Consider the following 113434-nt stretch of genomic DNA (forward strand, 5'->3'; position numbering starts at 1 on the left):
GAGAACGCTGTGAGCACCTCCGGCGTCACCGCCACCGAGTGGCTGACCATGCCCGATCTCGTCGACGTCCTCGATGAGACGCTGGGTCGCGTGCGCCGGCTGATCGACGAGCACTACCTCATCGGATCGCGTCGCTCCGGCGTGTTCGCGGTTCCGTCGGTGTTCATCGTCGACGACCACCCGCTGTCTTCGCTGCGCGGCACCATCATCGTGCTGCAGGACGCGGGCTTCACCGATGACGAGGTCATCGACTGGCTTCTCGCCCCTGACGAGGAGCTGGGTCGCTCGCCGATCGACGCTCTCCTCGCCGGGCACAAGAGCGCTGTCCGCAGGGTCGCCCGAACCCTGGCCTGAACCGAGCGGTCGCGACCGCTCGCAGTCAGACGGCTCGACCTCAGGCCGACCGCACCGTCGCCGCGCGTGCGAGATCCCGCAGGTCTCCGACGGCCGCGTTGTCGAGTCGTGCTCCGGAGAGCGCTCGATCGGCTTCCCGTGCGTACTCGTCGATCATCTGCTCCACATGCTCGAGGGCGCCGGAGGCCGTGATGGTCGCCTGCAGGAACGCGACCTGCTCGCCCGTGAGCTCGGGATCGCCGAGCATCTCGTCGAACAGGGTGCGGGCGGATGCGTCGAGCGTCTGCCGTGTGAGGGCCACGAGCACCGTGCGCTTGCCCTCGCGCAGGTCGTCGCCCGCCGGCTTGCCCGTCACGGCGGCATCGCCGTAGACGCCGAGCAGGTCATCGCGAAGCTGGAAGGCCATCCCGACCGGATGACCGAACCGGCGAAGGGCCAGGAGCTGGTCATCTTCGGCATCTGCGATCGCCGCACCGAGCACCAGGGGCTGCTCGATGCTGTACCGCGCCGACTTGAACGAGATCACGCGAAGGGCACGCTCCACGTGCGAGTCGGTGGCGTGGACGCTCCATGCGGATTCCTCGGCGATGTCGAGGAACTGGCCGACGGTGACGTCTCGGCGCATGCGGCCGTATTCGCGGCGTACCGCCGATGCATGGGGGAGCGGTTCGATCGCGTCCTCGAGGAGATCGTCGCTCCAGGCCACCAGCAGGTCGCCGAGGAGGATCGCGGACGAGCGGCCGAACGCCGCCGGGTCGCCGCGCCAACCGGCCCCGACGTGGGCGGTCTCGAGCGCGCGGTGAGCGGCCGGCCGGCCGCGTCGGGTGTCGGAGTTGTCGATCAGGTCGTCGTGCACCAGCGCGGCGGACTGGAAGATCTCCAGAGCGGCGCAGACATCCCAGAGGGCTGCGGACTCCTCGGCGTGGCGATCGCGGAAGTGCGCCACGGCCTGCCAGCCCGCATGACAGAAACGCGCGCGCAGTCGCTTGCCTCCTACGAGAGTGTCGGCGGCCGAATCGACCAGGCCTGCGGCGTCGGGGCCGTAGTCGGTCGACTCGTCTCGCATCCGGTCGAGGAACAGCCGCAGGCGTGCGGCGACGGCGTCGGAGACGAAGGAGGAGGTCGGCACGACTCCCAGCATACGTAAAGCCAACGGAGGCCCTTACTGCTAGCCCGCAGCGGCATACCGCGCGTAGAATGGACGAACGATTACCCGAGGGGGACGAAATGCCACTCTCCGAACAGGAGCAGCGTCTGCTCGATGAGATGGAACGCCATCTCCTCCACAACGACGCCGATGTCGTCAGTGCGCCGTCAGGCGATCGAGCTCTCAGCTACCGCAACCTCGTCTACGGAGCCCTTCTGCTCCTTGCCGGCGTGGGCGGTCTGATCGTCGGAGTCGTGCTCGGAGACGTCTGGGGCGTCGTGGTCGGCGTCATCGGATTCGTCGCCATGCTCGGGGGCGTCATGATCGCCGTGACGCCGGTGCGCAAGCCGCTGTCTGCGGTTCCTCGTGAGCGCGAACCCAAGCAGCGGAGTTCGGCATCCTTCATGGATCGCATGAACGATCGATGGGAACGCCGCCAAGACGGCAACTGACCCCACCACTTCCTCGAAGGCCCGGATGCTCTGAGCATCCGGGCCTTCGTCGTGTTCGGACGCTGACTCTCCGGACGTCTGCGTGCTGATATCAGTCCGCTGACCCTGCGCTGACCCTCCACTCACCCTCCACTGACCCTCCACTGGTCCTCCACCTCCCTCCACTCCCATCAAGCCGCGTGATCTCGCGGTTTGTCGGCGTGCTCTGAGTCGCCGGCCGCGCCCTGCTGCGGATTGATCGTAGGTTTGTGGAGGAAAGTGGAGTAAAGTGGGGCGCACCTCGAGTTGGCCGGACGGAGAGGGGGTGATGGCTGATGTTGCTGGGAACGCATTCTCCGAAGTTGGACGACAAGGGACGGGTCATCCTTCCCGCGAAGTTCCGCGAAGACCTCGGTGGCGGCATCGTCGTCACCAGAGGGCAGGAACGCTGCCTCTACGTCTTCAGCACGGCCGAGTTCGAGGCGATGCACGAACGGATCCGTCAGGCTCCGCTCGCGAACAAGCAGGCGCGTGACTTCATGCGACTGTTCCTCTCCGGTGCGAGTGCGGAGATGCCAGACAGCCAGAACCGCATCACCATTCCCGTGCACCTTCGTCAGTACGCGGGCTTGCAGAAGGAACTCATCGTCACCGGAGTCGGCGCCCACGCCGAGATCTGGGATGCCGAGAGCTGGAACAGCTACCTCGCCGCCGGCGAGGAGACCTACTCCGATCTCGAGCAGGAGGTGATTCCGGGACTCTTCTGACCACGGCTGTGATGCCCCGCCGCTCCTGCCCCGACACACTTCCCCGGTGCCGGGTCGTGAAGCGGAGGGGGATCAGGGCCCTGGTCACCGACATACAGAGGTCACCCGAGAAAGATCATGAACCTCCGCGACATCCACACCCCAGTTCTGCTCGACCGCTGCGTCGAGCTCCTCGCTCCCGCCCTGCAGGCAGACGGAGCGGTGCTCGTCGACGCCACCCTCGGCATGGGCGGTCACTCCGAGGCGCTGCTCGAGCGCTTCCCCCACATCCGTCTCGTCGGACTCGACCGCGACACCGACGCGCTGCGCATCGCGGGGGAGCGGCTCGCTCGCTTCCAGGACCGGATCACACTCGTGCACACCGTGTATGACGAGATCGGGCTGCACGCCCAGGGCGCGGCCGGCATCCTCTTCGATCTCGGAGTCTCGTCTCTGCAACTCGACGAGGCGGAGCGCGGCTTCGCTTACTCCAAGGACGCCCCGCTCGACATGCGGATGGATCAGACCAAGGGAGTCACGGCCGCCGAGGTCATCGCGACCTACAACGAGGGCAACCTGCGTCGCATCTTCGAACGCTATGGCGAGGAGAAGCTCGCCGGTCGCTACGCGCGATTCATCATCGCCGCACGCGAGAAGAAGCCGATCACGCGCTCCGGTGAGCTCGTCGAGATCCTCCAGGCGGCCACGCCCGCAGCGGCCCAGCGTTCCGGTCACCCGGCCAAGCGCGTCTTCCAGGCGCTGCGCATCGAAGTGAACGCCGAGCTCAACGTGCTGGCGGACGCGATCCCGTCTGCCATGGACGCCCTCGCGGTCGGCGGGCGCATCGTGGTCATGTCGTACCAGTCCCTCGAGGACCGACTCGTGAAGCAGGCTTTCGCGGCCGGTGCCGCCTCCACCGCACCGCGGGGCCTGCCCGTCGAACTGCCCGAGCACGCACCCCGATTCCGCATCATCACCAAGGGTGCGGAGCTCGCCGACGACGAAGAGCGGGCCCGCAACCCCCGCGCCATTCCGGTCAGACTGCGTTCCGCAGAGAAAGTGCGGGAGAGCTCATGAGCCTGAACGTCGCAGCTCCGAAGTCCAGGGCGCTGCCGAGCGCGCCTGAGCGCACTCCTCGGCGACGTCTCGAGCCGGTGACCGGCACACCGGTCCGCCGCAAACCGAAGCTCGCCTACGCGATCGCGGCACTGGCCGGGGCGATCATCATCGGAGCCGTGCAGATCGGACTCTCATTGGCGATCACGCAGGACTCCTTCGTGCTGGCCGGTCTCGCTGCGCAGCAGCACGAGCTCGACCTGCACGCCAACGCCCTGCAGGAGGACCTCACCGGAATGAGCTCGCCGCAGTCCCTCGCCGCCGGCGCCGCATCGCTCGGCATGGTCGTGGCGGGGGCTCCGTCCTATCTTCGACTGAGCGACGGCGCCGTGTTCGGTCAGGGAACCGGTGCGACCGGGTCGTCGACGATCGATCCGAACGGCGCCGGCGCAGTGAGCAACTCCCTGCTGAACGATGTGCCGGTCAACCCCTCGACGGCAGACGACGCCGTGCCTGGAGGGACGGCGGGCCAGTCCGCGCAAGAGCTCCCGCCTGCCATCACCGACGGGCTTCCGAGCCCGAGCACCCGCTAGTCGAATCCGCCCACCGAGAACCGACGGAGAGAGTCCATGACGACACGAGCAACGCGGACGCCGCGGCGACGCACGGTCGTCGCGCTCTCGGTGATTCTGGCGATCCTGGTGGCGTTCGTCGTGCGCCTCGTCGATATCCAGGTGGTCAAGGCAGACGAGCACGTCGCCCAGTCGCTCGAGTTCATCGCGCACCGCACCTCCATTCCGGGCGAGCGTGGTTCAGTGGTCGACAGCGAAGGTTCAGTGCTCGCCGAGAGCGTCCTGGTCTACGACGCGCAGCTCAGCCCGCAGGTCATCCGGCTGCTCGAGGAAGACGAGAAGAATCCGCCGAAGCTGCCGTGGGCAGAGGCCTCGACCCGCATCGCGGAGATCATGGGCATCGACGCGGACGAGCTGCGGGCCGAGGTCGCGGCGAAGCTCGAGGAGAATCCTGATTCGCAGTACCTCCCGCTGGTCAAGGGTCTCAGCACCGAGAAGTACATCGCACTCCGCGAGCTCAAGGTGTCGTCGTACCTCGAGATGAAGCCGCGCGAGGTTCGGGTCTACCCGAACGGCGCCGTTGCGGGAAACCTCCTGGGCTTCCTCGACGGAACGGGCGCCGCGCAGACGGGCGTCGAGAAGATGGACGAGAAGTGCCTCGCTCCGACAGACGGCGAAGAGTCGTATCGCACCGGCAAGAACAACGTCGTCATCCCCGGCAGCGAGAGCAGGGTGGATGCCGTCGACGGCGGCACCGTGCAGCTGACGGTCAACAGCGATCTGCAGTGGTACATGCAGCAGATGATCGCCGAAGAGGCGCAGCTGCAGGGAGCCAAGGGCGGCACCGTCACCGTGGTCGAGGTCGGCACCGGAAAGATCCGCGCAGCGGCCGAATGGCCGACCATGGACCCCAACGATCTCGACGCGTCGTCGTCCGATACCTGGGGCAGCAAGCTCTTCACACGCTGGTTCGAACCCGGCTCGACCTTCAAGGCCGTCACCGCGGCCGCCATCATGGAGAACGCCGGGGTGACGATGACGAGCCCCACTGTGTCGGCATCGTCACACGAGAAGTTCGACAACGGCGCCGTGATCAACGACGCGTTCGTGCACCCGACCTTCAACTACACGCTCGCGGGTGCGCTCATCGATTCGTCGAATGTGGCGCTGTCGAAGTTCGGCACCATGGTGAGCCCCGACGTGCGCCACGACTACCTGCAGCGCTTCGGCGTCGGGGAATCGACGATCGGATTCCCGGACGAGACGGCGGGCGTGCTGCACCCGGCCGCCGAATGGGACAACCAGTCTCTGTACACGACCACCTTCGGTCAGCACTTCACGGTCACCGCTCCGCAGGTGGCGGGCGCTTACCAGGCGATTGCGAACGGGGGCGAGAAGATCGGACTCTCTCTGGTCGAGTCCTGCACCACGCCGGACGGAGAGGTCATCACCCCCGAGGCGCCGGCTCGCGACCAGATCATCAAGCCCGAGACCGCAGCGGACCTCACGCGGATGCTCGAGAACGTCGCGGTGCAGGGCGGAAACGCCGACCGCATCACCGTGCCCGGCTACCGCGTCACCAGCAAGACGGGCACCGCGCAGGTCGAAGACGGCAACGGCGGGTACAAGTCGGGCGTGTACTACACGAGCATGGTGGGCTTCGCGCCGGTCGACGATCCGCAGTACGTCGTGGTGGTGACTCTCGATGAGCCGACTAGAGTTACATCGTCTGCTGCTACCGCTTCTGCCTTCCAGAAGGCGATGACCCAGACCATGAAGACCTACCGCGTGATGCCGTCCTCCAGCCCGATGGACGCACTGCTTCCCAAGTTCGAATAGTCGGCGCCCTGCCGCGCCTGGAGACGTCATGATCGCCCTGTCGCTTGCCGAGATCGCCGCCGTCGTCGGGGGTGATCTCCGCCTCGCCGGTTCTGCGACCGCCGACACCGTCGTCGACGGTGTGGTCGACACCGACTCGCGCACCATGGCGCCCGGATCCGTCTTCGTCGCGAAGCCCGGAGCCGAGACCGACGGACATCGGTTCGTCGGGTCGGCGCTGGCCGCCGGCGCGTCGCTCGCGATCGTCGAGCACACGGTCGATGAGGAGATCGCGCAGATCGTCGTCCCCGACGTCATCGTCGCCCTCGCCGACCTCGCACGCGAGGTCGTCGCGCGCGTGCGCGCGGCGGGTGACCTCAAGATAGTCGGGATCACGGGATCGAACGGCAAGACGACGACGAAGAATTTCCTCGCCCGCATCCTCGCCGACGAGGGCGAGACCGTCGCGCCCATCAACTCGTACAACAACGAGGTGGGCGCCCCGGTCACCATGCTGCGCGTCACGTACGGCACGCGCTTCCTCGTCAGCGAGTTCGGCGCGGATGCGCCAGGGAGCATCGCTCGCCTCGCCGGACTCGTCGAGCCGGACGTCGCGGTGGTGCTGATGGTCGGGATGGCACACGCCGGCGGTTTCGGCGGTATCGAGGCGACGGCCAAGGCCAAGTCCGAGCTCGTGGCCGCTGCGAGACCCTCAGGCACAGCTGTGCTGAACCTCGACGACTCCCGTGTGGCCGCCATGGGCGAGCTCGCGCAGTCGCGGGGGATGCAGGTCGTCAGCTTCGGGCAGAGTGCCGCGGCAGACGTGCAGGCCCATGACCTCGAGGTCACCGCGTCCGGCACCTCGTGCATCATCGAAGCGGCGGGGGAGAGCCTGCCCCTTCGTCTGCAGGTGCTCGGCGCGCACCACATCGGCAACGCGCTGGCGGCCATCGCCGCGGCGGGGGTCCTCGGAGTGTCGGCGCCCGATGCCATCGCGCGTCTCGAGACGGTAGAGATCGCGGAGCGCTGGCGCATGCAGCCGATGGGCAGTGACCGGGTGCGCATCATCAACGACGCCTACAACGCCAGCCCCGACTCGATGTCGGCGGCGCTGCGGACTCTCGCCCAGATCACCGGTCCGGGCGAGCGGACGGTGGCGGTGCTCGGGGCCATGAGCGAGCTCGGTGAGACCGCCGGTGAGGAGCACGACCGGATCGGGCTTCTGGCGGTGCGGCTGAACATCCAGCGGATCGTCGTCGTGGGTCCTGAGGCGCGCCGGCTCTACATCTCGGCCATCGGCGAAGGCTCCTGGGACAGCGAGGCCATCTTCTTCCCCGACCAGGACGCAGCGTTCGACTACCTGCGCTCCGAACTCCGCGACGGCGACCGCGTGCTCGTGAAGTCCTCCAATTCCGTGGGCCTCCGGCACCTCGGCGATCGTCTGGGAGAATTGTTCTCGTGAGATCTCTCATCATGGCGGCTGCCATCTCGCTCGCCTTCACCCTCTTCCTGACACCCGTCTTCCTGCGGCTCTTCCGGAAGTGGGGCTGGGGTCAGGTCATCCGCACGCCTGAGGCCATCGAGAACCCGAACCACGAGGCGAAGCGCGGGACACCCACCATGGGCGGCGTGATCTTCATCGTCGGCACCATGGTCGGCTACTTCACGGCCACCTACGTCGGCGGGGGCACACCTGCGCTGTCCGCGCTTCTGGTCATCTGGCTGATGGTGGGCTTCGGAGCCGTCGGCTTCATCGACGACTACATGAAGGTGCGCAGCCAGCGCAGCCTCGGGCTCTCGGGCTGGCGCAAGATCATCGGTCAGCTCGTCGTCATCATCCCTTTCGGCATCGTCGCCCTGAACTTCCCGAACGCGTTCGACCAGACCCCGGCATCAGGTTCGATCTCGCTCTTCCGTGACATCCCCTGGTTGAACCTCTTCGCGTTCACCGCGATCCTCGGGTGGGCGCTGTATCTGCTCTGGATCTCCGTCATCGGCGTCGCGACGTCGAACAGCGTCAACCTCACAGACGGCCTCGACGGTCTCGCCGCGGGCGCCGGAGTCATCGTCGTCGGTGCTTACAGCCTGATCGCGTTCTGGCAGTTCAAGCAGTCGTGCGTCGGAGAGGGCGTCGAGACAGCGGCGCTGGCCGGATGCTACGAAGTGCGCGACCCGTTCAGCCTCGCGATCATCGCCGCGTCGTTCGCCGCGAGCCTGATCGGCTTCCTCTGGTGGAACGCTCCCAAGGCGAAGGTCTTCATGGGCGATGTCGGATCCATGGCGATCGGCGGCGTCATCACCGCCATGGCGATCCTCACGCGCACCGAGCTGCTGCTTCTCGTGATCGCCGGCGTCTTCGTCCTCGCCTCCGGGTCTGTGATCCTCCAGCGCGCCTACTTCAAGATCACACGCGGAAAGCGACTGTTCCTGATGAGCCCCTTCCACCATCATCTCGAGATGCGTGGGTGGTCCGAGGTGACGATCGTGGTGCGCATGTGGATCATCGCGGGTCTCCTCGCCATTTCGGCGGTCGGTCTGTTCTACGTGGAGTGGCTGACACGTGTCGACTGAGACGAGGCTCTCGACTCTCACGAGCTGGAGCTCCGACTGGTCGGATCTGCGCGTCGCCGTTCTCGGGCTCTCCATGACCGGGTTCTCGGTGGCCGACACGCTCACCGAACTCGGTGCGGATGTGCTCGTGCTGTCGGAATCCGCGGACGAGGAGTATGCCAAGCTCCTGCCGGTGATCGGCGCCCGGCTCGAGCTCGGGCCTCTCGACCGGGTCCCCGAGACCCTGGCGGAGTTCGCGCCGGAGGTCGTCATCGCCTCTCCGGGGTTCGCTCCCTCCCACCCGGTGATCCGCTGGACGCAGGAGTCCGGTATCGCGCTCTGGGGCGACGTCGAGCTCGCATGGCGCGTGCGTGACAAGGTGCCGCGCCCTGATGGCACTCCGGCCGACTGGGTGCTCATCACCGGCACCAACGGCAAGACCACCACGACGCAGCTGACCGCCTCGCTGCTGGTCGAAGGGGGGCTGCGCGCGGCGCCCTGCGGCAACATCGGAGTGCCGGTGCTCGATGCGGTGCGCGACCCGGCGGGCTTCGATGCGCTCGTCGTCGAGCTGTCGAGCCATCAGCTCTGGTATCTCGGGCTGTCCCGGGCCGAAGGCGAGCTGTATCCGCACGCTTCGGTGTGCCTGAACCTCGCTGACGACCACCTGGTGTGGCACGGGAGCGCGCAGGCGTACCGCGACGCGAAGGCTCTCGTCTATCGCAACACCCGCGTCGCCTGCGTCTACAACAAGGCCGACGAAGCGACCAGGATCATGGTCGAGGAGGCTGAGGTCGTCGAGGGGGCGCGCGCGATCGGCTTCGATCTCGGCATCCCCGGTCCGAGCGACATCGGTGTCGTCGAGGGGCTGCTCGTCGATCGCGCGTTCCTGGACGACCGCGCACGCAGCGCCCTCGAGCTCACGACCGTCGCGGACCTTCAGGAGGCCGGCCTCGCCGCGCCGCACATCGTGCAGAACATTCTGGCGGCGAGTGCACTCGCCCGCTCGCTGGGCGTCGAGCCTGTGGCCATCCACTCCGCCCTGCAGTCCTTCCGGCTCGACGAGCACCGAATCCAGATCGTCGCCCGACACGGCGGCATCACGTGGGTGGATGACTCCAAGGCGACCAACCCCCATGCGGCCGCTTCGTCGCTCCGCGCCTACCCCGGCGCGGTCTGGGTCGTCGGCGGCGATCTCAAGGGCGTCGACATCGGCGACCTGGTCGCGACGGCCGGTACGACCGCCCGTGCGGCCGTGGTCATCGGAGTGGAGCGCGCAGCCGTCGTCGCGGCATTCGAGCGACACGCGCCGCAGGTTCCGGTGTTCGAGGTGGATGCTGGCGAGACTGGTCAGGTCATGAATCGCGTGGTGGAGATCGCCGCGGGGATCGTCGACGACGAGGGAACAGTTCTGCTGGCCCCTGCGGCGGCCTCCTTCGATCAGTTCTCCAGCTATGCGGATCGAGGACACCGCTTCGCCGAAGCGGTGCAGGACTGGATAGACCGGGGGAGCGGCGATGACGCAGGTCGAACGCCCCCATCGCTCTGACCCTGACAGCACCGGCTCTCGAGGCCTTGCCGCCAGGGTGTCGCTCGGACGTCGGTTCACCCCGGTATCGACCGAATTCCTGATGATCGCGTCGGCCGCGCTGATGCTGACGATCTTCGGTCTCGTGATGGTGCTCTCGGCGACGAGTGCGACCGCCGTGTCCAACGGGGAGAACCCGATGGACGGCGCTCTGCGCCAGGGGATCTTCGCGGTGCTCGGCGTGCCGCTGATGTTCCTGATCTCGCGGCTTCCGATCGCGTTCCTCAAGCGCATGGCGTGGCCTGCGCTGTTCGGCGCCATCGCGCTGCAGCTGCTCGTCTTCACACCACTCGGCATCGAGGACGGCGGAAACCGCAACTGGATCAAGGTCGCGGGGTTCACCCTGCAGCCGTCCGAGTTCCTCAAGCTGGCGCTGGCGGTGTGGATCGGCTTCGTGCTGATGCGCAAGCACACCATGCTCGGCACCTGGCACCAGGTCTTCATCCCGGTGGTGCCCGTCGGAGCACTGGCGATCGGAACGGTCTTGGCGGGCAAGGACCTCGGCACCGCCATGGTGCTGGTCATCATCCTGCTCGGCTGCCTCTTCTTCTCGGGGGTGAAGCTGCGGCTGTTCATCCTGCCCGTGCTGCTCGGGGTCGTCGCCGTCATCGCCCTGGCCGTCACGAGCCCCGACCGCATGCGGCGCATCACGGCGACATGCTCCGACATGTCTGCCTACACGGGTGACTGCTATCAGTCGATCCATGGGGTGTGGGGTATGGCCTCCGGTGGGGTCTTCGGAGTGGGCCTCGGCAACTCGCAGGAGAAGTACGGCTGGTTGCCCGCCGCCGGCAACGACTTCATCTTCGCCATCGTCGGCGAGGAGCTCGGTCTGATCGGCTGCATCGTCGTGCTGGCGCTGTTCACGCTCTTCACCGTCGGCGCCTTCCACATCATCCGCAAGACTGCAGACCCGTTCATCCGCGTCGCGGCCGGTGGAATCACCGTATGGATCACCGGTCAGGCCGTCTTCAACATCGGCGTCGTGATCGGGCTGTTCCCCGTCATGGGTGTGCCGCTGCCCTTCATGTCGCAGGGTGGCACGGCGCTCCTGGCCGTCCTCATCGCCTGCGGAGTGCTGCTGTCGTTCGCGCGCACCATTCCCGTCGCCGAGGGCCGTTCGCCTGGACGGGCCGCTTCAGCAGGGCGGGGTAAGGTCACACGGTGACCACGTACCTTCTCGCCGGCGGTGGAACCGCCGGTCACGTCAACCCTCTGCTCGCCGTCGCTGACGCGCTGCGCGCTCGCGACGCGGACGCGACCGTTCTGGTGCTGGGAACGGCCGAGGGACTCGAATCCCGTCTCGTCCCGGCCAGGGGCTATGAGCTGCTCGTCGTCGACAAGGTCCCGTTCCCTCGGCGGCCCGATAAGCAGGCCGCCATGTTCCCGGGCAGGTTCCGCCGAGCGATCGCTCAGGTGCGCGATCACATCCGCGCTCACGGTGTAGAGGTCGTCGTCGGATTCGGTGGCTACGCATCCGCCCCGGCCTACGTCGCCGCGGGCCGCGAGAGAGTTCCCTTCGTCGTGCACGAGGCCAACGCGAAGCCCGGCCTCGCCAATGTGCTGGGTGCTCGTCGAGCAGCTGCGACGGGAGTCGCCTTCGCAGGAACACCTCTGCGAGGCGGTGAAGTGGTGGGGATGCCGCTGCGGCGCGAGGTCATCGAGCTCGACCGCGCAGCCCTGCGCGAAGAAGCCGCCGCGAGCTTCGGGCTCGACCCCGCGCGCCCCGTCCTTCTCGTCTTCGGCGGCTCGCTCGGCGCGCAACGGCTGAACGAGGCCATGGCCGACTCGTGGGGCGACATCCTTGCCGCCGGGTGGCAGCTGCTGCACGTCACAGGCGAGCGAAGCGATCTGGTAGACCCCGAGGTTCCCGGTTACGCGATGCGTCGCTATGTCGACCGGATGGATCTCGCATTCGCCCTCGCCGACCTCATCGTCTCGAGATCCGGTGCGGCCACCGTGAGCGAGATCAGTGCGCTCGGAATCCCGGCGCTGTACGTGCCGTATTCGGTGGGCAACGGCGAGCAGCGACTGAACGCGGCATCCGCCGTGGCCGCCGGTGCTGCGCGTCTCCTCGACGACGCCACCTTCGACGGCGATGCGGTGCGCCGCCTGGTGATCCCTGTCATGAAGGATCGGCAGCAGCTCGAGGCCATGCAGGCGGCGGCGGGACAGGTCGGCACCCGGAGCGGTACGGAGAACCTCATCGCCCTGGTGGATCGCGCGCTCTCCTGACATCGCCGTAGACACGGCTCCGCGACTCCGCAACATCATCATCGAAAAGTAGACTGAACCCGACATGATCAGACCTGACCTCTCCCTCCCGATCCCCGAGTCGATCTCCTCTGCGCACTTCATCGGCATCGGCGGATCCGGCATGAGCGGGCTCGCCAAGATGTTCCTCGATGCCGGCATCCGCGTGTCAGGCAGCGACCGCGCTGACAGCGACAACCTGCGGGCGCTCGAGGCGGCCGGAGCCGTCGTGCACGTCGGGCATGACGCCGACCATCTCGGCGACGCGGACACCGTGGTCCACACCGGCGCGATCTGGCCCGAGAATCCCGAGTTCGTCACCGCCAAGGAGCGCGGGCTGCACGTCATCCACCGCTCGCAGGCGCTGCACTGGCTGATCGGCTCGCGGCGACTCGTCTCGGTCGCCGGCGCCCATGGAAAGACCACGTCGACCGGCATGATCGTGACCGCGCTCCAGGAGCTCGGCGCCGACCCGAACTTCGTCAACGGCGGCGTGATCGAACAGCTCGGCGTCTCCAGCGCGACGGGGTCAGGCGAGCTCTTCGTGATCGAGGCCGACGAGTCCGACGGCACCTTTCTGCTCTACGACACCGCCGTCGCTCTCATCACGAACGTCGACCCGGATCATCTCGACCACTACGGTTCCGACGAGGCATTCCACGATGCGTTCGTGCGCTTCGCCGACGCGGCTACCGAGGCGGTCGTCATCTCTAGCGACGACCCCGGCGCGTTGCGAGTGGGAGCAGGTGTCTCGCACCCGAACGTCATCACCTTCGGGCAGGCGGAGGGCGCGGATGTCAGGGTGACCGACATCGTGACGGACGGGCCCGTCTCGGCCACGGTGAGCCGGGGGACGGAGAGTGTGCGCCTGCAGCTCGCCGTGCCGGGTGTGCACAACGCGATCAACGCGGCCGGCGCGATCACGGTCCTCCTCTCGGTCGGCTTCGGCCTGACTGAATCCGCGCGCGCCGTCGAGGGGTTCGCCGGCACTGTCCGTCGCCTCGAGCAGCACGGTGTCGAGCGCGGTGTCACGGTCTACGACGACTACTCCCATCACCCCACAGAGGTGCGCGCGGCGCTCGAGGCGATGCGATCGATCGCCGGCTCGGGCAGGATCATCGCGATCCAGCAGCCGCACACCTACTCGCGCACGCAGCACATGTTCCGTGAGTTCGCCGACGTGCTCGAGACGTACGCCGATCACACGGTCGTGCTCGACGTCTACGGCGCTCGGGAGGATCCGGTTCCCGGCGTCACGGGCGAACTGGTGAGCGGCGCGTTCCGCGACCCCTCGCACGTGCACTTCGTGGCCGACTGGCAGCAGGCGGCCGACTACACGGCATCGGTGGCCCGCGGCGGCGACTTCGTCGTCACGCTCGGCTGCGGCAATGTCTACCAGATCATCCCGCAGGTGCTCGAGTCGCTGCGGACCACCGAGGTCTAGCAGATGCGTCGTCCGCCTCCGATTCCCACGCCTCCCGCGGGTCTCGCGGAAGGCGCGCCTGGGCGACGGGCGCGCTCGGGAACGAGGAGCTCAGCGCGAGACGTCGAGCATGACGAAGAGGCAGGCGCTCGAGTCACCCCTGTGAGGCCGGCATCCGAGGTCGATGCGGAGACGGCTGAGGATGCCGCGGTGCGGCCTACATCCACTCGGGACGTCTGGCGCGCGGCACGAGCGCGGCGCAGGGCGCTGCGGGCGGAGATCAGGCGATTCACGCAGCGGTCGCGTCGACGCCGCATCATCTGGTCGAGCGCGATCGGCGCCGTGGTTCTCCTGATCGGCGGTACGACCGCCGCCGCGTACAGTCCGCTCTTCGCCGTCGAGAAGATAACCGTGCTGGGCGCGACGACACTGGATGCAGCCGCAGTCGAGGCGGCGCTGGCGGAGCAGGTCGGCACCCCGTTGGCTCTGGTCGACTCGAGCGAGGTCAAGGCAGCTCTGCTGGCGTTCCCGCTGATCGAGACCTACGCGCTCGAGGCGAGGCCGCCCCACGATCTCACGGTGCGGATCGTCGAACGCACGCCGGTCGGCGTCATCCGCTCGGACGCCGGCTACACCGTCGTAGACGCCGCGGGCGTCGCTCTCGCCACGACCTCCGATCAGCCGGCAGGCCAGCCTCTGCTCGAGATCGATGGGGGCACCGACTCGGTCGCCTTCGAGAGCGCGGGTCTCGTGGTGCGTTCTGTTCCCGCCGAGCTGCGCGCCCTGCTCACAGGAGTGAGTGCGACGACGGCCGATGACGTGACGCTGACACTGAGCAGTGGCCTGACCGTCGTCTGGGGCAGTTCCGAGGACTCTCCGATGAAGAGCGAAGTGCTCACGAAGACCCTGCTCAGCAACCCCGAGGCATCGACGATCGACGTCACTTCGCCGCATGCGGTGGTCGTCGGCTGAGGTTTCGACGGCAAACGGGCGACACGCCCGTGTCGCTGCGAGTGCACGGGGGCGTGACGCTTACCTTCGAACAAGAGAAACCAATACCGGGAAATACTTTACACCTCTAGTTGAGGTTTAAGGTTCAACCCGGCGGAATCTCTCCTAAGACAGGTTCGACTATTCGGAGGCCGGCCATGAGCCAGAACCAGAACTACCTCGCCGTGATCAAGGTCGTCGGCGTCGGCGGTGGCGGCGTCAACGCCGTCAACCGCATGATCGATCTCGGTCTCCGCGGAGTCGAGTTCATCGCCGTCAACACCGACGCTCAGGCGCTATTGATGAGCGACGCCGACGTCAAGCTCGACGTCGGACGCGAACTCACGCGCGGCCTCGGCGCCGGTGCCGACCCGGAAGTGGGTCGTCGCGCCGCCGAGGACCACGCCGAGGAGATCGAGCAGGCGCTCACGGGTGCCGACATGGTCTTCGTGACGGCGGGTGAGGGAGGCGGAACCGGAACCGGTGGAGCCCCCGTCGTCGCTCGCATCGCGAAGTCGATCGGCGCGCTGACCATCGGTGTCGTCACCAAGCCGTTCTCCTTCGAGGGCCGCCGTCGGCAGAGCCAGGCGGAAGCCGGCGTGGTGAAGCTCAAGGAAGAGGTCGACACCCTCATCGTGGTGCCGAACGACCGTCTCCTCGAGATCAGCGATCGTGGCATCTCGATGATCGAGGCCTTCGCCACCGCAGACCAGGTGCTCCTCGCGGGTGTCCAGGGCATCACCGACCTCATCACGACCCCGGGTCTCATCAACCTCGACTTCGCAGACGTGAAGTCGGTCATGCAGGGCGCGGGTTCCGCACTCATGGGCATCGGATCCGCTCGCGGTGCCGATCGCGCGATCAAGGCCGCCGAGCTGGCCGTCGAATCGCCGTTGCTCGAGGCCAGCATCGAAGGCGCTCATGGAGTCCTGCTCTCGATCCAGGGTGGCTCGAACCTCGGTATCTTCGAGATCCACGATGCAGCCGATCTCGTCAAGGAGGCGGCGCACCCCGAGGCGAACATCATCTTCGGTACGGTCATCGACGACACGCTCGGCGACGAGGTGCGCGTCACCGTGATCGCCGCCGGCTTCGACAGCGGCGAGCCCTCGCTGCGTCTGGACCCGATGGTCGTCTCGCGGCCTGCCGCGGCCAGCACGCTGCCCGAGGTGGCGCTCTCGAACGACGAGGAGAGCAAGCCCGCAGTCGAGACGCCGGCGCCCGAGAAGGCGCCGCAGCGTGTAGCGGCGACGAGCATCGAGCCGGCTTTCGCGGATGACGACATCGACATCCCCGAATTCCTGAAGTGACTTCCGCGCAGGGCCAGACCGACTCCGGTCTGGCAGCGCGGCTGTCGGCGATCGATCAACGGATCGCCGACGCCGCGCGCCTGTCCGGCAGGGATCCGGGGGAGATCACCCGGATCGTCGTGACGAAGTTCCATCCGTCGTCGCTCATCCGCGAACTGCATTCGCTCGGCGTGCGCGATGTGGGGGAGAACCGTCAGCAGGAGCTCTCTTCGAAGACAGGGGAGTTGGACGACCTCGACCTTCGCTGGCACTTCATCGGCCAGGCGCAGACGAACAAGGCGTCCACGATCCGCCGCGATGCGGATGCCGTGCACTCGGTCGACCGAGTGCGGCTGGCCGATTCCCTGCACAGGGCGGCAGAGGATGACGACATCCTCGACGTTCTGGTTCAGGTGAACCTCACCGACGATGCGGGCCGGGGAGGAGTCGAGCCCGAGGAAGCCCGGTCGCTCGCCGAGCACATCCTCGCCCTTCCTTCGCTGCGCCTGCGCGGCGTGATGGCGGTCGCACCACTCGATGAGGAGCCCGTTTCGGCATTCGCGCGCCTGCGCGCGATCGCAGAGAGAGTGCGCGAGGTGGAGCCGTCCGCCGACTGGATATCCGCAGGAATGACCGGCGACTTCGTCGCGGCCATCGATGCGGGCGCGACACACCTGCGGATCGGGTCCGCAATCACGGGACCCCGCCCCGACCGGGGTTAACCTCTAGAAAGACCACCCGACACGTTCGAACCGGAGGACACGATGGGTAACCCGCTGAAGAAGACCATGGTGTATCTCGGCCTCGCTGACGAGGAAGAGGTCTACGAGGAGGAGCCGGCCCCGGCCCGCTCCCACCGCGAGCGTGATCGCGACCGCGAACGCGAGGAGCCCGCTCCGGCGCCCGTGACCCCGCTACGGCGCCCCGTCGCCGTGCGCCAGCCCGCAGGAGGGGCAGTGAACGAGATCCTCACCGTGCACCCGAAGCAGTACCGCGATGCTCAGCTCATCGCGGAGAGCTTCCGTGAGGGTGTGCCGGTCATCATCAACCTGTCGCAGATGAGCGATGCGGACGCTCGCCGTCTGATCGACTTCGCCTCCGGACTCTCGCTCGGCCTCTACGGCCGCATCGAGCGGGTCACCTCGAAGGTCTTCCTGCTGTCGCCGGAGAACATCGCGGTCTCGGGTCACGGGGGAATCGCGCACGCGGACGCAGAGTCCGCGGGCTTCGACCAGCCGTAGACCGTGGGATTCGTCGTCTCCATCGTCGCCAGCATCGTACATCTGGCTCTCCTGCTGTACCTGCTGGTGCTCTTCGCGCGTCTCATCCTGAGCTACATCCCGCTCTTCAACCGGGAGTGGCGACCCAAGGGAGCCGGACTCGTCGCAGCCGAGATCGTCTACACGGTGACCGATCCGCCTGTCCGGTTCTTCCGGCGGATCATCCCGCCCCTGCGAATCGGCACGCTGTCCCTGGATTTCGGGTTCTCGATCACCATCCTGATCGTGCTGATCCTGATGAGCATCGTCCGAAGCTTCATCTGAGAGCTGCGCGACTTCGACACCCTGGGGTGTCGCGGCGTCGCGACTGACAGCCTCTGGGACTATGCTTGGCTCCCAGGTGCGCGCCCCGGGTTCGCGCCGAATCTCGACCACGCCATTCTCCAAACTGGCAACCGAACTCATCGAAGGAGCCACCATGGCACTTACCCCGGATGACGTCGTCACCAAGCAGTTCCAGCACGTCCGCTTCAAGGACGGCTTCGACCCGGACGAGGTCGACGACTTCCTCGACGAGATCGTCATCGAGTGGCGCAAGGCCCTCGAAGAGAACGTCGAACTCAAGGCCAAGCTGGCCGCGTACGAGTCCGGCGACGCGCCGGCCGCTCCCGCAGCAGCTGCAGAGACGCCCGCTGCGGTCGTCGAAGAGGCTCCGGCTCCGGCTCCGGCCCAGGCGCCCGCTGAGCCCGCTCCGTCGGGTTCCGCGACCGCGACCGCCGGCATCATCGAGCTCGCGCAGCGCCTGCACGACGAGCACGTCGCCGAGGGCGAGTCCAAGCGTGCCCAGCTCATCGCAGAGGCCGAAGGCGAGGTCAACCGCATCCGCACCGAGGCCGAGGCTAAGCAGCGCGAGGAGTCGGCCCGTCTCGAGCGCGAGCGCAATGCGCTCGAGGCCCGCATCACCGAACTCCGCAACTTCGAGCGCGACTACCGCTCGCAGCTGCGCGGCTACATCGAGGGCCAGCTCCGCGACCTCGACGAGAAGTCGGCGTCGACGGACTCGACTCCGGTCTCCGCGATCGGACTGTAGGTCGTCCCTTTGCCAGGACGTCCTGCCCTTCGTCGGTCGGCGGCCGGCGCGATCGTTGCGATACTCGCAGCGGTCGTGCTGGCCGCCGATCAGTTTGTGAAGTACCTCACCACCGAGAACCTCCCGCTGCAGGAGCCCGTCCCGGTGCTGGGTGAGTTCCTTCAGCTGTATTACGTGCGCAACCCCGGTGCCGCGTTCTCGCTCGGATCCGATGTCACCTGGATCTTCACCATCGCTCTCGCGGTGGTCGCCGGAGTGATCGTGTGGAAGGCCTTCGGGCTCCAGTCGCGCCTCTGGGCGGTGGTCCTCGGCTGCCTGCTCGGAGGAGTCCTCGGCAACCTCACCGATCGGCTCTTCCGCGATCCGGGCTTCCCCATGGGCCACGTGGTCGACATGATCTCGATGCCGTGGATGATGCCGGCGATCTTCAACGTCGCCGACATCTTCATCGTCAGCGGCATGATCTCCGTGGCACTGCTCGTCGTGCTCGGACTCCGCTTCGACGGCACACGCGAGCGCGACCATGCTCCTGTCGAGACCGACGAGGAGGCCGAGGCTGCCGCATTGGCCGAAGAGTCCAGCCTGGATCCTCACTCCGACGTGTCCCGCCGGGACGGAGCATCTCCCGATGCGCCAGCCTCGGCGTCGGACGGACGCTGAGCGTGGAATCCCGCTCCCTCCCGGTTCCTGACGGGTTGGAAGGCTCACGCGTCGACGCGGCGCTGGCGAAGTTGATGGGCTTCTCGCGCACCTTCGCCGCCGATGTCGCCTCCGCCGGAGGCGTGCGCCTCGATGGAGTCACCCTCGACAAGTCCGACCGCCTGCACGGTGGAGCGTGGCTCGAAGTGGAGTGGCAGCCGAAGGAGGAGCCGCGGATCATCCCGATCGCGGTTCCCGAGCTCGGAATCGTCTACGACGACGACGACATCGTCGTGATCGACAAACCCACCGGCGTCGCTGCGCACCCCTCGCTGGGTTGGGAAGGGCCGACCGTCGTCGGCGCTCTCGCCGCGGCGGGGTTCCGGGTGTCCACCAGCGGGGCTCCGGAGCGCCAGGGGGTCGTGCATCGTCTGGACGTCGGCACCAGCGGGCTCATGGTGGTGGCCAAGAGCGAGATCGCGTACACGAGGTTGAAGCAGGCGTTCAAAGAGCGCACGGTCGAGAAGATCTACCACGCGGTCGTCCAGGGCCATCCTGACCCGCTGACGGGAACGATCGACGCGCCGATCGGCCGGCATCCGAATCACTCCTGGAAGTTCGCAGTGGTGCCTGATGGCAAGCCGTCGGTGACCCACTACGAGACGTTGGAGGCGTTTCCTGGGGCGTCGCTGCTCGAGATACACCTCGAGACCGGGCGCACGCACCAGATCCGCGTGCACATGGCGGCACTCCGGCATCCGTGTGCGGGCGACCCGCTGTACGGCGCTGATCCGACGCTGTCTGCGCGACTCGGCCTGACCCGTCAATGGCTGCACGCCCACAGGCTCGCGTTCTCGCACCCGACGACAGGGGACTGGGTGCAGTTCGAGTCGCCCTACCCCGCCGATTTCGAGCATGCACTGGAGATCCTGCGCGGCGATTGAACGTCAGCGGCGGATGTCGGCGCGGTGAGCCAGACTGATCGCATGAGCATCGAGGTGCGACCGGCGACCGAGTTCGACGACGTGGCGACTCTCGTCGGCCCGAAGAAGCCCACGTCGAACGTGTGCTTCTGCCTGAGCTATCGAATAGGCAGCAAGGAGAACAACGCGCTGCGGGGCGCGCAACGTGCCGACCGCGTGCGCGACCTCTGTCATCAAGACCCGCCGCCCGGAGTCATCGCCTATCTCGACGAACACCCCGTGGGCTGGGCCGCGGTGCATCCCCGCAGCGCGACGAGCTTCGCGCGCAATCGGCTGATCCCGCACGTCGACGACCTCGAGGTGTGGTCGCTGTGGTGCATCCGCATCCGCCCCGGCCATCGGAAGCAGGGCATCTCGCACGCACTGATCGAGGGCGCCGTCGCGTACGCCGAGGAGCGCGGGGCGCCGGCGATCGAGGGGTACCCGGTCGACAATCGCGGCGAGAAGGTGAATCCGACGATGGCGTATGTCGGCACCAGGCGACTGTTCGAGAGCGCGGGCTTCGAGAAGGCCGCCGACACCGGTTCCACGCTGGACGGGTTCCCTCGGGTGCTGATGCGCCTCGACCTGCGGGAATCGTACAGACGGTCGAAGAAAGCGTGAACCGGACCGCGTCGCAGGGGCAATACATAGTGTGAGCACAGACAGTGAGATCATCCGGCGGTCGCTGGGTCGGCCGGAGGCATTCGCCGAGCTGTTCGACCGACATGCACGCGCGGTCAACGCGTTCGCGGCGTACCGCGTCGGTTCCGACGACGCCGAGGACGTGCTCAGTGAGACCTTCCTCGTCGCCTTCCGCCGCAGGTCCGATTTCGACCTGGGCAAGGAGTCTGCTGCACCGTAGCTGCTCGGAATCGCCGCACGGTTGATCCGGCGGCACCGGGCGATCGAGGCGAGGCAGTGGCGTTCATTCGCTGCGGCAGTCAGTCAGGACGTCGCGTCGCTCGGCGGACTCGACGACGCCATGCGGCGCGTGGATGCGGAGCGCGAGGTACGCGCTCTCAGAGAAAGGATCGCGGCGCTCGCTCCAAAGGACCGCGAGACGCTGCTGCTGTACGCCTGGCAGGGCTTGAGCTACGAGGACATCGCAGAGGCACTCGGGGTGCCGGTGGGCACCGTGCGATCACGCCTGAATCGCGTTCGCAAGCGATTGGATCCCGCGCGAAGGATCCAGGCATTCGAGAAGCAGCAGCAAGGAGAAGTCCGTGGACGTGTTTGAGAAGGTTCAGCAGATCAAGCCGGATCTCGACGGTGCAGAGGCGCAGGTCGACGCGGCTCGCGCTCGGCTGATGAGCGAGATTACGGCCGGCACGAGGCCGGTGGCCGTGCGCGCTGCCAGGCCGAGATGGATCCTTGCAGGCTCGATGGTGGGAGTCGTGGCCGCGGTCATCGTCGGCGTGGTGGCCGTCAGCGGAATCACCGCTCAGACGGCGCCCACGATCGAAGCCGTTCCGACGCGTGACTCCGGGCAGACCCTGCAGTCGCCCAGTCCCGAGACTCCGACGCAGGGTCCGATGACGTCCGCACAGGCGTTCGGCGCCGCTGCGAGCGCGGCCCGCGCATTCACGGGACTGACGCTGGCGCCAGGACAGTATCTGCGGCTGCACACGCAGTCGGAGTACGTCGTCTATCACCAGCCCGATCCGGAAGGCGGGCAGTATCAGACAGACAGATCGAATGCCCAGAACGCGTGGCGCGTGACGTCGTCCTGGAACGGGTACGCCCCGGCGGACCTGTCGGAGCAGTGGCTCTATGCGACGGAACAACCCTCGACCGTGACCGATCTCTTCGGGCCTGACGCGGAGGGATTGGCCCAGGCGCATCATGAGTCGATGTCGTCGAGCACCGCGCCCTATTTCGCAGCGGGGCCGTCGGGTCCCTGGAGCACGCCCGAGGGCTACGGTCTCGAGGCGTTCTTCGCGGCGATGCCGACGAATCCGGAGGGGCTCATCGAGTGGATCCGCCAGAATCAGGCAGCCAGCACCGGCGATCAGGATTACAAGGTCGGGTGGGTCCTCATCGATCTGTTGTCGTACAACCTGGGCTCGAGCACTCAGCGCGCGACGATATACGAGGCGCTCAGCATGCTCCCCGGATCTGAGATCGTCTCCACCGACGGTGACCTGGCGACCCTGCGCTTCTCGGCGGCGACCGAGGCGCTTTCCGGCGAGAGCGCCATCCAGAGACGCTCGGTCACGATCGACACGACCACGGGTATCGTGCGTGAGAAGACGGCGACGCTCGACATCGCTTCTTCGCTGATCCCCGCCACCATGGCGGACGAGCGGCACGTGTACACCGTGAGTGTGGTGGATTCGCTTCCCTGACGGAGGTGAGCGGGCGGCGAAGGGAGTCGGGACGACGCTCGATGTCGGATGCCGAAAGTAGACTCGAAGGCATGGCATCCGACTCCTTCGTCCACCTGCACGTGCACAGCGAGTACTCGATGCTCGACGGGGCGGCGAAGATCGCGGCGATGACCCAGGCGGCGGCCGATTACGACATGCCGGCGATCGCGGTGACCGACCACGGCAACACTTTCGCGGCCTTCGAGTTCTACAAGGCGGCGAAAGCGGCAGGGGTCAAGCCGATCATCGGACTCGAGGCGTACGTCACGCCCGGCACGCATCGCAGTGACAAGACGCGCGTGCAGTGGGGGTCTCCGGATCAGAAGAGCGACGACGTCTCGGGCTCCGGTGCCTACACGCACATGACGATGTGGAGCGAGAGCACGCAGGGGATGCACAACCTGTTCCGCCTCAGCTCCCTGTCGAGCATGGAGGGCTACTACTTCAAGCCCCGCATGGACCGTGAGCTGCTCCAGACCTACGGCAAGGGACTGATCGCCACCACCGGGTGCCCCTCGGGGGAGATCCAGACACGGCTGCGCCTCGGCCAGTACGACGCCGCCCGCGCCGCGGCCGCGGAGTTCCAAGACCTGTTCGGCAAGGAGAACTACTTCGCCGAGATCATGGATCACGGTCTCTCCATCGAGCGCAGGGTCATGACGGATCTGATCCGGCTCGCGAAAGATCTGAGCATCCCGCTCGTCGGAACGAACGACTCGCACTACACGCATCAGCACGAGGCCGACGCGCACGAGGCGCTGCTGTGCGTGCAGTCGGGCTCGACACTCGACGACCCCAACCGCTTCAAATTCGACGGCGACGGCTACTACATCAAGACCGCCGCCGAGATGCGTCAGCTCTTCCGCGATCACCCTGAGGCGTGCGACAACACGCTGCTCATCGCCGAGCGTTGCGAGGTCGAGTTCAACACGGCGGCGAACTACATGCCGCGCTTCCCGGTGCCCGACGGGGAGACCGAAGACAGCTGGCTCGTCAAAGAGGTCGAGGCGGGTCTTCACTACCGGTACCCGAGCGGGATCCCCGACAAAGTGCGCAAGCAGGCCGAGTACGAGACCGGAATCATCCTGCAGATGGGCTTCCCGGGCTACTTCCTCGTCGTGGCCGACTTCATCAACTGGGCCAAGGACAACGGCATCCGCGTGGGGCCGGGCCGTGGGTCCGGAGCCGGGTCCATGGTCGCCTACGCCATGAAGATCACGGATCTTGACCCGCTCGAGCACGGCCTCATCTTCGAGCGGTTCCTGAACCCCGACCGAGTCTCGATGCCCGACTTCGACGTCGACTTCGATGACCGGCGCCGCGGTGAGGTCATCGACTACGTGACCAGGAAGTACGGATCCGAGCGGGTCGCCCAGATCGTCACGTACGGCACGATCAAGTCCAAGCAGGCGCTGAAGGATGCGGGCCGTGTGCTCGGGTTCCCGTTCAGCATGGGGGAGCGGCTGACCAAGGCGATGCCGCCGCCCGTGATGGGCAAGGACATGCCTCTCGACGGGATGTTCGATTCCGCGCACCCCCGCTACAAAGAGGCGAGCGAGTTCCGCGCTCTCATCGAGACCGACACGGAGGCGAAGACGGTCTTCGATCGTGCACTCGGACTCGAGGGGCTGAAGCGCCAGTGGGGAGTGCACGCGGCGGGCGTGATCATGTCGTCCGAGCCGTTGATCGACATCATCCCGATCATGCGCCGCGAGCAGGACGGCCAGATCGTCACGCAGTTCGACTACCCCTCGTGCGAGTCTCTCGGCCTGATCAAGATGGACTTCCTCGGGCTGCGCAACCTGACGATCATCTCGGACGCGCTCGACAACATCCGCTCCAACCGCGGAGAAGAGCTCGACCTCGAACATCTCGCGCTCGACGACCGCGGGGCGTACGACCTGCTCGGACGAGGCGAGTCGCTCGGCGTCTTCCAGCTCGACGGCGGCCCGATGCGATCGCTCATGCGTCTCATGCGGCCGGACAACTTCGGTGACATCTCGGCACTCATCGCGCTGTACCGCCCGGGACCCATGGGCGCGAACTCGCACACGAACTACGCGCTGCGCAAGAACGGTCAGCAGCCCATCACACCGATCCACCCGGAGTTCACCGAGTCGCTCGCCGACATCCTCGACGAGTCCTATGGTCTGATCATCTACCAGGAGCAGGTGATGGCCATCGCTCAGCGCGTGGCCGGGTTCTCGCTCGGACAGGCCGACATCCTCCGCCGAGCGATGGGCAAGAAGAAGAAGTCAGAGCTCGACAAGCAATTCGAGGGCTTCCAGGCCGGCATGCATGCGAACGGGTACTCCGACGGAGCCGTCAACGCGATCTGGGAGATCCTGCTCCCGTTCTCGGACTACGCCTTCAACAAAGCGCACTCGGCGGCCTACGGCGTCGTGTCGTACTGGACCGCGTATCTCAAGGCCCACTATCCCGCCGAGTACATGGCCGCCCTGCTCACCAGCGTCGGCGACTCGAAAGACAAGATGGCGCTGTACCTCAACGAGTGTCGGCGCATGGGCATCAAGGTGCTCCCGCCCGACGTCTCCGAGTCGATCAAGTACTTCGCCGCCGTGGGCGACGACATCCGCTTCGGTTTGGGTGCCGTCCGCAACGTCGGCAGCAACGTCGTCGAGGGCATCATCACGGCGCGCAAGGATGAGCGATTCACGTCGTTCCATCACTTCCTCGAGAAGGTGCCGCTGCATGTCTCGAACAAGCGCACCGTCGAATCGCTGATCAAGGCCGGCGCGTTCGACTCGATGGGCGATTCCCGCCGGGCTCTGCTCGAAGTCCACGAGGATGCCGTCGAGGCGGCTGTGGATCGCAAGCGGAACGAGGCGCAGGGCGCGATCGGCTTCGACTTCGACAGTCTGTACGACGGCATGGAAGAGGCGCCGCCCGCGAAGGTGCCGGCGCGACCGGAGTGGATCAAGAAGGACAAACTCGCCTTCGAGCGTGAGATGCTCGGGCTCTACGTCTCCGACCACCCCCTCGCGGGGCTCGAAGTGCCGCTCGCGAAGCACGCATCGATCTCGATCCACAACCTCATCAACTCCGAGGACATGCAGGACGGCGAGCAGGTCACGGTCGCGGGTCTCGTCACGAGCGTCCAGCATCGTGTCGCGAAGGCGAGCGGAAATCCCTACGGCATGATCACCGTGGAGGACTTCAACGGTGAGGTGACGGTGATGTTCATGGGCAAGACCTACACCGAGTTCCAGCACATCCTGCAGCAGGACTCCATCCTCGCGGTACGCGGACGCGTGTCGAAGCGCGATGACGGACTCAACCTGCACGCGCAGTCGGCGTTCGCGCCGGATGTCGGCTCGTTCGATGCCGCCGGACCCCTCTCGCTGGTCCTCGCGGAGCAGAGAGCGACCGAGCGGGTGATGACCGAGCTCGCCGAAGTGCTGCGACGCCACAACGGCGACACCGAGGTGGTGCTGCGCGTGCATCGCGGCGGCACGGCGAAAGTGTTCGACGTGCCGATGCCGGTCAAGGTCTCAGCCGATCTGTTCGGCGATCTCAAATCCCTGCTCGGGCCGACCTGCCTGGGCTGAGCACCAGCGGAGCCCAGCCGCTCGATGGGTCCTCACGGATGCACCGGGTAGTATCAGGACGCGTTCGGGTGCACGACGCAGAGGCTCTGCACCGTGGCGAAAGGACCCTCCCCATGAGCACGGAATCACCCTTCCTGAACCCTGATGAATCGAATGCGGACCGTTCCACGGCCGCACCCGACGTGGCCGTCGAGGAGGACTTCTCCGGTGACGACGGCGTTCTCTATGACGATGAGGTGACGCCGGAGTACGGCATCCTCGGGTTCACGCTGAGGGAGCTGCTCATCGTCGGCGTGTGGCTCATCGCCTTCATCGCCTCGTTCTTCCCCTACGTCGGCGACGCGTCGATCTGGGGCGCCGGCATCCAGTGGATCCTGCCCATCGGCGTGCCCACGGTCGCCGTGTTCCTGTTGATCCTTCGCCGCTTCTCGCCCGATGGCATCCGTCGCGTCGGTTCGCTGGGGATCGACCAGTTCGCTTCGGTGGCATTCTCCGTCGCTGCCGTCTTCTGGCTGGGAGCCCTCTGGAACGCGGTCGCCTTCGTGATCGAGTTCGGCGTCTTCGGCCTTCCCTGGAACGGCGTCGTCCAGCTCCTCGCGTCGCTTGCGCTCGTCGTCTTCACGGTGTTCGCTCCGCTGGTGCCGGGACTGAAGGAGGACTTCCAGGGCCGGCTCGTGACGCTCGCGCACCGCAATGCCAATCCGGTCCGACCGGTGATCGCGCGTCCGCGCCCCGAGCCCGCCCCAGCGGCGAGCGACACGGCGGATGACTCGGAGACAGACTCTGCGCCGCACGCGGAGGCAGCACCTGCTGCTCACCTCGCGTCCGTTCCGTCAGCCGACGTCGGTCCCGAATCCGACCTCGCCCCGGTGACGAACGCGACAGACGCCGTTCCGACGGCGTACGCCGAAGACCCGGCCCGCGCGTTGCACACGACGGAGTCCGCCCCGCCGGCGTACACGACCGCGGCTGCTCCGGCGGCCGGTATCGACGTCGAGCTGTCGGGCGCGCAGGCGACCGATGAGGTCGCCCGTCTCGATCTCGCCGAGCAGGTGCCCCTCTCCTCACACGCCTCGGGCGGGGGGACGGGAACCGAGGACACGACCTCCGACCAGGAGTACGTGCCCGCGTATTCGCGTCGGTCGCGCGGTCAGGAACCCGAGATCGTGTCCGACACCGGCAGCATCGAGTCTCTTCTGGGAGCGACCGCGCGCGACGTGTCGTCGGCCGAGACGACCGCGTTCCCCGCCGTCGACGACGAGACCGACGTCGTCGCGACCAACGCGCAGCAGGATTTCTCGGCCCCGCAGCCTTTCTGGATCCTCGCACCGACCGAGCGTGACGTGCATGACGAGCGCGGCGACGCGATCTTCCGGGTCGGCCCGAACGCCTGGGCCCTCGTCATCGAGGACCGTGGCGGTGCATACGTCATCAGACACGACGACGGTCGTATCGGCTACCTGCACGACATCGCAGACATCACGAGAGGCTGATCTTGCGCACGATCGATCTGCGGGGGCGCACGCTCTCGCCGGCTGACATGCTCGCGGCTGTGCCGCGCGCCACCCAGGCACGAGCGGAGGCTCTCGACACCGCGGCGCGAATCGTCGACGACGTGCGCGAGCGAGGCGAGGAGGCTCTGCGCGAGCAGGCAGAACGCTTCGATCGTGTCTCCGGGCACGAGATCCGCGTGCCTGCACAGCACATCGCCGATGCTCTCGAGGTCCTCGCACCTGAGGTCCGCGTCGCGCTCGAGGAGGCGATCCGCCGGGTGCGCATCGCCTCGGCTGCTCAGGTGCCCGAGCGTCAGACCACGCGGATCGGCGCCGGTGCGACGATCACCCAGCGCTGGCAGCCCGTTCACCGTGCAGGGGTGTACATCCCCGGAGGCAAAGCCGTCTACCCGTCCAGCGTCATCATGAACGTCGTCCCGGCACAGGTCGCGGGGGTGCAGCAGATCGCACTCGCCTCGCCGCCGCAGGAGGACCAGGGCGGGCGCGTCCACCCCACGATCCTCGCCGCAGCGGGTCTGCTCGGCATCACCGAGGTGTACGCGATCGGCGGGGCAGGGGCGATCGGATCCTTCGCACACGGCGTCGCGGGGATCGGGCTGGATCCGGTCGATGTGCTGTCAGGGCCCGGAAACAACTACGTCGCATCCGCGAAGCGCGCTGTGGCGGGGGTCGTCGGCACCGACTCCGAGGCGGGGGCCACCGAGATCCTCGTCGTCGCAGACGCCGCCGCCGACCCGCGACTCATCGCCGCCGACCTCGTCAGCCAGGCCGAGCACGATGAGCAGGCGTCGGCGGTGCTCGTCACCGACTCCCCGCAGCTGGCCGATCGCGTCGCCGCGGAGGTCGAGAGACAGGCGGGAGCCACGCGCCACGCGACGCGGGTGGCGGCGGCGCTGAACGGGCCGCAGTCGGCGATCGTCCTGGTCGATGACCGTACGATGGCGACGGCGTTCAGCAATGCGTATGCTCCCGAGCACCTGGAGCTGCACCTCGAAGACGCCGAAGCGGCGGCAGACAGCTTCACCAGCGCAGGTGCCGTGTTCGTCGGAGACCACACCCCGGTGAGCCTCGGCGACTATATGGCGGGCAGCAACCACGTTCTGCCGACCGGGGGACAGGCACGCTACGCGCCCGGACTCGGCGCATACACGTTCCTGCGGCCGCAGCAGGTCATCTCCTACGATCGCGCCGCACTCGCCGACGTGCGCGCGGGAGTCGTCGCCCTCGCCGAGACCGAGGTGCTTCCGGCGCACGGCGAGGCGATCGAGGCGCGTTTCACCGCGTAGGATCGGTCAGATGCACTGCCCCTTCTGCCGTCACTCGGACTCCCGGGTCATCGATTCCCGCACCAGTGATGACGGTCTCTCGATCCGTCGTCGACGCCAGTGCCCTGAGTGCGGCGGTCGTTTCACGACGACGGAGACGGCGAGCCTCAACGTCATCAAGCGATCCGGCGTCATGGAGCCGTTCAGTCGGGAGAAGGTGATCTCGGGCGTGCGCAAGGCCTGCCAGGGACGGCCCGTCACCGAGGCCGATCTGGCGATCCTCGCTCAGCGGGTCGAGGAGGCCGTCCGACAGACAGGTGTATCGCAGCTCGACACGAACGAGATCGGCTTGGCGATCCTCGGACCCCTCCGCGACCTCGACGAGGTCGCGTACCTGCGGTTCGCGAGCGTCTACCAGGCATTCGACTCGCTCGAGGACTTCGAGAGCGCCATCACCGATCTCCGTGCCGACCACGTCAAGCCGGAGCCCGTCGACCGGTAATCTGGCAGGGATGTATCCGCTGCTCTTTCGCGCTGTCCTGTCGCGCTTCGACCCTGAGTTCGCCCACCACGCCGGGATGGCGGTGATCCGCGTGCTCGGGGCGCCGCCGTTCTCCTGGGCGACGCGGGTGCTGACGAAGCCCGACCCGTCCCTGCAGGTTCAGGCCCTCGGACTGACCTTCTCCTCGCCCTTCGGGATCGCGGCCGGATTCGACAAGAACGCCATCGGCGTCCGTGGTCTCGCCGCGCTCGGCTTCGGACATGTCGAGGTGGGCACCGTCACGGCGATCCCGCAGGCCGGCAACCCGAAGCCGCGGTTGTTCCGCCTGATCGCCGATCGAGCGGTCATCAACCGGATGGGGTTCAACAACGACGGCGCGGATGCCGCCGCCCGGCGACTCGCGCGCCTGCGGCGCGGTGCACCGGACACTGTCATCGGCGTGAACATCGGCAAGAGCCGTGTCGTCGATGTCGAGAACGCCACAGCCGACTACGTGGCCTCCGCGACGAAGCTCGCCCCGCTCGCCGACTACCTCGCGGTCAACGTCTCATCCCCGAACACCCCCGGTCTTCGGGGGCTTCAGGCCGTCGAGACGCTCGCTCCGCTGCTCAGGGCGGTGCGAGCAGCATCCGGCGAGACTCCGCTGCTCGTCAAGATCGCCCCCGATCTCTCGGACGAGGAGATCGTCGCCATCGCGAAGCTCGCGGTCGACGAGGGGCTCGCCGGAATCATCGCTCACAACACCACGATCAGCAGAGGCGGCCTCACGACGGATTCCGAGACGGTGGCGGAGATCGGAGCGGGCGGGCTCTCGGGTGCTCCGCTCAAGGAGCGTTCCCTGCAGGTGCTGCGTCTCGTGCGCTCGGCGGTGCCCTCGGAGTTCTGCGTCATCGCGGTCGGGGGAGTGGAGACGCCGTCCGACGTTCAAGAGCGGCTCGAAGCCGGCGCGACGCTCGTGCAGGGCTACACGGCCTTCCTGTACCGCGGTCCCTTCTGGGGTCGCGAGATCAACAGGGGTCTCGTCGCTCGCTGAGCCGCCCCACAAATGTATGCGAGAGGCGCCTCGTGCTCGGGGAGCAGGAGACGCCTCTCGGAGAAGTTCTGGGATCAGGCGGGGTAGTCGCCGCGCTTGACCTGAGGCTTGGGCAGACGCATGAACCGCATCTGCAGCGACCGCATCGCGGCGTACCAGCCGAGGCCGCGCTCCATGCGATCCTTGCCGAACTTCGCGGCGATCTTGCGCTTGACCCGCATTCCCAGCAGCACCATGCCGCCGATCGCGAGGATCAGGTACGCCATCATCACGAGGTAGGCCCAGCCGGCGATGGCGAATCCGCCGATCGCGAGGTTGGCGGGCAGAAGCGAGACCAGGATGACGAGCACCATGACGCCCATGACGAACTCGGCCGGGTGCCAACCGGCGTCGACGTAGTCACGGACCCAACGGCGCTGCGGGCCCTTGTCGCGAGCCGGGAGGTACTTCTCCTCGCCGGCAGCCATTCCGGCCTGTGCGCGGTTGCGCCGCTCGTTGAGCTCTGCGCGCGCCGCGGCCTTCGCTTCTTTGGTGTTCGCGACCAGAGGTCGACGGCGAGCAGCCTCCTGCTCGGCCCGGGTCGGCGTCGCGCGTCCCTTGCCCGACGCGGGCGTCTCGGGGGCGTCGTCGTTCGTCGAAGGGGGGACAGGGGTAGTGGCCACGAGGTTCCTCGGTTCAGTGAAGGCGGATCACCTTAAGATTACTCGCATGACATCTCCTGCCCAGCCCGGCGAACAGAATCTGTCCAGCGAACGCGAACCGGCCGTCCTGGAGGCGGTGTCGACGGGGTTGCCCGCGGCTCTGAGCGACCTGGGTGCACTCGTCCGCATCCCCGGCATGGCGTGGCCGTCGTTCGACCAGACGCAGCTGGAGCGCAGCTCCCAGGCTGTCGCCGCACTCGCCACTGCCACCGGGGTCTTCGACGATGTGCGCGTTCTCCGCGCCGCGATACCGGGCACAGACGAGCACGGCCAGCCGGCGGTGCTCGCGACGCGCGCGGCGCGCAACGGCAAGCCGACGATCCTGCTCTACGCGCACCACGACGTGCAGCCTCCGGGTGACGACGCACTGTGGGAGACGCCGCCGTTCGAGCCCACCGTGCGCGACGGACGTCTGTACGGTCGGGGCGCTGCCGATGACAAGGCGGGGATCATGGCGCACATCGCCTCGATCCGCGCCGTCGCCGAGGTCGTCGGCGATGACCTCGAGCTGGGCATCGCGATGTTCATCGAGGGCGAAGAGGAGTACGGGTCCCGTTCCTTCGCGCAGTTCCTCTCGGACAACAAGGAGGCACTCCGCGCAGATGCCATCGTGGTCGCGGACTCGGGAAACTGGGATTCGGTGACACCCGGGCTCACGGTCTCGCTGCGCGGCAACGCGCGGTTCACGGTGCGCGTGCGCACGCTCGATCACGCGTCGCACTCCGGGATGTTCGGGGGTGCCGTCCCCGACGCGATGATGACGACGGTCAAGATGCTCTCCACTCTCTGGAACGAAGACGGCTCCGTCGCGGTCGAAGGGATGACCGAGCGCGAGGCGCCCACGCCCGAGTACAGCGAGGAGACGCTCCGAGACGAAGCCGGCCTTCTGCCCGGCACGTCACCGATCGGCGACGGCAGCATTCTCGGCCGGATCTGGAACAAGCCTTCGGTGACCGTCATCGGAATCGACGCGACCAGTGTCGCCGCGGCGTCGAACACGCTCCTTCCGGAGGTGACGGTCGTCGTGAGCGCACGCGTCGCCCCCGGTCAGACCGGTGAGGAGGCGTACGCCGCCCTCGAGGCGCACTTGCGGGCGAACGCGCCGTACGGCGCAGAGCTGACGTTCTCCGATGTCGACCTCGGCAACGGCTTCCTCGTCGACACCAGCGGCTGGGCCGTCGCGCTCACCCGTGATGCCATGCGAGACGGCTACGGCGTGCCGCCCGTCGACCTCGGTGTCGGCGGGTCGATCCCGTTCATCGCCGATCTCGTGCGGGAGTTCCCCGATGCTCAGATCCTCGTGACCGGGGTCGAGGATCCGCACTCGCGGGCACACAGCCCCAACGAATCGCTGCACCTCGACACGTTCCGCCACGCCGTCGCGACCGAGGCGCTGCTCCTCTCGCGGATGAACGACATCATCATCTGAGCCCGATCGTCGAGGGTGAGGGTAAAATCGAGTCACCAGCCGTGCGAGCACGGCCCGTCCGAAGGAGCGACATGAGCGACACCACACTGACCTCAGCAGAGACCACCCAGGCGCACGGCGTGAAGCTGACCGACGCCGCGGCCATCAAGGTCAAGAACCTCCTCGAGCAGGAGGGCCGCGACGACCTCCGTCTGCGCGTCGCGGTTCAGCCCGGCGGATGCTCCGGCCTGATCTACCAGCTGTACTTCGACGAGCGTTACCTCGAGGGAGACGAGACCGTCGACTTCGACGGCGTGGAGGTCATCATCGACAACATGAGCGTCCCGTACCTCGACGGCGCGTCGATCGATTTCAAGGACACGATCTCCGAGCAGGGCTTCACGATCGACAACCCCAACGCCGCGGGCAGCTGCGCCTGTGGAGACAGCTTCCACTGATCCGAAACCCCTCGCCAACCTGCGTGGTTGGCATGAATCAGGTGTGAGGTTGCCCTAGACTTGGGTGTGCCCTGTCCGCAATCTGAAAGGTGCATCGTGCCCTCGAAACGCCGCCTTCGTTGGGCCGCTCTCCCCCTGGGAGTAGCGGCAGCCGTGGCCCTGGCGGGATGTACTGCCACTGAGCTGAACGGTTACCTCCCGGGCTTCGTGGAGGGTGAGCCTGCGGCCACCAACCAGACCGAGCGCGTGTCCTCGCTCTGGGTCAACTCCTGGATCGTCCTGCTCGCCGTCGGCGTGATCACCTGGGGCCTGATGGCCTGGGCCGCGATCGCCTACCGCCGCCGCAAGGGTCAGACGGGTCTGCCCGTGCAGATGCGCTACAACATGCCGATCGAGATCTTCTACACGGTCGTGCCGCTGATCCTCGTGCTGGGCATGTTCTTCTTCACCGCCCGCGACCAGTCGGCGATCGAGGCGAAGTGGGACGAGCCCGACGTCGAGATCACGGCGATCGCCAAGCAGTGGGCATGGGACTTCCAGTACGACGGCGACGAGGAGGACAACTCCGACGCCGTCTGGACCATGGGAATCCAGGCTCAGCCCGATGCAGACGGCAACATCGATCAGGCGCAGCTTCCGACCCTGGTGCTGCCGGTCGATCAGAAGGTCACGATCAACCTCCAGTCTCGCGACGTCATCCACTCCTTCTGGATCATCGACTTCCTCTACAAGAAGGACATGTACATCGGGAAGGACAACTCCTGGTCCTTCATCCCGACGCGTGTCGGCGAGTACGCCGGCAAGTGCGCCGAGCTGTGCGGCGAGTACCACTCGATGATGCTCTTCAACGTCAAGGTCGTCGAGCAGGACGAGTACGACGCCTACCTCCAGACGCTCGAGGAGGAAGGCAACACCGGAGACATCACGGACGCCTACGACCGTCTGTCGAACTACCCCGGGACAACCGCCCCGACCTCCGAGGAAGGAGAGGAGTAAGCCATGTCGACCACTGAAGCCCCCCGCACCGACGAGGCCCCTCGCTCTCGACCCACCACTCTGCCCGCGCGCCAGGCCGCTCTGATGAGCACGTCACGCGTCGAGCAGAAGGGCAACATCGTCGTCAAGTGGATCACCTCCACCGACCACAAGACGATCGGGTACATGTACCTCATCGCCTCGGTGCTGTTCTTCCTCCTCGGCGGTGTGATGGCCCTCGTCATCCGCGCAGAGCTGTTCGCTCCCGGGATGCAGATCATCCCGACCAAGGAGCAGTACAACCAGCTCTTCACGATGCACGGCACGATCATGCTCCTCATGTTCGCGACGCCGCTCTTCGCCGGATTCGCGAATGCGATCCTGCCGCTCCAGCTCGGTGCGCCGGATGTGGCGTTCCCGCGTCTCAACGCGTTCGCGTTCTGGCTCTTCCTCTTCGGATCCACGATCGCGGTAGCAGGCTTCCTCACGCCTCAGGGTGCGGCGTCGTTCGGCTGGTTCGCCTATCAGCCGCTCGCCAGTGCGTCGTTCTCGCCGGGTGCCGGCGGAAACCTCTGGATGCTGGGTCTCGGCATCTCGGGCTTCGGAACCATCCTCGGCGCGGTGAACTTCATCACCACGGTCATCACGATGCGTGCCCCGGGTATGACGATGTGGCGCATGCCGATCTTCTCGTGGAACACGCTCATCACGAGCCTCCTCATCCTCATGGCCTTCCCGGTGCTCGCGGCGGCGATCTTCGCCGCAGGTGCCGACCGTGTGCTCGGCGCTCACATCTACGACCCGGCCAACGGCGGTGTCCTGCTCTGGCAGCACCTCTTCTGGTTCTTCGGTCACCCCGAGGTCTACATCATCGCCCTGCCGTTCTTCGGCATCGTGTCCGAGATCTTCCCGGTCTTCAGCCGCAAGCCGATCTTCGGATACAAGACACTCGTCTATGCGACGATCGCGATCGCCGCACTGTCCGTCGCCGTGTGGGCTCACCACATGTACGTGACCGGCTCGGTGCTGCTGCCGTTCTTCGCCCTCATGACGATGCTCATCGCGGTGCCGACGGGTGTGAAGATCTTCAACTGGATCGGCACGCTCTGGCGCGGATCCGTGACGTTCGAGACACCGATGGTGTTCGCGCTGGGCTTCCTGGTCTCGTTCGTGTTCGGTGGTCTGACCGGTGTGATCCTCGCGGCTCCGCCGCTCGACTTCGCCCTGTCCGACTCGTACTTCGTCGTCGCGCACTTCCACTACGTCGTCTTCGGCACCGTGGTGTTCGCGATGTTCGCCGGCTTCTACTTCTGGTGGCCGAAGTGGACCGGACGCATGCTCAACGAGCGCCTCGGCTACGTGCACTTCTGGATGCTGTTCATCGGCTTCCACATGACGTTCCTCATCCAGCACTGGCTGGGTGTAGACGGCATGGTGCGTCGCTACGCCGACTACTCTGCGGCTGACGGCTGGACCTGGCAGAACCAGGTCTCGACGATCGGTGCGATCATCCTCGGCGCGTCCATGCTGCCGTTCTTCCTGAACGTCTGGATCACGGCTCGCAAGGCGCCCAAGGTCACGGTCAACGACCCGTGGGGCTACGGGGCTTCGCTCGAGTGGGCGACCTCCTGCCCGCCGCCGCGCCACAACTTCACGTCGATCCCGCGCATCCGCAGCGAGCGTCCTGCATTCGACCTGAACCACCCGGAGGCGGCGGAGTTCACCCCGGCCGCACCCGGCGAGCGAGAGGGCCACTGAGCCATGCGCGACAACGTCATCCTCTGGTGGGTCCTGACCGCCTTCTTCGCCCTTGTCGGAGTCGTCTACACCGGCTGGCACATCCTCGCCACCCCGTCGGAGAACTTCGCCATGCGCATCGAGTGGGTCGGAACCGTTGCGCTGTTCTTCGCGGCGTTCATGGGCGCGATGATCGCGTTCTACCTCGACCGCACTCACAAGGCGCAGAACGGTGAGCTGCCCGAGGACATCCTCACCAGCGACATCGACGACGGCGACCCCGAGCTCGGTGAGTTCAGCCCCTGGTCCTGGTGGCCGATCGTGCTGGCTGGGTCCGCCGGTATCTTCGTTGTGGGCCTCGCCGTCGGACAGTTCCTGCTTCCGATCGGGCTGGCGATCTTCGTGGTTGCGATCGTCGGTTGGGTCTACGAGTACTACCGCGGGAACTTCGCCCGCTGACCGACAGAGCGAAAGCCCCTGGGACTCAGTCCCAGGGGCTTTCTGCACGTCGCGGCTACGCTCGGGAGCGGATGCGGGCGACTCCGGTCAGCGGGTCGACAGGGCGGCGGTGTGTGCCGTCGGCATCCTCGACGGGATAGCCCTCCCTGACCCAATACTCGAACCCGCCGATCATCTCCCGAACGTCGTATCCGAGCCTCGCCAACTCGAGAGCACCCTTCGCGCCCGCGTTGCATCCAGGGCTCCAGCAGTAGACCACCACGGCCGAGCCGTCCGGGATCTCAGCCGGTGCCCGACTCGCGATCTCGCTGTAGTGCATATGCGTGGCGCCCGCGACGCGCCCTTGAGCCCAGGCTTCGTCGGAGCGGACGTCGATCATGACCGGGCTGTCATCGGTCTGAAGAGCGGCGTACACGTCGCTCGCATCGGTCTCGTAGGCGAGCTTGGCGGCGTAGTACTCAGCGCGATCGATCATCCCCTCAGCCTAAGGAGCCGGGCGCTCCTCTGCCGTCGTCTTCCCGACGGCGACAGACCTGATCCCGCCAATCTCGACAGGACTCAGAGCTCGACCGTCATCTGCAGCCGGCGGCCGTATCGGTCGAGTCCGAGCGAGGCCTCGGTGTCGACGAGCCCGCGCTGGAACGACGTCTCGGGGATGCTCTCGAGGAAGCCGCACGACGAGTAGAACGGAGCGTTCCAGGGGATCTCCGCATACGTCCGGAGAGTCATGCGGGTGTAGCCACGCTCGCGTGCGGCATCGAGAGCGGCGCTGACGAGTCGACGCCCGAAGCCCTGGCGTCCGGAGGACGGAAGCACGGAGAGCTGCTCGAGGTGTGCATGGCCGTCGGCGTCGAGAACGTGCACGAAGCCGACGGGGGAGGAGCCGCTGGGATCTTCGAGCACGAGGACGAATCCCGGGGATGCGAGTCGCTCACCTCCATCCCCTGCGGGCGGCCAATCGGGCGCCCCGAGGGTGTCGATCAGGAGGGCGTCAGCCTGTGTCTCGATGGCATGCAGGACCTCGGCGTCTTCAGCAACTGCCGGTCGGATGAGTTCGCTCATCGTGCTTCCTCCGCGATCGCCGCGATGGCTTCGATCTCCACCAGCTGATCGTCGTACCCGAGCACGGTGACTCCCATCAGTGTGCTCGGCACGTCGTGGTCGCCGAACGCCGCGTGGATGACGTCCCAAGCGGCCACCAGATCGGCCTGTGATGAGGACGCCACAAGAACGCGCGTGCTGATGATGTCCGTCAGCGTGGCCCCACTGGCACGCAGGGCGATGTCGAGCGTTTCGACGCAGCGCGCCGCCTGTGCGGAATAGTCACCAGGGGCCGTGGTCGTGCCGTCATCCTCGAGCGGGCAAGCCCCTGCGAGGAAGACGAGGCGGGAACCCGTGGGGGCGATCGCCGCGTAGGCGTATGGCGCGGCGGCGAGGTCTGCGGAACGGATGAGTTGGACTGCTGAGCTCATGTCACGATCCTGCCACGCGCACATGAATGGCCGCCGGATGCGACAGGGCCCTGTCCGATAATCGAACAGGGCCCTGTCATCTGGGGATCGGGATGCTACTCGCCGTCCTCGGACTTCTTCTTGCGAGGCTTCTTCACCGGCTCGGTCGAGATCACCGTGCTGGGAGTGTTCGCCGTCTCATCGACATGGGTCTCGCTGGCCGTGAGCGGAGCGTCCGGGGCGCCTGCGCGCTCGTGAGCGCCCTGGATCTCGGCCGCTTCGGTCTCATCGTTCTGAGCGGTCACATGATGCTGGTGGGCATCCGCTGCTTCGATCTCGGCCTGCGTGAGGGGAGCGAGACGGTCCTCGAAGAACCAGCGCGAGATGGAGGAGCGCAGGTTCTCGGTCCACGAGATGCGTCCCTTCGCATTGGGGCGCACGACCAGCGGCTCGTAGCCGTCGACATCGATGAGCTTCCAGCGGTCGTACTTGTCGACGGGCTGGTGGACCTCGATGAACTCACCACCGGGAAGGCGAACGATACGGCCGGACTCGAAGCCGTGCAGAACGATCTCGCGGTCCTTCTTCTGCAGAGCGAGCGCGATCCGCTTCGCGATGAAGTAGCCGAGAACCGGTCCGACGAACAGCAGTGCCTGAAGCGCGTGGATCACGCCCTCCATCGTGAGCATGAAGTGCGTCGCGATGAGGTCGGACGATGCTGCAGCCCACAGGACGGCGTAGAAGATGACGCCGGCCACGCCGATGGCGGTGCGGGTCGCTGCGTTGCGAGGGCGCTGGGCGATGTGGTGCTCGCGCTTGTCGCCCGTGACCCAGGCCTCGATGAACGGGTAGATCGCGACGAGCACGATGAACAGACCGAGGACCACCAGCGGCAGCAGGATTCCGAACGACCAGGTGTGATCGAGGAAGACCACGTCGAGGTTCGACGGTGCCAGACGCAGAGCACCGTCGGCGAATCCGATGTACCAGTCAGGCTGTGTACCGGCCGAGACGGGGGAGGGGTCGTACGGGCCGTAGTTCCAGATCGGGTTGATCTGGAAGAACGTCGCGATCAGCACGATCGTGCCGAACACGATGAACAGGTAGCCACCCATCTTCGACATGTACACGGGCATCATCGGGTAGCCGACGACGTTGTCGTTCGTGCGGCCGGGGCCCGCGAACTGCGTGTGCTTGTTGACGATCATCAGCATCAGGTGCACGGCGATGAGGGCGATCACCAGCAGCGGAAGCAGCAGGATGTGCAGCGTGTAGAGGCGGCCGACGATCGCGGTTCCCGGGAACTCCCCACCGAACAGAAGGAAGGACGTCCACGTGCCGATCAGCGGGATGCCCTTGATCATTCCGTCGATGATGCGCAGACCGTTGCCCGAGAGGAGGTCATCTGGCAGCGAGTAGCCGGTGAAGCCCTCTGCCATCGCGAGGACGAACAGCACGAAGCCGATCACCCAGTTGAGCTCGCGAGGCTTCCGGAAAGCACCGGTGAAGAAGACGCGCAACATGTGCACGCCGATGCCGGCGACGAAGACGAGCGCGGCCCAGTGGTGGATCTGGCGCACCAGAAGACCGCCGCGGAGATCGAACGAGATGTGCAGCGACGATTCGAGCGCCGCCGACATCGCGATTCCGCGCATCGGGGCGTACGCGCCCGTGTAGTGCGTCTCGACCATGGAGGCGTCGAAGAAGAAGGTCAGGAAGGTTCCCGAGAGGAACACGACCACGAAGCTCCACAGCGCGATCTCTCCCAGCATGAACGACCAGTGGTCGGGGAAGATCTTGCGGCCGAGCTCCTTGACGAAGCCGGAGATGCTGGTGCGCTCGTCGATATAGTTCGACGCGGCGCCGACGAATCGACCGCCGAGAGGCGCCTTGTTGTCCTTGTCCTCTTTGGACAGCGTTGCGGTGCTCAATGGCGCTCCCAGAAGCTCGGGCCGACGGGCTCGGTGAAGTCACTGCGTGCGACGAGGTAGCCCTCGTCGTCGACGGTGATGGGCAGCTGCGGCAGCGGACGTGCGGCCGGTCCGAAGATGACCTTGGCGTGATCCGTGACGTCGAACTGCGACTGGTGACAGGGGCAGAGGAGGTGGTGGGTCTGCTGCTCGTAGAGTGCCACAGGGCATCCGACGTGCGTGCAGACCTTCGAGTACGCGACGATGCCGTCGTATGACCAGTCCTTGCGGTCCTCGGCCTCGATGAGCTGCTCAGGGCGCAGGCGCATCATCAGCACGATGGCCTTCGCCTTCTCCTCGAGGTAGCCGTCGTGGTGGCTGAGCTCGGCGAGGTCCTCGGGGATCACATGGAACGCGGATCCGAGGGTGACGTCCGCTGCGCGGATCGGCGTGCCGTCGGGGTCGCGGACGAGGCGCTGACCCTTCTCCCACATCGTGTGCTTCAGCAGCGTCACCGGGTCGCCCGCGGTGGGGTCGTCCGGCGTGCTGTGCGGGGCGAGACCGCGGAAGAGCGTGACGCCGGGGATGATCGAGGCGACGATCGCGGCGAACAGCGAGTTGCGGATCATCGTGCGTCGTCCGAAACCGGACTCCTCGTTCGCCGTGGCGAACGCCTCGACGACGGCCTCTCGCGTCGAGTCCTTGCCCCGGGTGGGGTGACGGTGCTCGATGTGCTCCTTGTCGCTCATCAGCGCCTTGGACCAGTGGATCGCGCCGATTCCGATCGAGAGCAGCGCCAGCGCGATGCCCAGACCGATGAAGAGGTTGTTCTGGCGGATGTCGATGAGCGCGCCGCTCTCGATGGGGAAGAGCATGTAGGCGGCGACCGCCCAGATGCTTCCTGCCAGCGAGAGATAGAACAGCGTGTAGACCGTGCGCTCCGCGGCCTTCTCAGCGCGCGGGTCCTTGTCGGTGATGCGCGCGCGGTGCGGCGGCAGCCCCGGGTTCTGCACGGGATCGCTGACTGCGACACCCAGCCCTGGAGAGGGCTGGTAGGCCCTGTCAAGAGCCTGCGAGTCGTCGTCGTGTGCCATGGTGCTCCTCGTACGTTCCTCTTCGATGAATAAGCGTCAGTTGGACTTCGCCGTGATCCACACGGTGATGGCGACGAGCGCGCCGATTCCGAAGATCCAGACGAACAGGCCCTCGGAGACGGGACCGAGCGAACCGAGCGAGAAGCCGCCGATCTGCACGGACTGCTGCTGGTAGAGCAGAGCCGAGATGATGTCGCGCTTGTCCTCGTCCGACAGGTTCATGTCGCCGAAGACGGGCATGTTCTGGGGCCCCGTGACCATGGCCGCGTACATGTGCAGTGCGCTGGTCTCGGTGATCGCCGGGGCGTACTTGCCCTCGGTGAGTGCGCCACCGGCTGCGGCCACGTTGTGGCACATCGCGCAGTTCACGCGGAACAGCTCGGCGCCGTTGGCGACGTCACCACCGCCATCGAGCAGGTGGTCGTCAGGGAAGGTGGGGCCGGGAGCCGACGCCTGCACGAAGGAGGAGATCGCCAGGATCTGCTCTTCGGTGAACTGCGGCTCCTTCTGCGGGGCCTGCGGTCCCTGCATCTGCAGCGGCATGCGCCCCGTCGACAGCTGGAACTCGGTAGCGAGCTCGCCGACGCCATAGAGGCTCGGTCCGTTCGGAGTCCCCTGCAGATCGAGACCATGGCAGGTGGCGCAGTTCGCCGTGAACAGCTTCTCGCCGTCCTCGACTGTGAGCGTGCTCGCAGCAGTGGTCTGGGTGTCGGTCGCAGCGAAGGCTGCGGATGTTCCGGCGTATACCGCGCCGGTGATCATGAGGCCTGCTCCGATGAGCGCTGCCGCAGCCAGTGGGCTGCGACGGCCATTCGAACGGCGCTTCTTCTCTCGTGCCATCTCGGGGATCAGCTCCGCTCTTATTTCAGGAAGTAGATAACGACGAACAGCACGATCCAGACGACGTCGACGAAGTGCCAGTAGTAGGACACCACGATCGAGGACGTCGCCTCTTTGTGCCGGAAATTCTTGACGGCGTATGCGCGCCCGATGACGAGGAGGAACGCGATCAGACCGCCGGTGACGTGCAGAGCGTGGAAGCCCGTCGTGATGTAGAACGCGGATGCGTAGGAGTCTGCGCTGATCGGCATGCCCTCGGCGACGAGCGTGGCGTACTCCCAGACCTGACCGGCGACGAAGATAGAGCCGAGTGCGAAGGTGAGGAAGAACCACTCGACCATGCCCCAGCCGAACAGGCGTCGGCGGCCTGCGCCGTTCTTCAGCCCCTTCGCGAGGCGGTACGGCTGCAGATCCTCAGCCGCGAACACGCCCATCTGGCAGGTGAACGAGGAGAGCACCAGGATCGCCGTGTTCACGAACGCGAACGGGACGTTCAGGAGTTCGGTGCGGTCGGCCCAGAGCTCGGGAGAGGTGCTGCGGAGAGTGAAGTAGATCGCGAAGAGTCCCGCGAAGAACATCACCTCGCTGCCGAGCCACACAATGGTGCCGACAGCTACCGGGTTGGGGCGCTTGATCGTTCTTGCCGCCGGGGCATACGTCGCTGAGGTCGTCACCCTTCCATTATGGCCGATCCGCGAGCATGATTCTCGCACCGGATGCCCCGTTTTCGCCCTCGATCGACTTAGGTTACCCTAAGAAAACGCTGCGAATCCTCGGTGAATACGCGGGAAACGAGGGATGGTCGTCCTTGGGCTCGTGCGTCGGAAGAGACTGCACGTTTTCCCGGCGCCGATAGGATCGCACACATGGCTGATTCCCTGACCTGGTCCGACGTGCTCACCACTCTCCTGGAGCGTCGCGATCTCAGCGTCTGGGAGTCGACCTGGGCGATGCGGCAGATCATGCGCGGCGATGTCACGCAGGCGCAGCTCGCCGGCTTCCTCGTCGCTCTCCGCGCCAAGGGAGAGACGATCGACGAGATCGTCGGCTTCCGCGACGCCATTCTCGAGGCGGCTGTCCCGCTGCCCGTGTCGCCTGACGTCCTCGACATCGTCGGCACCGGCGGTGACCGTGTCGGCACGGTCAACGTCTCGACCACCGCGGCGGTCATCATCGGCGCCACCGGCATCCCGGTCGTCAAGCACGGAAATCGTGCTGCCAGCTCGGCGTCGGGGTCGTCCGACGTGCTGAGCGCGCTCGGGTTGGAACTCACCCTCGATCCCGCAGCAGTCTCGTCGATCCTCGACCGCACGGGCATCACCTTCGCATGGGCGGGCGCCTTCCACCCGGGCTTCAAGCACGCGGGTGTCGTGCGCGCCGAACTCGGGGTTCCCACCGTCTTCAACATGCTCGGACCGCTCTGCAACCCTGCGCGCGCGGAGGCGAACGCCGTAGGCGTCGCCCAGCTCGAGCGTGTGCCGCTGATCACAGGCGTGTTCCGCACGCGCGGCGCGACGGCGCTGGTGTTCCGCGGCGACGACGGACTCGACGAGCTGACCACCACGGGGCACAGTCGCATCTGGGAGGTCACGCGCGGCGACATCCACGAGCACGACCTCGACCCGCGCGACCTCGGCATCCCGATCGCAGACCTTGCAGATCTGATCGGTGGAACACCCGATCACAACGCCGCTGTGCTGCGCAGGACGCTCGAGGGCGAGACGGGGGCAGTGCGAGACATCGTCCTGCTCAACGCGGCCGCCGGCATCGTCGCGTTCGAGCTCTCCCAGGACGCGACGCAGGTGCAGCGTCCCATCCTCGAGCGCCTGCGCGAGGGATACGAGCGAGCAGCTGCCGCCGTCGACGACGGCAGCGCCATCGCCAAGCTCGACCAGTGGATCGGCGTGAGCCGCGAGCTCGCGTCAGCGTAGGGATCACGATGGACCCGGTAGCCGCGCTGCTCGAGATCGCCTCGCTGCTCGAGCGTGAACGGGCATCTCGGTATCGGGCGAAGGCCTTCCGCCAGGCGGCGTCGACTCTGGAGCGGCTGCCGGAGGACGTGCGCGCAGACCCGACCAGGCTGCGTGCGTCGAAGGGAATCGGCGAGTCGACGTTCGCGGTCATCCGGCAGGCGCAGAGCGGAGAAGTGCCCGACTATCTGGTCGAGCTGCGCGGTGACGTCGAGCCGGAGCGCGTATCCGCACTGAGGGCGAAGCTGCGCGGGGATCTGCACGCGCACACGGACTGGTCTGACGGGACGACGCCCATCCCCGTGATGGCGGCGGCGGCGCGAGCCCTCGGACACGAATACCAGGCGATCACCGACCATTCGCCGCGCCTGAGGGTCGCTCGCGGTCTCTCACCCGAGAGGTTGCGCGAGCAGATCCCGCTCGTGCGCGCCGAGTCGGGTGAGGGGTTCACGCTCCTCGCCGGCATCGAGGTCGACATCCTCGAAGACGGTGCCCTCGACCAGGAGGATGCGCTGCTCGGCGAGCTCGACATCGTCGTGGCCTCGGTGCATTCCAAACTGCGCATGGAGGCGAGGCCGATGACGGCTCGCATGATCGCGGCCGTCTCGCATCCGCGCGTGAACGTCCTCGGGCATTGCACGGGCCGCCTCGTCCAGGGCGAACGCGGCACGCGGCCGGAATCCCAGTTCGATGCGGCAGCCGTCTTCGCGGCATGCGCCGAGAACGGAGTGGCCGTCGAGATCAACTCCCGACCCGAACGACAGGATCCGCCCGACGAGCTGATCTCGATCGCGTTGCAGGCAGGCTGCCTGTTCTCCATCGATTCGGACGCGCACGCGCCCGGTCAGCTCTCGCTGCTCGATCACGGCGCGGAGCGAGCGGAGCGCGCAGGCGTCCCGGCATCGAGGATCGTCACCACCTGGGGACTCGACCGGCTGCTCGCCTGGGCGAGCTGAGTCAGCCTTCGACCGTCGCGATCGCAGCGACGGCGCGGGTCATCGAGCCTCCGAGGTTCCACTTCTCCGCGAGCGCGGTCGCAGCGTCGACCTCGGCCGGGTCGAGCGGGCGGAGCGGGTCGCTCGGCGCCACGATGTCGAGGTCTGGTGCCACGGCGACCACCGTCGGGGCGACATCGAGGTAATCCGCTGCGGCGAGGATCTTCGAGCGGACCCCCGCGCTCATGCCCTCGCCGGCTTCTGCGGCCTGTCGGATGCCGACCAGGTCGCCATGCGCCTGCAGGAGCGTCGCTGCGGTCTTCTCTCCGACGCCCGCGACGCCGGGCAGCCCGTCGGACGCATCGCCGCGCATCGTCGCGAAGTCGGCGTACTGGCCGGGCAGCACGCCGTACTTCGCCACCACGACGGCATCCGTGACGATCTCGAGGTTGCTCATTCCCCGAGCCGTATAGATGACGCGGATGCTCCTCGAGTCGTCGACGAGCTGGAACAGATCCCGGTCGCCCGTCACGATGTCGACCGGCATGGTCGCGTGGGTCGCGAGGGTGCCGATGACGTCATCCGCCTCGTGCTCGGCGACGCCGATGATCGGGATGCCGAGCGCACCGAGCGTCTGACGAATCAGCGGTATCTGCGCCTCCAACGGGTCGGGAACCTCTTCGACGTCGGGCCCGGCGGGAACGACCTCGACGACTCGATGGTCCTTGTAGCTCGGGATCAGATCGACGCGCCACTGGGGCCGCCAGTCGTCGTCCCAGCACGCGACCACGTGGGTCGGCTCATACAGGGTGACCAGCTTCGCGATGATGTCGAGCAGCCCTCGCGCGGCGTTGATGGGAGAGCCGTCGGGTGCCGTGACCTTGTCGGGCACTCCGTAGAAGGCGCGGAAGTAGAGGCTTGCGGTGTCGAGCAGGAGAAGCTTGTCGGCGCGGGGCATGCAGACAGTCTGGCAGCGCGCCGAGCGAGGATGGTATCGAGTCCGTCATATCGCGCCTCGATCTGATAGCCTTGATTGTCACTCGTGGCGTGCCTATGCATGCCCGCGTGGCAGAAACCACATCAATCGCTGCAGAGCTCATGATCGGCCGTGCGCGGCCGGAGCTTTCAGCCCGAGTCTCCATTCACAAGGACAACCCACTACATGACTACCGCAACGACCGCCCCGGCCACCAAGCAGGTCGCCATCAACGACATCGGATCTGCTGAGGACTTCCTGGCCGCGGTCGAGAAGACCCTGAAGTTCTTCAACGACGGCGACATCATCGAGGGAACGATCGTCAAGATCGACCGCGATGAGGTCCTCCTCGATGTCGGATACAAGACCGAGGGTGTCATCCCCTCACGCGAACTCTCGATCAAGCACGACGTCGACCCCAACGAGGTCGTCAAGGTCGGCGACGAGGTCGAGGCCCTGGTTCTCCAGAAGGAGGACAAGGAAGGCCGTCTGATCCTCTCCAAGAAGCGTGCTCAGTACGAGCGTGCCTGGGGAGACGTCGAGAAGATCAAGGAGAACGACGGCGTCGTCACCGGTACGGTCATCGAGGTCGTCAAGGGTGGACTCATCGTCGACATCGGCCTCCGTGGCTTCCTCCCGGCTTCGCTCATCGAGCTCCGCCGCGTCCGCGATCTCACGCCGTACCTCGGCCAGGAGATCGAGGCCAAGATCCTCGAGCTCGACAAGAACCGCAACAACGTCGTGCTCAGCCGCCGCGCGCTGCTCGAGCAGACGCAGTCGGAGTCGCGCACCACGTTCCTGAACAACCTGCACAAGGGTCAGGTCCGCAAGGGTGTCGTGTCGTCGATCGTCAACTTCGGTGCATTCGTCGACCTGGGCGGCGTGGACGGCCTCGTGCACGTCTCCGAGCTGTCCTGGAAGCACATCGAGCACGCTTCCGAGGTCGTCGAGGTCGGCCAGGAGGTCACCGTCGAGATCCTCGAGGTCGACCTCGACCGCGAGCGCGTCTCCCTGTCGCTGAAGGCGACGCAGGAGGACCCGTGGCAGGTCTTCGCCCGCACCCACGCGATCGGTCAGGTCACGCCGGGTAAGGTCACCAAGCTCGTTCCGTTCGGTGCGTTCGTTCGCGTCGCAGACGGCATCGAAGGCCTCGTCCACATCTCCGAGCTCTCCAGCAAGCACGTCGAGCTGGCCGAGCAGGTCGTGTCGGTCGGCGAAGAGGTCTTCGTCAAGGTCATCGACATCGACCTCGAGCGTCGCCGCATCTCGCTCTCGCTGAAGCAGGCCAACGAGGCCGTCGACGTCAACGGCACCGAGTTCGACCCGGCGCTCTACGGCATGCTCGCCGAGTACGACGAGGCCGGCGAGTACAAGTACCCGGAGGGCTTCGACCCCGAGACCGGTGCGTGGAAGGAAGGCTTCGACACCCAGCGCGAGGCATGGGAGCAGGAGTACGCTGCAGCCCAGGCTCGCTGGGAGGCCCACAAGGCTCAGGTTGCCAAGGCAGCCGAGGCCGAGGCGGCCGCTGGCGACGACTTCGGTGGCCAGGTGTTCACGAGCGAGGTCGCAGGTGCGGGCACGCTCGCTGACGACGAGGCTCTCGCGGCTCTGCGCGAGAAGCTCTCGGGCGGCAACGCTTAAGCATCACGCTCTGAACGGGCCGTCATCCTTCGGGATGGCGGCCCGTTCTGCATCCTCTTCGCCTGTGGCGTCTACGTGACCGAACATTACGGCGGCATTCGTCACATCGCGCAGACCCCGCCAGCATGGGGATATGACAACCCTGCTCTCCACCCCGCGTGTCGACGCGTCGATCGACGCCGGCACGGCGCAGCCCGTGCGGTTGCGGGAGGTCGGGCGCAGCTTTCCGATCGCGCGCGGACGCCGCGATGTCCTCCGCGGTGTGGACATCGAGGTGGCGGCCGGCGAGATCATCGCCGTCGTCGGGCCCTCGGGATGCGGCAAGTCGACGCTCCTCCGTCTGATCGGCGGACTGGATGCGCCCTCTGACGGCAGCATCCTGCTCGACGGCTCGAGTGTCGCAGACGTCGACGAGCGCACAGCGGTCGCGTTCCAGGAGCCGCGACTGCTGCCCTGGCGCACGATCTCGCAGAACGTCGAGCTCGGCCTTCCGCGCGGCACCGCGCGCCGTGAAGGCCGCGAACGTGTGCGCGACCTGCTCGCACTGGTCGGCCTCGAACAGGCTGCCGGTCAGCGCCCCCGTGAGGTCTCCGGCGGCATGGCTCAGCGTGCCTCGCTCGCGCGTGCGCTCGCCCGCAATCCCGGTGTGCTCCTGCTCGACGAGCCGTTCGGCGCGCTCGACGCTCTCACCCGCCTGCGGATGCACGATCTGCTGCTGAAGATCCACGCGGCAGAACCCACCACCGTCCTCCTCGTCACGCACGACGTCGAGGAGGCCCTGTACCTGGCCGACCGCGTGCTGCTGCTGCGTACGCTCGACGCCGATGCCGGCCCGGATGCGCGCTCTATCGTGCGCACGATCACCGTGCCCGGCATCCGCCCCCGCGACCGCGCCGATCGCGGCCTCGCGGACCTCCGCGCCGAGCTCCTCGAAGGACTCGGCGTCGACACCCACCACCGCACTGCCACCGAGGAGACCCGATGAGCACCATCACCCGCCGAATCATCCCCGCGATCGCTGTCGCAGGGACGATGATGCTCGTCGCCACCGGCTGCGTCGCCGGCGAGAACGCCACGGCCTCGGACTCGACCGCTGACAGCGCCGCGTCGGGCGAGTGGTCGTCGGACACTCTGTCGATCGACTTCGCCACCTACAACCCGCTGAGCCTCGTGATCCGCGAGCAGGGGATCCTCGAAGAGATCCTGGGCGACGACGTGGAGGTCGAGTGGGTGCAGTCCGCCGGATCGAACAAGGCGAATGAGCTGCTGCGCTCCGGCTCGATCGACGTGGGATCGACCGCTGGCTCGGCCGCTCTGCTCGCCCGCTCGAACGGCTCGCCGATCCAGGTCATCGACATCTTCTCGCAGCCGGAGTGGTCGGCGATCGTCGTGGGCCCCGACAGCGACATCGCGTCGGTCGAGGACCTCGCGGGCAAGTCAGTCGCCGCGACGAAGGGAACGGACCCCTACTTCTTCCTCCTGCAATCGCTCGAAGAGGCGGGTCTCACGATCGATGACGTCGAGGTGCAGAACCTCCAGCATGCCGACGGTCGCGCTGCTCTCGATGGCGGCTCGGTGGATGCCTGGGCGGGCCTCGACCCCATCATGGCCGCGGCCGAGGTGGAATCCGGCGACCAGCTGATCTATCGCAACGTGGACTTCAACACCTACGGGTTCCTCAACGCCACCGAGGACTTCATCGAGAACCATGCCGATCTCGCCCAGGCGGTCGTGGACGCATACGAGCAGGCGCGCGAGTGGGCGCTCGAGAACCCCGACGAGACCGCAGCACTGCTGGCCGAGGTCGCGGGAATCGACATCGAGGTCGCGACGACGGTGATCGAGGAGCGCTCCAACCTCGATGTGAGCGGCATCCCTGGCGACGCGCAGATCGATGTGCTGGAGAAGATCGCTCCTGTGCTCGTCGAATCGGGCGATGTGCAGGGCGGCAAGGACTCCGTCGACAAGGCGCTCGATTCGATCGTCAACGCCACCTTCGCCGAGAAGGCGGTCGAGGGCGAGTGAGCCTTCCGGATCAGAGAGTGATGATCCCTGCGGACACGCGGGACGCTCTCGACGCAGCGCGCGGAGTCCGTCGGCGCGCTGAGGTGGGCGCACGGAATGCGTGGGATCGACCGGCGGTGCGGATCGCCGGCGGGTTCCTGCTGCCCGCACTGATCGTCATCGCCTGGCAGATCGTGACGACCACCGGAATCGTCGCGCCCTACCTGCTGCCGTCTCCGGAGTCCGTCTTCGCCGCAGGGATCGAGCTGGCCGAGCGCGGGCTGCTCTGGACTCACATCGCGATCTCGGTGCAGCGAGTGCTGCTCGGCTTCGCGATCGGGTCCGTGATCGGGCTCGCTATCGCGGGAATCGTCGGTCTCTCGAGGATCGGCGACGTACTGCTCAGCCCCACGCTCTCGGCAGTCCGCGCTGTACCCTCGCTGGCCTGGGTGCCGCTGCTGATCCTCTGGATGCAGATCGGAGAGGAGTCCAAGGTGACGCTGATCGCCATCGGCGCGTTCTTCCCGGTCTACACGACCGTCGCATCGGCCCTCCGGCACGTTGATCCGCAGCTCGTCGAGGCAGGGCGCTCGTTCAGCCTCCGCGGCTGGTCGCTCTTCCGTACCGTGCAGCTGCCCGCCGTCGTGCCGTCGGTGGTCGCTGGGCTCCGACTCGCTCTCGCGCAGGCTTGGCTGTTCCTCGTCGCCGCAGAGCTGATCGCGTCGTCCATGGGACTGGGGTTCCTTCTCACCGACTCGCAGAACAGCGGGCGAGTGGACAGGATCATTCTGTCGATCGTCCTGCTCGCGCTTCTCGGCACGATCACCAACGCTCTTCTCGTCCTCGTGGAGAAGTACCTGCTCCGGCGATGGGTGTGACAGTGACGGAAGCCCGTCTGCACGAGACCCGTACGTACCCGGCGCCCGCGGGTTTCGCCGCCACTGCCAACGTGACTGCTGAGGCGTATGCGAGGGCGGCGTCTGATCCGACCCTCTTCTGGGAGCAGGCGGCGGAGCGACTCGACTGGGCAGAGCCGTGGCATACGGCTCACGAGTGGGAACCGCCCGTCGGGGATGCCGTTCCCGCCGCACGATGGTTCGTCGGCGGACGGCTCAACGTCGCGTACAACTGCGTCGATCGACACGTCGTCGATGGCCGAGGCGACAAGATTGCGCTCCATTTCGAAGGCGAGCCTGGCGACCGGATCGCCGTGACCTACTCCGACCTCCAGGCCAGGGTCTCGCGCGCGGCCAACGCGCTCATCGCTCTCGGCATCCGACCGGGCGACCGCGTCGTGGTCTATCTCCCCGTGCTGATCGAGACGATCGTGATCACGCTCGCCTGCGCGCGCATCGGCGCCGTGCACTCGCTCGTGTTCGGCGGGTTCTCCGCCGAAGCTGTGCGCTTCAGGCTCGCCGACACCGGAGCCAAGCTGCTCGTGACGAGTGACGGCCAGTTCCGCCGGGGCACCGCGACCGAGGTCAAGTCGACCGCCGACATCGCGGCGGAGGATCTTCCCGACCTCGAGCACGTCCTCGTGCTCCGGCGTACCGGGCAGGACGTTCCCTGGACGCCCGGACGCGACGTGTGGTGGCACGACGTCGTCGACACCGCCTCGCCGGAGCATGAGGCGGAGGCGTTCGATGCAGAGCATCCGCTCTTCATCATCTACACGTCGGGCACCACGGGGAAGCCGAAGGGGCTGGTGCACACCTCGGGTGGATACCTCACCCACGCGAGCTGGGCGCACTGGGCGCATTTCGACGCGAAACCCGACGACGTGCACTGGTGCACGGCCGACCTCGCGTGGGTCACGGCGCACACGTACGAGATCTACGGCCCACTCTCGAACGGCCTGACCCAGGTCATCTACGAGGGCACGCCGGACGCTCCGAACCGCGAGCGTCACCTCGAGATCATCGAGCGCTACGGCGTGACGGTGTACTACACGGCCCCGACTCTCATCCGGACCTTCATGACCTGGTTCGGCGCCGATCTGCCCGAGGGGCACGACCTCTCGACCCTGCGTCTGCTGGGAACCGTCGGTGAGGCGATCAATCCGGAAGCGTGGATCTGGTTCCGGCGCAACTTCGGGCGAGACGAGATCCCTGTCGTCGACACGTGGTGGCAGTCGGAGACCGGTGCGGCGATGATCGCGCCGCTGCCGGGTGTGACGACGCTCAAGCCCGGTTCGGCATCCGTGCCATTGCCCGGTATCGATGCCGCCGTCGTCGACGAGCACGGCGATGAGGTGGAGCCAGGGCGATCGGGGACGCTCGTGGTGCGCCGACCGTGGCCGGGGATGGCGAGGACGGTGTGGGGCGACCCGCAGCGGTACCGCGATGCCTACTGGTCGACTTTCGCCGGGCGTGGCGAGCACGGCGGCTACTACGTCGCCGGCGACGGGGCGACCCGAGATGCAGACGGTTACATCTGGATCCTCGGCCGGCTCGACGACGTCGTGAACGTGTCTGGCCACAGGCTCTCGACCATCGAGATCGAGTCGGCGCTCGTGGCGCACGACACGGTCGGAGAGGCAGGCACGGCGGGAGTCGCAGATCCGGTGACCGGGCAAGCGGTCGTCGCCTTCGTGACCGCATCAGGCCGGGCTGAGGTGTCGACGCCGGTGCTGCGGGCAGAGGTCGCCAGGGCCATCGGCTCCATCGCCAAACCGAAGCACATCGTCGTCGTCCCCGACCTCCCGAAGACGCGCTCGGGCAAGATCATGCGCAGACTGCTCGCTCAGCTCTGGGAGGCCGAGCAGGACCGTCGGGCGGGCCGCGCTTCGGCTCAGCTCGGAGACACGACATCGCTGCAGAACCCGTGGGCCGTCGACGACATCGCCGCCGTGCTCGAGACCGCTGAACTGAGGACATGATGACGGAAGAACACCGCTTCGGATTTCGCACGAGGGCACTCCACGCCGGAGGCACCCCCGACGCCGCCACCGGCGCTCGCGCCGTGCCGATCTACCAGACGACGTCCTTCGTCTTCGAGGACGCGGCGGACGCAGGCAACCTCTTCGCTCTGCAGAAGTACGGCAACATCTACTCCCGCATCGGCAACCCCACCGTCGCTGCGCTCGAGGAGCGCCTCGCCTCGCTCGAGGGTGGGATCGGCGCGGTCGCCACCGCGTCGGGTATGAGCGCGGAGTTCATCACGTTCGCCGCACTCGTCGGAGCCGGTGACCATGTGGTGGCCTCCGCCCAGTTGTACGGCGGCACGGTGACGCAGCTCGACGTGACGCTGCGCCGGTTCGGCGTGCAGACGACCTTCGTCGCCTCCACCGACCCCGCCGATTACGCTGCCGCGATCCGCCCGGAGACCAAGGTCGTCTACGTCGAGATGATCGGCAACCCCTCGGGTGAGATCGCCGACATCGAGGGGCTCGCAGAGGTCGCTCATGCCGCAGGCGTGCCGCTGGTCGTCGACGCGACACTGGCCACTCCGTACCTCGCGCGTCCGCTCGAGCACGGTGCCGACATCGTCATCCACTCGGTCACGAAGTTCCTCGGCGGCCACGGCACCACGCTCGGTGGCGTCGTGATCGAGAAGGGCACCTTCGACTGGGGCAACGGGCGGTTCCCGCAGATGACCGAGCCGGTCGAGTCCTATGGTGGCATCAAGTGGTGGGACAACTTCGGCGAGTACGGGTTTCTCACCAAGCTCCGCACCGAGCAGCTGCGCGACATCGGTCCGGCGCTCAGCCCGCAGTCGGCGTTCAACCTCCTCCAGGGAGTCGAGACGTTGCCGCAGCGGATCGATGCGCACCTCGCGAACGCGCGGATCGTCGCCGAGTGGCTCGACTCCGACCCCCGGGTCGACTATGTGACCTGGGCAGGTCTCGATCATCACCCGCACCACGAGCGTGCTGCGAAGTACCTGCCGCTGGGTCCCGGCTCGGTGTTCGCCTTCGGGGTGAAAGCCGACGACGGCCGCGCAGCGGGGGAGACGCTCATCGAGAGCCTGCAGCTGGCGTCGCATCTCGCGAACATCGGAGATGCGCGCACGCTCGTCATCCACCCTGCATCCACCACCCACCGGCAGCTCACGGAACCGCAGCTGGTCGCCGCGGGCGTGCGCCCCGACCTCATCCGTATCTCGGTGGGACTCGAGGATGCCGAAGACATCATCTGGGATCTCGATCAGGCCCTCACGACAGCGACAGGAGCGACCCGATGAGCGGAATCGAGACCACAGGAGTCGACGCCTGCGCGCTTCCGCCTGCGCAGGACGCCGCGGCGTGTGCGCTCCCCGGCGTCGCATCGGCGCACCCCGAACGCACCTGGTCCGGCCCCGGCCAGCAGCAGCGCTTCGGCATCCTTCGACGCACGAAGTCCGTCGCCATCGTCGGCGCATCGAACAACCCGGCGCGCGCGTCGTACTTCGTCGCGACCTACCTGCTCTCCAGCACCGCCTACGACGTCTACCTCGTCAACCCTCGGGAATCCGAGATCCTCGGACAGCCGGTCTATGCCTCGCTCGCAGACCTGCCTGTGGCTCCAGACATCGTCGACGTCTTCCGTCGCCATGAGGACCTCCCGGGGGTCGCACAGGAGGCGGTCGACGCCGGCGCGCAGACTCTCTGGCTGCAGCTGGGGTCATGGAACGAGGATGCCGCAGCGATCGCCGAGGGCGCGGGACTCTCGGTCGTGATGGATCGATGCATCAAGATCGAGCATGCCCGATTCCACGGGGGGCTCCATCTCGCCGGATTCGACACCGGTGTCATCAGCTCGCATCGGCAGCTGCTGGCGCGCTGATCCGAGTCAGCATCCGAGTTTAGACTGGCGAAATGCCTCTCATCGCGCTCACCGGCGGCATCGCCTCGGGAAAGTCGACCATCGCACGACGACTCGCAGAGCTCGGCGCGGTCATCGTCGACGCCGATCAGATCGTGCGCGACGTGCAGGCGCCGGGGTCTGCGGTTCTGGCCCGGATCGAGGAGGTCTTCGGCGTCGACGTCATCGCGGAGGATGGATCACTCGACCGCGCGGCGCTGGGGGCCAAGGTGTTCGCCGATCCCGCTCAGTTGGCGCACCTGAACGCGATCGTCCACCCCGCGGTCCGAGCCGAGTCGCAGCGTCGATTCGAGGCGGTCGCGTCCGCCGACCCCGAGACGGTCGTCGTATACGACGTCCCTCTCCTGGTCGAGGCGCGGGTCGATGACCCGTGGGATCTGATCGTCGTCGCGCACGCACCCGCAGACGAGCGCAGGCGGCGGCTCGTCGACCTGCGCGGCATGGCAGAGCAGGCGGCGCAGGAGCGGATCGACGCCCAGGTGTCGGACGATCGTCGGCTGGGGATCGCTGACGAGATCATCGACACCTCCGGCTCTCTGGAGGAGACGATGCGGCAGACCGACGCCCTGTGGGAGCGGATCCGCTCGTCGTGACCTTCACCGGTTACTCACCGGGGTCTCCCGCCTATCGGCGTCTCATCATCGGGCTGTTCTTCGCCGGTGTCGCGACGTTCGCGCAGTTGTACTCGCCCCAGGCCGTGCTGCCGCAGCTCTCATCGAACCTCGGGATCACACCGGCGACCGCGGCACTCGCGGTGTCGGCTGCAACGCTCGGCCTGGCGGCGGCCGTGATTCCGTGGTCGATGGTGGCGGATCGCATCGGACGGATTCCCGCGATGGGGATCGGCATCCTCACCGCGACCACGCTCGGGCTTCTGGCGCCGTTGAGCACCGGGATGGAGATGCTGTTGGCACTGCGTCTGCTCGAGGGCGTGGCGCTGGGGGCGGTGCCCGCCGTGGCGCTCGCATATCTCAGCGAGGAAGTGAGCGCACGTCACGCCGCGACTGCAGCGGGGAGCTATATAGCCGGGACGACCGTGGGCGGTCTGCTCGGTCGCGTCCTGTCGGGATTGGTCGGCGAGCCGTGGGGGTGGCGTGCGGGCATCTGGACCGTCGCCGGTGTGTGCGCGGTGGCAGCGGTGCTGTTTCTGTGGTTGACGCCGAAGGCGCAGGGTTTCGTGCCCGGTCGCTTTCGAGACGACACGACGCCGGGCATGCTCGAGCGTCTGGTGCTGCCGCTGCGCTCCGGGCCGCAGCTCGCGCTCTACGCGCAGGGCTTCCTTCTCATGGGGGCTTTCGTCGCGGTCTACAACTACCTCGGGTTCCACCTCATCGACCAGCCGTTCGCTCTTCCGAGCTGGTTGGTGACGCTGCTGTTCCTCGCGTATCTCGCGGGCACCGTCTCGTCGCCGACGGCAGGCACCCTCGCATCCCGCTTCGGTCGGTATCCGGTGCTGCTGTTCTCGATCGCCGTGATGGCCGTCGGCGCCCTCGCCATGCTCAGCCAGATCCTCCTCGTGGTGATCGTCGGGCTGCTGCTCTTCACCGGTGGCTTCTTCGGCGCGCACGCGGTCGCCTCGGGGTGGGCTCCCGCCGCAGCCGCTCCGGGCAGCAGGGCGCAGGCATCGTCGCTCTACTACTTCGGCTACTACGCGGGGTCGAGCCTCTTCGGCTGGATGCTGGGGGTCGTGTTCGGGAGTGCCGATTGGGCCTGGTTCGTGGCGGTGATCTTGGCGATGTGCGCGGTGTCCGCGGCTCTCGCTGCGCGCGCCCTGCGGCTGACGCCGACCGGGCGCGTGTGATCGCGAAGCGGCGCGGTGCTCGACCGAGCTCAGGCCGGGAGCCGTGAGACCCGCTCGTGGCCCCGATGTCGGTGGCCCGGCATACGCTGGAGGTATGCAACCCACGCGCAGCGTCCGCCCTTTCGAGGTCATCAGCGAGTACGCGCCCGCCGGTGACCAGCCCAAGGCCATCGCCGAGCTCGCATCACGCATCAACGCCGGTGAGACCGATATCGTCCTGCTCGGCGCCACGGGTACGGGAAAGTCCGCGACCACCGCCTGGCTCGTCGAGCAGGTGCAGCGTCCGACCCTCGTCCTCGCGCACAACAAGACGCTCGCCGCGCAGCTCGCGAACGAGTTCCGCGAGCTGATGCCGAACAACGCCGTCGAGTACTTCGTCTCCTACTACGACTACTACCAGCCTGAGGCGTACGTGCCTCAGACGGACACCTTCATCGAGAAGGACTCGTCGATCAACTCCGAGGTCGAACGCCTGCGCCACTCGACCACCAACTCCCTGCTGAGTCGGCGAGACGTGATCGTGGTCTCCACTGTGTCGTGCATCTACGGCCTCGGCGCGCCGGAGGAGTACCTCAGAGCGATGGTCGCGCTGCAGGTGGGGGAGCGGTACGACCGGGACGCGCTCATCAGGCAGTTCATCTCGATGCAGTACAACCGCAACGACGTCGACTTCTCCCGGGGCAACTTCCGCGTGCGCGGCGACACCATCGAGATCATCCCCGTCTACGAGGAGCATGCGATCCGCATCGAGCTGTTCGGTGATGAGATCGAGGCGCTCTATTCGTTGCATCCGCTCACCGGGGAGGTCATCGAGAAGCTCGATTCCGTTCCGATCTTCCCCGCCTCTCACTACGTGGCGGGAACCGATGTGATCCAGCGCTCCATCGGCACGATCGAGCACGAGCTCGAAGAGCGGCTGAAGGAGTTCGAGCGTCAGGGCAAGCTGCTCGAGGCTCAGCGGCTGAGGATGCGCACGACCTTCGACCTCGAGATGCTGCAGCAGCTCGGGTTCTGTTCAGGCATCGAGAACTACTCCCGGCACATGGACGGGCGACAGCCCGGCGAGCCGCCGCACACGCTGCTCGACTTCTTCCCCGACGACTTCATGCTCGTGATCGACGAGTCGCACGTCACGGTGCCGCAGATCGGCGCGATGTACGAGGGAGACGCCTCCCGCAAGCGCACACTCGTCGAGCATGGCTTCCGGCTGCCGAGCGCGATGGACAACCGCCCGCTGCGATGGGATGAGTTCAAGAACCGGATCGGGCAGACCGTGTATCTCTCGGCGACCCCCGGCAAGTACGAGATGGGCATCGCCGACGGTGTCGTCGAGCAGATCATCCGCCCGACGGGTCTGGTGGACCCGCACATCATCCTGAAGCCGTCGAAGGGCCAGATCGACGACCTTCTCGAAGAGATCAGGCTGCGGGTCGAACGCGACGAGCGCGTGCTCGTGACCACGCTCACCAAGAAGATGTCCGAAGAGCTCACGGACTTCCTCGGCGAGCACGGCGTGCGCGTGCGATATCTCCACTCGGACGTCGACACCCTGCGTCGCGTCGAGCTGCTCAGCGAGCTGCGCGCAGGCGTCTACGACGTTCTCGTGGGCATCAACCTGCTGCGTGAGGGACTCGATCTGCCCGAGGTGTCGCTGGTCGCGATCCTCGACGCCGACAAGGAGGGGTTCCTGAGATCAGGCACATCGCTGATCCAGACCATCGGTCGTGCGGCGCGCAACGTCTCGGGCGAAGTGCACATGTACGCCGACAGGATCACCGACTCCATGGCCAAGGCGATCGAGGAGACCGATCGGCGACGCGAGAAGCAGGTCGCCTACAACCTCGAGCACGGCATCGACCCGCAGCCGCTGCGCAAGCGCATTGCCGACATCACCGAGGTACTCGCCCGTGAAGGCGCCGATACCGCTGCGATGATGTCCGGCCGCGGGCGCGCGACCGGCAAGGGCAAGTCGCCGACGCCCAACCTGCGGCGCACCGGGATCGCCGCCGAGGGCGCCCTGCAGCTCGAGGCTGTGATCCAGGATCTCTCCGACCAGATGCTCGCGGCGGCTGCGGAGCTCAAGTTCGAGCTCGCCGGACGGCTGCGTGACGAGGTGCAGGACATGAAGAAGGAGCTGCGTGCCATGGAGAAGGCCGGCCACGCCTGACGACACGGGAGCGACCAGGATGGATGCATCGGGAGAAGAGCTCGCCGATCGGGTGAGAGCGCTTCTCGCCTTTGACGGAAACGTCGAGGAGAAGCGGATGTTCGGCACGCGTGCGTTCCTCCTCGAAGGCCGCATCCTCGTCGGGGCGCGCACAGGCGGCGTGCTGCTCGTGCGCGTCGATGAAGAGCACGGAGCCTCGCTCATCGCCCGGCCAGGGGTCACGACCGCGGTCATGGGTCCGCGGACGATGGGGACCGGCTGGCTCGATGTGTCGTCGAGCGCGCTCGTCGACGACGGTGATCTCTCAGCCTGGCTCGACATCGCACGAGAAGACGCGGCCCAGGACGGCTGAGAGCTGAGAGCGAGTCTCAGGGGCAGTGGACGAGAGTCTTCGGACCCGACCGATCGATCTCATGCTCGCTCATCGGTGAGCCGCACAGCGGACAGGCACGTTCGGCACGTTCGGACGGGCTCGGCGGGGGAGTCTTCTCGTAGGGTCCGACGGAGGCCGGGCCGGCGAAGCGGATCAGATTCGAGTTGAACCAGGCGTAGAGACCTCCCGCCTCGCGGATCCGAGAGCGAAGCGGAGGACGATCGTCAGAACTGGCCATGTTGCTTAGTGTACTAACTATTAGTGTCAATGTATATTCGAATCCGTGACCGAATCGGATGACCTGCTCGCGCTCGACAACCAGCTCTGCTTCGCTCTGGTGACCGCAGCGCGCAACGTCGTGGCGATCTACCGGCCGATTCTCGAGCCCCTCGGGCTCACGCATCCGCAGTACCTCGTGATGCTGGCGCTCTGGGAACGAGCTCCACGCCCACTGAACGATCTCGCGGCCGATCTCGCGCTCGAGCCTGCCACGGCGTCGCCGCTGGTGAAGCGGCTGGAAGCCGACGGTCTGGTGGCGAGACAGCGCAGCGTCGAAGATGAGCGGCGTCTCGACATCACCCTCACGGACGCCGGTCGGGCTCTGCGCGGCCGAGCCCTCGACGTTCCGAGACAGGTGATGGCCGCCGTGGGGATGGACCTGCAGGAGATCGCGACACTGCGCGATGGGTTGTCGGCGTTCGCGGGGCGCCGCCCGGCCCCGGAGTGACCGCGTCATAGGGTGTGGGCATGCCGATCGATCACCAGACGCGTCCTGCGCGCCGGAGTATCGATCGGCTGGTCGTTCCTCTCGTCGTGGTCGTCTTCTTCGTCGTGGCGATGATCGCGTCGGCTATCCAGGGACAGCCGACGTTCCGCCCCGCCGAGCCGATCCTCGCTGGTACGGCTGAGCCGATGCCCACGGCGTCGCCGGGTGGGACAGGCTCACCCGAGCCGGTGGAGAGCGAACCCACGAATGCCGTGGTCGCGCAGATACTCACCGTGATCCTGATGGTCTTGGTGGCGGCCGGGATCATCGCTCTCCTCGTGATCGTCATCAGGGCACTGCTTCGAGCATGGCGCGATCGCCCGCTCAGACGCCGCGATGCAGCCGCAGTCGCGTCCGAGGTCGAGCAGCTCGAGTCGCCGCCGACGGCGGACATCTCAGTCCGCGTGATGCAACGAGGTATCGCCGGGGCCCTGGCCACGATCGATGAGCGTAGCCGAGCGTCGGATGCGATCATCGCTGCGTGGATCGGACTCGAGGAGAGCGCCTCAGACGCAGGGGTCACGCGAGCCGCGAGCGAGACTCCGGCGGAGTTCGTCGTGAGGATCATGACCCTGCGGGCGGGCGTAGCGGACGAGGCTATGGCGCTGCTGCGCCTCTACGAGAGCGTTCGCTTCGGAGCCCGGGTGGCTGACGAAGACGATCGATCCTCGGCGCGACGAGCACTGCGGCGCATCGAGGAGGTGTGGCGATGAGCGCACGGAGAACACTCCTCGCGATGGGCGCGGCCGTCGTCGCGGGCCTCGCCCTCCTCGGCTTCGGTTTCACCTGGCCGTTCGTGATCGGCTGGAGTCTGCTGATCTGCTCGGTCGGTCTGCTCGGGCAGCTCGTGATGCCGCTCGAGCCGGGCTTCGACGCCCCGCGCATAGACACGGAACCGCAGCGTCGGCCGACCGAGATCTCCCGGATGGCGTGGGCGCTGAACACGCACACCGGCATCGCCGGACAGCAGATCACCCGACGCGTCCGCGCGATCCTGCGCCATCGACTGCTGCGCCAAGGAATCGATCCAGATGATCCGGACGATAGGAAGCGCCTCTCTGCGGTGCTCAGCCCCGACCTCTGGGATCGGCTCACTGGTCGGGCGCCGACGATCGACGACATCGAACGCGCGCTGGATGCCGTCGACCGACTGACCCCCGCATCGACCGGCGTACCGTTGCTCGCGCCGCATGCCCCGGCCACAGACCAGGGGCGCCCCTCGCTGTTCCGTCGATCAAGGAGATGACATGACGAGCCCCGCAGAGATCGCCGACACCGGAGCCAGGATCCTCGCCGCAGTGAGGACCGTCGTGGTGGGAATGGACGATCCCATCGAGATCGCGCTCGCGACGATCCTCGCGGGTGGCCACGTGCTGTTCGAGGACGTGCCGGGGCTGGGCAAGACGCTCGCCGCCCGCAGCCTCGCGTCTGCCCTGGGGCTGTCGTTCCGCCGACTGCAGTGCACCCCGGACATGCTCCCCGGCGACGTGACCGGATCGTACGTGTACGCACCGGACTCGGCGGACTTCGTCTTCCGACCGGGGCCGATCTTCACCGGTCTGCTGCTCGCCGATGAGATCAACAGGACCACGCCGAAGACCCAGTCCGCGATGCTCGAGGCGATGGCGGAGCGACAGGTGACGGTCGAGGGCAACAGCTTCGCGCTGCCGGCGCCGTTCCACGTGATCGCGACGTCGAATCCGATCGAGTACGAAGGCACCTACGCGCTTCCCGAGGCGCAGCTCGACAGGTTCATGGTGCGGCTGTCCGTCGGCTATCCGGGGCCGGAGAACGAAGCTCGGATCCTGGAGAATCGGGTGAGCAGGCGGCAGGAGGCGACCCACGTCGCCCCGGTGATCGATGCCGCTCAGCTCGTCGCCCTGCAGGACGCGGTCGAAGCCATCCACGTCGATCAGGACATCTCCCGCTACTGCGTCGAGATCACGCGCGCCACGCGGAGTGCGCCGAATGTCGAGGTCGGGGCTTCGCCACGAGGTTCGCTCGGTCTGCTGCTGCTCGGACGAGCGCTGGCGGCGCTGGACGGCCGCGACTTCGTGCGCCCCGACGACATCAAGCGCATCGCGGTGCCTGTGCTGGCCCATCGGCTCACCCTCACCCCGCAGGCTTGGGCTCAGGGGGCGTCGGCATCGGATGCGGTGCGATCCGTCGTCGGTCAGGTCGCGGTGCCGCCGACTGTCGGGGCTCTCGGATGACGGGTGCTCCCCACGTGGGGCGTCGCGGTCCGGTGCTGTCCGTCGCGATCGGGGGTGCGGTGATCCTCGCCGTGGTCGGCCTTCTGTCGGCTCGCCCGGACATCGTGGCCATGGGACTGCCTCTCGCCCTCTGGAGCGGGTTCGCGATCGCGCGCGGTACTGCCGGGAGTGAGCCGAAGATCGCGATCGATGCGTTGCCGGGGCCGGAGGGCGAACTGCTCACCGCGATCACCGTCGTGGGCTATGCGGAAGCCGTCGAGATGGTGATCGTGCAGTCGGAGCGTCGCACCAGGCGCGTGATCGTGCCAGGCGGCGGCTCGTCCGTGACGGCACGAAGCAAGGTCCTGCACTCCGGGCCGACGGTTCCCGTCCAAGCGGCCGCGCGGGGGCTCTCCCTCGAAGGAGCGGCGCTCTCGCAGACGTCAGAGGTCGTCGCGGCCAGACGCCAGGTGGCGCCGCCCCGTCGACCGCTCGATGCGCTGCCGCTGCCCCGACGACTGATCGGTTCGCACGGCGCTCACGAGGGTCGCCGTCAGGGGCAGGGTGGTGACTTCAGAGACATCCACGCCTTCGCTCCCGGAGACGAGCTCCGCCGCGTGGACTGGCGGGCCACGGCTCGGATGGCCCGGAGGCCGGGGGATCTGCTGGTTCGTCGGACCAACACCCTCAGCGACTCCTCCGTGGTGATCGCGATGGACACGTCGGAAGACCTCGGCGAGGTCGTCGCGTCGTGGGGGAGCGGCGACTTCGAACGCAGCGGCGTGACCTCGCTCGACCTCGCGCGCGAGGCCGCTCGCGCGATCGCCGACTCGGCCATCGGCGCAGGCGACCGCGTCGCGCTGCACGTGCTCGTGCACGGGGGCCGGTCGCTGCGCAGCGGCAGCGGATCGCGGCATCTCTCCCGCGTGTCGGCGGCCATCGCCGCGACCGGTCAGGCGCGGGACGATGCGACCTTCCGCCGGACTCCTCCCGTGCCGCATGGCTCTGTCGTCTTCGTGCTGTCGACCTTCTTCGAGGGCGCGGCCGCACAGACGGCGTTGATGTGGAGGGCGAGCGGACACAGAGTCGTCGCTGTCGACGTGCTTCCGCCGCTCGACCGCACGCGTCTCACTCGCGCACAGCTCATCGGTCTCCGCACCGTGCTCGCCGAGCGGGTGAACGTGTTCGCCGATCTGCACGGCGCCGGAGTCGATGTGGTCACCTGGGCCGATGATCCGTCATCGGCGCTGCTCGCGATCGCGAGGGCGCGCCGATGAGGGCGAACGACTCCCTGCAGACAGGCCCCGCCGTCTCCTGGCTCGTCGTGAGGGGCGCGCTCGTGGTCGCGGTCGCGGGCGCAGCCGCCGCCTTGTGTCCGCTGATCGGGTGGCAGGTGGCCGCGGTCGTGCTCGCGATCATCGCCGCTGTTCTTCCGCAGACGTTCGCGGCGTGGGGATCCATCGGATGCCTCGTGATCGGGATGCTGATCTCGGAGCCCGATCTCGGGCGCGCGATGATCGCGGTGCTCGTCGTGCAGCTCATCCACATGCTGATGTCCCTCTCTCTCGTGATCCCCATGGGGTCCCGGGTGGTGATCGGCGCACTCCGACCCAGCGCGCTGCGGCTGCTCGTCGTCCAGGCGATCGCCCAGCCGGTGACTGTCGTCGTGATGGTCACCACGCAGGGATCGGCGCCCACAGCTCCGTGGGCTGCCGTGGCCGGGGCCGGAGCCGTCGTCGCGCTCGCGGCGACCCTGCTCGTGTGGGCGAACCGCCGTGCACGGTGAGTGGTGAGGCCTTCCCTGTGAGCCCTCACGGAGCCAATGTCTGTGGCCCCTCGTAGACTTGATCAGTGCCTATCGTCCCGGTTGCAACCCCAGGAAAACTCAGCGTTCGCGGTGCCCGCGTACACAATCTGAAGAACGTCGACATCGACATCCCACGCGACTCCCTCGTCGTGTTCACCGGCCTGTCCGGTTCGGGTAAGTCCAGTCTCGCGTTCGACACGATCTTCGCCGAAGGGCAGCGACGCTATGTCGAGTCGCTGAGCGCCTACGCGCGCCAGTTCCTCGGCCAGGTCGACCGACCAGACGTCGACTTCATCGAGGGGCTCAGCCCCGCGGTGTCGATCGATCAGAAGTCGACCAACCGCAACCCGCGGTCGACGGTCGGCACGATCACCGAGATCTACGACTACATGCGCCTCCTCTGGGCGCGCATCGGCATTCCACACTGCCCGGAGTGCGGTGAGCGCATCCAGCGACAGACGGTGCAGCAGATCGCCGACCAGCTCATGGAGCTGCCCGAGCGCACGCGCTACCAGATCGTCGCGCCCATCGTCTCTCAGAAGAAGGGCGAGTTCGTCGATCTGTTCCGCGAGCTGGGCGCCAAGGGATACTCCCGCGCGATCGTCGACGGAGACCTGATCCAGCTCGCCGAGCCGCCCACGCTCAAGAAGAGCTACAAGCACGACATCGCGGTGGTCGTCGACCGCCTGGTCGCGGCAGACGACATCCTCGGTCGCGTCACCGATTCGGTCGAGACCGCACTCGGACTCGCCGGTGGCGTCGTGCAGGTGAATTTCGTCGACGAAGAGGGCGACGACGCCTGGCAGTCGTTCTCCGAGAAGCTCGCGTGCCCGAACGGGCATGCGCTCTCCCTCACCGAGATCGAACCGCGCACCTTCTCGTTCAACGCGCCGTTCGGTGCCTGCCCCGCATGCTCGGGTCTCGGCACCCGCATGTCGGTGGACATCGACCTGATGCTCGGCGACGAGGAGCTCTCCATCCGCGAGGGCGCGATCGTCCCCTGGACGACGCAGGGCAAGGGGCTCTTCCAGTACTACGAGCGCCTGCTCGAGGGCCTGGCCGACGACCTCAACTTCTCGCTCGACACCCCGTGGCAGGACCTCAGGGTCGACGTGCAGGATGCGATCCTCCGAGGCGACAACTACAAGGTCACTGTCAAGTTCAAGAACCGGTACGGACGCGAGATGCGCTACGCATCCGGCTTCGAGGGTGTCGTCCCCTACATCGAGCGTCAGTACGCGCAGGCAGAGTCCGACACGCAGCGGTCGCGCTGGGGCGAGTACCTCCGCGAGGTGCCGTGCCCTGTGTGCGATGGCAACCGTCTCAAGCCCGAGGTGCTCGCGGTGCAGGTGCACGGTCACTCGATCGCAGAGGTGTCGCACCTCAGCCTCGCCGACGCGCGCTCGTTCATGGAGACCCTCACTCTCACCGATCGCGAGGCGAAGATCGCGGCCCAGGTGCTGCGCGAGATCCGCCTGCGACTCGACTTCCTGCTGCAGGTCGGGCTCTCCTACCTCAACCTCAGCCGCTCAGCCGGATCGCTCTCTGGCGGTGAAGCACAGCGCATCCGCCTCGCTACGCAGATCGGCTCGGGCCTCACCGGTGTGCTCTACGTGCTCGACGAGCCTTCGATCGGGCTGCATCAGCGAGACAACCGTCGACTGATCAACACTCTTCTCAAGCTCCGTGACCTCGGCAACACGTTGATCGTCGTCGAACACGACGAAGAGACCATCGAGTCGGCCGACTGGGTCGTCGACATCGGGCCGGGCGCGGGGGTGAACGGCGGCGAGGTCGTGCATTCCGGCTCCTACGAGGCGCTTCTCGCCGAGCCGAGCTCGATGACGGGACAGTACCTCTCGGGGCGCCGCGAGATCCCGACTCCGAAGAAGCGCCGCAAGCTCGACAAGAAGCGCATGCTCAGCGTCGTCGGCGCCCGCGAGAACAACCTGAAGAACGTCAGCGTGAACTTCCCGCTGGGCGTTCTGACGGCGGTCACCGGAGTGTCCGGCTCGGGCAAGTCCTCGCTGGTGAACGACATCCTGTACCAGGTGCTCGCCTCGAGGCTCAACGGCGCCCGCACAGTTCCCGGAAAGCACACCCGCGTCTCGGGTCTCGACAATCTCGACAAGGTCGTTCACGTCGACCAGGCGCCGATCGGACGCACGCCTCGCTCGAACCCGGCCACCTACACCGGCGTCTTCGACCGCATCCGTTCGCTCTTCAGTGAAACCCCCGAGGCGAAGGTCCGCGGTTACCAGCCCGGGCGATTCAGCTTCAACGTCAAGGGCGGCCGCTGCGAAGCGTGCTCGGGTGACGGCACGATCAAGATCGAGATGAACTTCCTGCCCGACGTCTATGTCGACTGCGAGGTCTGCCATGGCAAGCGCTACAACCGCGACACGCTGTCGGTGCACTACAAGGGCAAGAACATCGCCGAGGTCCTCGAGATGCCGATCGCCGAGGCGGCGGAGTTCTTCGAGCCCATCCAGGCGATCCACCGCTATATGAAGACACTCGTCGACGTGGGGCTCGGATACGTGCGCCTCGGTCAGTCGGCGACGACGCTGTCCGGCGGCGAGGCACAGCGAGTCAAGCTCGCCACCGAGCTCCAGCGTCGCAGCAACGGCCGCAGCATCTACGTGCTCGACGAGCCGACCACCGGGCTGCACTTCGAAGACGTGCGCAAGCTGCTCGAGGTGCTGAACGGACTCGTCGACAAGGGCAACACGGTGATCGTCATCGAGCACAACCTCGATGTGATTAAGTCCGCCGACTGGGTGATCGACCTCGGGCCGGAGGGTGGCTCGGGTGGCGGTGAGATCCTGGCGACCGGCACACCCGAGCAGATCGCGCGAGTCGAGGACAGCCACACCGGTCAGTTCCTCGCCGAGATCCTGGGTGAGGGGCGCTCTGCGCGGAAGGCCAGTTGATGGCCGAGGTCCTGCCGTACAAGCCGCGGGCTGGTGAGATCCCCACCAACCCCGGCGTGTACCGCTTCCGCGACGCCGATGGACGCGTGCTCTACGTCGGCAAGGCGAAGAACCTGCGTCAACGTCTGTCGAACTACTTCGCGCCGCTGCGCACGCTGCACGAGCGCACCCGGCGAATGGTCACCACGGCGTCTTCCGTCGAGTGGACCGTCGTCTCGACCGATGTGGATTCGCTCCAGCTGGAATACATGTGGATCAAGGAGTTCGATCCGCCCTTCAACGTCCGCTACAAGGACGACAAGTCCTACCCGTTCATGGCCGTCACCCTGGGCGATGAGGCGCCGCGGGTGATCGTCACCAGGAACCGGAAGATCCCCGGTGCGCGCTACTTCGGTCCCTATCCGAAGGTCTGGGCGGTGCACGAGACGATCGACCTGATGGTCAAGGCGTTCCCGATCCGCACCTGCAGCGACTCCAGCTACAAGCGCGCGATGCAGACGGGGCGTCCGTGCTTTCCGGGACAGATCGGCAAATGCGGTGGACCATGCTCGATGACGGTCACCGTTGAAGAGCACCGTGCGATGGTCGACGATTTCGTCGCGTTCATGGCCGGAGGAGACGAGCGCTTCACCAGAGAGCTGACGAAGCGGATGATGGCCGCCTCCGCCGCGATGGATTACGAGGCCGCCGCCAGATTCCGCGACAAGCTCACAGCGATCGAGGCCGTGCTCGGCAAGAGCGCGCTGGTGCTCGCGACCGACGAGGATGCCGACCTGTTCGGAATCGCGGAGGATGAGCTCGCTGCGGCCGTGCAGCACTTCGTGATCCGTGGAGGACGCGTGCGAGGTGTCCGTGCGATGACGATCGAGAAGGAGATCGACATCTCGACGGCAGACCTCGTCGATCAGGTGCTGCAGCGCGCGTACGGCGATGCACAGGACGTGCCGCGTCGAATCATCGTGCCGACGCTGCCGGACGATGCGACCGAGCTCGAGGTGTGGCTGCGTGAACGGCGAGGCAAGAAGGTCGAGATCGCCGTCGCCCAGCGTGGTCAGCGCGCCGACCTCATGCGCACCGCGACACTCAACGCGCAGCAGGCGTTGATCCGCTACAAGACCCGTCGCACGAGCGACTACATCGCACGCACGCAGGCGCTCACGGATCTGCAGGAGGCGCTGGGGATGGCGGAGGCACCGCTGCGCATCGAGTGCTTCGACATCTCGCACCTCGGCGGCACGAACGTGGTCGCGTCGATGGTGGTCTTCGAAGACGGGCTGCCTCGGAAAGACCAGTACCGTTCGTTCAACATCGCCGAGACCACAGACGACACCGACTCGATGTACCAGGTGCTGCGTCGTCGCCTCGCCTACCTCGATCGTCCGGAGGAGGCCGACGAACCCTCCGCGGTCGCCTCGGCCATCGAGGCCGCGACAGCGGGGGGAGACGCGCTCGAAGAGGTCGTGGTAGAGGTCAAACGCAGACCCCGCTTCGCGTACCCGCCGCAGCTGCTGCTGGTCGACGGCGGTCAGCCGCAGGTCGAGGCAGCCGCGCGCGCGCTTCGAGACGCCGGTCACACCGAGATCGCGGTGTGCGGCATAGCCAAGAGACTCGAGGAGGTCTGGCTTCCCGGAGACGACTTCCCGGTGATCCTGCCCCGCACCAGCGAGTCGCTCTACCTGCTCCAGCGGCTGAGAGACGAAGCCCACCGATTCGCGATCACCCATCAGCGCAAGCGGCGCAGGAACGACATCACGTCGATCCTCGCCGAGGTGCCGGGGCTCGGCGCATCGCGGATCAAGGTACTCCTCAAGCACTTCGGATCCGTCACCGCACTGCGGTCCGCTGCTCCTGAGGAGATCCAGGAGGTGCAGGGGATCGGGCCCGTGCTCGCCGAGAACATCCATACGCATCTCTCCACTCGCTAGGCTGGGACGAGCGGGGGAGAAGGAGTAACCATGACTGACGGGGACAAAGGCGAGTTCCTCATCGTCACGGGCATGTCGGGCGCGGGGCGCACGACGGTGGCCAACGCTCTCGAGGACCTCGGGTGGTACGTCGTCGACAACCTGCCGCCGCAGATCCTGCGTCCGCTTCTCGACCTCACCGACATGGGTGGCAAAGCTCTGCCCAAAGTCGCAGCGGTGGTCGACGTGCGAGGTCGCAACCTGTTCGACGACTTCCCGGGCGTCGCGAGAGCGCTGCGATCGCGCGGTTCCGTGCGTGTGCTGTTCCTGGATGCGTCCGACGATGTTCTCGTGCGTCGATTCGAGGCGGTTCGCAGGCCGCATCCGCTGCAGGGTGACGGCACGCTGCTCGACGGCATCCGCATCGAACGCCTCCGTCTCGCGCCGATCCGCGAATCGGCCGACCTCGTGGTCGACACCTCGGCGCTCAACATCCATCAGCTCGCCACCCAGGTGTCCGACCTCTTCTCAGAAGAGGGTGCAGCGCGGCACCGAGTGACGCTCCTGAGCTTCGGATTCAAGTACGGTCTTCCGACAGATGTCGACATGGTCGCGGATATGCGCTTCCTGCCGAACCCGTTCTGGAACGAAGAGCTTCGCGGTCTGACAGGTCAAGACGAACCGGTGAGGGACTACGTGCTCTCCCGTGAAGGCGCCGCAGGGTTCCTCGATTCGTATTCGGCGGCTCTCACGCCGGTGCTCGAGGGGTATCAGCGCGAGAACAAGAGCCATTCGACCATCGCGATCGGCTGCACGGGCGGCAAGCACCGATCCGTCGCCATGGTGGAGGAGCTCGCTCGCCGGCTCGCCTCGGTGCCGGGAGTGGCCGTCAACGTGCGTCACCGGGACCTCGGCAGGGAATAGCAGGAGCCTCCGTCAGAGTAGGCTGGAGGTTTGCGCCGCGATCCGGCGCGTGAGCGTAGAGGAGTGTCGTGGCACTAACCACCGACGTCAAAGCTGAGCTGGTCAGCATCCGTAATGCACCCCCGACGGTGCGTGTCGCGGAGGTCACCTCTATCCTCCGGTTCGCCGGCGGACTGCACTCCATCGCCGGGCGGGTCGCCGTCGAGGCTGAGGTGGATGCCGAGATCCTCGCGCAGCGTGTCGCGCGCGACCTCGCAGAGATCTACGGTGTTCGACCCGAGATCGCCCAGGTGCAGTCCAGCACGGCGAACGACGGAGCGCGGTGGGCTGTCAGGGTGATCGCGTCGGGGGAGACCCTCGCACGCCAGACCGGTCTGCTCGACCAGCGCCGTCGTCCGGTCCGCGGACTTCCCAACCGCCTCACCACGGGCTCTCGCGCCGAGGTGGCCGGTCTGTGGCGCGGTGCGTTCCTCGCCGCGGGCACCCTGAGCGAACCGGGCCGCTCTGCCATGCTCGAGGTCGCCTGCCCGTCGTCTGAGGCGGCGATGGCACTCGTCGGCGCAGCTCACCGCCTCGGAGTCGCTGCGAAAGCACGCGAGGTGCGCGGCATGCCCCGCGTCGTCGTCCGCGAGGGCGAGGCGATCCGCACGATCCTCAGCGAGATGGGCGCGCAGAAGACCGCCGTCGCCTGGGAGGAGATGCGCCAGCGCCGCGAGGTGCGCGCGGGTGTGAACCGACTCGTGAACTTCGATGACGCCAACCTGCGCCGTTCCGCGCAGGCCGCTGTCGCCGCCTGCGCCCGTGTGGAGCGCGCTCTCGAGATCCTCGCCGACGAGGTGCCCGACCACCTCAAGGTCGCAGGTGAGCTGCGCCTCGCGCATCGAGACGCGAGCCTCGATGAGCTGGGTCACCACGCCGACCCGCCGATGACGAAGGATGCCGTCGCCGGCCGCATCCGCCGCCTTCTGGCCATGGCTGACAAGCGCGCCCAGCAGGAGGGCATCCCGGGCACCGAGGCCGCCGTGCCCGCAGGGCTCGACGTCTGACCTCGACACGACTCTCGTCAGCGAGGCGGCCCCGATCAGGGGCCGCCTCGCTTCGTCATACGGAGGAAGGATCCAGGACAGCCGTGCGTTGTCGTCACTAGGATGAGTTACGTCCGCTCTTCGCCGCACATCGGCGGCGCAGAGGATCGGCAAGCGCCGCGGCGCGGCGCGGATTGGATGAAAGCGACATGGCGACTTACACGCTCCCCGACCTTCCCTACGACTTCGCAGCCCTCGAGCCGCACATCAGCGGCAAGATCATGGAGCTGCACCATGACAAGCACCACGCGACCTACGTCGCCGGGGCCAACACCGCCCTCGAGCAGCTCGCCGAGGCACGCGACAGCGGCAACCTCGCGAACGTGAACAAGCTCGAGAAGGACCTCGCGTTCAACCTCGGCGGTCACGTCAACCACTCCATCTTCTGGACCAACCTCTCGCCGACCGGTGGCGGACAGCCCGAGGGCGAGCTCAAGGCAGCCATCGACGAGTTCTTCGGCTCGTTCGAGAAGTTCCAGGCGCACTTCACCGCGAACGCCCTCGGAATCCAGGGCTCCGGCTGGTCTGTGCTCAGCTGGGACTCGATCGGCCAGCGTCTGATCATCCAGCAGCTGTTCGACCAGCAGTCGAACACGGCGCAGGGCACCGTGCCGCTGTTCCAGCTCGACATGTGGGAGCACGCCTTCTACCTCGACTACCTCAACGTCAAGGCCGACTACGTCAAGGCCGCGTGGAACATCGCCAACTGGGAGAACGTCGCGCAGCGCTTCGAGGTCGCCCGCGAGAAGACGAACGGCCTGCTGGTACTGTCGTAATCGGGTCGCGTCCCGACGGGCCCAGTCTCGTCGGGACGCCATCTCAGCCAAAAACCCCCGCGCATCGCGTAAGCACTTTTGCTGCGCACAGCGCACGAGAAACAGGGAGACCTGAGTGTCTGTCAAGATCGGTATCAACGGCTTCGGCCGCATCGGACGCAACTACTTCCGCGCGGCTCTCGCGCAGGGAGCGGACATCGAGATCGTCGCGGTCAACGACCTCACCGACAACAAGACCCTTGCCCACCTTCTGAAGTACGACTCTGTGGGTGGCGTCCTCGACGCTGACATCAGCTACGACGACGAGAGCATCACGGTCAACGGCAAGACGATCAAGGCGTTCGCAGAGCGCGACCCCGCTGGCCTCCCGTGGGGCGAGCTGGGTGTCGACATCGTCATCGAGTCGACCGGCTTCTTCACCAAGGCCGAGCTCGCCAAGAAGCACATCGAGGCGGGTGCCAAGAAGGTGCTCATCTCCGCTCCCGGCACGGGTGTCGACGGCACGTTCGTCATGGGCGTGAACGAGGACACCTACAACCCGGAGACGGATCACATCATCTCCAACGCCTCGTGCACGACCAACTGCCTCGCGCCGCTGGCCCAGGTCTTCAACGACGCGTTCGGAATCGACCGCGGCTTCATGATGACCGCTCACGCCTACACCGCAGACCAGAACCTGCAGGACGGCCCGCACAGCGACCTGCGTCGTGCACGCGCCGCTGCGATCAACATCACGCCGGCCTCGACCGGTGCAGCCAAGGCGATCGGCGAGGTTCTGCCGGAGCTCCAGGGCAAGCTGAGCGGCTCGTCGTACCGCGTTCCGGTTCCCACCGGCTCGATCGTCGACCTGACGCTGATCACGGACCGCGAGAACCTCACGGTCGAAGAGGTCAACGAGGCCTACAAGAAGGCTGCTGCCGACGGTCGCCTCGCCGGCTTCCTGCAGTACAACGAAGACCAGATCGTCTCGAGTGACATCGTGCACAACCCGCACTCCTCGATCTTCGACGCGACGCTGACCAACGTCAGTGGCAACCTGGTCAAGGTCTCCAGCTGGTACGACAACGAGTGGGGCTACTCCAACCGTCTCGTCGACCTGACCGAGTACGTGGCCGAGCGTCTCTGAGACACCTCCCATGACTCTGCGCACCCTGGATTCACTGGGTTCGCTCGAGGGCAAGCGCGTCATCGTCCGTTGTGATCTCAATGTCCCCCTCCGGGACGGGATCATCACGGACGATGGCCGTGTCCGCGCCTCGTTGCCTACCCTCAACGCACTTATCAACGCGGGCGCCCGCGTGGTCGTGTGCTCGCACCTCGGACGCCCCGACGGTGCGCCCGACCCGCAGTACAGCCTCGCGCCGGTCGCCCAGCGACTGTCCGAGTTGCTCGGCAAGCCGGTCGCGTTCGCGCGCGACACCGTCGGCGAGTCTGCGCAGGAGGCCGTGGCCTCGCTCGAAGACGGCGACATCGTCGTCATCGAGAACCTGCGGTTCAACCCGGGGGAGACCTCGAAGGACGACGCCGAGCGCGGCGCCTTCGCGGCTCAGCTCGCAGAGCTCGGCGACGTGCTCGTCTCCGACGGATTCGGTGTCGTGCACCGCAAGCAGGCGAGCGTCTACGACCTCGCCGAGCTGCTGCCGTCGGCTGCCGGTCTGCTCATCGCGGCAGAGCTCGATGTGCTCGACCGTCTCACCGAGAACCCCGAGCGCCCGTACGCGGTCGTGCTCGGCGGGTCGAAGGTGAGCGACAAACTCGGCGTCATCTCGCACCTGCTGCCTCGCGTGGATCGGATCCTCGTCGGCGGCGGCATGCTGTTCACCTTCCTGAAGGCGCAGGGCCACGCAGTCGCATCCAGCCTCCTCGAAGAGGACCAGCTCGAGACCGTGCGCGGCTATATCGCCGAGGCCGAGAAGCGCGGCGTGGAGCTCGTGCTCCCGACCGACGTCGTCGTCGCCTCCTCGTTCTCGGCCGACGCCGACCACGAGGTGACGGCTGCGGACGCGATCGAGGACACGGCGTTCGGCGCGGCCGGAATCGGCCTGGACATCGGTCCCGAGACCGCCGCGCGATTCGCGGAGGTCATCCGCGCCTCGAAGACGGTGTTCTGGAACGGCCCGATGGGCGTGTTCGAGTTCCCGGCCTTCGCCGGCGGCACAAAGGCCGTCGCGCAGTCGCTCACCGAGGTCGACGGCCTGAGCGTCGTCGGCGGAGGCGACTCCGCAGCAGCCGTGCGCCAGCTCGGTTTCACCGACGACCAGTTCGGTCACATCTCGACCGGCGGCGGCGCCAGCCTCGAGTTCCTCGAGGGCAAGAAACTACCCGGCCTGGAGGTGCTCGGATGGGCATGAACACTCGTACCCCGTTGATCGCGGGAAACTGGAAGATGAACCTCGACCACCTGCAGGCGGTCGCGTTCGTGCAGAAGCTGCACTGGACTCTCAAGGACGCCAAGCACGAGGACGGATCGGTCGAGGTCGCGGTGTTCCCGCCCTTCACCGACATCCGCAGCGTGCAGACGCTGATCGATGCGGATAAGATCCCGTTCGCGCTCGGTGCACAGGACATCTCGGCTCACGACTCCGGTGCATACACCGGTGAGGTGTCGGGCGCGTTCCTCGCCAAGCTCGATGCGAAGTACGTCATCATCGGCCACTCCGAGCGCCGCGAGTACCACGCGGAGTCGGATGACGTCGTGGCTGCCAAGACCAAGGCCGCGCTGAAGCACGGCCTCTCGCCGGTCATCTGCGTCGGTGAGACCGCCGAAGACCTCGAGAAGTTCGGCGCCAGCGCCGTTCCGGCCGGTCAGCTCGAGACCGCTCTGCAGGGGCTCTCGAAGGATGCCGACTTCGTGGTGGCGTACGAGCCCGTCTGGGCCATCGGCTCCGGACAGGCGGCGACGCCCCAGCAGGCGCAGGATGTCTGCGCCGCGCTGCGCGCGGTGATCGCCAAGGTGCTCGGAGACGACGCTGCGGCGCGCACCCGGATCCTGTACGGCGGATCGGTCAAGGCAGCGAACATCGCCAGCTTCATGCGTGAGCCCGATGTCGATGGCGCACTCGTCGGGGGCGCGAGCCTCGTGGTCGACGAGTTCGCCGCGATCATCCGCTTCGAGAAGCACGTCGGCGTGTGAGTGTGGCGGGGCTCCGGCCCCGCCACACCGTATACTTGACCGTTACCGGGGCAATCCTGCCCCAGCGAAAGGCTCTTCCTCGTGGAAATTCTCGAGTTCGTCCTGCAGGTGGTGCTGGGCATAACCAGCGTCCTGCTGACTCTCCTCATCCTCCTCCACAAGGGTCGCGGTGGCGGCCTCTCCGACATGTTCGGTGGCGGAATGACGTCGGCTGTCGGCTCGTCGGGTCTCGCTGAGCGCAATCTCAACCGCTTCACCGTGGTCCTCGCTCTGGCGTGGTTCGTGGCGATCGTCGCGCTCGGTCTCATCACGAAGTTCGAGGTGATCTGATGGCTACCGGCGGCAACGCGATCCGAGGGACCCGTGTCGGTTCCGGCCCCATGGGCGAGCAGGACCACGGCTACCACGCCGACCGCATCGCGGTCTCGTACTGGGACGGCCTCGGCAACGAGACGGTGCGCTACTTCGCCGCCGGGCTTCCTGAAGAGGAGATCCCCGAGACGATCGACCACCCCCAGTCCGGTCTGCCGGCCGGTCGCGACAAGGCGAACCCGCCCGCGCTCGCGAAGCCGGAGCCCTACAAGACACACCTCGCGTATGTGAAGGAGCGTCGCACCGACGCAGAAGCCGTCCAGCTTCTCGAGGACGCGCTCACCCAGCTTCGAGAGCGTCGGGGTCAGTGACCTCGATCTGATCTCTTGACAGAGAAGCCGCCGCGATCCGATCGCGGCGGCTTCTCTCGTCTGCGGCGCTCGTGCTCATCGGCATCCGTACGCGGCGTCGATGTACGACTGGGGCGGATATCCGTAGGCCCATACGCCGTTCGCGTCGTCGCTGAAGCCCATGCTGATGGCCCAGGCTGTGGCCCACTTCTCGATGCTGTCCTGAGTCGATGAATCGTACATGTCCTCGCACTTCACGCTGATCGCGTGACCCACCTCATGGGCGACGAGAGCCTTGCTGCGCTCGGCGGGCCACTGCTCCGCGACCGAGTTCGACAGCTCGATGACCGCGCGGTCCGGGTCATCCCACCACCAGGTCGTGAGGCCTCCCATGCTGCGGTTGTAGCCCGCGTCGTTGACGACCTGATTCCAGTCGAACTCGAGCAGCACTCCGGGGGCGAGAGAGCGAGCGAACGCCTCGATCTCCGTCCGCGCGGCCTGCAGAGGCCCTGCCTTCTCGGCGAGCTCGACCTGTTCGGTCGCCACGACCTGCGCCGCAGCGTCCTGCAGCGACACGAGTGTCTCGACCGCTGACGCATCGAGCAGCGTCGTGGCGGATGCTCGCGATGCGGCGTCGCGCAGCGTGATCACCGCATCGTTCTTCGCCGAGAGATGCGCGGACTCGAATGCCGGTGCGGCATCGGCCGCAGAACGCAGCACGGCTGCGCCGGCGTCGGTCACGGCGATGTCGGAGGTGGTCAGCGGCGGCAATGCCCTGTCGCGGTCGGCGGCCAGATCGTCGAGATCGCTTGTCTGCGAGGCCAGTTCGCCGGAGGCTGCGAAGAGTTCCCAGAAAGCCCCGGGTTTCGCTTCTGCGTCGGGCAGGTCCCGGTCGAGAAGATCTTCCGCGGGGGTCACTGCCCGGCGGGCATCGGTCGCGGCGACCGACAGCGCTTCTCTCGCTGCGGGAGCGACGAGCACTCCGGAGTCGGTCTGCAGGAGGAGCTCCGCGTTGCCCAGGGTGGATGCGAGCGCGTCGAGCTCCTGTTGGAGTGTCGCTCCGGTGCTCGCTGTCGAGGCACGGCCGGCGTCGAATCCGGCGCGCGCCTCGTCATAGCCGAGATTCGCGGTGATCTGGAGCACTCCGACCGTGGTCGCGGCGACCATCGCCGCGACAATGCCCAGAACCAGCCCGGGGCGTCGCCTCCGCTGTCTCGGTGTCGCTGCCGGCGCGCTGGTGAAACGCAAGGGGAGCGCGTGGTCTCCGATCGCGGAGGAAGCCACGTCGACGGGAGCAGTCATGCGTTGGGGACCTCCGTGGGAACCGGCGTACCACGACTCTAATGAGTGTGCAGCATCGCAGGAGAACCCCGGAGAAGAGTGAAGGCCCCCGCTGATCGCGGGGGCCTTCATCGAGTGAGGGGCTGACGAGAATCGAACTCGCATCATCTGTTTGGAAGACAGAGGCTTTACCACTAAGCTACAGCCCCGATATCGGAGAGAACCTCTCGGTTCGTTGCCGACTCATCGATCATAGCGGACTGACGCGGGTGCTCGTGTCCGTTAGACTCGGTGGGGCTGAATCTGCAAGCGGATTCCCCGGGGCGTAGCTCAGCTTGGTAGAGCGCCCGCTTTGGGAGCGGGAGGTCGCAGGTTCAACTCCTGTCGCCCCGACACGGCTTCAACGGCCTGACAGCCGCGATTCAGCGCGGAAATCACAAGGAGAGCACACCAGAATGGCGAACAGCACCGTCGAGAAGCTGACCCCGACCCGGGTCAAGCTCAGCATCACGGTCACCCCGGACGACCTCAAGCCCAGCATCGCGCACGCTTACGAGCACATCGCTCAGGACGTGCAGATCCCCGGCTTCCGCAAGGGCAAGGTCCCCGCTCCGATCATCGACCAGCGCATCGGGCGCGGTGCGGTCATCGAGCACGCGGTCAACGAGGGCCTCGACAAGTTCTTCCGCGACGCGACCGTCGAGCACAAGCTCCGTGTCGTCGGGCGTCCGGCCGCAGACATCACACAGTGGCCGAACGAGAAGGACTTCTCGGGAGACCTGCTCGTCGACATCGAGGTGGACGTCCGCCCCGAGATCGAGCTTCCGTCATACGACGGCATCACCGTCACCGTCGACGCTGTCGAGGCTGACGACGCCGCGCTCGACGCCGAGCTCGAGAACCTGCGCGCGCGCTTCGGCACGCTCGTTCCCGTCGACCGCCCGGCAGCAAAGGGCGACTTCGTCGAGCTCGACCTCGTCGCCACGATCGATGGCGCCGAGATCGACCGCGCAGAAGGCGTCTCGTACGAGGTCGGATCGGGCGAACTGCTCGAGGGCATCGACGACGCGATCGAGTCGCTCACCGCGGGTGAGGACACCACGTTCCGCTCCGCACTCGTGGGCGGCGACCACGCCGGCTCCGAGGCCGAGGTCGCCGTGACCGTCAAGGCTGTCAAGGAGCGCGAGCTCCCCGAGGCAGACGACGACTTCGCGCAGATCGCCAGCGAGTTCGACACGATCGCCGAGCTCCGCGCGAGCCTCGCCGAGCGCGTCTCGCAGCAGGGCGTGTTCGCGCAGGGCTCGGCAGCGCGCGACAAGCTCGTCGAGACCCTGCTCGAGCAGATCGACATCCCCGTGCCGCCGAAGCTCATCGAAGACGAGGTGCACAACCACCTCGAGGGCGAGAACCGCCTCGAGGACGACGTGCACCGCGCCGAGGTGACCGAGGCCAGCGAGAAGCAGTTCCGCACGCAGGTGCTGCTCGACACGATCGCCGAGCAGGCCGACGTTCAGGTCTCGCAGGAGGAGCTCTCGCAGTACCTCATCCAGTCCGCATCGCAGTACGGGATGGCTCCGCAGGAGTTCGTCGAGGCACTGCAGTCGTCGAACCAGCTTCCCGCTCTCGTCGGCGAGGTCGCCCGCAACAAGGCCCTCGCGATCGCGCTCGGCAAGGTCAAGGTCGTCGACACCAACGGCAAGCCGGTCGATCTGTCCGACTTCGTCGTGACCGACGACGAGGCAGAGGCTGAGGCCGAGTCCGACGCAGCTGCCGACGAGAAGCCGGCCAAGAAGGCTCCGGCGAAGAAGGCCGACGCGAAGAAGGCCGACGACGCCGAGGCTGACGAGAAGCCCGCCGCCAAGAAGGCTCCGGCCAAGAAGGTCGACGACGCTGAGGCTCCGGCCAAGAAGCCCGCCGCTAAGAAGGCTCCGGCCAAGAAGGCGGCCGACAAGGCCGAGTGATCGGACACGATCTCCATGAAAGGGGCGGATGCTGCGGCATCCGCCCCTTTCTCGTAGGACGGGAGGACGCCATGGGAGGCGACATGATGAAGACCTGGGACGAACGCGTCGACGAGGTGTGGGCCGAAGCATCGGGCGACGAGGTCGGCGACGACACGATCGCGCGCATCGACGCTCTCGCCGCAGAGCGCGGAGTCGACGATGCACGAGCGCAGTTCGAGCGTGGAGGTGCGCGGGACTCCGCGGGGCGGCCGGCCGAGGCCGTGGAGCTCTACCGACACGCTCTTGCTCTCGGACTGGACGAGGAGCACCGCCCGCAGTGCGTGATCCAACTGGCGAGCTCGCTGCGCAACCTCGGTGAGTTCGATGACGCACTCTCGGTCATCCGCGTCGAGGAGGAGCTGTCGGCCGACGGTCCCTATCGCGACGCCGTCGCCACCGTGCATGCGTTGATCCTTGCGAGCTCGGGCCGGCCGGCGCAGGGACTCTCGGTCGCGCTGTTGGCACTCGTGCCGCACCTCCCGCGATACCACCGCTCGATGACCGCATACGCCCATGAGATCGCCGAACTCGACGGCTGATATGCCGACGGCGAACACGGCCTGAGCGCTGCGTTGTCGCCGGTAGATTCGAATCACTGAAACACGGAATCAGGAGCTGACATGGCTGCAGAACCCCTCCTCGCTACGAGCGTCTTCGACAGGCTGTTGAAAGACCGCATCATCTGGCTGGGATCGGAGGTGCGCGACGAGAACGCCAATGAGATCTGCGCGAAGATCCTTCTTCTCGCCGCTGAGGACTCCGAGAAGGACATCTATCTCTACATCAACTCGCCCGGTGGATCCATCACCGCGGGCATGGCGATCTACGACACGATGCAGTTCGTCCCGAACGACATCGTCACCGTGGGAATCGGCATGGCCGCATCGATGGGCCAGCTGTTGCTGACGGCCGGCACCAAGGGCAAGCGCTACATCACCCCGAACGCCCGCGTGCTGCTGCACCAGCCGCACGGTGGCTTCGGCGGCACGTCGAGCGACATCCAGACGCAGGCGCAGCTCATCACCTCGATGAAGAACCGCCTCGCTGAGATCACTGCCGCGCAGACCGGCAAGTCGGTCGAGCAGATCAACGCCGACGGTGACCGCGACCGCTGGTTCACCGCTGACGAGGCGCTCGAGTACGGCTTCGTCGACCACATCCGCGACTCGGCCACCGACGTCGTCGGCGGCGGCGGAACCGACCAGGACAGCAAGTAACGGAAAGCGAAAGGACTCTCATGTACACACCCACCTTCCGCGCTGCCGGCGACCTGCCCTCCAGCCGCTACGTGCTCCCTCAGTTCGAGGAGCGCACCGCCTATGGCTTCAAGCGCCAGGACCCCTACAACAAGCTGTTCGAAGATCGCGTGATCTTCCTCGGCGTACAGGTCGACGACGCGTCGGCCGACGACGTGATGGCGCAGCTGCTCGTGCTCGAGAGCCAGGACTCCGAGCGCGACATCACGATGTACATCAACTCGCCCGGTGGTTCCTTCACCGCGATGACGGCGATCTACGACACGATGCAGTACGTCGCGCCGCAGATCCAGACCGTCGTGCTCGGCCAGGCGGCATCCGCTGCCTCGGTGCTGCTCGCGGCCGGCCACCCCGGCAAGCGTCTCGCTCTGCCCAACGCCCGTGTGCTGATGCACCAGCCGGCCATGGGTGAGGCCGGCCACGGTCAGGCGTCCGACATCGAGATCCAGGCGGCGGAGATCCTCCGCATGCGCACCTGGCTCGAGGAGGCCATGGCCCGCCACACCGGCAAGCCGGTGGAGCAGGTCAATCGCGACATCGACCGCGACAAGATCCTGTCCGCCGCCGAGGCGCTGGATTACGGCCTCGTCGACCAGGTGCTCACGTCGCGCAAGCGCATGTAAGCACGTCGCTGAGAAAAGGACGTCGACCCCTCGGGGTCGGCGTCCTTTCGTCGTCTCCGGCGAATGCGCGACGATCGCGAGCAGATTGCTCATATGAGCAAGTAGATGCGCGAACGGTGATGCCGACGTAAACTGGGGGAGGAAGGAGGATGCCATGGAAGAAGAACTGATCATGGTCCGCGTCGCCGAGCTGTACTACGACGAGGACAAGACGCAGGACGAGATCGGCGCCCTCCTCAAGCTCTCCCGCTGGAAGGTGGGACGGCTCCTCACACAGGCCCGAGAGCGCGGCATCGTCCGGATCGAGATCGTCCACCCGCGTGCGCGCCGGCTCGGACTCGAGCGCCAGCTCGTGGAACGTCACGGGCTCACGGCTGCGGTGGTCGTGCCCTCTCCGGACGGCGACGACGGAGCACTCGAGCGCGTCGCCCAGGCCGCCGCCGACTACCTCACCGCGATGCGGCCAGTGCCCCGCACCCTCGGTGTGAGCTGGGGGCGCACGCTGCGTGCCGTCGCCGAATCGCTGCCTGACGGCTGGGCGACCGGCGTCACGGTCGTGCAGCTCAACGGAGGAGTGAGCCTCAATCGGCGCTCCGGCGGAGCCGCGGGCCTCGCCGTCACCATCGCCCAGAGGGCATCCGGACACGTGTCTCTCCTGCCGAGCCCGGCGATCCTCGAGCGCGTCGAGACCAAGCAGGCGATAGAAGCCGACCGCACCGTCGCGGCCGTTCTCGTCGAGGCGGCCGAAGCACAGGCGTTCCTGTTCACCGCGGGCCCGTGCGATGCATCTTCCGCGCACGTCGAGAACGGCTACCTGTCGGCATCCGATGTCGAGGAGCTCGCACGCCGCGGTGCCGTGGGCGATGTCCTGGGGCGCTACATCGACGCCGACGGCAACATCGTCGACCCGCAGCTCGACGCCCGGACGGTCGGAGTCGACCTCGGACGCCTGCGCGCGGCGAAGCGCTCGATCTTCGTCACCGCCGGTGACGCCAAGCATGACATCGCGCGCACAGTCGTGACCAGCGGCCTGTGCAGCGTTCTGGTGACAGATGAGACCACAGCACGAGCATTGTTGGAGGAACGATGACGACCCAAGAACTCAGCCGCAGGACGGCGGTGGACGTTCTCGGCGGTGAGCCGGATGACGCCACGCTCCGCCGTTTCCTGCACGGACTCCCCGGCGTCGACGCCGTCGGGCTCGAGCAGCGTGCTGCCGGCCTCGGCACGCGGTCGATCAAGACCACGTCGAAGGCCTGGGCACTCGACACCATCATCAAGCTGATCGACCTGACCACGCTCGAGGGCTCGGACACACCGGGCAAGGTGCGGTCGTTGGTCGCCAAGGCCAAGAACCCGGATGCTGCTGATCCGTCGACCCCGAAGGTCGCCGCGGTGTGCGTGTACGGCGATATGGTGGGCGACGCAGTCGAGGCGCTCGGTGCGCTGCACGGTGACCCCGATGACGGCCTGATCTCGGTCGCGGCCGTCGCCACCGCCTTCCCGAGCGGACGCTCGTCACTGGCGATCAAGATTGCCGACACCGCAGAAGCGGTGGCGGCAGGTGCCGACGAGATCGACATGGTGATCGACCGGGGAGCATTCCTCTCGGGCCGCTACGGGCTCGTCTACGATCAGATCGCCCAGGTCAAGGAGGCCTGCCGCCGACCGGACGGCTCTTACGCCTCACTCAAGGTGATCCTCGAGACTGGCGAGCTCAACACCTACGACAACATCAAGCGTGCGTCGTGGCTCGGAATCCTCGCCGGCGGCGACTTCATCAAGACCTCCACGGGCAAGGTGCAGCCGGCGGCCACGCTTCCCACCACTCTGCTCATGCTCGAGACGGTGCGCGACTGGCACCGCGGCACGGGCGAGCGCATCGGCGTGAAGCCCGCAGGCGGCATCCGCGCGTCGAAGGACGCGGTGAAGTATCTCGTCACGGTCGCCGAGACCGTGGGGGAGGAGTGGCTCCAGCCGCACCTCTTCCGCTTCGGCGCCTCGAGTCTGTTGAACGACGTGCTCCTGCAGCGTCAGAAGCTCACCTCCGGCCACTACTCCGGCCCCGACTACGTCACGATCGACTAGGAGCCCCGCATATGTCATTCCTGGAATACGCTCCGGCCCCGGAGTCGAAGGCGGTCCTGAACCTCAAGGACAGCTACGGCCTGTTCATCGACGGCGAGTTCGTCGACGGTTCGGGTGCGAGCTTCGCGACGATCTCGCCGGCTGACGAGAGCCACATCGCCGAGATCGCCTCGGCGAACGATCAGGACGTCGACCGCGCGGTCGCCGCCGCGCGTCGTGCGTACGAGAAGACCTGGTCGAAGATGAGCGGTCGCGACAGGGGCAAGTATCTGTTCCGCATCGCACGTCTCGTACAGGAGCGGGCTCGCGAGCTCGCCGTCGCCGAGAGCCTCGACAACGGCAAGCCGATCAAGGAGAGTCGCGACGTCGACGTTCCCCTGGTCGCGTCTTGGTTCTTCTACTACGCGGGCTGGGCCGACAAGCTCGACTACGCCGGCCTCGGCGCGAACCCGCGGGCGCTCGGCGTCGCAGGGCAGATCATCCCCTGGAACTTCCCGCTGCTGATGCTCGCGTGGAAGCTCGCTCCTGCTCTGGCAGCAGGCAACACCGTCGTGCTGAAGCCTGCAGAGACCACGCCGCTGACGGCGCTGGTCTTCGCGGAGATCCTGCAGCAGGCCGACCTTCCCGCCGGCGTCGTCAACATCGTGACGGGTGCCGGAGCCACCGGTGCCGCTCTCGTGCGCCACCCCGATGTCGACAAGGTCGCGTTCACCGGCTCGACCGGTGTCGGGCGCGACATCGCCCGCGCCGTCGCAGGAACCGACAAGAAGGTCACTCTCGAGCTGGGTGGCAAGGCCGCGAACATCGTGTTCGACGACGCGCCGATCGATCAGGCCATCGAGGGCATCGTCAACGGCATCTTCTTCAACCAGGGTCACGTGTGCTGCGCAGGCAGCCGCCTGCTCGTGCAGGAGTCGATCCACGACGAGGTCATCGACCGGCTGAAGAACCGTCTGTCGACGCTGCGTCTCGGCGACCCTCTCGACAAGAACACCGACATCGGGGCGATCAACTCGGCGGCGCAGCTCGCCCGCATCCGCGAACTCAGCGACATCGGCGAGGCCGAGGGTGCCGAGCGCTGGACTGCTGATTGCGCGATTCCCGACAAGGGCTTCTGGTTCGCTCCGACGATCTTCACCGGCGTCGAGGCGTCGCACCGGATCGCCCGTGACGAGGTCTTCGGGCCCGTCCTCTCGGTGCTCACGTTCCGCACTCCTGCCGAGGCGATCGCGAAGGCGAACAACACCCCGTACGGTCTGTCCGCCGGTATCTGGTCTGACAAGGGATCGCGTATCCTCGCCGTGGCCGACCGCCTCCGGGCGGGCGTCATCTGGGCGAACACCTTCAACCGTTTCGACCCGTCGAGCCCGTTCGGCGGATACAAGGAGTCCGGATACGGCCGCGAAGGCGGACGCCAGGGTCTCACCGCCTACCTGAAGGGGGCTTCCGCATGAGCAAGCGACTGAGTGTTCCGAAGACCTACAAGCTCGCCATCGGCGGTGCGTTCCCTCGCAGCGAGTCGGGCCGCACCTACGAAGTTCTCTCGGCCAAGGGTGCCTTCCTCGCCAATGCGGCGCAGGGCTCTCGCAAGGATGCGCGAGATGCCGTCGTCGCAGCCCGCGCCGCCGTGAAGGGCTGGTCGGGGGCCACCGCGTACAACCGTGGTCAGGTGCTCTACCGGGTCGCCGAGGTGCTCGAAGGGCGCCGTGCGCAGTTCATCGACGAGATCGCAGCGCAGGAGGGTGTCTCGTCATCCGCTGCTGCCGCACAGGTCGATGAGGCGATCGATCTCTGGGTCTGGTACGCAGGCTGGTGCGACAAGTACTCGCAGGTCGCGGGCAATGCCAACCCCGTGTCAGGGCCGTACTTCAACATCTCGGTGCCGGAGCCGACCGGTGTGGTCGCGATCGTCGCGCCCCAGGACTCCGCGCTTCTCGGCCTCGTATCGGTCGTCGCCCCCGCGTTGGTTGCGGGCAACACGGTCGTCGTGATCGCGAGCGAGCGGTTCCCGCTCTCTGCCATCAGCCTCGCGGAGGTGCTCGCCACGAGCGATGTGCCGGGAGGGGTCGTCAACGTGCTCACCGGGTCTCCGGCCGAGATGGCGCCGTGGCTCGCCTCGCATCAGGACGTCAACGCGCTCGACCTCGCAGGCGCCGGTGACCTCGAGTGGATCGACATGCAGATCGCCGCGGCCGAAACCCTCAAACGAGTGCTGGCGCCGGGTGCGGTCGCCGCCTCGCCCGAGCGCATCGGAGCTTTCACCGAGATCAAGACGGTCTGGCACACCAAGAGCATGGTCTGACGCGCGTCGGCCTCAGGAGGCCCGCCATCTGCGACAGCAGGCGGCGGGCCTCCTGCATGAGGGTGATACGGAGTCGTGATGCGCGACCCCGCGCCAATGCGGCCCGGTGTCGGATGCAGCGGTTAGGCTCAGTAGACGATCTCAGGATCCCCCTAGGAGGACGCGCATGGCCCGTATCGGCGAAAGCGCTGACCTGTTCAAGTGCTCATTCTGCGGAAAGAGTCAGAAGCAGGTGCAGCAGCTCATCGCAGGACCCGGTGTGTACATCTGCGACGAGTGCGTCGAGCTGTGCAACGAGATCATCGAAGAGCGGATGGCTGAATCGTCGGCCGACGGCACGGCGGACTTCGAACTGCCCAAGCCGCGCGAGATCTTCTCCTTCCTCGAGGAGTACGTCGTCGGACAGGAGCCAGCCAAGAAGGCTCTGGCCGTCGCGGTCTACAACCACTACAAGCGCATCCGTGCGCACGGCACGCTCCAGACGGCCGAGCAGAAGGCCGAGAGCGTCGAGATCGCGAAGAGCAACATCCTGCTCATCGGGCCGACTGGCTGCGGCAAGACCTATCTGGCCCAGACCCTCGCGAAGAAGCTCAACGTGCCGTTCGCGGTCGCGGACGCCACGGCGCTGACCGAGGCGGGTTACGTCGGCGAGGATGTCGAGAACATCCTGCTCAAGCTCATTCAGGCGGCTGACTACGACGTCAAGCGCGCAGAGCAGGGCATCATCTACATCGACGAGGTCGACAAGATCGCCCGCAAGGCCGAGAACCCCTCGATCACCCGCGACGTGTCGGGCGAGGGAGTCCAGCAGGCTCTGCTGAAGATCATCGAGGGCACCGTCGCCTCAGTTCCCCCGCAGGGCGGCCGCAAGCACCCGCACCAGGAGTTCCTGCAGATCGACACGTCGAACGTGCTGTTCATCGTCGCCGGCGCGTTCGCGGGCCTCGAGGACATCGTGTCGGCACGTGTCGGCAAGCACGGCATCGGCTTCGGTGCTCCGCTGCATGACAAGGGCAAGGATCTCGACCTGTTCAGCGAGGTGCTCCCTGAAGACCTGCACAAGTTCGGGTTGATCCCCGAGTTCATCGGCCGTCTGCCGGTCGTGACCTCGGTGTCGCCACTCGACCAGAGCGCGCTCATCGACATCCTCACCGGTCCGCGCAATGCGCTCGTCAAGCAGTACCAGCGCATGTTCGAACTCGATGGCGTTCAGCTCGAGTTCGAAGAGGGCGCGCTCCGCTCGATCGCCGACCTCGCCGTCGAGCGCAAGACCGGGGCTCGCGGACTCCGTGCGATCCTCGAAGACGTGCTCGGCCCGATCATGTTCGAGATTCCCTCGGCTGACGACGTCGCGAAGGTCGTCGTCACCCAGGCGGCCGTCGACGAGGGCGCTCCGCCGACGATCGTGATGGAGCGCAAGCGCAAGAGCGCGTGAGTCCTGCTCCCTCGCCTTGGCGGGTGGTCGGCAGCGATGTGGTTCACGCCGACCGGTGGATCCGCGTGCGCGCGGACGACTGCCGCGACGCCGACGAGCGATCCATCGCCCCGTATTACGTGCTCGAGTACGCGGACTGGATCTCGGTGCTCGCGCTCGATCGCGAGAGCAATGCGATCGTCGTCGAAGAGTACCGACACGGAGCGGGGCTCGTCGCAGTCGGCACGATCGGCGGCGGGGTGGAGGCAGGCGAATCACCGGACGCAGCCGCGGTCAGACAGCTGCGCGAGGAGACCGGATACGAGGTGCCTCTCGACGGCCTCGGTGAGCATCTCGCGCAGAGCTACCACCAGCTCACCTGGTACAAGGCGATGGCTCGTCTCGACCGCTGACGTCAGGTGACGCGGGGTCTGATCACGCCTCGAGGCCTCGGCGCTTCAGGAGCGGTGTGATCTCCGCATCCCGGCCACGGAAATCGCGGTAGGCGTCGAGTGGGTCTTTCGAGCCTCCGACGCCCAGGAGACGGGAGCGGAACCGGTCGCCGTTGTCGCGCCTGAGCCCTCCGTTCTCACGGAACCAGTCGACGGTGTCGGCGTCGAGCACTTCGCTCCAGATGTACGAGTAGTAGCCGGCGCTGTATCCGCCTGAGAAGACGTGCGCGAAGTACGTCGACGAGTAACGGGTCGGGACGACGGGATCGTCGAGTCCGATGTCGGCGAGGGCGGCAGCCTCGAACTCGGCCACATCGTCGACGGAGGTCTTCGTGTCGAGGCTGTGCCACGCCTGATCGAGCCATGCCGCAGCGAGGTACTCGCTCGTCGCGTGCCCCTGATCGAACGTCTCGGTGGCGCGAAGGCGCTCGACGATCGCGGGGTCGAGCGGTTCGCCGGTTTCGTGGTGACGCGCGTAGTTGTCGAGAACCTCGGGCCAGAGGATCCACATCTCGTTGACCTGACTCGGGAACTCCACGAAGTCGCGGAACACGTTTGTGCCGGCGAAATGCGGGTACGTGACGACGGCGAAGAGGCCGTGCAGCGCGTGCCCGAACTCATGGAACAGCGTCGTGACCTCGTCGAGAGTGAGCAGCGTCGGCTCGCCCTCGCCGGGAAGCGGCACATTGAGGTTGTTGACCACGACGGGCAGCGTGCCGCGCAGGCGCGACTGGCTGACGATGGGATTCATCCACGCGCCACCGCGCTTCGAGTCGCGCGTGTAGAGGTCGAGCACATACAGGCCGACCGCGCTGCCGTCTGCATCGCTCACCTCGAACACGCGCGCACCCGGGTGATAGGCGTGGAGGTCATGCCGTTCTGCGAAGGTCACCCCGTAGAGCTGCGTGGCAGCGAAGAAGACGCCGTCCTGCAGCACGCGTTCGGCCTCGAACCACGGACGCAGCGCGTTCGTGTCGATCGCATAGCGGGCAGTGCGCACCTTCTCGGTGTAGAACGCCCAGTCGTGCGCCTCGACCGTGAAGGGCGCGGCCTCGGTCTCGTCGACGATCGCCTGCAGAGTCTCGCGCTCTGCGCGGGCGTTGCGCGCAGACGGGGCGGCGAGTTCGCGCAGCATCCGCTCTACGGCGGCAGGGGTGCCGGCCGTCTCGTCTGCGGTGATGTACGCGGCATGCGAGTGGTAGCCCAGCAGCGCTGCGCGCTCGGCGCGCAGGCGGACGATCTCTGCGAGCACCGGCCGATTGTCGTTCGCGTGGGGACGGGACGCCCGTGATCGCGAGGCCGCCATGATGCGGTGGCGCGACTCCCGGTCGCGGAGCTGAGCGAGATAGGGATGCCCGGTGAACAGCGGGAGAGTGATGACGAACTGTCCGTCGAGGCCTCGATCGGCCGCCGCACGAGCTGCGGCGGAGAGCTCGCCACTGCTGAGGCCGGCGAGTTCGTCGGAGGAATCGAACACGACGGCCAGATCGTTCGTGTCGTTGAGCAGGTTGCGCTCGAAGGTGTTGCTCAGGGTCGACAGCTGCTGGTTCAGCGCGGTGAGTCGGCTCTTCGCCTCGTCGTCGAGGGCCGCACCCGCGTGAGTCATCTCGCGAAGGTGCCGCTCGACGAGGTAGCGCTGCTCATCGTCGAGCTCGAGGTCGTCAAGGCGCGTGTGCACCTGCTGCACCCGCCAGTACAGTGCCCCGTCGAGAGTGACGGCATCCTGATGCGCCGCCATGAGGGGAGCGAGCGGCTCGTCGATCGCCTGGATCTCGGGCATCGCATCGGCGGACGAGACGGTGTAGAAGGTGTGGGCGACGCGGTCGAGCAGCTCTCCCGAGCTCTCCAGGGCCTCGATCGTGTTCTCGAAGGTGGGCATGGAGCGCACCATCGTGATCCGCGAGATCTCCTGCAGATGTTCGTCGAACGCGGCCTGGAACGCGGGCAGGTAGTGCTCGGGCATGATCGCCGCGAAGTCGGGGAGTCCGTACGGGAGCGTGGACGGCTGCAGCAGCGGGTTCGAGACGTCGGTCATCCTCTGAGCCTAGCCATGACCCGCTGCAGGGCCTCGACGACGAGGCGCACGGACTGTCGCCTGAGGTTCTCGGGCCTGGCGAGGACATCGATCATCCGGTGTGTGCTGACTCCCCGCAGTGGGAGCCGGACGATGTCACGGTCGTCCACGGTGTGGGACGTATAGCGCGGCAGCATCCCCAGCACCCCGCCCGCCGCGACGACGGCCGCGACCGCACCGTAGTCGTTGATCCGGTGGCGGATCTCGACGGGGCGTCCGGCCACGGCTGAGACGGCGCGGAGCACGTCGTCGGGCGAGTACCCGATGCGACTCGTGACCCAGGGGCTGTCTATGACATCGAAGGATGTCACCTGCCCGCGTACGGCGAGAGGGTGAGAAGACGCGACGGCGACGTCGAGTGGTTCTCGCACGAGCGCCAGGCTGCGCACTCCGTCGGTCGGCCAGGGCGGCGAGTGCTCCATCCGGTGCGCGAGCACGAGGTCGTATCGGGCAGTGAGGGCGGGGAACTCGCTCTGCGCCACATCCTCATCGGTGAGTTTCACGGTCGGCGGCCCGGGGGAGTCGTCGAGCTCACGGATCAGTGGTCCGAAGAGCGCCTGCCCGACGCTGTGGAATCCGCTGATCGTGACCACACCGGCGCTGTCGTTCTCGAAGTCGTTCAACGCGTTGCGCGCTGCGGCCATCGCATCGATCGCCTCGGCGCCCGCCGCCGCGAGCGCCTGTCCGGCCGCTGTCAGAGTGAGCCGACGACCCTCCTTCCGAGTGAGCGGCGTGCGGAAGTTGCGCTGCAGCGCTGCGAGATGCTGTGACACGGCTGACGGAGTGACGTTGAGCGTCTCGGCGACGGCGGTGACGCTTCCGAGCGCGCCGAGCTCTCTCAGAATCTGCAGCTGATGGAGTTCCATTCACTCAGATTAGTGAGCGCTACAGGATCTATGCAGGATACGGCGATTGTTCTACATGGTCGAGTGCGATGAGATCGACACATGAAGGCACTGTTCAAAGCCGAACGCTCAGCCGGGCTCGCGCTCGTGGATCGTCCCGAACCCAGCGCGGCGGCCGACGAGGTGGTGATCCGCGTGCTGCGCACGGGTATCTGCGGCACCGATCTGCATATCCGTCGCTGGGACGACTGGGCGGCGTCCGCCATCGACGCCCCGCTCATCCCCGGCCATGAGTTCTACGGCGAGGTCGTCGAGGTCGGGCCTCTCGTCCACGACATCGCCGTCGGCGATCGGGTGTCGGGCGAGGGGCACATCGTGTGCGGCACGTGCCGCAACTGCCGGGCCGGACGCCGGCAGATGTGCATCCGCACGATCGGCCTCGGGCTGCAGCGCGATGGAGCCTTCGCCGAGTTCCTGTCCCTGCCCGCCGTGAACGTCTGGGTGCACCACGCCGACGTCACGCCTGAGCTCGGTGCGATCTTCGATCCGCTCGGCAACGCCGTGCACACGGCGCTCATGTACCCGCTCGTCGGTGAGGATGTGCTCGTGACAGGGTGCGGCCCGATCGGTCTCATGGCGATCGCCGTCGCTCGGCACGCCGGGGCCCGCTTCATCGCGGCGACGGACGTGAGCGCGCCGCGCCTCGAGATGGCACGTCTGATGGGTGCCGACGAGGTCGTCGACGTGTCAGCCCACGAGATCCGCGATGCCCAGCACGCGCTGGGTCTGCGCGAGGGATTCGACATCGGCTTCGAGATGAGCGGAGCGGCCTCGGCTCTCCCGGCGATGATCGACAACATGAACCACGGCGGCCGGATCGCGATGCTCGGGCTGCCCAGCACCGGGTTCGAGATCGACTGGGGCAAGCTCGTCACGCACATGCTGACGATCAAGGGCATCTACGGACGTGAGATGTTCGAGACCTGGAACGCGATGGGTGCGATGCTGCAGACGAGCGCGACCCTGCGCGACTCGATCGGACGGGTGATCGCGGATGTGATCCCCGCCAGGGATTGGGAAGAGGGCTTCGCCGCGGCCGAGTCCGCCGGCACGGGAAAGATCATCCTCGATTGGACGGAGCTGTGATGTACGGATCATTTCAGGAGCACCTGGCTGACGAGCTCGCCGGAATAGAGGCCGCGGGACTCACGAAGCACGAGCGCGGCATCCGCGGACCGCAGAGCGCCGAGATCACGGCCGACGGCGCAGAGGTGCTCAACTTCTGCGCGAACAACTATCTCGGCCTCGCGGACGACCCACGGATCCTGGATGCTGCGACCGGGGCGCTGCAGGAATGGGGCTATGGGCTCGCCAGCGTCCGCTTCATCTGCGGCACGCAGGAGCAGCACCTGGAGCTGGAGCGACGGCTCGCCGGGTTCCTCGGCACCGACGACTCGATCCTGTACTCGTCGTGTTTCGACGCGAACGGAGGAGTGTTCGAGACGCTCTTCAGCGCGGCGGACGCGATCATCTCCGACGAACTCAATCACGCGTCGATCATCGACGGGATCCGTCTCTCGAAGGCTCGTCGGCTCCGCTACCGCAACCGGGACATGGCGGACCTCGAGGCGCAGCTGCAGGCGGCGTCCGATGCGCGCTTCCGGGTGATCGTCACCGACGGCGTCTTCTCGATGGATGGCTACATCGCACCGCTCGCCGAGATCTGCGACCTCGCAGAGCGCTATGACGCGCTCGTCTTCGTGGACGATTCTCATGCGGTGGGCTTCATCGGCGAGAACGGACGGGGCACGCCGGAGCTCTGCGGCGTCGCGGACCGTGTCGATATCTACACCGGGACCTTCGGCAAGGCGCTCGGAGGGGCGTCCGGCGGCTACGTCGCCTCGCACGCCGACATCGTCGCGCTGCTGCGTCAGCGCTCACGCCCTTATCTGTTCTCCAACACGCTCGCCCCGGCCATCGTGGCAGGCACTCTCACCGCACTCGACCTCGTCGAGGGGTCGGCTGACCTTCGTGCGCGCCTGCGAGACAACGCCGCCCTGTTCCGTGAACAGATGACGAAGGAGGGCTTCGATCTGCTGCCGGGGGAGCACCCGATCGTTCCTGTCATGTTCGGCGACGCCAGCCTCACTGCTCGCATCGCGTCCGAGATGCAGGCGCAGGGGATCTACGTCACGGCGTTCAGCTTCCCGGTGGTCCCCCGAGGGCTGGCGCGGATCCGAGTGCAACTGTCGGCCGCGCATACGACTGAGCAGATCGAACGGTGCGTGGCGGCTTTTGTCACCGCGCGGGCCACCGTAGGCTGACACGCCACATTTGCAAAGAGGTATTTGCAAAACTTTGCTTGCAAAGAACTCTTTGCAAGAGTATCGTCGCAGGCATGCAAGAAGAACAGCAGTTGCGACGGCTCGACTCCGGGGCGCTCAAAGCCCTCGCCCACCCGTTGCGTGTGCGGATCTTCGATCTGCTCAGCGCTCACGGGCCGCAGACGGCGAGCTCGCTCGCCTCGATGCTGGGGGAGACCTCGGGTTCGACCAGCTATCACCTGCGCACGCTCTCGGCGCACGACCTGATCCACGAGGTCGAGGGACGCGGCACGGCGCGAGAGCGCTGGTGGGAGCTGCCGCAAGGGCGCATCGACATCCCCGGTCCGAGCCAGAGCATGTCGCCGGCAAACCGTGCCGCGGCGCAGATCGTCTCGTCGGAGTTCTTCCGCCTGCGTCACGAGACCCTGATGGCCTACGTGAATCGTCCGGACACCGAGGTTCCCGAGGGGTGGAAGGACGCGGGACTGATCGCCACGACGCTTCTCGAGATGACCCCCGCGCAGATGGAGGATCTCAAAGACGAGCTCATGGCCGTCATCGACGGAGCGGTCGAGCGCTATCGCGGTCAGACCGGCCCGGACGTGAGGCGCGTGTCGATGCGCACCGAGCTCTTCGACCTCGTCGCGTCGGGACCGGTGCTTCCCGATGCCGGTGCGGAGGGATCATGACCAGCGCGACCATCCGTCTCGTCGCCCCGACGCAGGTCGAGCGCAGGCTTCTCGGTCTCGCTGACCTGCTGAGAGCCCTGGTCGAGCATCGGATCGAGCGACGGGCCCGCACGCGGACGCTCGCGCTCGATCTGCTGCGCGAGCAGCAGGCCAGGCGCCAGGATCCCCACGCGGTCGACCACATGCTCGCGCAGCTCGGACTCCCGCGGCGCTGACCGTCTCGGGCGCGACGAAGCCCCCTGCCGCCGATGCGGACAGGGGGCTTCGTCATCGGCGAGCGTTCAGTCCTGGAAGGGTCGGGCGATCACGTCACCGGACGCGGTCTGCACGACCTCCCAGCCCGCATCGAGCTCTGCGATCGCGCGGCCCTCGAGCCACGTGAGCGTCCAGTGTCCGGAGAGGCCGCGCGACTCGACCTCGGCGATCGCCGGCCGGTGCGAAGCGGGAACGGATGCCGGCGGCTCGGAGCCCGTGGCCCACCGTGTGCCCAGCTGCATCAGGCGCCCTCGACCGGTGCGAGCTCGATCGCAGTGACCGCGAACTCGTCTCCTACGGCGAGTCCCAGCTCTGCGATGCGCCCGACGGCCGAAAGGTCCGCAGCGGCTGCCCGCAGCGCCTCGTACTTCTCTGCCGGAGCCGTGATCATGGCGCTCGCGACCGGGGTCTTCTGCGATGCCTTCGCCTCGGTCTTCGCGCGACGGATGCTGATCAGAGCCTCGCTGGCCACGGTCAGCACCGCGGGGTCGCCCTCGATGCCGAGCGGCTCCGGCCAGGAGGCGGTGTGCACGGAGCCCTCCTCGAACCACGACCACACCTCTTCGGTCGCGAAAGACAGGATCGGGGCGAGCAGACGCAGCAGGGTCGAGAGAGCGAGTCGCAGCGCGAGAGCGGCCGACGCCTGGCCCACATCGTTCTGGTTGTAGGCACGCTCTTTGACGAGCTCGAGGTAGTCGTCGCAGAACGTCCAGAAGAACGCCTCGGTCACTTCGAGCGCCTTGGCCTGGTCGTAGTTCTCGAACGCCTTCGTCGCCTCCACGACCACGGAATCGAGAGCGGTCAGCATCGAGGCGTCGAGCGCATGGGTGACCTGCGCGCCCTCGGGCACCGGGAACGACAGCACGAACTTCGCGGCGTTGAGCACCTTGATCGCCAGTCGGCGACCGATCTTGACCTGCGTCGGGTTCTGCGGGTCGAAGGCGGCATCCATTCCCAGGCGACTCGAGGCGGCCCAGTAGCGCACCGCATCCGATCCGTGGGTCTCGAGGATGTCGGCCGGCGTCACCACGTTGCCCTTGGACTTCGACATCTTCTTGCGGTCGGGGTCGACGATGAAGCCCGAGATCGCGGCGTTGCGCCACGGCGAGCGCGCGTCTTCGAGTGTCGAGCGCAGCATGGTCGAGAAGAGCCAGGTGCGGATGATGTCCTGCCCCTGGGGGCGCAGATCGAACGGGGCTGTGAGCTGCCACAGCTCCTCGTCGCGCTGCCATCCGCCGGCGAGCTGCGGAGTGAGCGACGAGGTGGCCCAGGTGTCGAGGATGTCGGCCTCGGCCTCGAAGCCGCCGGCAACGCCACGCTGATCCTCGCTGTAACCAGCGGGGACGTCGGTCGTCGGGTCGATGGGAAGGTTCGCGTGGTCGGGAGCGATCACCCGGTCGTAGTCGCGCTCGCCGTTCTCGTCGAGTCCGTACCAGAGCGGGATCGGCACGCCGAAGAAGCGCTGGCGTGACACGAGCCAGTCGCCGGTCAGGCCGCCGACCCAGTTCTCGTAGCGAACACGCATGAAGTCGGGGTGCCAGGCCAGCTGCGTGCCGCGCTCGAGCAGCTCGTCGCGCAGTTTGGCGTCACGTGCGCCGTTGCGGATGTACCACTGGCGGGTCGAGACGATCTCGAGCGGGCGGTCGCCCTTCTCGAAGAACTTCACCGCGTGGTTGAACGGCTTGCCGACGGCCGTCATGTCGCCGGTCTCCTGCAGCTTCTCGGCGATCGCCTTACGGGCCGAGAACACCGTCTTGCCGGCGAGCTCCGCTTCGTACCAGTCGATGGCCTCGGTGGCGGCCACGATCGACGGGGCGGTGGGGAGGAAACGACCGTCGAGACCGATGGTCGTCATGTTCGGGAGGTGGTCGCCCGCGGCCGTGCGCAGTTCGCGCCACCAGATGATGTCGGTCACGTCGCCGAAGGTGCAGACCATCGCGGCTCCCGTGCCCTTGTCGGGCTGTGCGAGGTGGTGACCGTGGATCTCGATCTCGGCACCGAAGAAGGGCGTGCGCACCTTGGTGCCGATCAGGTGCTTGTGAGGGCCCTCCGGGTGGGTCACGATCGCGATGCACGCCGGCAGCAGCTCGGGGCGGGTGGTCTCGATCGTGATCGAGCCGGATCCGTCTGCGAACGGGAAATCGATGGTGTGATACGCGGCCTGCTGGTCGCGATCCTCGAGCTCCGCCTGCGCGATCGCCGATCGGAAGTCGATGTCCCACAGCGTCGGCGCGAGCGACTGATAGGCCTCGCCACGCTCGAGGTTGCGCAGGAAGGCGAGCTGGCTCTGACGGATCGTGTCGTCGGAGATCGTGCGGTACGTCTGGGTCCAGTCGACCGAGAGGCCGAGCTGGCGGAACAGTGCCTCGAACTGCTTCTCGTCTTCGATCGTCAGACGTTCGCACAGCTCGATGAAGTTGCGACGGCTGATGGGCACCTGGTCGGCGGCGCGGCTCGACTTGTTGTCGCCGCCCTCGAACGGCGGCGTGAAGTCGGTCTGGTACGGAAGCGTCGGGTCGCAGCGCACGCCGTAGTAGTTCTGCACCCGACGCTCGGTGGGAAGGCCGTTGTCGTCCCAGCCCATCGGGTAGAACACGTTCTTGCCGCGCATGCGCTCGAAGCGCGCCTTGACGTCGGTGTGCGTGTACGAGAACACGTGACCGATGTGCAGGCTGCCGGACGCGGTCGGCGGGGGAGTGTCGATCGAGTAGACGCCGTCGCGGCCCGACTCTGCGGCGCGGATGCGGTCGAACAGGTACGTGCCCTGTGCAGACCAGGTCTCACCCCACTTCGCTTCGAGACCTTCGAGTACGGGCTTGTCGGGAATTGCGGACATGAAGGTTCTCCTCGAGCGATGTATGCGGCACTGTGTGAGCGTGCCTGAGTGTGGATTGTGTCCCACAGTCTAATCGCCCTCCTCGTCGGCGCCCGCTCGCCGCGGAGGATCTAGAATTGGATCGAGTCCAAGAACTGATGCATCCGCGTCATCTCCCGCATTCCCTCCCGAGGAACAGCATGCCTATCTCCTTCCTGCGCCGCGCGATCCCGCTCGGCGCGACCGTCGCCGTGAGCGCACTCCTGCTCAGCTCCTGTGCTGCGCCCTCATCCGAGTCCGACGGCGGTGAACTCGTCTGGTCGATCGAGGGTGCGAACCTCTCGGCGGGCCACATGGATCCGCAGGTGAGCCAGCTGGACGTCTCGGGCATGGTGCAGCGCGCGGTGCTCGACTCCCTGGTGTTCCAGGAGGATGACGGCTCGTTCTCTCCCTGGCTGGCCAAGGAATGGAAAGTGTCCGACGACAGCACCGAGTACACCTTCGTCTTGCGTGATGACGTCACCTTCACCGATGGCGAGCCGTTCGACGCCGAGGCCGTCAAGGCGAACTTCGATCGCATCGTCGATCCTGAGACGGAGTCCGCCCAAGCCGCCAGCATGATGGGGGCCGACTTCTACGAGGGCACCGAGGTCGTCGACGAGTACACGGTGAAGGTGAGCTTCACGCAGCCGTACGCGCCGTTCCTCCAGGCGACGAGCACGCCGCAGCTCGGCTTCTACTCGCCGGCCGCTCTGGAGGAGTCCGCCGATCAGCTCAAGGCGGGCGGCCCAGGGGTCACCGTCGGAACCGGGCCGTTCGAACTGACCGAGTACACACCCGATCAGGAGATCGTCTACACCCGCAACGACGACTACGCCTGGGGGCCGCACGGAGAGAAGGCTCCGAAGGTCGAGACACTGCGCGTCGAGATCCAGCCCGAGGCGTCCGTGCGCACGGGGGTCATCGAGAGCGGTGAGGCCGACCTCGCGAGCAACATCCCGCCGAACCTCGCGGGTGACCTCGGCGACGGCATCACCGTGGATTCGATCGAGTACCCGGGCCTGCCGTACTCGCTGTACCTCAACGAGAAGTTCGGCGTCTTCGCCGACGAGAAGGTGCGCCAGGCGTTCGCGCGGGGCATCGATGTGGACGCGGCCGTCGAGGAGATCTTCTTCGGTCAGTTCCCCCGCGCCTGGAGCGTGCTCGGCTCCACGACTCCCGGGTATGACGCCTCGCTCGAGGGAGCCCGACCGTTCGACGCGGACGCGGCGAACACCCTCCTCGACGAGGCCGGATGGACCGAGCGCGGTTCTGACGGCATCCGCATGAAGGACGGCGAGCGCCTCTCTGCGCGCTGGATCGCGTGGACCCCGGTTCCCGACGATCGTGCGGCTCTCGCCAACGCCATCCAGTCGGATCTCAAGACCATCGGCTTCGAGGTCGTCAGGGAGACGCTCGAGCCCGGCGCCTACAACGAGCAGTACGAGCCGAAGACCTTCGACCTGACCGACTGGGGTTTCTCCGGTGTCGACCCCGACTTCCTCCGTGCCCACCTGCACACCGAGGGGTTCCAGAACGCCTCGCAGGTCACGGACCCCGAGATCGACGCGCTGCTCGAGCAGGCGGTCGCCTCGAACGATCAGGATCAGCGCAACGAGATCTACACCCAGCTGCAGGAGTGGAACGCCGACTACACCGCGATCGTCCCGCTCTACAGCCCGTCGGCGATCACGGCCGTCGGAGAGCGCGTGGACGGTCTCACCTACGACCTCTACGGCCGTCCGCTGTTCTACGACGTGAGCGTCGGCTGACACTCGAATCATCGAGCGCCCCTCGCTCGCGCACTGCGATATCTTCGTGAGCGCGCGCCGCGAGCCGAGGGGCGCTCAGAATCCGTCGAGAGGGCGTCAACGGTGAAGACAGCGCTCGCGCGGGTCGCCGGACTCGCGGCATCCGTCGTCATCGTCCTCTGGGGTGCTGCGACGCTGGTGTTCCTCGCGTTCCGGGTGATTCCGGGCGATCCGGTCTCCGTCATGCTCGGACCGCAGGCGCAGGTGAGCGATGAGGTCAAAGACGGCATCCGCGCGGAACTGGGGCTCGATCGTCCTCCGCTCGAGCAGTACGTGACGTTCGTCGGGCAGCTCGCGCGCGGAGACCTCGGCGAGTCGTATCAGCTGCGGATGCCGGTGGCCGAGGTCATCGGCAGACAGTTGGGTTCCACCCTGCAGCTCTCCGCGCTGGCGTTGATCATGGCCGTGGTGCTCGCCCTGGCCGTCGCGCTGCTCGTGCGAGGACGCGCGGGGCGCACCGTCGCTGCGGCTGTCGAACTCGTCATCCTCTCCTCACCCGTCTTCTGGATCGGCCTGATCCTCCTCAGCGTGTTCGCGTTCGGTCTCGGCTGGTTCCCGGTGTCGGGTGCACGCAACCCCGCGACGATCGTGCTGCCGGCGATCACGCTCGCGCTGCCGGTGGCCGCTCTGCTCAGCCAGGTGCTGCGCGACGGTCTCGCCCAGGCTGAGCGGATGCCGTTCGCCGAGACCGTGCGAGCGCGGGGCGCGAGCCCGTCGTGGTTCACTCTGCGGCACGGCCTCAGGCATGGTGCGGCCAATGCGGTGACTCTCGCCGCTTATCTGACCGGATCCGTGCTCGGAGGAGCGGTCCTCGTCGAGACGGTGTTCGCCAGGGCGGGCCTCGGTCGGGTGACTCTCGCCGCCATCAGCAATCGCGATCTGCCCGTCATCACCGGCATCATCCTGCTCAGCGCTATCGTCTTCGTGGTCGTGAATCTCGTGGTCGAGCTGCTGCATCCGCTCATCGATCCTCGTCTGCGCATCGACCGAGGGGGCGTCCGGTGAAGCGGGCGCAGATCGTGCTGCTGTGGTGCGCCACTGCGGTGCTTCTCGTGCTCGCCTTCGCCGCGGTGTTCCCCGGGGCGCTCGCCACACACGACCCTCTGCAGACCGACGTGCGGGCTTCGCTGCTGCCGCCGAGCGCAGACCACCTCTTCGGCACCGACCAGAGCGGACGCGATGTCTTCTCGCGGGTGGTCCATGGAGCCGGGCGCTCGATCGGCATCGGATTGCTCGCCACCGGCATCGCCCTCGCGGTCGGACTCCTCATCGGGTCTCTGGCCGGGCTCGCTCCTCGCGGTGTCGACGCCGCGCTCATGCGGGTGAATGACGTGCTGATGGCTTTTCCCGAGTTCCTCGTCGCCCTCGTGGTGGTGGCGGTGCTGGGGCCCGGCCCTGTGAACATCGCGATCGCCGTCACACTCGCGGCGGTGCCCGTCTACATCCGCCTCGCCCGCGTGCAGACGCGCACGCTGCGCGGCGCAGAGCATGTAGAGGCCGCCCGCATCCTCGGGGTGCGCCCGGTGCCGGCGTTCGTGAGGCACGTCGTGCCCGGTGTGCTCGGGTCGCTCAGCGTCCTGGCGACGATCGGCATCGGATCGAGCATCCTCGCCGCGGCCGGACTCAGCTTCCTCGGTCTCGGGCCTTCGGAGCCGACGCCCGAATGGGGGCTGATGCTCGCGGGCGGGCGCAACGTGCTCGGTCAGGCCTGGTGGATCGCCGTCTTCCCCGGCATCGCGATCACGGTCACCGTCATCTCGGCGACGATCGTCGGTCGTGTGCTTCGAGCCAGAGCAGAGGGGCTGACACCGTGACCGCCGCGCTGGAACTCGAGGGTCTGCGCATCGACTTCGGGGGGACGCCTGTGGTCGACGGTGTGTCGTTGTCGGTCGCACGAGGGGAGTGCGTGGCGATCGTCGGAGAATCCGGAGCAGGCAAGACCCTCACGGCGAGGGCCCTGCTGGGGCTCGCTCCACAGGGCGCGCGCGTCGCCGTCGATCGACTCGTCGTCGACGGCACGAACACCGCCCGTCTCGGAGAGCGTGGGTGGCGGTCGCTGCGCGGTGCCCGCATCGGGCTCGTGTCGCAGGACGCACTGGTGTCTCTCGACCCGCTGCAGCGCGTGGGGTCGGAGATCGCCGAGCCGCTTCGTCTGCACGGGCTCGTATCGGGTCGGGCCGCGCTGCGCGAACGGGTGCAGGACCTGCTGCGCCGCGTCTGGATGCCGGACGCCGCTCGGCGGGCACGCCAGTATCCGCATCAGCTCTCCGGGGGGCTCAGGCAGAGGGCGCTGATCGCCTCGGCCATCGCGGCAGATCCCGCAGTCCTCGTCGCCGACGAGCCGACCACCGCCCTCGATGCCACCGTGCAGGCGCGGATCCTCGGGCTCCTGCGCGACATCGCCGACGCGGGCACCGCCGTCGTGTTCATCAGTCATGACTTCGCGGCCGTGCGCAGGATCGCGGATCGGGTGCTCGTGATGCGCAACGGCATCGTGGTCGAGTCCGGGCCTGTCGATGAGGTGCTCGAGCATCCGCAGCATGACTACACCCGGCAGCTCATCGCCGCCACGATCCACGAGCCGCGGGCAGAGCATGAAGGAGCGGCCGAGCCGCTGCTCGTCGTCACCGGCGTCACGAAGGCTTTCGGCGATCTCGCGGCAGTGCAGGACGCGTCGTTCGCCGTGGCCGCCGGACGCACACTCGGCATCGTCGGTGAATCGGGATCCGGCAAGACGACGCTCGCCCGCATGATCGTCGGGGTCGAGCGTGCGGATGACGGTGGCCTGCGGTGGATCGGACAGCACCGGGTGCAGCTCGTGCATCAGAACCCTCTCGGCGCCTTCGATCCACGGTGGACGATCGGGAGATCGCTGCGAGAGGCGCTCGCCGCCGGGGGCGTGCCTCGTCAGCACCGAGCGGCTCGAGTCGCGGAACTTCTTTCCGAGGTCGATCTCGATCCCTTGCTCGCGAGCCGCAGACCCATCGCCCTGTCCGGCGGGCAACGTCAGCGGGCGGCGATCGCGCGGGCGCTCGCCGCCGACCCCGAGGTGCTGGTTCTCGACGAGCCGGTGTCGGCGCTGGATCCTTCGGTACGCGAGAAGGTGCTGCAGCTGCTGCTGCGCCTCCAGCGCGAACGGGACCTCACGATGATCTTCGTGTCGCACGACCTCGATGTCGTCGGCGCGGTCGCCGACGAGGTGCTCGTGATGCAGGATGGCGTGATCGTCGAGCAGGGAGCGGTCATCGACGTGTTCGCCGCGCCACAGCATCCGTTCACCCGGGAGCTGCTCGAAGCGAACCGCCCCGTCAGTCCGTGACCTGGATGCCGATCCCCGCGGCGAGCAGCGGCGCGAGCTGCTGCACCTGAAACTCGGTGAGCGTGGTGCCTCGGAGGCTGTTCGCATCGAGGAACGCCGACGCGTCGAGCCCGCGGAGATCGACGTGCGTGGCGCGCATCGCTCTGGTGTCGACCTCGTCAGACCGAGTGCCCGCGATGCGGATCCGAGTCAGCTCGGCCTGAGGCATATCGAGGGTGCGGATGCTGCAGTCGCGGATCTCGACGTCAGTGGCTTTCGCCGCGCCGAGATTGAGATAGTCGATCCGCACGTCGCTGAGCATGAGCTCGTCGATGCGAGCGCTGCTCAGATCGAGCGTGCCGATGCGGCCCCCGCTGATGCGCACGCGGCGAAGGCTCGCATCCCGCATCTTGAGTGACGCGATCCGGACCCCGGTGAGGTCGACGTCGATGAGCGTCGCACCGGTCAGATCGACCGTGTCGGCGTCGGCGGCGACCGTGCACTGCTCGAGTGAGGCGTAGGCGAGGTCGACCGTGCCGTCGAGATCGAGGGCCGCTGCGATCAGATCGGCGCTGCGGTGTGCTGCGGCCGGCGTGAACTCCCGCGGAAGGTCGGGAGGAGAGACGCGGGGAGCCACGGGGGATGCGGGGGAGCGGACCATGTTTCGAGGGTAGGCGGTGGGTGTGACAGACGCCCGCTTCTTGTTGTTCGCGTGCGCTTCCGAAGTCCATGTGCACTTCGCAAGTCCGAATCCGCCGAGAACGGACTGCGGAAGCGTATTCGGACTTCGGGAGCGCTCACGGATGTCGCGGGCGAGCACCTGCAGCCGCGCGTACAATGGAGGCACGAGCATCGATCCGGACATCACCGGGGAGCTCTCGGAAGAACACTTCGGCAGGCTCAGTGCAGGCGGGGGTAAGTAGAACCGAGCGGGGCAGGCCCGTCACAGCCGCAGTGAGAGTGGCTTCGCCGTGAGGCGCGGCACGCGAGGTGGTACCGCGGTTCCCCGGGACGACAATCCGGAGGGATCGTCCTCGCAGCAGCATCCGCCACGACTCCTGCGAGACGACATGACCTACCCGCGTTCCTCCTTCGGCCCCGCCGCCGATGCATCGACGAGCTCAGCAGCCCAGAGCGTCGCCCCGAGCCCTCGGTTCCCCCAGATCGAGCGCGAGGTGCTCGACTTCTGGGAGACCGATCAGACCTTCCGCGCCTCGATCGAGCAGCGCGAGGGCAACGATGAGTGGGTCTTCTACGACGGCCCGCCGTTCGCCAACGGGCTGCCGCACTACGGGCACCTGCTCACCGGGTACGCCAAGGATGTGTTCCCGCGCTTCCAGACCATGATCGGCAAGAAGGTCGACCGGGTCTTCGGCTGGGACACGCACGGCCTGCCGGCCGAACTCGAGGCGATGAAGCAGCTCGGCATCACCGAGAAGAGCCAGATCGAGGAGATGGGCATCGACGTCTTCAACGCGAAGGCGAAGGACTCGGTGCTGAAGTACACGCACGAGTGGCAGGACTACGTCACGCGTCAGGCTCGCTGGGTCGATTTCGAGCGCGGCTACAAGACGCTCGACCTGGGCTACATGGAGAGCGTGCTCTGGGCGTTCAAGACCCTGTTCGACAAGGGCCTCGCCTACGAGGGATACCGTGTGCTGCCGTACTGCTGGCGCGATGAGACCCCGCTGTCGGCGCATGAGCTGCGCATGGACGACGACGTCTACCAGAACCGGCAGGACCCGTCTGTCACGGTCACCTTCCCCCTGACCGGAGCCAAGGCCGAAGCTCTCGGACTCACTGCGGTGCGGGCGCTCGCCTGGACCACCACGCCGTGGACCCTCCCCACCAACCTCGCGCTCGCCGTAGGACCCGACATCGAGTACGTCGTGCTCCCGGCCGGTCCCGGCGGAGCGGCGGACGTGCACCAGATCGCGGGAACGACGGATGCCGCTGTCGAGGCCTCCTCGCACCGCTACCTCCTCGCACGCGAGCTGCTCGGCGGCTACGTCAAGGACCTCGGCTACGAGAGCCTCGACGAGGCGCTCGCCGCAGTCGACGCGACGGTGCGAGGCGCTGACCTCGCGGACGTCACGTACGACCGCCTCTTCGACTACTACGCCGACACCGAGGCCTACGGCACCGAGAACGCCTGGCGCATCCTCGTCGACGACTACGTCACGGTCAGCGACGGCACCGGCATCGTCCACCAGGCACCCGCCTACGGTGAGGACGACCAGCGGGTGGCTGGTGCCGCCGGCATCCCGACGATCCTCTCTCTCGACGACGGCGGACGCTTCCTGCCGAACGTCACCGACGTCGCCGGCCAGCTCTGGATGGACGCCAACACGCCGCTCATCCGTCTGCTCCGCGCCGAGGGACGTCTGCTGCGGGAGCAGAGCTACGTGCACTCGTACCCGCACTGCTGGCGTTGCCGGAACCCCCTGATCTACAAGGCCGTGTCGAGCTGGTTCATCCGCGTCACCGACATCAAGGACGACCTGCTCGCGAACAACGAGCAGATCACCTGGGTGCCCGAGAACGTGAAGCACGGCCAGTTCGGCAAGTGGCTCGAGGGCGCGCGCGACTGGTCGATCAGCCGCAACCGCTACTGGGGCTCGCCCATCCCGATCTGGAAGAGCGACGACCCGGAGTACCCGCGCGTCGACGCATACGGCTCGCTCGAGGAGATGGAGCGCGACTTCGGCACGCTGCCACGCAATCCCGAGGGCGAGATCGACCTGCATCGTCCCTACATCGACGACCTCACGCGCCCGAACCCCGACGACCCCACCGGCAAGAGCACGATGCGCCGCATCGAAGACGTCTTCGACGTGTGGTTCGACTCCGGTTCGATGCCGTATGCGCAGGTGCACTACCCGTTCGAGAACCAGGAGTGGTTCGACACGCACGCACCCGCGGACTTCATCGTCGAGTACATCGGGCAGACGCGCGGCTGGTTCTACGTCATGCACGTGCTGTCGACGGCGCTCTTCGACCGGCCGGCGTTCACCGGAGTCAGCTGCCACGGCATCGTCCTCGGCAACGACGGCTACAAGATGTCGAAGTCGCTGCGCAACTACCCGGATGTCTCCGAGGTGCTCGACCGTGACGGCTCCGACGCGATGCGCTGGTTCCTCATGTCGAGCTCGGTGCTCCGCGGCGGCAACCTCGCCGTCACCGAAGAGGGCATCCGTTCGGGCGTCCGCGAGTTCCTGCTCCCGCTGTGGAACTCGTGGTACTTCTTCGCGACGTATGCGAACGCGGCCAAGCCGGGTGGGTACGAGGCGACCTGGCGCACGGACTCGACCGATGTGCTCGACCGCTACATCCTGGCCCGGCTCGGCGACCTCGTGCGCGACGTGCGGGCAGACCTCGAGGGGCTCGACTCCACGACGGCATCCGCCCGTCTGCGCGACTTCGCCGAGGTGCTCACCAACTGGTACATCCGCCGCTCGCGCGACCGGTTCTGGGAGGGGTCGAACGCCGACGCCTTCGACACGCTCTACACCGTGCTCGAGACCCTGACCCGTGTCGCGGCCCCGCTCGTGCCGTTGGTCAGCGAGCGCGTCTGGCAGGGCCTGACGGGCGGACGCAGCGTGCACCTGCAGGACTGGCCCGACGACACCGCGTTCCCCGCCGCCGACGAGATCCGCGATGCCATGGATGCCGTCCGCGAGCTGTCGAGCGTCGGAAACGCGCTGCGCAAGAAGGAGAAGCTCCGCGTGCGGTTGCCCCTTGCTCGCCTCACGGTCGTCTCGCCGTTGGCAGGGACGCTCGGCCAGTTCGAGGAGATCCTCCGCGAGGAGCTCAACGTCAAGACGGTCGAGCTCGTCCCGCAGTCGGAGACGACCGCTGTGGACTGCGGAATCAGCCATCGGCTCAGCGTCAACGCGCGCGCCGCGGGCCCGCGTCTCGGCAAGAACGTGCAGACCGTGATCAAGGCCGCGAAGGCGGGTGACTGGTCGGAGAGCGACGGCGTCGTCACCGCGGGCGGTATCGCTCTCGAGCCGTCGGAGTACGAGCTCGCACTCGAGACCACCGGTCGTCCGGAGGGTGAGGCTCTCGCCCTCGTGCCGACGGGTGGCGTCGTGCTGCTCGACACGCGGACCACTCCGGAGCTCGAAGCCGAGGGCCTCGCGCGTGACGCGATCCGCGTCGTTCAGGAGGCGCGCAAGAACGCTGATCTCGATGTGAGCGACCGTATCGTTCTGGCGCTCAACGTCAGCCCTGCGGATGCCGACGCACTGCAGACTCACGCGCAGCTGATCGCAGGGGAGACCCTCGCCGTCGGTTTCGCTGTGCACGCGACCGACGAGATGGCCACGCTGGTGCACCAGGTGACGAGCCCCGGCGACGGCGTGTTCCGCAGCGGCGCGACGGCGCTCGGAGCTGACAAGCGCCCGATCATCGTCACGATCGACACGAACATCGAGGAGGCCACCGCATGAGCTCACGTGACAAGGCCGACGCCGTCTACGACAAGCTGCTGAGCCGCGCGGGGGAGCGCTGGGTGCAGCCGCGCAAGGAGCGCACCGCGCGCATCCTCACGTACCTCGATGACCCGCAGCGCACCTATCGCGTCGTGCACATCACGGGCACGAACGGGAAGACGTCGACCGCTCGGATGATCGAGACGCTGCTCCGCGCCCACGGTCTGCGTACGGGCCTCTTCACCAGCCCGCACCTGGAGCGCTTCACCGAGCGCATCATGATCGACGGCGAGCCGATCGACGATGCCGCGGTGGTAGACGCCTGGAACGAGATCGAACCCTTCGTCGAGATCGTCGACGCCGAGTTGGAGGCCGCGGGCGAGGAGCCGCTCACGTTCTTCGAGCTGCTCACCGTGCTCGCCTTCGTGGCCGTGGCCGATGCTCCTGTCGACGTGCTCGTGCTCGAGGTCGGCATGGGAGGCGAGTGGGACTCGACCAACACGGCGGACGGCGATGTGGCGGTGTTCGCCCCCATCGACATCGACCATGCAGATCGTCTCGGCGGTACGATCACCGAGATCGCGAAGGTCAAGGCCGGCATCATCAAGGAGGGGGCGGCTGTCGTCTCGGCGCAGCAGCCCGCGGCGGCCGCCGAAGTGCTGCGGCGCGTCGCCGCTGAGAAGAACGCCACGATCGCGTTCGAGGGTGAGGAGTTCGGGCTCGCCGACCAGAAGCTCGCCGTCGGAGGGCAGCTGCTGACCATCCGTGGACTCGCCGGCTCGTATGTCGAGGAGTACCTGCCGCAGTACGGTGCTCACCAGGGACACAACGCGGCCCTCGCGGTCGCCGCCGTCGAGTCGCTGATCGGAGGCGCAGAGCAGCCCATCGCCGCCGACATCATCTCGGAGGGGCTACAGGGGGCCACCTCGCCCGGACGCCTTCAGCTGCTGGGAATCGCTCCGACGGTGATCGTGGATGCTGCGCACAACCCGCACGGCGCCGCAGCGCTCGTGCTGGCGATGGACGACAGCTTCGACTTCGACGAGTGGGGCGTCGTGCTGGGTGTGCTCGCCGACAAGGACGCCGCCGGTATCGTCGCGCAGCTCGCTCCCGCGGCAGCGCACGTCTTCGCGACGGCGCCGGAGTCCGACCGAGCGAGCGACGCAGATCTCATCGCCGACCTCGTCGAGGCGACCGGACAGCGAGCGACCGTGCATCCGACCCTCGCAGAGGCTGCGGATGCCGCACGGGAGTGGGCCGCATCCTCCGATCGCAGAGCCGTCGTGATCGCCGGGTCGGTCGTGCTCGCTGGAGAGGCGATCGCTCTCTCCGAGGCAGAGGATTGGAAGTCCGGGTGGCACGCGTGACCGCCTCCTCCCCGTCGGCGCGCCCTCCGCGTCCCCCGCGCACCCTGGTGCAGAAGCTGGCGCCGATCGTGCTCGGATTCGAGTCGATCGTCGTCTTCCTCGCGGGTCTCACGGTCTTCGGTCTGAAGACGCTGCCCGCCGGCATCCCACAGTGGTGGGGGATCGTCGGCGGCGCCGTCGTCGGACTCGCCTGCATCGCCGTGGCCGGGATGATCACGAAGCCCTGGGCGATCACGGCAGGGTGGATCCTGCAGGTCATCATCGCGCTGGCGGCTATCCTGGTGCCCGCGATCCTGCTCGTCGTCGTGGTTTTCGGCGGCATGTGGGGATATGCGACGATCATGGGGGCTCGATTGGACGCACGACGTCCTGACGGGCCCACGACTGAGACTCAGACAGAGAGTGAATGACATGGCCACCGAAGAAACCCTCGTCCTCGTAAAGCCCGACGGTGTCGCCCGCGGCCTCACCGGCACGATCCTGGCGCGCATCGAAGCGAAGGGATACTCCCTCGTCGACATCCGCCTGGTCGAGCCCGACCGAGATCTGCTCGCCGAGCACTATGCCGAGCACGAGGGCAAGCCGTTCTACGAGCCGCTCCTCGAGTTCATGCTCTCGGGCCCGTCCGTCGCGATCCGCCTCGCAGGCAACCGCGTCATCGAGGGCTTCCGCTCGCTCGCCGGCACGACCGACCCCACCACGGCCGCACCCGGCACGATCCGTGGCGACTTCGGCCGCGACTGGGGCCTCAAGGTGCAGCAGAACCTCGTGCACGGCTCGGACAGCCCAGAGTCGGCCGCACGCGAGCTCGGCATCTGGTTCGACTGACCGATCAGCTCACGACGAAGCCCGCCGCACGATCTCGTGCGGCGGGCTTCGTCGTCGGCCGATCGGATCAGAAGATGATGCGTGCCATCTCACCGAGGAAGTCGAGACCCTGCAGCTGAGCCATCACGATGATGACGGCGTAGGCGAGAATGGTCGCCAGCGGAACCCAGACCATGAGCTTGTCGGCGCGATCTCTGGCTTTCTCGTTCTTCGTGAACGTGCCGTTGCGAGTGAGATGCAGCATCGTCGCGAAGAACGTCGGGATCGTCACGGCCCAGGTCACCATGCACCAGGGGCACAGCACGCCGAGGTTCGACGCATACAGGCTCTGACCGATCAGCCAGCACACGAGCCCGAACGCGAACGTGATGCCGGCGCCGAACGCGGCCCAGAACCAGCGGGGGAAGCGCGCCCCGGCCAGGATCGCGACGCCGATGACCAGCGGAGCCATCCAGCCGGTCAGCCCGAGCAGCGGGTTGGGGAAGCCGAAGATCTCGCCCTGCCACGAGCCGAGGTTCTTGCTGCACTGGATGAACGGGCTCACATCGCAGGCCAAGGCATCGGTCGGGTTCTCGAGAAGCACGAATTTCTCGACCGTGAGCTGGAAAGCGGCGAACCAGCCGATGACGCTCGCGATGATCAACCACACGGCATAGACGACGGGGCGGGTGCGCTGCTCGCTCATGTGTGGATTCTCTCAGCGATCGCTATGGATCGGGCGTGAGCGCGCCGGAGAAAACGACTCGGAGCCCCGACGATGCCGCGAACCGGCGCACTTGGTGCGATAATGGCCTGTGATGCATCGCTCGACCCTGTCGCGGTGGGCATCGACGCAGACTTCGGGGCCGTATGCCCCTCGTGATCAGAGCCATGAGCCGGTCGCACACCGAATGAGTTCGCGGCACCTGCGGGTGCCGCATGAGAGTTAGCGGAACACGAAGTGTCCGCGCGAGGAGCAAGCCAGAGATGGCCGATGACAACAATGACCACGACGCCCCTACCCTCGACTTCTCTGCGGCTGCTGATGCACCCGCAGAGGTAGCCGCCGACGCTCCGGAGGTCGACAGCACGTCCGACGCTCCTGAGGACGGCGCGGGTTCGACCGCTGAGATCGCCCCCACGGAGTCGGCTCCTTCGGAGGACCCCGCAGCGGAAGCTCCTGCCGGCGATACGCCTTCCGCGGACGCTCCCGCCGAGGAGGCTCCTGCAGCTGACGCTCCCGCCGAGGAGGCTCCCGCCCAGGACGCTCCCGCCGAGGATGCGCCTGCCGAGGAGGCTCCTGCAGCCGACGCTCCTGCCAAGGAGGCTCCTGCAGCCGAGGCCTCATCCGAAGAAGCCGTGGCCGAGCCTGCTGCGGACAAGCCCGAAGCCCCCAAGCCCCTCACCGCTGTGTCGCTCGGGTTGCTGCCTGAGGTCTTCGTCTCGCAGGTCTCGACGCAGCTGCACTTCTACGCACCCGAGGTGCTGCCCCTTCCTGCTCGTCCAGGTCGCGAGCGCGTGTTCGACCGCATCGCCGAGCGAGAGCCGGAGGAGCCGACCGGCCGCCGTGGCCGCCGCCGTCGTGGTGGTTCAGACGATGCCGAGCCGCGTGAGCAGCGCGAGCCGCGTGAACAGCGCGACGAACCGCGCCAGCCTCGCCAGCGCGTCGTCGAGTACATCACCGAGCCCAAAGCGATCAAGGGATCCACGCGCCTGGAGGCCAAGAAGCAGCGTCGTCGCGACGGACGGGATGCCGGTCGCCGGCGTCCGGTCGTCACCGAAGCCGAGTTCCTTGCGCGTCGTGAATCGGTCGACCGCAAGATGGTCGTCCGTTCAAAGAACGGCCGGACGCAGATCGGTGTGCTCGAAGACGGGGTGCTCGTCGAGCACTACGTCGCGCGCAACCAGGATGCGTCGCTGATCGGCAATGTCTACCTCGGCCGCGTGCAGAACGTGCTGCCGAGCATGGAAGCCGCGTTCGTCGACATCGGCCGCGGCCGCAACGCCGTGCTCTACTCCGGCGAGGTCGACTGGGACGGCGTCGAGACCGGCAACCAGCCGCGTCGCATCGAGCTCGCCCTCAAGGCGGGCGACCGTGTCCTGGTGCAGGTCACCAAGGATCCGATCGGCCACAAGGGTGCTCGTCTGACCAGCCAGATCTCGCTCCCCGGCCGCTACCTCGTGTACGTTCCGGGCGGTTCGATGAACGGCATCAGCCGCAAGCTGCCCGACAACGAGCGCACGCGTCTGAAGCGCATCCTCAAGGAGGTGCTCCCCGAATCCTCCGGCGTGATCGTCCGCACGGCGGCCGAAGGCGCCACCGAAGATCAGCTCACGCGTGACGTCCAGCGGCTGACCAGCCAGTGGGAGCACATCCGCAAGCAGGTCGAGAGCCAGCAGGCGCCGGCGCTGCTGCATGCCGAGCCCGACCTCCTCGTCAAGATCGTCCGCGACGTCTTCAACGAGGACTTCACGAAGATGCTGATCCAGGGCGAGGATGCCCAGCGCACGATCCGCGCCTACCTCGAGAGCGTCGCACCCGACCTGCTCGAGCGCGTCGAGTCGTACGAGGACGAGAGCGATCCCTTCGACGCGTTCCGCATCACGGAGCAGATCGAGAAGGCGCTCGACCGCAAGGTCTGGCTGCCGTCGGGTGGCTCACTGGTCATCGACCGCACCGAGGCCATGACGGTCGTCGACGTCAACACCGGCAAGTTCGTCGGCTCGGGCGGAAACCTCGAGGAGACGGTCACCAAGAACAACCTCGAGGCCGCGGAGGAGATCGTCCGTCAGCTTCGCCTGCGCGACATCGGTGGCATCATCGTGGTCGACTTCATCGACATGGTGCTCGAATCGAACCGTGACCTCGTGCTGCGCCGCCTGATCGAGTGCCTCAGCCGTGACCGGACGAAGCACCAGGTCGCCGAGGTCACATCGCTGGGCCTCGTCCAGATGACCCGCAAGAAGCTCGGACTCGGCCTGCTCGAGACGTTCAGCGAGGCCTGCGACGTGTGCGCCGGTCGTGGCGTCATCGTTCACCACGACCCGGTCGTCAAGCACCGCTCCAGCAGCAACGGCAATGGCAACGGCAACTCGCAGTCCAACCGTCGCCAGCGCGGCGGCAACGGCCAGTCGCAGAACCCGGCTCCCGCCGCGGTGACGACGCACAGCATCCCCGAGGGCGCGAAGTCGGCGCTCGCGCAGATCGCGGCCTCGACGCGCGCTCCGAGTGCCGACGAGCCGACCGAGGCCGGCGCTCCCGCCGCGGAGACGACGGAAGAAGCCCCTGCCGCGCAGGAGCGAGCCAAGAAGCCCCGCAAGAAGCGCGGATCCGACCGCAAGTCGCCCAAGTCTCCGGCCGAGGCGCTGCTCGATTCCGTGCTCGATGCTCTTCCCGAGCCGAAGGCCCCGGGTCAGGGACGCGGTCGTCGCCGTGTCTCGACCGCCGCCCTCACCGGCACTCCCATCTCCGTGAACTCAGAGCCGTCAGCGCCGGTCGCGGGCGGGGATTCGCAGTCCTGAGGCGATCAATCGTCTGACCAGCTCCTTGCCGCCGACATGCTGCGCGCCGGCGGCGAGGAGCCGGGGGATGAGCTCTTCCGGGACGTCGTAGTGGTCGAGGTCGAAGGCGCGCGCAGGAACGTCGTGCGACCTCGCGAAGGCGTGCAGCTCCTGCAGGTTGTCATCGCTGACGAGATGAGCCCACAGGCGCCCGTGCGCGGGCCATACGGGGTCGTCGACGAGAACGGTCATTCCTCCAGCCTATGACCGGACACACCACGCGGCGCGTTTTGCCACAGTGTCCTGCATCCGGTAAAGTAGTCCCTTGGTGCGTATGCCGCGTCGTCCTGGTCGGTCGAAGCGGAGAGTCTTGCGTTCGTGCCCGTCGCCCCGCGATGCATGCAAGCAACAGTCTTCCCGTGAGATATCGGAGCCGTGAGCTCCCCAACGAAACAGGTATGAAGTGGTTTACGCAGTAGTGCGCGCCGGTGGGCGGCAGGAGAAGGTCGAGGTCGGCACGATCGTTCAGCTCGACCGTGTCAAGGCTGCCCAGGGCGAGAAGATCGAGCTGGCCGCAGTGCTGCTCGTCGACGGCGCCTCGGTGACCACCGACGCTGACTCGCTGGCGAAGGTCAAGGTCACGGCAGAGGTCATCGGCAACCTCCGCGGCCCCAAGATCATCATCCAGAAGTACAAGAACAAGACCGGCTACAAGAAGCGCCAGGGCCACCGTCAGGAGCTCACGCGCGTCAAGATCACCGGCATCAAGTAAGACCGAGGAGACCAGGACATGGCACATAAAAAGGGCGCAAGCTCCACCCGCAACGGTCGTGACTCCAACGCTCAGCGACTTGGCGTCAAGCGCTTCGGTGGACAGCAGGTTCTCGCCGGCGAGATCATCGTCCGCCAGCGCGGCACGCACTTCCACCCCGGCGTGAACGTCGGCCGCGGTGGCGACGACACGCTGTTCGCTCTGGCCGCCGGTGCGGTGCAGTTCGGCGCGAAGGGCGGCCGCAAGGTCGTCAACATCGTCGCCGCTGCTGAGTGATCACAGCACGACAGTAGTCATGCGATTCGGGGCGGGCTTCGGCCCGTCCCGAATTTGCGTTCTCAGGCCGAGTTCGCATGTGCGGCCGGATGCCGGCCGAACAATCGGTTCCGGCCGATTTCTTTATTGAGGAGAGAGACATGGTCAGTTTCGTCGACACCGTGACGCTTCACCTGCGTGCGGGCAAGGGCGGCAACGGCTGTGTCTCGGTGCACCGCGAGAAGTTCAAGCCGCTCGGCGGCCCAGACGGCGGCAATGGGGGTGATGGCGGCGACATCGTGCTCGTCGCTGACACGCAGACGGGAACGCTTCTCTCGTACCACCACTCGCCTCACCGCAGCTCGGGCAACGGCGGACCCGGCATGGGCGACCACCGCGCAGGGTTCATGGGCGAGGACCTCGAGCTTCCCGTTCCCGTCGGCACCGTGGTCAGGAACTCGGCCGGCGAAGTCCTGATCGACATGATCGAGCCCGGCGAGCGATTCGTCGTAGCCAAGGGAGGGCATGGCGGACTCGGCAACGCCGCGCTGGCGACGCCGAAGCGCAAGGCGCCCGGATTCGCGCTTCTCGGCACCCCTGGCGACGAGGGCGATGTCGTCCTCGAACTCAAGACCGTCGCAGACGTGGCTCTGGTCGGCTATCCCTCTGCAGGCAAGTCCAGCCTGATCGGTGCGATCTCGGCAGCCCGCCCCAAGATCGCCGACTACCCGTTCACCACGCTCCACCCGAACCTCGGTGTCGTGCAGGCGGGAGAGTCGCGCTACACCGTCGCCGATGTGCCCGGACTCATCGAAGGGGCGAGTGAGGGGCGCGGTCTCGGACTCGAGTTCCTCCGTCACGTCGAACGCTGCACTGCTCTGCTGCACGTGCTCGACTGCGCGACACTCGAGCCCGGTCGCGATCCGATCTCCGACCTCGACGTCATCCTCGGCGAACTGGCCGCCTACGAGGTCCCCGAGGGGCAGACTCCTCTGCTCGAGCGTCCTCAGCTCATCGCCCTGAACAAGATCGATGTGCCGGAGGCTCGTGACCTCGCCGACCTCGTGCGCCCTGATCTCGAGGCTCGCGGGTTCCGTGTCTTCGACATCTCCACGATCTCGCACGAGGGTCTGCGCCCGCTGACCTACGCGCTCGGTGATATCGTCGACGCGCACCGCGCAGAGCTCGCAGCCACCGAGGTTCCCCGTGAGCGCGTCGTGCTTCGCCCGAGGGGCCCCAAGAAGGGCTTCGAGATCCGTGTCGAGGGCGGCAGTTACGGCAACATCTATCGCATCCTGGGCCAGAAGCCCGTGCGCTGGGTTCAGCAGACCGACTTCCAGAACGAGGAGGCTGTGGGCTATCTGGCCGACCGCCTCGAGAAGCTGGGCGTCGAAGACGAGCTGTTCCGCCTCGGTGCCGTGCAGGGGTCCACGGTCGTCATCGGCGAGGGCGAGAGCATCGTCTTCGACTGGGAGCCGACCATGACGTCTGCGGCCGAGCTCATGACAGCGCCCCGTGGCACCGATCCGCGCCTGGCGCCCAACGCCCGCCGCACCACCTCCGAGCGACGTGAGAACTACTACGAGCGCATGGATGCCAAGGCCGAGGCTCGCGCCGAGGTCGAGGCTCAGCGGCTCGCGGCCTACCGCGAGGACGGGGAGTGACCGCTCGCACGAGGGCGGATCTCGCCACAGCCTCACGGATCGTCGTCAAGGTCGGGTCCTCATCGATCAGTGGCGAGTCGTCATGGCGCATCCCGGCCCTCGTCGAGGCGCTGGCAGCGGCGCACGCGCGCGGTGCGGAGGTGATCCTGGTCTCGTCCGGAGCCATCGCCACAGGCATCCCGTTCCTGCGTCTCGACGCTCGGCCGACCGACCTGGCGACGCAGCAGGCTGCGGCCGCGGTCGGACAGAACATCCTGATCTACCGCTACCAGGAGTCACTGCGACTCTTCGACATCGTCGCAGGACAGGTGCTGCTCACGACGGGCGACCTCGAGAACCCGACGTCGCGGAGCAACGCACGCCGGGCCATGGAGCGACTTCTCGGTCTGCGCATCCTGCCGATCGTGAACGAGAACGACACAGTCGCGACCCAGGAGATCCGTTTCGGCGACAATGACCGCCTCGGGGCTCTCGTCGCGCAGCTGATCGAGGCCGACGCTCTGATCCTGCTCAGCGACATCGAGTCGCTCTACACCAAGCCCCCGTCTGACCCGACAGCCCAGCCCATCGACGTCGTCGCCCCCGACGCCGATCTGTCGGGACTCGAGTTCGGATCGACCGTCGTCAACAGCGTGGGCACCGGGGGAGCGGCGACCAAGGTCTCAGCCGCACGCCTGGCCGCCGCATCAGGGATCGGAGTGCTCGTGACGAGCGCCGACCTGGTCGACAAGGCCCTTGCCGGTGCTGACATAGGGACCTGGTTCGAACCCGCCCTCTCTTAGACTGGGCGGATGACCGACCA

The 113434-nt window shown here is 67.0% G+C and carries 110 protein-coding genes and 2 tRNA genes (1 of these 112 running past the window's edge); 92 read left to right on the forward strand and 20 right to left on the reverse strand.

Going from position 1 to position 113434, the window contains the following annotated elements:
• The first annotated feature begins 9 nt into the window (after positions 1 to 9).
• The gene (locus ACIOU8_RS00285) at positions 10 to 354 is read left to right on the forward strand and encodes an Rv2175c family DNA-binding protein (RefSeq protein WP_400784836.1); all 345 of its coding nucleotides are present in this window, start codon (positions 10 to 12) and stop codon (positions 352 to 354) included.
• Positions 355 to 394: 40 nt separating this feature from the next.
• Here the strand turns inward: ACIOU8_RS00285 and ACIOU8_RS00290 are convergent, their stop codons facing one another.
• On the reverse strand, positions 395 to 1483 hold the full coding sequence (locus ACIOU8_RS00290) for a polyprenyl synthetase family protein (protein WP_400784837.1): 1089 nt from the start codon (positions 1481 to 1483) through the stop codon (positions 395 to 397).
• A 98-nt stretch (positions 1484 to 1581) separates the two neighbouring features.
• Between ACIOU8_RS00290 and ACIOU8_RS00295 the strand changes: the two genes are divergently transcribed.
• From ACIOU8_RS00295 to ACIOU8_RS00430, 28 genes are all read left to right on the forward strand, one after another.
• A complete protein-coding gene (locus ACIOU8_RS00295; RefSeq protein ID WP_400784838.1) occupies positions 1582 to 1953 on the forward strand; it encodes a DUF3040 domain-containing protein in 372 nt (123 codons plus the stop codon).
• A gap of 314 nt (positions 1954 to 2267) precedes the next feature.
• Complete coding sequence (gene mraZ / locus ACIOU8_RS00300; RefSeq protein ID WP_311259213.1) at positions 2268 to 2699, forward strand: division/cell wall cluster transcriptional repressor MraZ; 432 nt, start codon at positions 2268 to 2270, stop codon at positions 2697 to 2699.
• 117 nt (positions 2700 to 2816) lie between these two features.
• A complete protein-coding gene (gene rsmH / locus ACIOU8_RS00305; protein ID WP_400784839.1) occupies positions 2817 to 3755 on the forward strand; it encodes a 16S rRNA (cytosine(1402)-N(4))-methyltransferase RsmH in 939 nt (312 codons plus the stop codon).
• A complete protein-coding gene (locus ACIOU8_RS00310; protein ID WP_400784840.1) occupies positions 3752 to 4327 on the forward strand; it encodes a hypothetical protein in 576 nt (191 codons plus the stop codon). Before rsmH ends, ACIOU8_RS00310 begins: the two co-directional genes overlap by 4 nt.
• Positions 4328 to 4363: 36 nt before the next feature.
• Complete coding sequence (locus ACIOU8_RS00315; RefSeq protein ID WP_400784841.1) at positions 4364 to 6145, forward strand: peptidoglycan D,D-transpeptidase FtsI family protein; 1782 nt, start codon at positions 4364 to 4366, stop codon at positions 6143 to 6145.
• A gap of 28 nt (positions 6146 to 6173) precedes the next feature.
• A complete protein-coding gene (gene murF, locus ACIOU8_RS00320; protein WP_400784842.1) occupies positions 6174 to 7586 on the forward strand; it encodes a UDP-N-acetylmuramoyl-tripeptide--D-alanyl-D-alanine ligase in 1413 nt (470 codons plus the stop codon).
• Positions 7583 to 8695 (forward strand): phospho-N-acetylmuramoyl-pentapeptide-transferase, encoded by a 1113-nt coding sequence (gene mraY, locus ACIOU8_RS00325; protein WP_400784843.1) that lies wholly within the window; start codon positions 7583 to 7585, stop codon positions 8693 to 8695. Before murF ends, mraY begins: the two co-directional genes overlap by 4 nt.
• Entirely contained in the window at positions 8685 to 10223 is a 1539-nt protein-coding gene (gene murD / locus ACIOU8_RS00330; RefSeq protein ID WP_400784844.1) for a UDP-N-acetylmuramoyl-L-alanine--D-glutamate ligase, read from the forward strand. The genes mraY and murD overlap by 11 nt, the downstream gene beginning before the upstream one ends.
• The gene (ftsW, locus tag ACIOU8_RS00335; RefSeq protein ID WP_400784845.1) at positions 10192 to 11430 is read left to right on the forward strand and encodes a putative lipid II flippase FtsW; all 1239 of its coding nucleotides are present in this window, start codon (positions 10192 to 10194) and stop codon (positions 11428 to 11430) included. The genes murD and ftsW overlap by 32 nt, the downstream gene beginning before the upstream one ends.
• Entirely contained in the window at positions 11427 to 12497 is a 1071-nt protein-coding gene (locus tag ACIOU8_RS00340; protein WP_400784846.1) for a UDP-N-acetylglucosamine--N-acetylmuramyl-(pentapeptide) pyrophosphoryl-undecaprenol N-acetylglucosamine transferase, read from the forward strand. The genes ftsW and ACIOU8_RS00340 overlap by 4 nt, the downstream gene beginning before the upstream one ends.
• Positions 12498 to 12561: 64 nt before the next feature.
• Positions 12562 to 13959, forward strand: a complete 1398-nt coding sequence (murC, locus tag ACIOU8_RS00345) for a UDP-N-acetylmuramate--L-alanine ligase (RefSeq protein ID WP_400784847.1) — start codon at positions 12562 to 12564, stop codon at positions 13957 to 13959.
• Positions 13960 to 14100: 141 nt separating this feature from the next.
• Positions 14101 to 14910 (forward strand): FtsQ-type POTRA domain-containing protein, encoded by an 810-nt coding sequence (locus ACIOU8_RS00350; protein ID WP_400784848.1) that lies wholly within the window; start codon positions 14101 to 14103, stop codon positions 14908 to 14910.
• 176 nt (positions 14911 to 15086) lie between these two features.
• Complete coding sequence (gene ftsZ / locus ACIOU8_RS00355; RefSeq protein WP_400784849.1) at positions 15087 to 16238, forward strand: cell division protein FtsZ; 1152 nt, start codon at positions 15087 to 15089, stop codon at positions 16236 to 16238.
• The gene (locus tag ACIOU8_RS00360; protein WP_400784850.1) at positions 16235 to 16939 is read left to right on the forward strand and encodes a YggS family pyridoxal phosphate-dependent enzyme; all 705 of its coding nucleotides are present in this window, start codon (positions 16235 to 16237) and stop codon (positions 16937 to 16939) included. The genes ftsZ and ACIOU8_RS00360 overlap by 4 nt, the downstream gene beginning before the upstream one ends.
• Positions 16940 to 16981: 42 nt before the next feature.
• The gene (locus tag ACIOU8_RS00365; RefSeq protein ID WP_400784851.1) at positions 16982 to 17458 is read left to right on the forward strand and encodes a cell division protein SepF; all 477 of its coding nucleotides are present in this window, start codon (positions 16982 to 16984) and stop codon (positions 17456 to 17458) included.
• Between the two features lie 3 nt (positions 17459 to 17461).
• A complete protein-coding gene (locus tag ACIOU8_RS00370) occupies positions 17462 to 17761 on the forward strand; it encodes a YggT family protein (protein WP_400784852.1) in 300 nt (99 codons plus the stop codon).
• 154 nt (positions 17762 to 17915) lie between these two features.
• Positions 17916 to 18527, forward strand: a complete 612-nt coding sequence (locus tag ACIOU8_RS00375; RefSeq protein WP_400784853.1) for a DivIVA domain-containing protein — start codon at positions 17916 to 17918, stop codon at positions 18525 to 18527.
• A 9-nt stretch (positions 18528 to 18536) separates the two neighbouring features.
• Complete coding sequence (gene lspA / locus ACIOU8_RS00380) at positions 18537 to 19187, forward strand: signal peptidase II (RefSeq protein WP_400784854.1); 651 nt, start codon at positions 18537 to 18539, stop codon at positions 19185 to 19187.
• 2 nt (positions 19188 to 19189) lie between these two features.
• The gene (locus ACIOU8_RS00385; protein WP_400784855.1) at positions 19190 to 20110 is read left to right on the forward strand and encodes an RluA family pseudouridine synthase; all 921 of its coding nucleotides are present in this window, start codon (positions 19190 to 19192) and stop codon (positions 20108 to 20110) included.
• 42 nt (positions 20111 to 20152) lie between these two features.
• Positions 20153 to 20752: a GNAT family N-acetyltransferase gene (locus ACIOU8_RS00390; protein ID WP_400784856.1), complete on the forward strand. Its 600-nt coding sequence runs from the start codon at positions 20153 to 20155 to the stop codon at positions 20750 to 20752.
• Positions 20753 to 20783: 31 nt separating this feature from the next.
• Positions 20784 to 20993, forward strand: a complete 210-nt coding sequence (locus ACIOU8_RS00395; RefSeq protein WP_400784857.1) for an RNA polymerase sigma factor — start codon at positions 20784 to 20786, stop codon at positions 20991 to 20993.
• Between the two features lie 21 nt (positions 20994 to 21014).
• The gene (locus tag ACIOU8_RS00400) at positions 21015 to 21368 is read left to right on the forward strand and encodes an RNA polymerase sigma factor (RefSeq protein WP_400784858.1); all 354 of its coding nucleotides are present in this window, start codon (positions 21015 to 21017) and stop codon (positions 21366 to 21368) included.
• Positions 21355 to 22476 (forward strand): hypothetical protein, encoded by a 1122-nt coding sequence (locus tag ACIOU8_RS00405; protein ID WP_400784859.1) that lies wholly within the window; start codon positions 21355 to 21357, stop codon positions 22474 to 22476. Before ACIOU8_RS00400 ends, ACIOU8_RS00405 begins: the two co-directional genes overlap by 14 nt.
• A gap of 71 nt (positions 22477 to 22547) precedes the next feature.
• Positions 22548 to 26066 (forward strand): DNA polymerase III subunit alpha, encoded by a 3519-nt coding sequence (gene dnaE, locus ACIOU8_RS00410; protein ID WP_400784860.1) that lies wholly within the window; start codon positions 22548 to 22550, stop codon positions 26064 to 26066.
• 113 nt (positions 26067 to 26179) lie between these two features.
• Positions 26180 to 27559, forward strand: coding sequence for a hypothetical protein (locus tag ACIOU8_RS00415; protein ID WP_400784861.1), 1380 nt, complete (start codon positions 26180 to 26182; stop codon positions 27557 to 27559).
• Entirely contained in the window at positions 27559 to 28866 is a 1308-nt protein-coding gene (gene hisD / locus ACIOU8_RS00420) for a histidinol dehydrogenase (protein ID WP_400786822.1), read from the forward strand. Before ACIOU8_RS00415 ends, hisD begins: the two co-directional genes overlap by 1 nt.
• A gap of 10 nt (positions 28867 to 28876) precedes the next feature.
• Positions 28877 to 29347: a transcriptional regulator NrdR gene (gene nrdR, locus ACIOU8_RS00425; RefSeq protein WP_056307011.1), complete on the forward strand. Its 471-nt coding sequence runs from the start codon at positions 28877 to 28879 to the stop codon at positions 29345 to 29347.
• A 10-nt stretch (positions 29348 to 29357) separates the two neighbouring features.
• Positions 29358 to 30380: a quinone-dependent dihydroorotate dehydrogenase gene (locus ACIOU8_RS00430; protein WP_400784862.1), complete on the forward strand. Its 1023-nt coding sequence runs from the start codon at positions 29358 to 29360 to the stop codon at positions 30378 to 30380.
• A gap of 74 nt (positions 30381 to 30454) precedes the next feature.
• Here the strand turns inward: ACIOU8_RS00430 and ACIOU8_RS00435 are convergent, their stop codons facing one another.
• Entirely contained in the window at positions 30455 to 31042 is a 588-nt protein-coding gene (locus ACIOU8_RS00435) for a DUF3043 domain-containing protein (protein WP_400784863.1), read from the reverse strand.
• Between the two features lie 46 nt (positions 31043 to 31088).
• Between ACIOU8_RS00435 and ACIOU8_RS00440 the strand changes: the two genes are divergently transcribed.
• The 5 genes from ACIOU8_RS00440 to ACIOU8_RS00460 all read left to right on the forward strand — a co-directional run bounded on the left by ACIOU8_RS00440 (position 31089) and on the right by ACIOU8_RS00460 (position 36118).
• Positions 31089 to 32510 carry a dipeptidase gene (locus ACIOU8_RS00440; RefSeq protein WP_400784864.1) on the forward strand — a complete coding sequence of 474 codons (1422 nt, stop codon included), beginning with the start codon at positions 31089 to 31091 and terminating at the stop codon, positions 32508 to 32510.
• A 71-nt stretch (positions 32511 to 32581) separates the two neighbouring features.
• Positions 32582 to 32947 carry an iron-sulfur cluster insertion protein ErpA gene (erpA, locus tag ACIOU8_RS00445; protein WP_400784865.1) on the forward strand — a complete coding sequence of 122 codons (366 nt, stop codon included), beginning with the start codon at positions 32582 to 32584 and terminating at the stop codon, positions 32945 to 32947.
• Positions 32948 to 33043: 96 nt separating this feature from the next.
• Entirely contained in the window at positions 33044 to 33943 is a 900-nt protein-coding gene (gene coxB, locus ACIOU8_RS00450; protein ID WP_400784866.1) for a cytochrome c oxidase subunit II, read from the forward strand.
• A gap of 3 nt (positions 33944 to 33946) precedes the next feature.
• On the forward strand, positions 33947 to 35680 hold the full coding sequence (ctaD, locus tag ACIOU8_RS00455) for a cytochrome c oxidase subunit I (protein WP_290162014.1): 1734 nt from the start codon (positions 33947 to 33949) through the stop codon (positions 35678 to 35680).
• A 3-nt stretch (positions 35681 to 35683) separates the two neighbouring features.
• Positions 35684 to 36118, forward strand: coding sequence for a cytochrome c oxidase subunit 4 (locus ACIOU8_RS00460; RefSeq protein ID WP_400784867.1), 435 nt, complete (start codon positions 35684 to 35686; stop codon positions 36116 to 36118).
• A 55-nt stretch (positions 36119 to 36173) separates the two neighbouring features.
• Here ACIOU8_RS00460 and ACIOU8_RS00465 read toward each other — a convergent pair whose 3' ends face one another.
• The 7 genes from ACIOU8_RS00465 to ACIOU8_RS00495 all read right to left on the reverse strand — a co-directional run bounded on the left by ACIOU8_RS00465 (position 36174) and on the right by ACIOU8_RS00495 (position 41991).
• Complete coding sequence (locus ACIOU8_RS00465) at positions 36174 to 36593, reverse strand: rhodanese-like domain-containing protein (protein WP_400784868.1); 420 nt, start codon at positions 36591 to 36593, stop codon at positions 36174 to 36176.
• A gap of 83 nt (positions 36594 to 36676) precedes the next feature.
• Complete coding sequence (locus tag ACIOU8_RS00470; RefSeq protein ID WP_400784869.1) at positions 36677 to 37180, reverse strand: GNAT family N-acetyltransferase; 504 nt, start codon at positions 37178 to 37180, stop codon at positions 36677 to 36679.
• On the reverse strand, positions 37177 to 37590 hold the full coding sequence (locus ACIOU8_RS00475; RefSeq protein ID WP_400784870.1) for a RidA family protein: 414 nt from the start codon (positions 37588 to 37590) through the stop codon (positions 37177 to 37179). The genes ACIOU8_RS00470 and ACIOU8_RS00475 overlap by 4 nt, the downstream gene beginning before the upstream one ends.
• A gap of 95 nt (positions 37591 to 37685) precedes the next feature.
• On the reverse strand, positions 37686 to 39500 hold the full coding sequence (locus ACIOU8_RS00480) for a cytochrome bc complex cytochrome b subunit (protein ID WP_400784871.1): 1815 nt from the start codon (positions 39498 to 39500) through the stop codon (positions 37686 to 37688).
• Entirely contained in the window at positions 39497 to 40573 is a 1077-nt protein-coding gene (locus tag ACIOU8_RS00485; RefSeq protein ID WP_400784872.1) for a Rieske 2Fe-2S domain-containing protein, read from the reverse strand. The genes ACIOU8_RS00480 and ACIOU8_RS00485 overlap by 4 nt, the downstream gene beginning before the upstream one ends.
• 36 nt (positions 40574 to 40609) lie before the next feature.
• Positions 40610 to 41413, reverse strand: coding sequence for a c-type cytochrome (locus tag ACIOU8_RS00490; protein ID WP_400784873.1), 804 nt, complete (start codon positions 41411 to 41413; stop codon positions 40610 to 40612).
• A gap of 20 nt (positions 41414 to 41433) precedes the next feature.
• On the reverse strand, positions 41434 to 41991 hold the full coding sequence (locus ACIOU8_RS00495) for a heme-copper oxidase subunit III (RefSeq protein WP_308810394.1): 558 nt from the start codon (positions 41989 to 41991) through the stop codon (positions 41434 to 41436).
• 288 nt (positions 41992 to 42279) lie between these two features.
• Here ACIOU8_RS00495 and trpD point away from each other — a divergent pair, with 288 nt between their 5' ends.
• Both trpD and ACIOU8_RS00505 read left to right on the forward strand, forming a co-directional pair.
• The gene (gene trpD / locus ACIOU8_RS00500; protein WP_400784874.1) at positions 42280 to 43344 is read left to right on the forward strand and encodes an anthranilate phosphoribosyltransferase; all 1065 of its coding nucleotides are present in this window, start codon (positions 42280 to 42282) and stop codon (positions 43342 to 43344) included.
• Positions 43345 to 43352: 8 nt separating this feature from the next.
• A complete protein-coding gene (locus ACIOU8_RS00505) occupies positions 43353 to 44339 on the forward strand; it encodes a PHP domain-containing protein (RefSeq protein ID WP_400784875.1) in 987 nt (328 codons plus the stop codon).
• A gap of 1 nt (position 44340) precedes the next feature.
• Here the strand turns inward: ACIOU8_RS00505 and ACIOU8_RS00510 are convergent, their stop codons facing one another.
• Positions 44341 to 45276 carry a 5'-3' exonuclease H3TH domain-containing protein gene (locus tag ACIOU8_RS00510; RefSeq protein ID WP_400784876.1) on the reverse strand — a complete coding sequence of 312 codons (936 nt, stop codon included), beginning with the start codon at positions 45274 to 45276 and terminating at the stop codon, positions 44341 to 44343.
• A gap of 204 nt (positions 45277 to 45480) precedes the next feature.
• Here ACIOU8_RS00510 and rpsA point away from each other — a divergent pair, with 204 nt between their 5' ends.
• The 11 genes from rpsA to ACIOU8_RS00565 all read left to right on the forward strand — a co-directional run bounded on the left by rpsA (position 45481) and on the right by ACIOU8_RS00565 (position 58061).
• A complete protein-coding gene (rpsA, locus tag ACIOU8_RS00515; protein WP_400784877.1) occupies positions 45481 to 46935 on the forward strand; it encodes a 30S ribosomal protein S1 in 1455 nt (484 codons plus the stop codon).
• A gap of 133 nt (positions 46936 to 47068) precedes the next feature.
• On the forward strand, positions 47069 to 47920 hold the full coding sequence (locus ACIOU8_RS00520; protein WP_400784878.1) for an ABC transporter ATP-binding protein: 852 nt from the start codon (positions 47069 to 47071) through the stop codon (positions 47918 to 47920).
• On the forward strand, positions 47917 to 48960 hold the full coding sequence (locus ACIOU8_RS00525; RefSeq protein WP_400784879.1) for an aliphatic sulfonate ABC transporter substrate-binding protein: 1044 nt from the start codon (positions 47917 to 47919) through the stop codon (positions 48958 to 48960). Before ACIOU8_RS00520 ends, ACIOU8_RS00525 begins: the two co-directional genes overlap by 4 nt.
• 20 nt (positions 48961 to 48980) lie before the next feature.
• Positions 48981 to 49817, forward strand: coding sequence for an ABC transporter permease (locus ACIOU8_RS00530; protein ID WP_400784880.1), 837 nt, complete (start codon positions 48981 to 48983; stop codon positions 49815 to 49817).
• Positions 49808 to 51817 (forward strand): acetate--CoA ligase, encoded by a 2010-nt coding sequence (gene acs / locus ACIOU8_RS00535; protein ID WP_400784881.1) that lies wholly within the window; start codon positions 49808 to 49810, stop codon positions 51815 to 51817. The genes ACIOU8_RS00530 and acs overlap by 10 nt, the downstream gene beginning before the upstream one ends.
• Positions 51817 to 53121 (forward strand): O-acetylhomoserine aminocarboxypropyltransferase/cysteine synthase family protein, encoded by a 1305-nt coding sequence (locus ACIOU8_RS00540; protein WP_400786824.1) that lies wholly within the window; start codon positions 51817 to 51819, stop codon positions 53119 to 53121. The genes acs and ACIOU8_RS00540 overlap by 1 nt, the downstream gene beginning before the upstream one ends.
• Entirely contained in the window at positions 53118 to 53702 is a 585-nt protein-coding gene (locus ACIOU8_RS00545; protein ID WP_400784882.1) for a CoA-binding protein, read from the forward strand. Before ACIOU8_RS00540 ends, ACIOU8_RS00545 begins: the two co-directional genes overlap by 4 nt.
• 32 nt (positions 53703 to 53734) lie before the next feature.
• Complete coding sequence (gene coaE, locus ACIOU8_RS00550) at positions 53735 to 54334, forward strand: dephospho-CoA kinase (protein WP_400784883.1); 600 nt, start codon at positions 53735 to 53737, stop codon at positions 54332 to 54334.
• On the forward strand, positions 54331 to 55542 hold the full coding sequence (locus ACIOU8_RS00555) for an MFS transporter (protein WP_400784884.1): 1212 nt from the start codon (positions 54331 to 54333) through the stop codon (positions 55540 to 55542). Before coaE ends, ACIOU8_RS00555 begins: the two co-directional genes overlap by 4 nt.
• Positions 55543 to 55636: 94 nt before the next feature.
• Positions 55637 to 57709 carry an excinuclease ABC subunit UvrB gene (gene uvrB, locus ACIOU8_RS00560; RefSeq protein WP_400784885.1) on the forward strand — a complete coding sequence of 691 codons (2073 nt, stop codon included), beginning with the start codon at positions 55637 to 55639 and terminating at the stop codon, positions 57707 to 57709.
• Positions 57710 to 57728: 19 nt separating this feature from the next.
• The gene (locus ACIOU8_RS00565; RefSeq protein ID WP_400784886.1) at positions 57729 to 58061 is read left to right on the forward strand and encodes a TfoX/Sxy family protein; all 333 of its coding nucleotides are present in this window, start codon (positions 57729 to 57731) and stop codon (positions 58059 to 58061) included.
• A 16-nt stretch (positions 58062 to 58077) separates the two neighbouring features.
• On the opposite strand, the gene ACIOU8_RS00570 is transcribed toward ACIOU8_RS00565, so the two are convergent.
• Positions 58078 to 58320 carry a hypothetical protein gene (locus ACIOU8_RS00570; RefSeq protein ID WP_140037408.1) on the reverse strand — a complete coding sequence of 81 codons (243 nt, stop codon included), beginning with the start codon at positions 58318 to 58320 and terminating at the stop codon, positions 58078 to 58080.
• 45 nt (positions 58321 to 58365) lie between these two features.
• On the opposite strand from ACIOU8_RS00570, the gene ACIOU8_RS00575 reads away from it, so the two are divergent.
• From ACIOU8_RS00575 to ACIOU8_RS00650, 16 genes are all read left to right on the forward strand, one after another.
• Entirely contained in the window at positions 58366 to 58809 is a 444-nt protein-coding gene (locus tag ACIOU8_RS00575) for a MarR family winged helix-turn-helix transcriptional regulator (RefSeq protein WP_400784887.1), read from the forward strand.
• Positions 58810 to 58829: 20 nt separating this feature from the next.
• A complete protein-coding gene (locus ACIOU8_RS00580; protein ID WP_400784888.1) occupies positions 58830 to 59561 on the forward strand; it encodes a DUF4129 domain-containing protein in 732 nt (243 codons plus the stop codon).
• Positions 59558 to 60094: a hypothetical protein gene (locus ACIOU8_RS00585; protein ID WP_400784889.1), complete on the forward strand. Its 537-nt coding sequence runs from the start codon at positions 59558 to 59560 to the stop codon at positions 60092 to 60094. Before ACIOU8_RS00580 ends, ACIOU8_RS00585 begins: the two co-directional genes overlap by 4 nt.
• Before the next feature lies 1 nt (position 60095).
• Positions 60096 to 61061 carry an AAA family ATPase gene (locus tag ACIOU8_RS00590; protein ID WP_400784890.1) on the forward strand — a complete coding sequence of 322 codons (966 nt, stop codon included), beginning with the start codon at positions 60096 to 60098 and terminating at the stop codon, positions 61059 to 61061.
• Complete coding sequence (locus ACIOU8_RS00595; protein ID WP_400784891.1) at positions 61058 to 62317, forward strand: DUF58 domain-containing protein; 1260 nt, start codon at positions 61058 to 61060, stop codon at positions 62315 to 62317. Before ACIOU8_RS00590 ends, ACIOU8_RS00595 begins: the two co-directional genes overlap by 4 nt.
• Positions 62314 to 62826, forward strand: coding sequence for a hypothetical protein (locus tag ACIOU8_RS00600; RefSeq protein WP_400784892.1), 513 nt, complete (start codon positions 62314 to 62316; stop codon positions 62824 to 62826). Before ACIOU8_RS00595 ends, ACIOU8_RS00600 begins: the two co-directional genes overlap by 4 nt.
• A 65-nt stretch (positions 62827 to 62891) precedes the next feature.
• A complete protein-coding gene (gene uvrA / locus ACIOU8_RS00605) occupies positions 62892 to 65780 on the forward strand; it encodes an excinuclease ABC subunit UvrA (RefSeq protein ID WP_400784893.1) in 2889 nt (962 codons plus the stop codon).
• Positions 65780 to 67705 (forward strand): excinuclease ABC subunit UvrC, encoded by a 1926-nt coding sequence (gene uvrC / locus ACIOU8_RS00610; protein ID WP_400784894.1) that lies wholly within the window; start codon positions 65780 to 65782, stop codon positions 67703 to 67705. The genes uvrA and uvrC overlap by 1 nt, the downstream gene beginning before the upstream one ends.
• Positions 67706 to 67735: 30 nt before the next feature.
• Positions 67736 to 68608: an RNase adapter RapZ gene (gene rapZ / locus ACIOU8_RS00615; protein WP_400784895.1), complete on the forward strand. Its 873-nt coding sequence runs from the start codon at positions 67736 to 67738 to the stop codon at positions 68606 to 68608.
• Between the two features lie 68 nt (positions 68609 to 68676).
• Positions 68677 to 69654: a DNA-binding protein WhiA gene (whiA, locus tag ACIOU8_RS00620; RefSeq protein WP_042540784.1), complete on the forward strand. Its 978-nt coding sequence runs from the start codon at positions 68677 to 68679 to the stop codon at positions 69652 to 69654.
• Between the two features lie 188 nt (positions 69655 to 69842).
• Entirely contained in the window at positions 69843 to 70469 is a 627-nt protein-coding gene (locus ACIOU8_RS00625) for a superoxide dismutase (protein ID WP_042540783.1), read from the forward strand.
• Positions 70470 to 70584: 115 nt separating this feature from the next.
• Positions 70585 to 71595: a type I glyceraldehyde-3-phosphate dehydrogenase gene (gene gap, locus ACIOU8_RS00630; protein WP_400784896.1), complete on the forward strand. Its 1011-nt coding sequence runs from the start codon at positions 70585 to 70587 to the stop codon at positions 71593 to 71595.
• 10 nt (positions 71596 to 71605) lie between these two features.
• A complete protein-coding gene (locus ACIOU8_RS00635; RefSeq protein ID WP_400784897.1) occupies positions 71606 to 72820 on the forward strand; it encodes a phosphoglycerate kinase in 1215 nt (404 codons plus the stop codon).
• Positions 72811 to 73602, forward strand: a complete 792-nt coding sequence (gene tpiA, locus ACIOU8_RS00640) for a triose-phosphate isomerase (RefSeq protein WP_400784898.1) — start codon at positions 72811 to 72813, stop codon at positions 73600 to 73602. The genes ACIOU8_RS00635 and tpiA overlap by 10 nt, the downstream gene beginning before the upstream one ends.
• 81 nt (positions 73603 to 73683) lie before the next feature.
• A complete protein-coding gene (gene secG / locus ACIOU8_RS00645) occupies positions 73684 to 73932 on the forward strand; it encodes a preprotein translocase subunit SecG (RefSeq protein WP_042540779.1) in 249 nt (82 codons plus the stop codon).
• Positions 73932 to 74285: an RNA polymerase-binding protein RbpA gene (locus ACIOU8_RS00650; protein ID WP_042540778.1), complete on the forward strand. Its 354-nt coding sequence runs from the start codon at positions 73932 to 73934 to the stop codon at positions 74283 to 74285. The genes secG and ACIOU8_RS00650 overlap by 1 nt, the downstream gene beginning before the upstream one ends.
• 75 nt (positions 74286 to 74360) lie before the next feature.
• Here the strand turns inward: ACIOU8_RS00650 and ACIOU8_RS00655 are convergent, their stop codons facing one another.
• Positions 74361 to 75566, reverse strand: a complete 1206-nt coding sequence (locus tag ACIOU8_RS00655) for a hypothetical protein (protein ID WP_400784899.1) — start codon at positions 75564 to 75566, stop codon at positions 74361 to 74363.
• Positions 75567 to 75683: 117 nt separating this feature from the next.
• Positions 75684 to 75754 (reverse strand) — tRNA-Gly (locus ACIOU8_RS00660).
• Between the two features lie 110 nt (positions 75755 to 75864).
• Here ACIOU8_RS00660 and ACIOU8_RS00665 point away from each other — a divergent pair.
• The 11 genes from ACIOU8_RS00665 (at position 75865) to ACIOU8_RS00715 (ending at position 85644) form a co-directional block, all read left to right on the forward strand.
• Positions 75865 to 75938, forward strand: a tRNA-Pro gene (locus ACIOU8_RS00665).
• Positions 75939 to 76000: 62 nt separating this feature from the next.
• The gene (gene tig / locus ACIOU8_RS00670; RefSeq protein WP_400784900.1) at positions 76001 to 77506 is read left to right on the forward strand and encodes a trigger factor; all 1506 of its coding nucleotides are present in this window, start codon (positions 76001 to 76003) and stop codon (positions 77504 to 77506) included.
• Between the two features lie 83 nt (positions 77507 to 77589).
• Positions 77590 to 78087, forward strand: a complete 498-nt coding sequence (locus ACIOU8_RS00675; RefSeq protein ID WP_400784901.1) for a tetratricopeptide repeat protein — start codon at positions 77590 to 77592, stop codon at positions 78085 to 78087.
• Positions 78088 to 78168: 81 nt separating this feature from the next.
• Positions 78169 to 78765, forward strand: coding sequence for an ATP-dependent Clp protease proteolytic subunit (locus ACIOU8_RS00680; protein WP_140037393.1), 597 nt, complete (start codon positions 78169 to 78171; stop codon positions 78763 to 78765).
• A 20-nt stretch (positions 78766 to 78785) separates the two neighbouring features.
• Positions 78786 to 79427, forward strand: coding sequence for an ATP-dependent Clp protease proteolytic subunit (locus tag ACIOU8_RS00685; RefSeq protein WP_140037392.1), 642 nt, complete (start codon positions 78786 to 78788; stop codon positions 79425 to 79427).
• Between the two features lie 154 nt (positions 79428 to 79581).
• Positions 79582 to 80517 carry a sugar-binding transcriptional regulator gene (locus tag ACIOU8_RS00690; protein ID WP_400784902.1) on the forward strand — a complete coding sequence of 312 codons (936 nt, stop codon included), beginning with the start codon at positions 79582 to 79584 and terminating at the stop codon, positions 80515 to 80517.
• Positions 80514 to 81515: a deoxyribose-phosphate aldolase gene (gene deoC, locus ACIOU8_RS00695; RefSeq protein ID WP_400784903.1), complete on the forward strand. Its 1002-nt coding sequence runs from the start codon at positions 80514 to 80516 to the stop codon at positions 81513 to 81515. The genes ACIOU8_RS00690 and deoC overlap by 4 nt, the downstream gene beginning before the upstream one ends.
• An 11-nt stretch (positions 81516 to 81526) precedes the next feature.
• Complete coding sequence (locus ACIOU8_RS00700; RefSeq protein WP_400784904.1) at positions 81527 to 82969, forward strand: aldehyde dehydrogenase family protein; 1443 nt, start codon at positions 81527 to 81529, stop codon at positions 82967 to 82969.
• On the forward strand, positions 82966 to 83817 hold the full coding sequence (locus ACIOU8_RS00705; RefSeq protein ID WP_400784905.1) for an aldehyde dehydrogenase family protein: 852 nt from the start codon (positions 82966 to 82968) through the stop codon (positions 83815 to 83817). The genes ACIOU8_RS00700 and ACIOU8_RS00705 overlap by 4 nt, the downstream gene beginning before the upstream one ends.
• Before the next feature lie 166 nt (positions 83818 to 83983).
• A complete protein-coding gene (clpX, locus tag ACIOU8_RS00710; protein WP_400784906.1) occupies positions 83984 to 85252 on the forward strand; it encodes an ATP-dependent Clp protease ATP-binding subunit ClpX in 1269 nt (422 codons plus the stop codon).
• 23 nt (positions 85253 to 85275) lie between these two features.
• A complete protein-coding gene (locus ACIOU8_RS00715; protein ID WP_400784907.1) occupies positions 85276 to 85644 on the forward strand; it encodes an NUDIX domain-containing protein in 369 nt (122 codons plus the stop codon).
• Between the two features lie 22 nt (positions 85645 to 85666).
• Here the strand turns inward: ACIOU8_RS00715 and ACIOU8_RS00720 are convergent, their stop codons facing one another.
• A complete protein-coding gene (locus ACIOU8_RS00720) occupies positions 85667 to 87718 on the reverse strand; it encodes a M3 family metallopeptidase (protein WP_400784908.1) in 2052 nt (683 codons plus the stop codon).
• The gene (locus tag ACIOU8_RS00725) at positions 87715 to 88623 is read right to left on the reverse strand and encodes a LysR family transcriptional regulator (protein ID WP_400784909.1); all 909 of its coding nucleotides are present in this window, start codon (positions 88621 to 88623) and stop codon (positions 87715 to 87717) included. Before ACIOU8_RS00725 ends, ACIOU8_RS00720 begins: the two co-directional genes overlap by 4 nt.
• 81 nt (positions 88624 to 88704) lie before the next feature.
• On the opposite strand from ACIOU8_RS00725, the gene tdh reads away from it, so the two are divergent.
• The 4 genes from tdh (at position 88705) to ACIOU8_RS00745 (ending at position 91830) form a co-directional block, all read left to right on the forward strand.
• Positions 88705 to 89748, forward strand: coding sequence for an L-threonine 3-dehydrogenase (gene tdh / locus ACIOU8_RS00730; RefSeq protein ID WP_400784910.1), 1044 nt, complete (start codon positions 88705 to 88707; stop codon positions 89746 to 89748).
• The gene (locus tag ACIOU8_RS00735; RefSeq protein WP_400784911.1) at positions 89748 to 90926 is read left to right on the forward strand and encodes a glycine C-acetyltransferase; all 1179 of its coding nucleotides are present in this window, start codon (positions 89748 to 89750) and stop codon (positions 90924 to 90926) included. The genes tdh and ACIOU8_RS00735 overlap by 1 nt, the downstream gene beginning before the upstream one ends.
• Positions 90927 to 91000: 74 nt before the next feature.
• On the forward strand, positions 91001 to 91615 hold the full coding sequence (locus tag ACIOU8_RS00740) for an ArsR/SmtB family transcription factor (RefSeq protein WP_400784912.1): 615 nt from the start codon (positions 91001 to 91003) through the stop codon (positions 91613 to 91615).
• Positions 91612 to 91830: a hypothetical protein gene (locus ACIOU8_RS00745; RefSeq protein WP_400784913.1), complete on the forward strand. Its 219-nt coding sequence runs from the start codon at positions 91612 to 91614 to the stop codon at positions 91828 to 91830. Before ACIOU8_RS00740 ends, ACIOU8_RS00745 begins: the two co-directional genes overlap by 4 nt.
• A gap of 66 nt (positions 91831 to 91896) precedes the next feature.
• On the opposite strand, the gene ACIOU8_RS00750 is transcribed toward ACIOU8_RS00745, so the two are convergent.
• Together ACIOU8_RS00750 and valS are read right to left on the reverse strand one after the other, a co-directional pair.
• Positions 91897 to 92112, reverse strand: a complete 216-nt coding sequence (locus tag ACIOU8_RS00750; protein WP_400784914.1) for a hypothetical protein — start codon at positions 92110 to 92112, stop codon at positions 91897 to 91899.
• Complete coding sequence (gene valS / locus ACIOU8_RS00755; RefSeq protein WP_400784915.1) at positions 92112 to 94706, reverse strand: valine--tRNA ligase; 2595 nt, start codon at positions 94704 to 94706, stop codon at positions 92112 to 92114. The genes ACIOU8_RS00750 and valS overlap by 1 nt, the downstream gene beginning before the upstream one ends.
• 179 nt (positions 94707 to 94885) lie before the next feature.
• Here valS and ACIOU8_RS00760 point away from each other — a divergent pair, with 179 nt between their 5' ends.
• The 4 genes from ACIOU8_RS00760 to ACIOU8_RS00775 all read left to right on the forward strand — a co-directional run bounded on the left by ACIOU8_RS00760 (position 94886) and on the right by ACIOU8_RS00775 (position 99854).
• Complete coding sequence (locus ACIOU8_RS00760; protein WP_400784916.1) at positions 94886 to 96496, forward strand: ABC transporter substrate-binding protein; 1611 nt, start codon at positions 94886 to 94888, stop codon at positions 96494 to 96496.
• Between the two features lie 102 nt (positions 96497 to 96598).
• A complete protein-coding gene (locus tag ACIOU8_RS00765; protein ID WP_400784917.1) occupies positions 96599 to 97540 on the forward strand; it encodes an ABC transporter permease in 942 nt (313 codons plus the stop codon).
• Positions 97537 to 98349, forward strand: coding sequence for an ABC transporter permease (locus tag ACIOU8_RS00770; protein WP_400784918.1), 813 nt, complete (start codon positions 97537 to 97539; stop codon positions 98347 to 98349). Before ACIOU8_RS00765 ends, ACIOU8_RS00770 begins: the two co-directional genes overlap by 4 nt.
• Complete coding sequence (locus ACIOU8_RS00775; protein WP_400784919.1) at positions 98346 to 99854, forward strand: ATP-binding cassette domain-containing protein; 1509 nt, start codon at positions 98346 to 98348, stop codon at positions 99852 to 99854. Before ACIOU8_RS00770 ends, ACIOU8_RS00775 begins: the two co-directional genes overlap by 4 nt.
• Here the strand turns inward: ACIOU8_RS00775 and ACIOU8_RS00780 are convergent.
• A complete protein-coding gene (locus ACIOU8_RS00780; RefSeq protein ID WP_400784920.1) occupies positions 99844 to 100494 on the reverse strand; it encodes a pentapeptide repeat-containing protein in 651 nt (216 codons plus the stop codon). The two genes, ACIOU8_RS00775 and ACIOU8_RS00780, sit on opposite strands and share 11 nt — an antisense overlap.
• A gap of 409 nt (positions 100495 to 100903) precedes the next feature.
• Between ACIOU8_RS00780 and ileS the strand changes: the two genes are divergently transcribed.
• The 4 genes from ileS to ndk are packed head-to-tail and all read left to right on the forward strand — an operon-like array spanning position 100904 to position 106461.
• The gene (gene ileS / locus ACIOU8_RS00785) at positions 100904 to 104284 is read left to right on the forward strand and encodes an isoleucine--tRNA ligase (protein WP_400784921.1); all 3381 of its coding nucleotides are present in this window, start codon (positions 100904 to 100906) and stop codon (positions 104282 to 104284) included.
• Entirely contained in the window at positions 104281 to 105633 is a 1353-nt protein-coding gene (locus ACIOU8_RS00790; protein WP_400784922.1) for a bifunctional folylpolyglutamate synthase/dihydrofolate synthase, read from the forward strand. Before ileS ends, ACIOU8_RS00790 begins: the two co-directional genes overlap by 4 nt.
• A complete protein-coding gene (locus ACIOU8_RS00795; RefSeq protein WP_400784923.1) occupies positions 105630 to 106043 on the forward strand; it encodes a DUF4233 domain-containing protein in 414 nt (137 codons plus the stop codon). Before ACIOU8_RS00790 ends, ACIOU8_RS00795 begins: the two co-directional genes overlap by 4 nt.
• Before the next feature lies 1 nt (position 106044).
• The gene (gene ndk / locus ACIOU8_RS00800) at positions 106045 to 106461 is read left to right on the forward strand and encodes a nucleoside-diphosphate kinase (protein ID WP_042537730.1); all 417 of its coding nucleotides are present in this window, start codon (positions 106045 to 106047) and stop codon (positions 106459 to 106461) included.
• Between the two features lie 67 nt (positions 106462 to 106528).
• Here ndk and ACIOU8_RS00805 read toward each other — a convergent pair whose 3' ends face one another.
• On the reverse strand, positions 106529 to 107146 hold the full coding sequence (locus ACIOU8_RS00805; protein ID WP_400784924.1) for a vitamin K epoxide reductase family protein: 618 nt from the start codon (positions 107144 to 107146) through the stop codon (positions 106529 to 106531).
• A gap of 281 nt (positions 107147 to 107427) precedes the next feature.
• Here ACIOU8_RS00805 and ACIOU8_RS00810 point away from each other — a divergent pair, with 281 nt between their 5' ends.
• Positions 107428 to 109962, forward strand: a complete 2535-nt coding sequence (locus ACIOU8_RS00810; protein WP_400784925.1) for an Rne/Rng family ribonuclease — start codon at positions 107428 to 107430, stop codon at positions 109960 to 109962.
• On the opposite strand, the gene ACIOU8_RS00815 is transcribed toward ACIOU8_RS00810, so the two are convergent.
• Complete coding sequence (locus ACIOU8_RS00815; protein ID WP_400784926.1) at positions 109927 to 110193, reverse strand: DUF4031 domain-containing protein; 267 nt, start codon at positions 110191 to 110193, stop codon at positions 109927 to 109929. The genes ACIOU8_RS00810 and ACIOU8_RS00815 overlap by 36 nt on opposite strands.
• Positions 110194 to 110404: 211 nt before the next feature.
• On the opposite strand from ACIOU8_RS00815, the gene rplU reads away from it, so the two are divergent.
• From rplU to ACIOU8_RS00840, 5 genes are all read left to right on the forward strand, one after another.
• On the forward strand, positions 110405 to 110713 hold the full coding sequence (gene rplU / locus ACIOU8_RS00820; RefSeq protein ID WP_072591411.1) for a 50S ribosomal protein L21: 309 nt from the start codon (positions 110405 to 110407) through the stop codon (positions 110711 to 110713).
• Between the two features lie 18 nt (positions 110714 to 110731).
• The gene (rpmA, locus tag ACIOU8_RS00825; RefSeq protein ID WP_028501603.1) at positions 110732 to 110989 is read left to right on the forward strand and encodes a 50S ribosomal protein L27; all 258 of its coding nucleotides are present in this window, start codon (positions 110732 to 110734) and stop codon (positions 110987 to 110989) included.
• A gap of 140 nt (positions 110990 to 111129) precedes the next feature.
• Entirely contained in the window at positions 111130 to 112632 is a 1503-nt protein-coding gene (gene obgE, locus ACIOU8_RS00830; protein WP_400784927.1) for a GTPase ObgE, read from the forward strand.
• Positions 112629 to 113414, forward strand: a complete 786-nt coding sequence (gene proB, locus ACIOU8_RS00835) for a glutamate 5-kinase (protein ID WP_400784928.1) — start codon at positions 112629 to 112631, stop codon at positions 113412 to 113414. Before obgE ends, proB begins: the two co-directional genes overlap by 4 nt.
• A gap of 9 nt (positions 113415 to 113423) precedes the next feature.
• On the forward strand, positions 113424 to 113434 hold the 5' portion of the coding sequence (locus ACIOU8_RS00840) for a glutamate-5-semialdehyde dehydrogenase (RefSeq protein WP_400784929.1). Its footprint extends 1243 nt past the window's final position; 11 of the gene's 1254 nt are visible here — the first part of the coding sequence; it begins with the start codon at positions 113424 to 113426; its stop codon lies beyond the right edge, outside the window.

This window comes from Microbacterium sp. NPDC087589, assembly GCF_044743635.1.
Taxonomy (GTDB): domain Bacteria; phylum Actinomycetota; class Actinomycetes; order Actinomycetales; family Microbacteriaceae; genus Microbacterium.

What these genes read in the sequence shown, in the direction of transcription:
- erpA (WP_400784865.1), top strand. Translation starts at nt 32,582, where the DNA reads ATGAGCGACACCACACTGACCTCAGCAGAGACCACCCAGGCGCACGGC.
- ACIOU8_RS00470 (WP_400784869.1), bottom strand. Translation starts at nt 37,180, where the DNA reads ATGAGCGAACTCATCCGACCGGCAGTTGCTGAAGACGCCGAGGTCCTG.
- ACIOU8_RS00520 (WP_400784878.1), top strand. Translation starts at nt 47,069, where the DNA reads ATGACAACCCTGCTCTCCACCCCGCGTGTCGACGCGTCGATCGACGCC.
- ACIOU8_RS00440 (WP_400784864.1), top strand. Translation starts at nt 31,089, where the DNA reads ATGACATCTCCTGCCCAGCCCGGCGAACAGAATCTGTCCAGCGAACGC.
- ACIOU8_RS00570 (WP_140037408.1), bottom strand. Translation starts at nt 58,320, where the DNA reads ATGGCCAGTTCTGACGATCGTCCTCCGCTTCGCTCTCGGATCCGCGAG.
- ndk (WP_042537730.1), top strand. Translation starts at nt 106,045, where the DNA reads ATGGCCACCGAAGAAACCCTCGTCCTCGTAAAGCCCGACGGTGTCGCC.
- ACIOU8_RS00460 (WP_400784867.1), top strand. Translation starts at nt 35,684, where the DNA reads ATGCGCGACAACGTCATCCTCTGGTGGGTCCTGACCGCCTTCTTCGCC.
- ACIOU8_RS00790 (WP_400784922.1), top strand. Translation starts at nt 104,281, where the DNA reads ATGAGCTCACGTGACAAGGCCGACGCCGTCTACGACAAGCTGCTGAGC.
- ACIOU8_RS00565 (WP_400784886.1), top strand. Translation starts at nt 57,729, where the DNA reads ATGGATGCATCGGGAGAAGAGCTCGCCGATCGGGTGAGAGCGCTTCTC.
- ACIOU8_RS00510 (WP_400784876.1), bottom strand. Translation starts at nt 45,276, where the DNA reads ATGCCCCGCGCCGACAAGCTTCTCCTGCTCGACACCGCAAGCCTCTAC.
- ACIOU8_RS00430 (WP_400784862.1), top strand. Translation starts at nt 29,358, where the DNA reads ATGTATCCGCTGCTCTTTCGCGCTGTCCTGTCGCGCTTCGACCCTGAG.
- ACIOU8_RS00635 (WP_400784897.1), top strand. Translation starts at nt 71,606, where the DNA reads ATGACTCTGCGCACCCTGGATTCACTGGGTTCGCTCGAGGGCAAGCGC.
- deoC (WP_400784903.1), top strand. Translation starts at nt 80,514, where the DNA reads ATGACGACCCAAGAACTCAGCCGCAGGACGGCGGTGGACGTTCTCGGC.
- ACIOU8_RS00415 (WP_400784861.1), top strand. Translation starts at nt 26,180, where the DNA reads ATGAGCACGGAATCACCCTTCCTGAACCCTGATGAATCGAATGCGGAC.
- ACIOU8_RS00745 (WP_400784913.1), top strand. Translation starts at nt 91,612, where the DNA reads ATGACCAGCGCGACCATCCGTCTCGTCGCCCCGACGCAGGTCGAGCGC.
- ACIOU8_RS00750 (WP_400784914.1), bottom strand. Translation starts at nt 92,112, where the DNA reads ATGCAGCTGGGCACACGGTGGGCCACGGGCTCCGAGCCGCCGGCATCC.
- acs (WP_400784881.1), top strand. Translation starts at nt 49,808, where the DNA reads ATGGGTGTGACAGTGACGGAAGCCCGTCTGCACGAGACCCGTACGTAC.
- nrdR (WP_056307011.1), top strand. Translation starts at nt 28,877, where the DNA reads ATGCACTGCCCCTTCTGCCGTCACTCGGACTCCCGGGTCATCGATTCC.
- ACIOU8_RS00530 (WP_400784880.1), top strand. Translation starts at nt 48,981, where the DNA reads ATGATCCCTGCGGACACGCGGGACGCTCTCGACGCAGCGCGCGGAGTC.
- ACIOU8_RS00720 (WP_400784908.1), bottom strand. Translation starts at nt 87,718, where the DNA reads ATGACCGACGTCTCGAACCCGCTGCTGCAGCCGTCCACGCTCCCGTAC.
- coaE (WP_400784883.1), top strand. Translation starts at nt 53,735, where the DNA reads ATGCCTCTCATCGCGCTCACCGGCGGCATCGCCTCGGGAAAGTCGACC.
- tdh (WP_400784910.1), top strand. Translation starts at nt 88,705, where the DNA reads ATGAAGGCACTGTTCAAAGCCGAACGCTCAGCCGGGCTCGCGCTCGTG.
- ACIOU8_RS00685 (WP_140037392.1), top strand. Translation starts at nt 78,786, where the DNA reads ATGTACACACCCACCTTCCGCGCTGCCGGCGACCTGCCCTCCAGCCGC.
- ACIOU8_RS00675 (WP_400784901.1), top strand. Translation starts at nt 77,590, where the DNA reads ATGATGAAGACCTGGGACGAACGCGTCGACGAGGTGTGGGCCGAAGCA.
- ACIOU8_RS00740 (WP_400784912.1), top strand. Translation starts at nt 91,001, where the DNA reads ATGCAAGAAGAACAGCAGTTGCGACGGCTCGACTCCGGGGCGCTCAAA.
- ACIOU8_RS00485 (WP_400784872.1), bottom strand. Translation starts at nt 40,573, where the DNA reads ATGGCACACGACGACGACTCGCAGGCTCTTGACAGGGCCTACCAGCCC.
- ACIOU8_RS00705 (WP_400784905.1), top strand. Translation starts at nt 82,966, where the DNA reads ATGAGCAAGCGACTGAGTGTTCCGAAGACCTACAAGCTCGCCATCGGC.
- ACIOU8_RS00690 (WP_400784902.1), top strand. Translation starts at nt 79,582, where the DNA reads ATGGAAGAAGAACTGATCATGGTCCGCGTCGCCGAGCTGTACTACGAC.
- ACIOU8_RS00540 (WP_400786824.1), top strand. Translation starts at nt 51,817, where the DNA reads ATGACGGAAGAACACCGCTTCGGATTTCGCACGAGGGCACTCCACGCC.
- murC (WP_400784847.1), top strand. Translation starts at nt 12,562, where the DNA reads ATGATCAGACCTGACCTCTCCCTCCCGATCCCCGAGTCGATCTCCTCT.
- ACIOU8_RS00700 (WP_400784904.1), top strand. Translation starts at nt 81,527, where the DNA reads ATGTCATTCCTGGAATACGCTCCGGCCCCGGAGTCGAAGGCGGTCCTG.
- ACIOU8_RS00590 (WP_400784890.1), top strand. Translation starts at nt 60,096, where the DNA reads ATGACGAGCCCCGCAGAGATCGCCGACACCGGAGCCAGGATCCTCGCC.
- ACIOU8_RS00600 (WP_400784892.1), top strand. Translation starts at nt 62,314, where the DNA reads ATGAGGGCGAACGACTCCCTGCAGACAGGCCCCGCCGTCTCCTGGCTC.
- ACIOU8_RS00735 (WP_400784911.1), top strand. Translation starts at nt 89,748, where the DNA reads ATGTACGGATCATTTCAGGAGCACCTGGCTGACGAGCTCGCCGGAATA.
- ACIOU8_RS00315 (WP_400784841.1), top strand. Translation starts at nt 4,364, where the DNA reads ATGACGACACGAGCAACGCGGACGCCGCGGCGACGCACGGTCGTCGCG.
- trpD (WP_400784874.1), top strand. Translation starts at nt 42,280, where the DNA reads ATGGCTGATTCCCTGACCTGGTCCGACGTGCTCACCACTCTCCTGGAG.
- ftsW (WP_400784845.1), top strand. Translation starts at nt 10,192, where the DNA reads ATGACGCAGGTCGAACGCCCCCATCGCTCTGACCCTGACAGCACCGGC.
- ACIOU8_RS00580 (WP_400784888.1), top strand. Translation starts at nt 58,830, where the DNA reads ATGCCGATCGATCACCAGACGCGTCCTGCGCGCCGGAGTATCGATCGG.
- ACIOU8_RS00655 (WP_400784899.1), bottom strand. Translation starts at nt 75,566, where the DNA reads ATGACTGCTCCCGTCGACGTGGCTTCCTCCGCGATCGGAGACCACGCG.
- ACIOU8_RS00810 (WP_400784925.1), top strand. Translation starts at nt 107,428, where the DNA reads ATGGCCGATGACAACAATGACCACGACGCCCCTACCCTCGACTTCTCT.
- rpsA (WP_400784877.1), top strand. Translation starts at nt 45,481, where the DNA reads ATGACTACCGCAACGACCGCCCCGGCCACCAAGCAGGTCGCCATCAAC.
- ftsZ (WP_400784849.1), top strand. Translation starts at nt 15,087, where the DNA reads ATGAGCCAGAACCAGAACTACCTCGCCGTGATCAAGGTCGTCGGCGTC.
- ACIOU8_RS00725 (WP_400784909.1), bottom strand. Translation starts at nt 88,623, where the DNA reads ATGGAACTCCATCAGCTGCAGATTCTGAGAGAGCTCGGCGCGCTCGGA.
- rapZ (WP_400784895.1), top strand. Translation starts at nt 67,736, where the DNA reads ATGACTGACGGGGACAAAGGCGAGTTCCTCATCGTCACGGGCATGTCG.
- ACIOU8_RS00390 (WP_400784856.1), top strand. Translation starts at nt 20,153, where the DNA reads ATGAGCATCGAGGTGCGACCGGCGACCGAGTTCGACGACGTGGCGACT.
- ACIOU8_RS00815 (WP_400784926.1), bottom strand. Translation starts at nt 110,193, where the DNA reads ATGACCGTTCTCGTCGACGACCCCGTATGGCCCGCGCACGGGCGCCTG.
- dnaE (WP_400784860.1), top strand. Translation starts at nt 22,548, where the DNA reads ATGGCATCCGACTCCTTCGTCCACCTGCACGTGCACAGCGAGTACTCG.
- rsmH (WP_400784839.1), top strand. Translation starts at nt 2,817, where the DNA reads ATGAACCTCCGCGACATCCACACCCCAGTTCTGCTCGACCGCTGCGTC.
- valS (WP_400784915.1), bottom strand. Translation starts at nt 94,706, where the DNA reads ATGTCCGCAATTCCCGACAAGCCCGTACTCGAAGGTCTCGAAGCGAAG.
- ACIOU8_RS00505 (WP_400784875.1), top strand. Translation starts at nt 43,353, where the DNA reads ATGGACCCGGTAGCCGCGCTGCTCGAGATCGCCTCGCTGCTCGAGCGT.
- tig (WP_400784900.1), top strand. Translation starts at nt 76,001, where the DNA reads ATGGCGAACAGCACCGTCGAGAAGCTGACCCCGACCCGGGTCAAGCTC.
- ACIOU8_RS00295 (WP_400784838.1), top strand. Translation starts at nt 1,582, where the DNA reads ATGCCACTCTCCGAACAGGAGCAGCGTCTGCTCGATGAGATGGAACGC.
- ACIOU8_RS00585 (WP_400784889.1), top strand. Translation starts at nt 59,558, where the DNA reads ATGAGCGCACGGAGAACACTCCTCGCGATGGGCGCGGCCGTCGTCGCG.
- ctaD (WP_290162014.1), top strand. Translation starts at nt 33,947, where the DNA reads ATGTCGACCACTGAAGCCCCCCGCACCGACGAGGCCCCTCGCTCTCGA.
- ACIOU8_RS00475 (WP_400784870.1), bottom strand. Translation starts at nt 37,590, where the DNA reads ATGAGCTCAGCAGTCCAACTCATCCGTTCCGCAGACCTCGCCGCCGCG.
- ACIOU8_RS00680 (WP_140037393.1), top strand. Translation starts at nt 78,169, where the DNA reads ATGGCTGCAGAACCCCTCCTCGCTACGAGCGTCTTCGACAGGCTGTTG.
- mraZ (WP_311259213.1), top strand. Translation starts at nt 2,268, where the DNA reads ATGTTGCTGGGAACGCATTCTCCGAAGTTGGACGACAAGGGACGGGTC.
- ACIOU8_RS00465 (WP_400784868.1), bottom strand. Translation starts at nt 36,593, where the DNA reads ATGATCGATCGCGCTGAGTACTACGCCGCCAAGCTCGCCTACGAGACC.
- rpmA (WP_028501603.1), top strand. Translation starts at nt 110,732, where the DNA reads ATGGCACATAAAAAGGGCGCAAGCTCCACCCGCAACGGTCGTGACTCC.
- ACIOU8_RS00375 (WP_400784853.1), top strand. Translation starts at nt 17,916, where the DNA reads ATGGCACTTACCCCGGATGACGTCGTCACCAAGCAGTTCCAGCACGTC.
- ACIOU8_RS00545 (WP_400784882.1), top strand. Translation starts at nt 53,118, where the DNA reads ATGAGCGGAATCGAGACCACAGGAGTCGACGCCTGCGCGCTTCCGCCT.
- uvrC (WP_400784894.1), top strand. Translation starts at nt 65,780, where the DNA reads ATGGCCGAGGTCCTGCCGTACAAGCCGCGGGCTGGTGAGATCCCCACC.
- tpiA (WP_400784898.1), top strand. Translation starts at nt 72,811, where the DNA reads ATGGGCATGAACACTCGTACCCCGTTGATCGCGGGAAACTGGAAGATG.
- uvrB (WP_400784885.1), top strand. Translation starts at nt 55,637, where the DNA reads ATGCAACCCACGCGCAGCGTCCGCCCTTTCGAGGTCATCAGCGAGTAC.
- obgE (WP_400784927.1), top strand. Translation starts at nt 111,130, where the DNA reads ATGGTCAGTTTCGTCGACACCGTGACGCTTCACCTGCGTGCGGGCAAG.
- ACIOU8_RS00365 (WP_400784851.1), top strand. Translation starts at nt 16,982, where the DNA reads ATGGGTAACCCGCTGAAGAAGACCATGGTGTATCTCGGCCTCGCTGAC.
- murF (WP_400784842.1), top strand. Translation starts at nt 6,174, where the DNA reads ATGATCGCCCTGTCGCTTGCCGAGATCGCCGCCGTCGTCGGGGGTGAT.
- ACIOU8_RS00805 (WP_400784924.1), bottom strand. Translation starts at nt 107,146, where the DNA reads ATGAGCGAGCAGCGCACCCGCCCCGTCGTCTATGCCGTGTGGTTGATC.
- ACIOU8_RS00650 (WP_042540778.1), top strand. Translation starts at nt 73,932, where the DNA reads ATGGCTACCGGCGGCAACGCGATCCGAGGGACCCGTGTCGGTTCCGGC.
- ileS (WP_400784921.1), top strand. Translation starts at nt 100,904, where the DNA reads ATGACCTACCCGCGTTCCTCCTTCGGCCCCGCCGCCGATGCATCGACG.
- clpX (WP_400784906.1), top strand. Translation starts at nt 83,984, where the DNA reads ATGGCCCGTATCGGCGAAAGCGCTGACCTGTTCAAGTGCTCATTCTGC.
- ACIOU8_RS00525 (WP_400784879.1), top strand. Translation starts at nt 47,917, where the DNA reads ATGAGCACCATCACCCGCCGAATCATCCCCGCGATCGCTGTCGCAGGG.
- ACIOU8_RS00310 (WP_400784840.1), top strand. Translation starts at nt 3,752, where the DNA reads ATGAGCCTGAACGTCGCAGCTCCGAAGTCCAGGGCGCTGCCGAGCGCG.
- ACIOU8_RS00495 (WP_308810394.1), bottom strand. Translation starts at nt 41,991, where the DNA reads ATGTTCTTCGCGGGACTCTTCGCGATCTACTTCACTCTCCGCAGCACC.
- ACIOU8_RS00625 (WP_042540783.1), top strand. Translation starts at nt 69,843, where the DNA reads ATGGCGACTTACACGCTCCCCGACCTTCCCTACGACTTCGCAGCCCTC.
- ACIOU8_RS00595 (WP_400784891.1), top strand. Translation starts at nt 61,058, where the DNA reads ATGACGGGTGCTCCCCACGTGGGGCGTCGCGGTCCGGTGCTGTCCGTC.
- ACIOU8_RS00490 (WP_400784873.1), bottom strand. Translation starts at nt 41,413, where the DNA reads ATGGCACGAGAGAAGAAGCGCCGTTCGAATGGCCGTCGCAGCCCACTG.
- ACIOU8_RS00780 (WP_400784920.1), bottom strand. Translation starts at nt 100,494, where the DNA reads ATGGTCCGCTCCCCCGCATCCCCCGTGGCTCCCCGCGTCTCTCCTCCC.
- ACIOU8_RS00760 (WP_400784916.1), top strand. Translation starts at nt 94,886, where the DNA reads ATGCCTATCTCCTTCCTGCGCCGCGCGATCCCGCTCGGCGCGACCGTC.